This window comes from Xanthobacter sp. YC-JY1, from assembly GCF_021730305.1.
GTDB lineage: Bacteria > Pseudomonadota > Alphaproteobacteria > Rhizobiales > Xanthobacteraceae > Xanthobacter > Xanthobacter flavus.
Map to the genome: position 1 here is coordinate 2,416,228 of NZ_CP032674.1, position 110,723 is coordinate 2,526,950.

The following is a 110,723-nucleotide window of genomic DNA, read 5'->3' on the forward strand; positions in this document are numbered from 1 at the left end:
TGCGTGTCCGGCACGTAAAGATGTGCTCGATTGACATTGGAATAAATAAAATAAAGGCGAATCGTCCTCGTGAAGACTCGCCATCCGAAAATGGAGTTGCTCTGATTCCATGTTGTTCAGGCCTCAGAAAGCGATCCACGCGTGCCGCGTTGCAGCGCGTCTTGCCGTCCTTGGTGCGGTCGTCGCCGTCCTTGTTGGCATCACCAGCTTGGCGCCACGCGGCGCGGCGGCCCAGCCGCAGGGGGCAGCGCAGCCGCGCGTCGTCGCCATCGGCGGCGCGGTGACCGAGATCCTGTTCGCCCTCGGCCTCGGCGATCGCGTGGTGGCGGTGGACCAGACCAGCCGCTATCCGGCCGCCGCCCGCCGCCTGCCGGATGTGGGCTATGCGCGCGCATTGTCGCCGGAGGGCGTGCTCTCGGTGGGGCCGACGCTGATCCTCGCCATGGAAGGCGCCGGGCCGCCCTCCACCATGGAGGTGCTGAAGCAGGCCTCGGTGCCGGTCGTCGTCATCCCGGACGGGCACGACAGGGAGGCCGTGCTGCGCAAGATCGCGGCGGTGGCCAAGGCGGTGGGCGCGGAGGAAAAGGGCAGGGCGCTCGCAGCCGAGGTGTCTGACGATTTCGCCGCGCTCGATGCCATGGTGAAGGCGCTGCCGGAGCGGCCGCGCGCGGTGTTCGTGCTCTCCGCCTCGGGCGGGGCGGCGGTGGTGGGTGGCTCGGACACCAGCGCCGATGCCATCCTGAAGCTCGCCGGCCTCACCAATGCCATGGCGCAGATCAAGGGCTTCAAGCCGGCGCTGGACGAGGCCGCCATGTCGGCGGAGCCGGAGGCGGTGGTGGTGATGCGCGGCGGCGGGCAGGTGCTCGACGCCGCCACCGTCTTCGCGCTGCCCGCCTTCGCCGGAACACCGGCCGCGCGGGACGAGCGCCTGGTGGCGCTGCCCGGCTCCTATCTGCTCGGCTTCGGCCCCCGCACGCCGCGCGCGGCGCGCGATCTCGCGGCGGCGCTGCATCCGGGTGCGAAGCTGCCCGAGCTGCCGGCCCGGCCCTGGAGCGCGGAGCCGGACCAATGAGCATGGAAGGCGTTGCCATGGCCACGGCGGAGGCGGGAACGCGGGGGCGTCCGGTGACGGCGGGGCTGACCCTGTTCGCGGTGCTGGCGGTCGCGGCCTTTGTGGGCGCGCTCGCCATCGGCCCGTTCACCATCGCCCCCGGCCGGGTGTTCGCCGTGCTGTGGGACTGGATCACCGGCGCGCAACCGGCCGGGTCATTGCGCGAGCGCATCGTGGTGCTGGATGTGCGCCTGCCCCGCGCCATCGTCGGTGCGCTGGCCGGGTCCGGCATGGCCGTGGCGGGGGCGCTGATGCAGGGCGTGTTCCGCAATCCGCTCGCCGATCCCAGCCTCGTCGGCGTGGCGCCGGGGGCGGCGCTGGCGGCAGTGGCGTTCGTCGTGTTCGGCGCGCCGCTCCTCGCTTTGTTGCCCCCGCCGCTGCAGGTGGTGGGGCTACCGCTCGCTGCCTTCGCGGGAGGGCTGGTGACCACCCTCGTCATCGCGCGGCTCGCGGAGCACGACGGGCGCACCTCCGTGGCGACGCTCCTCTTCGCCGGCCTGGCCCTCGGCGCGCTGGCCAGCGCTGGCACGGGGGTGATGGTGTTCCTCGCCTCCGAACAGCAGACGCGGGATTTCCTGTTCTGGACCCTCGGCAGCCTCGGCGGCGCCACCTGGATGAAGGCGGCGCTGGCCGCGCCCTTCGTGCTGGGCCTTCTCGCCATCGCCGCCGGTCTCGCCCGCGGGCTCGATGCGCTGGCGCTGGGGGAGGCGGAGGCGTTTCACGCCGGCGTCTCGGTGGAGCGGCTGAAGCGCACCGCCGTCGTCGCCGTCGCGGCGGGGGTGGGGGCGGCCGTGGCGGCTACGGGTGTCGTCGGTTTCGTCGGGCTGGTGGTGCCGCATCTCGCGCGGCTGGTGATCGGCCCGTCCCACCGCGCGCTGGTGCCGGCCTCGGCGCTGCTGGGGGCGGCGGTGCTGCTCGGCGCCGATATTCTCGCCCGCATGATCGCCGCTCCGGCCGAACTGCCGCTGGGGGTCGTCACCGCTTTGGTCGGCGCGCCCTTCTTCCTGTGGCTGCTGCTGAAGCGCCGGGCGTTCGTGGGGTGAGCATGTATCGCGCAGAGAACGTCACCGTCACCGCCTCCGGCCGCCGCCTCGTGGATGGCGCGAGCATCACCGTGCGGCCGGGGCGCGTCACAGTGCTGGTGGGGCCGAACGGCGCCGGCAAGTCGACCCTGCTCAAGGCCATGTCGGGCGAGCACCGGCTCGCCACCGGGCGGGTGACGCTGGACGGCGTTTCCATCCATGACATGCGGCCGTTGGAGCTGGCGCGGCGCCGGGCGGTGCTGCCGCAGGCGGCGGAAGTGGCCTTTCCGTTCACCGCCGCCGAGGTCATCACCGCCGGCCTCATGACCGGGGAGGGGCATGATCGCGCCCGCATCCTGCGCCTGCTGGCGCGGGTCGATCTGCCCGGCTTCGCCGACCGGCGCTATGACAGCCTGTCGGGCGGCGAGCGGCAGCGGGTGCAGCTCGCCCGAATCCTCGCTCAGCTGGACGCGGGGAAGCCCGATGTGCCGGGCTACCTCTTCCTGGACGAACCCACCGCCAGCCTCGACCTCGCCCACCAGCTCACCGTGCTGAACATCGCCCGCGCCCATGCGGATGCAGGCGGGGGCGTGCTGGCGGTGCTGCACGACCTCAACCTCGCCGCCATGGTGGCCGACGAGATCGTTGTGCTGGCGGGAGGGCGGGTCCGCGCGGCGGGTCCGGTGGCGGAGGTGCTGACCGAGCCGGTGCTGGCGGACGCCTTCGGCATCCGCCTGCGAATCGGGGTGGCCTCGCCCGGCCCCTTCATCCTGCCGCAGAACGTGCAGGCGGCGCAGTAGGGTCAGGCCCGGCGGGCTCCTTGCTCAGAGCGGGGCTCAGCCCAGCTCTTGAGCGGCCTTCAGGACATCGGCGGCGTGGCCGTCCACCTTCACCTTGGGCCAGGTCTTCGCCACCTTGCCGTCGCGGCCGATGAGGATCGTGGCGCGCTCGATGCCCATGTACTTGCGCCCGTACATGCTTTTTTCCACCCACACGCCATAGGCCTCGAGCATGGCCTTGTCGGGGTCGGAGCCCAGCGCGAAGCCCAGGCTGTACTTGTCGCGGAACTTGTCCTGCGCCTTCACCTGGTCGGCGGAGACGCCGAGGATGTCGGTGTCGACCGCGGCGAACTCCGCCTTCAGGCCGTTGAAGGCAATGGCTTCCTTGGTGCAGCCGGGCGTGTCAGCCTTGGGGTAGAAATAGACCACCAGCTTGCGGCCCTTGAAATCCTTCAAAGAAACGGTACCGCCCCCATCACGGGTGAGCGAGAAAGCAGGCGCCTTGGCGCCAACCTCCGGGAAACTGGACATTCCGCCTTCCTTTCGACGTGTTCGGCGCCATACGGGGCTGCTCAAATGCAAGCCCACAAGATGGCCGCCTTCTTGGGCCAGATGGTATCATCGAGGGAGTTGATCCACCTCATCTTTACGAGACGAGAGCAGGTTAGGGTCATTTCTTGCGGGCCGGATGCGAATCGAAGCGCACTCCGGAGGGCACCGCGGGACCATCACCGGGTTGCGGACGAACGGCCGGGAACGGCCGAAGCGGTAGAGGGAAGGTCCAGACGGAATGGAGTTTCGGCAGGAGAGGCCGGCGGGGGCGCGGCGCGAGCCTAAGCGGTCCCGCTTCCGGGGCATTGTCGGTGCGCTGACCCCGCGCAGCCGTGCCGCGCGCCTGTTTACCGGCCTGTGCCTCGTCCTGATCGCCCTCGGCGGCGTCGCCGCCGTCACCCTCTATGTGCTCATTGCCACCGGCATGGTCACCGCCAACCTCGCCACGCCCTATATCGAGCGGGCACTGGAAGAGCGCATCGGCGGCGGCCACAAGGTGAGCATCGGCGCGACGACCATGGAGACGGTCGGCCACGGCGCGACCGTCGTGGTGGTGCACGATATCCGCGTCACCGGCCCCGACGGCCAGCTGGTCGCCAGCGCGCCGAGCGCCGAGGTGGAGCTCGAAGGCTCCATCCTGTCGCTCATGCCGAAGGCACGGCGCATCGATCTGGTGGGCGCTGAGATGACCGTGCGCATCGCCCCCACCGGACAGGTGGCGGTGGCCACCGGCCGCGGCGCCAAGGCCATTCCGGCCGGCCCATCCGCCCGCACCGGGGCAAATCCCGCCGCCGCGCCTTCCGCCACCCCGGCCGCCGCGCCCGAGCAGACGCCGCAGGCTGCCGCCGATGCCGCCTCCTCCGGCGACATCGATCCGCTGAAGCCGGTCGCGCTCACCCGCTGGATGGCGGACCTCGAAACCGCCGGTTTCGACGGTGGCGCCCTGGCGGATGTGGGCCTCAAGGACGGCACGGTGATCGTGGAGAACGAGGGCGCCGGCCGCCGTATCGTCTTCCAGCACATGAGCGTCCGGCTGGCGCGGCCGCGCGGGGGCGGCGCGGAGCTGACCTTCACCACCCAGTCGCCGCAGGGCGTCGCCACCGCCGTCGCCCGCGTCAGCCCCGCCCAGGATGGCCAGCGCGGCATCGACGTGTCCATCCGGAACGTCTCGACCCGCGATCTGCTGCACGCCTTCGTGCAGGACCAGCGGCGCTTTTATATCGACACCCCGCTCAACGCCTCCTTCTCCGCCCGCGTCGCCCTCGACGGCGCGCTCACGTCCGCGGATGCGAGCCTCGACCTCGGCGCCGGCGCGCTGGGCAGCGGCGAGGACCCGGAAGAGCGCTTCGTCATCGACCGCGCCCGCATCGTGGCCAAGCTGGATGTGGCGCGCCGGGTGATCGTGGTCGCCCCCATCGAGGCGGTGAAGAGCCAGAACCTCATCGAGCTGGCGGGCGAGATCCACGTGCCGGCCAAGGCGCAGGAGCCGTGGCCGTTCCAGATGGGGCCGAAGCAGATCGTGTTTCAGGGCCCGGAAATGCCCGAGCACCCGCTCGTCATCACCAAGGTGGACGTGTCCGGCCGGTTCGATCCACCAAGCCGCCAGATCGTGGTGGACCAGGGCCTGCTGGGCGCCTCCACCGCGAGCTTCAGCTTCACCGCCTTGTTCGATTTCGGCGTGCCCGTTCCCTACCTGAAGTTCGATGGCGTCGCCTCGTCCATGCCGGTGGCGACGGTGAAGCGCTTCTGGCCGGTGAACATCGCGCCTCCCGCCCGTCAGTTCGCGGTTGAAAACGTCTCCGGCGGCACGGCGGAAGGCATCGCCGTCGCCGTCAAGCTGCCGCTCGACCTCATCGGCCAGAAGCAGGTGCCGCTGCCTGAGGACGGCGTGCGCTTCACCATCACCGGCAAGGGCGTGACGATCCGGCCGGTGAAGGGCCTGCCGCCCATCACCAATTCCAGCCTCGCCATCCTCGTCACCGGCCGCTCGGTGCGCATCACCATGCCCGACGGCACGGTGGTGACGCCGCAGAACCGCAAGATTGCGGTGAGCGACGGGGTGATGCTGATCCCCGACTATTTCCCGCGCGAGCCCTCCGCGCAGATCCGGGTGAATTTCAACGGCCCCGCCGACGCCGGCATCGAGGTGCTGGGCATGGAGCCGCTGAAGGGGCCCCAGGGCACCGCCTTCGATCCCTCCACCACGCGCGGCCGGCTCTCGGCGCTGCTGCAGGTGAACATGATCTTCCGCAAGGTTCCGCTGCCGGAGGATCTCGACTATTCGCTGGAGGCGAACCTCACCGACTTCGGCGTGGACAAGGTGTTCCGCGGCCAGCGGCTGGAAGGCGCGACGGTGAAGGCCTTCGCCTCGCCCGCCGGCATCGTCCTGCGCGGCGAGGGCAAGCTCGCCGGGGCACCGCTCGCCTTCGAGTACGAGAAGAAGAAGGACGCGGCCGATTCGGACATCCGCGTCTCCGCGACCCTCGACGATGCCGCCCGCGGCAAGCTGGGCGTGGACATTCCCGGCGTCAGCGGTCCCGTGACCGTTCGGCTGGTTGGCACCACCAACAACAAGGACACACGGGCGAGCATCGAAGGCGACCTGACCCAGGCGCGGATCGCCGATCTTATTCCCGGCCTCAGCAAGCCCGCCGGCAAGCCGCTCAAGGCGCGCTTCACGGTGAACGACAAGGGCAACTCCGTCCGCCTCGACGACATGGTGATCGACGGCTCGGGCACCCTGCTCAAGGGCAACATCGAACTGTCCGACAACGGCGAGCTTCTGGGCGCGGCCTTCCCGACCTTCCAGCTCTCCGATGGCGACAAGGCCTCGGCCAAGGCCGAGCGGGTCGGCTCGGTGCTGAAGATCCGCATCACCGGCGAGGTAATGGACGCCCGCGGCATCATGAAGAGCCTCGTCAGCGGTCCGCCCACCGACAAGCGCAAGTCGCAGGACGTGGACGTGGAGGCCCGCATCGGCGCGCTCACCGGCAATAATGGCGAGGTGCTGCGCCAGTTCGACCTCTCCACCACGCGGCGCGGCGTCGAGATGCGGGATTTCACCCTCACCGCCAAAACGGGCCGGGACGGCACGGTGGCCGGGGAAATGCGCACCTGGCAGGGGCGCGAGCGGGCTCTGCAGGTCACCACCTCGGACGCCGGCGCGCTGTTCCGCTTCCTGGACATCTACGCCAAGATGCAGGGCGGCGAGGCGTGGCTGGTGGTTGATCCCCCGCGTAGCGACAACACGCCGCAGGAAGGCGTGCTGCACCTCAGCGACTTCTCAATCAAGGGCGAGCCGGGCCTCGAACGCCTCTCCAGCGCCGCCCGCGACAGCTCCGGCCGCATCGAGAACGGCACAGCCGCGTTCGAGAAGGCGCAGGCCCAATTCTCCCGCTCCACCGGCAAGATCGTCTTCAAGGAAGGTGCCATCTGGGGCCCCTCCGTAGGCGCCACCTTCGACGGCTCGCTGGATTTTGCGGCCGATCGCATCAACATGCGCGGCACCTTTGTGCCGGCCTATGCGCTCAACAACATATTCTCCAAGCTGCCGGTCATCGGCCTGTTCCTCGGCGGCGGACCCAATGAGGGCCTGGTGGGCGTGACCTTCGAGGTCGTCGGCCCGCTGTCCACGGGACCGACCCTGCGCATCAACCCCATCTCGGCCGTGGCGCCGGGCTTCCTGCGCAAGATCTTCGAATTCCGCGATTCGACCGGAACGCCGCCCACCCGGTGAGGGGAGCGTTCCCCGGACCAGCGACGGCAAAGCCGGAGCGCCCATCCGGGGTCCAGGGGAAATGTCGGCGAAGCCGACGAGGCCCGAAGGTCTCCCCGCTGGAGCCGCCTTGGGCGAAGCTTTGCGCGGGGACCCGGATCACATTCCGCTGCGCTCGGTGCGTCCGGGGCAATTGTGCGACGGTCTCATGAAACCGCCCCAAGGTGCGACGCTTTGCCCAAACGCCCCTTGCGATGGCCCACGGCACCCCTCACACTCCGCCCATAAACATAATTGGCAGGAAACGTAGTGAGGGTGGGATAGATGCTGGCTCTGGTGCTCATCATCGTCTGCGGCCTCTTGGCCGTGGCGTACGGCGTATGGACGATCAAGGGGTTGATGGAGGCGGACCCGGGAACCGCCAGGATGCAGGAGATCGCATCCGCCATCGCTGAAGGCGCGCAGGCCTATTTGCGCCGGCAATATGCCACCATCGGCGTCGTCGGTGCGGTCATCTTCGTCCTCGTGGGCGTGTTCCTCGGCTGGCTGGTGGCCATCGGCTTCGCGCTGGGCGCCATTCTCTCCGGCCTTGCCGGCTTCATCGGCATGAACGTTTCGGTCCGCGCCAACGTGCGCACCGCGCAGGCCGCGACGCTCTCGCTGGCCGGCGGCCTCGACCTCGCCTTCAAGGCGGGCGCTGTCACCGGCCTTCTGGTGGCCGGCCTCGCGCTGCTCGGCGTCAGCGTCTACTTCCTCGTCCTCACTGGCTTCCTCGGCTTCGCGCCCAACAGCCGCACGGTGGTGGATGCGCTGGTGGCGCTGGGCTTCGGCGCCTCGCTCATCTCCATCTTCGCCCGTCTCGGCGGCGGCATCTTCACCAAGGGCGCGGACGTGGGCGGCGACCTCGTCGGCAAGGTGGAAGCCGGCATTCCCGAGGACGACCCGCGTAACCCGGCCACCATCGCCGACAACGTGGGCGACAATGTCGGCGACTGCGCCGGCATGGCGGCCGACCTGTTCGAGACTTATGCGGTGACGGTGGTCGCCACCATGGTGCTCGCGGCCATCTTCTTCGCCGCGAACCCGGCGACGCTCGCCACCATGATCGTCTATCCGCTGGCTATCGGCGGCGCGTGCATCCTCACCTCCATCGCCGGCACCTATTTCGTGCGGCTGGGGGCCAACTCCTCCATCATGGGCGCGCTCTACAAGGGCCTCATGGCGACGGCGGGCTTCTCCGTTATCGCGCTGGCGGTGGTGACGTGGCTGCTGCCCGGGTTCGGGCCGATCCAGGGCGCCGACTATACGGGCACGGCACTGTTCCTCAGCGGCCTCGTCGGCCTCGCGGTGACCGGCGCTATCGTCGTCATCACCGAATACTATACCGGCACCGGCTATCGCCCGGTCGTGTCCATCGCCCAGGCCTCGGTGACGGGCCACGGCACCAACATCATCCAGGGCCTCGCCGTCTCGCTGGAATCGACGGCGCTGCCGACCCTCGTCATCATCGCAGGCATCCTGTGCGCCTACGGCCTTGCCGGCCTGTTCGGCATCGCCATCGCCGCCACCACCATGCTCGGCGTCGCTGGCATGATCGTGGCCCTCGATGCCTTCGGCCCGGTGACGGACAATGCCGGCGGCATCGCCGAGATGGCGGGCCTGCCCAAGGAGGTGCGCCAGTCCACCGACGCACTCGACGCGGTGGGCAACACCACCAAGGCGGTGACCAAGGGCTACGCCATCGGCTCCGCCGGCCTCGGCGCGCTGGTGCTGTTCGCCGCCTACAACCAGGACCTCAAGTTCTTCATCTCGCAGGCGGCGCCGGGCACCTACTTCGCGGGGGTCGCGCCCAACTTCTCGTTGGAGAACCCCTATGTGGTGGTCGGCCTGCTGTTCGGCGGCCTGCTGCCCTACCTCTTCGGCGCCATGGGCATGACCGCCGTGGGCCGGGCGGCGGGCGCCATCGTGGAAGAGGTGCGCCGGCAGTTCCGGGAGAAGCCGGGCATCATGGCCGGCACCGAGAAGCCGGACTATTCCCGCGCCGTGGACATGCTGACCAAGGCAGCGATCAAGGAGATGATCATCCCCTCGCTGCTGCCGGTGCTCTCGCCCATCGTCGTCTATTTCGTCATCTACTTCGTGGCGGGCGGCGGCGTGGCGGGCAAGTCGGCGGCCTTCTCGGCGGTGGGCGCGATGCTGCTCGGTGTCATCGTCACCGGCCTGTTCGTCGCCATCTCCATGACCTCGGGCGGCGGCGCCTGGGACAATGCCAAGAAGTCGTTCGAGGACGGCTTCGTGGACAAGGATGGCGTGCGCCACATGAAGGGCTCTGAAGCCCACAAGGCCTCCGTCACCGGCGACACCGTGGGCGATCCCTACAAGGACACGGCGGGACCCGCCGTGAACCCGATGATCAAGATCACCAACATCGTCGCGCTGCTGCTGCTGGCGGTGCTGGGGCACTGAACCGCCCCGGTTCGCCGGGGACGACACCAAGGCTGCCGCCTGTCCCTGCCGGGGCAGGCGGCGTTTTTGCGCGGGGGCCGATCCTGAATTCGTACATCTCGCCGCAGACCCTGCTCCACATCCTCTATCTCGTCGCCATCGTGGCCGAGGCCATGACGGCGGCGCTCGCCGCCGGGCGGCGGGAGATGGACTGGGTGGGCGTGTTCCTGCTCGGCTGCGTCACCGCGCTCGGCGGCGGCTCGGTGCGGGACGTGCTGCTCGGCAATTACCCGCTGTCATGGGTCGCGCACCCCTCCTACCTAGTAGTCACCGGCGGGGCGGCGCTGGGCACGGTCTTCCTCGCCCGTGTCATGGACCATCTGCGGCAGGTGTTCCTCTTCCTCGACGCCGTGGGCCTTGTGGTGTTCACCGTCATCGGCTGCAACGTGGCCATCGGGCTGGGCCTGCCGGTGATCGTGGTGATCGCGGCGGGCATGATCACCGGCTGCGTCGGCGGCGTGCTGCGGGACGTGCTGTGCAACGAGGTGCCGCTGCTGTTCCGCGCCGAGCTTTATGCCACCGTCTCGATCCTGACGGGGCTGCTCTACGTGGCCGGGCCGCTGGCCGGGCTGCCGCAGCCGCTCACCATGGCCATCGCCATGGCCGCCGGCCTGACCCTCCGCCTGCTGGCGTTGCGGTTCGGCTGGAGCATGCCGAAATTCGTCTACACGAAGGACCTGCATTAGCGCCGCGCGTAGCGGCGCTTTTCGCCCACCTTATTCCACGGCGGGCTGCTCCGGCTCAGGGGGAATAGCAAAGCGTCCCGAATTGCAGCCATCGGTCCAGAAGGTGGGCGGGTCGCTCGAAGGCAAGCTGCGACTGACAGCGAAGCTGTAGGGGCGCTCGTTCGCCCACGCCGCCGCGAGGCCAACACCAGCACCGCAGTTTTCTCCGTTCTCGCCGCCATAGGACATCACCACCACCTCGGCCGGCAATGTCCCCTTGAGTTGTCTGAGGACCTCGAGCCGCGCTTCAATGGTGGGTTCTGGAAGGTCTGGCGATACCGGCGGAAGCTTCCGGACCGAAAGCACACGGCCCGAGAAAACATAGGTGTTCCGCGCGATGATGAGGTCGCGTCGTGCATCCGCATCCTTCGGCAGGATGCACTGGCAGGCGGTGGCAACCGAAGGCGCAAGGAGCAAGCCGGCAATAGCCGCCGCGGTTGCAGGTCTCATCGTGAAATCCTTCCTTTGGCCTTGCCCGCCTCCGACTGGCGCAGCCGCAGAAAGTCGGGGTTTAATGGCATGGGCATGGCAAGGGGGAGTGGGATGCGACGCCTGATCGAGCGCGTCTTCCAGCTGGAAGCGCACGGCACCACCATCCCGACCGAGGTGGTGGCGGGCATCACCACCTTCCTCACCATGGCCTATATCGTGGTGGTGAACCCCCAGATCATGGCGCAGGCCGGCATCGATGCCGGGGCGGCCTTTACCGCCACCTGCCTTTCGGCGGCGTTCGGCTCGGCGATGATGGGCATCATCGCGAACTATCCCATCGCCGTGGCGCCGGCCATGGGCATCAACGCCTATTTCACCTTCACCGTGGTGCTGGGCATGGGCGTGCCGTGGCAGCAGGCGCTGGGGGCGGTGTTCGTCTCCGGCGTGCTGTTTCTCGCGCTCAGCCTGTTCAAGGTGCGGGAATGGCTGCTCAATTCCATTCCCATGTCGCTCAAGCTCGGCATGGGCACGGGCATCGGCCTGTTCCTCGCGCTGCTTGGCCTGAAGGGAATGGGCGTGGTGGTGGCAAGCCCGGTGACTCTGGTGGCGCTCGGCAACCTCGCCGCGCCGCCCACCTTCATCGCCTGCGGCGGCTTCCTGCTCATGAGCGGCCTTGCGGCGCGGGGCGTGCCGGGGGCGATCCTCATCGGCATTGCGGCAGCGACACTGGCCGGCGTGCCGTTCGGCCTCGTCTCCTTCTCCGGCATCGTCTCGGCCCCGCCCTCGCTGGCGCCGACGCTGCTCCAGCTCGACATTGCAGGCGTGCTGCGCCTCTCCATGACGGGGGTGATCGCGGCGCTGTTCCTGCTCGTGCTGCTGGACAATATGGGCACGCTGATCGCCACCCTCTACAAGGGCGGCCTCATGCGGGAGGACGGCTCCGTGCCGCGCCTCGGCCGGGTGTTGATCGCCGATTCGGGCGGCGCCATCGTCGGCTCGGCGCTCGGCACCTCCACGCTCACCTCCTACATCGAAAGCGCCGCCGGCATCGAGGCGGGAGGGCGCACGGGGCTCACCGCCGTGGTGGTGGCGCTCATGTTCCTCGCCTGCCTGCTGTTCGCGCCCCTGGCGCTCGCGGTGCCGGGCTACGCGACGGCGCCGGCGCTGCTGGTGGTCGCCCTCGCCATGATCGGCGCCATGGGCGACCTGCCGTGGGATGACGCCGCCGAAGCCTTCCCCGCTGCCGCGACGGCGCTGGCGGTGGTCTTCACCTTCTCCATCGCCACCGGCATCGGCCTCGGCTTCATCACCTATGTGGCGGTGAACCTCATCGCCGGCCGCTGGCGGCGGATCAGCGGGGCGGTGTGGGTGATCGCGATCGCGTCGGCGGTGTTGCTGGTGATCGAGTAGGGGCGAGAGAGGGAAGGGCGGACCATGACGGGGGAGGGCATCCATCGCCGCGGAGTAGTTGCTATGCTCCTCACCAGAACGGTCCCCGCCCGTGCCGCGACTGCGGCGGCCCGTTGGGTGAAGGCCAATATGCCCAATCTTTCGTCACGCCTGCAGACGCGGCTGATGACGGGAGTCGAGCATATGCAATAGCGGGGCCGGGTTGCGCGCATCGCAGGCATCGCGCCGCTCCCGCTCTTCCCTCCCGGCGTCCGATCGTGTAGGGAACCCGCGACCTGCGCGCCGGGGCACCGCTCTGGCGCGAACGTGATGGATTCCATGCAGACGGTTCTCATCGTAATTCACCTGATGGTGGTGCTCGCCCTGATCGGCGTGGTGCTCATCCAGCGCTCGGAAGGCGGCGGCCTTGGCATCGGCGGGGGCGGCGGCGGTTCGGGCGGCGGCTTCTTCACCGCGCGTGGCACGGCCAACGTGCTCACCCGCGCCACCGCGATTCTCGCGCTGATCTTCTTCATCACCTCCCTGTCGCTGACCATCGTGGCCGGCTGGGGTCGCTCCCCGCGCTCCATCCTGCCGCCGGCGCAGCAGAATCAGGGTGGGCCGCAGGTGCCGCAGAGCGGTGGTTCGATTCTCGACCAGCTGCGCCAGCAGGCTCCGGCTGCTCCGCAGGGTACCGCTGCCCCTCAGGGTGAGGCCGCTCCGGCTGCGCCCGCAGCGCCGTCCGGCCCGCAGGTTCCGCAGTCCAAGTGATCCGTTCCAGGTGATGTCGCGGCTTCGGCCGCGACATTCCTTCTCCACAGGCGAGGCGAGGCCGGACCCGGTTTCGCCCTCGCCGAATCGCGTTTGCACGAGGTAAGGTCGAGGCCCATGGCGCGCTACATCTTCATCACCGGCGGCGTCGTGTCTTCCCTGGGCAAGGGCCTCGCCTCCGCAGCACTCGGCGCTCTTCTCCAGGCGCGCGGATACACTGTCCGCCTTCGCAAGCTCGACCCCTATCTGAACGTCGATCCGGGCACGATGAGCCCGTATCAGCATGGCGAGGTGTTCGTGACCGATGACGGGGCCGAAACGGACCTCGATCTCGGCCACTACGAGCGGTTCACCGGGCATCCGGCGACCAAGCAGGACAACATCACCACCGGCCGCATCTACCAGGACATCCTGGCCAAGGAGCGCCGTGGCGACTATCTCGGCGCCACCATTCAGGTGATTCCCCACGTCACCAACGCGATCAAGGACTTCGTGCTGGAAGGCAACGAAGGCTTCGATTTCGTGCTGATCGAGGTGGGCGGCACGGTGGGCGACATCGAGGGCCTGCCCTTCTTCGAGGCCACCCGACAGCTCAAGAACGAGCTGCCCCGCGGCCACGCCATCTTCATCCACCTCACCCTGATGCCGTACATCCCTTCGGCCGGTGAGCTGAAGACCAAGCCCACGCAGCATTCGGTGAAGGAGCTGCGCTCTATCGGCATCCAGCCCGACATCCTGCTCTGCCGCACCGACCGCGAGATCCCGCGCGAGGAGCGCCGCAAGCTTTCGCTGTTCTGCAATGTGCGCGAGACGGCGGTGATTGAGGCGCGGGACGTGGACAACATCTACGCCGTGCCCTCCGCCTACCACGCGGAAGGCCTCGACAAGGAAGTGCTGGCCGCCTTCAACATCGAGCCGGCCCCCGCGCCGAATCTCAAGCGCTGGACCGACATCGAGACCCGCGTGCGCAACCCCGAGGGCGAGGTCACCATCGCCATCGTCGGCAAGTACACGGGCCTGAAGGACGCCTACAAGTCGCTGATCGAGGCCCTCGCCCACGGTGGCATCGCCAACAAGGTGAAGGTCAATCTCGACTGGATCGAGAGCGAGACCTTCGAGCGCGAGGACCCCGCGCCCTTCCTGGAGCACGTCCACGGCATCCTCGTGCCCGGCGGCTTCGGCCAGCGCGGCGCCGAGGGCAAGATTCGCGCGGCCCAGTTCGCCCGTGAGCGGCAGGTGCCGTATTTCGGCATCTGCTTCGGCATGCAGATGGCGGTGATCGAGGCGGCGCGGAACCTCGCCGGCATCGAGAAGGCCAATTCCACCGAGTTCGGCGCCACCCCCGAGCCCGTGGTGGGCCTGCTCACCGAATGGCTGCGCGGCAACGAGCTGGAGCGGCGCAACGCCGCCGGGGACCTCGGCGGCACCATGCGGCTCGGCGCCTACCATGCGGTGCTGGAGCCCGAGACCAAGGTGGAAGGCGTCTATGGCCGGCGCGACATCTCCGAGCGCCACCGTCACCGCTACGAGGTGAACACCGCCTATCGCGAGCGTCTGGAGCAGCACGGGCTGAAGTTCTCCGGCATGTCGCCGGATGGGCTGCTGCCGGAGATCGTGGAATATCCGGAGCATCCGTGGTTCATCGGCGTGCAGTTCCATCCGGAACTGAAGTCGCGGCCGTTCGAGCCGCACCCGCTGTTCGCCTCCTTCATCCGCGCTGCCAAGGATCAGAGCCGGCTCGTCTGAGCCGTTTCTTTGCAATGGCTTAGGGCGCCGTCCCGGGTTTTCTTCCTCCGGGCGGTAGCCACGTCGCGGCAATTCGCACTAAGCTCCGGCCGGGCCGTCGGGGGGATGCGCCCGCCAACCAGGCGACGCGCGGCCCCTTGCCGTAGCGTTCCTTCCCATGATTCTGCCGTTGCGGAATGCGCGCCCGATGGGGTCGCAGCATCGGCCCGATGAGAGGAGAAGCCATGCGACGCGGCCTCGACCACGTTGTGCACCTCGTCCGCGATCTCGACGCAGCTGGCGAAATCTACGACCTTCTGGGCTTCACCGTGGGTGCCCGCAACCGCCACCCGTGGGGCACGGAAAACCGCATCATCCAGACGCCCGGCTTCTTCATCGAGCTGTTGCAGATCGTCGAGCCGGAGAAGATCCCCGCCGCGCAGGGCGAGGCCTTCTCCTTCGGCGCCTTCAATCAGGATTTCCTCGCCCGCCTCGGGGAGGGCCTCTCCATGCTGGTGCTGGAGGGCTCGGACGCGACGCACGAGAAGGCCGCCTTCGATGCGGACGGCTTCGGCGGGTTCGACATCTTCGATTTCGGCCGCAAGGCGCGCCGGCCGGACGGGCAGGAGGTGGACGTGGGCTTCCGCCTCGCCTTCGCCCGCGATCCCGCGAGCCCGGACTTCGGCGCCTTCACCTGCACCCAGCTCAATCCCGAGAATTTCTGGTCGCCCGACCTCCAGCGCCATTCCAACCAGGTGACGTCTGTCGCCGGCGTGGTTCTGGTGGCCGATGCCCCGGCCGAGCACCAGGCATTTCTTGAGACCTTCTCCGGCTGTTCGGTGCAGCGCGCGCTCGATGCCTGGTATGTGGCGCAGACGCCGCGCGGCTCCATCGACGTGATGTCCCGCGAGATGTTCACCGAGCGCTATGGCGTCCCCGCCCCGGGCGGACCCGGCCTGCGCCTCGCAGCCATCCGCTTTTCCACCCCCGGTGCGCCGGAACTGCGCCGCTCGCTTGCCGCGCGCCGCATGGTGGAAGAGGCCATCGACGGCATCGTCGTCGTGCCGCCGCGTGCCGCTCTGGGGGCCACGCTGGTGTTTGAGCTGACGCCGGCCTGAGGGCATCAGTTTCACTATCAGGAAAATCATATTACATCGGACCGGGCGGAGGCCTCCGCCCCTGGGCACGGACGACCGTGACCCTCCTTTGTCACGCGGCGGGGACGACCCCGCCTCTCGTGGTGTCTGCCCATGGCATGGGTCTATCTGTTCATCGCCGGCCTCACCGAAATCGCGTGGGCCATCGGAATGAAGCAATCGGAAGGGTTTACCCGGCTCTGGCCGAGCCTGTTCACGCTCGGCGCCATCGGGGTGAGCCTGCTGCTTTTGTCACTCGCGCTCCGGGGCATCCCCATCGGCACGGCCTATGCCGTGTGGGCGGGAATCGGCACGGTGGGCACGGCGGTCGCCGGCATCCTGTTCTTCTCCGAATCGACCGACCTGCTGCGCCTCGCTTCCATCGGCCTCATCGCCGCCGGTATCGTCGGCCTCAAGCTGGTCACGCACTGAACGGCCTTCCCGATCGGCCTTTGCGCGGTCCGGCCTGCTCGCAGCGCCGGACCGCGCGCATTCGCGATTTAGCGAAATGGGGAAAATGCTCTATCAAGGGCGCGCTCCGGCCGCGTCGCCCCGCGCAGCGGCCGGAAAGCTGAATTTATTCTGAGGCTTAAGGACGCTTCCGGTCTGCTGGCGGCGTTCCATGAGCCGTTGAGGGATCGCTCATGACCGTCGCACCGCCGCCCGTCGCCCCGCAGAGCATCGTCGAGGCCGGCCCCGTGCGCTTCGGCAACGCCCTGCCTCTGACGCTGATCGCCGGCCCCTGCCAGATGGAAAGCCGCGCCCACGCGCTGGAGGTCGCCGCCGCGCTCAAGGAGATCGCGACGCGCCGCAACATCGGCCTGGTCTTCAAGACCTCCTTCGACAAGGCCAACCGCACCTCGCTCTCGGCCGCCCGCGGCCTCGGGCTCCAGGCGGCGCTGCCGGTGTTCGGCGAGATCAAGGAGAGCCTCGGCCTGCCGGTGCTCACCGACGTGCACGAGATCGACCAGTGCGCCGCCGCAGCCGAGGTGGTGGACGTGCTGCAGATTCCCGCCTTCCTCTGCCGCCAGACCGACCTTCTCGTTGCCGCCGCCCGCACGGGCCGGGTGGTGAACGTGAAGAAGGGCCAGTTCCTCGCACCGTGGGACATGGCGAACGTGGTCAACAAGCTGACCGGCGCCGGCAATGGCCGCGTGCTGGTGACGGAGCGCGGTGTCTCCTTCGGCTACAACACCCTCGTTTCCGACATGCGCGGCCTGCCGATCCTCGCCAAGACCACCGGCGCGCCGGTGGTGTTCGACGCCACCCATTCCGTGCAGCAGCCGGGCGGGCAGGGCACCTCCTCCGGCGGACAGCGCGAATTCGTGCCGGTTCTGGCCCGCGCGGCGGTGGCCGTTGGCGTGGCGGCCGTGTTCATCGAGACCCATCCGGACCCGGACAAGGCGCCCTCCGATGGGCCGAACATGGTGCCGCTGGCGAAGCTGGAGGAGTTGATTACCACCCTTCAGGCCTTCGACGCGGTTGCGAAAGCAAATCCCGTCACCATCTGAGCGGAACCTTGGCCTTCCTTCCGTGCGGTGCGGCGCGCGGACGAGGGCTGGCCCCGCTTGTTCGCCTGTCTGAAGTCCCTGCCGTTCCAGTCCCCGCCTTTCCCGCCCCCGTCGGCCCTGACCCCACGCGCTTGCCTTGACCGAGGTGCCGTGTATGGTCTCGCGCCCCTCCGCTTGAAGAGCTTCCTGATGGCCCGCGACACGCTCGACGCGACCCCGATTTCCGACCGCGGCGAACTCGTCGCCTGGATGGAAGGGGGCTCGAAGCCGGAGCGGTCCTTCCGGATCGGCACGGAGCACGAGAAGATCCCCTTCACCATGGGCCGCCACGAGCCCGTGCCCTATGAGGGGCCGAAGGGTATCCGCAAGCTGCTGGAGGGGATGCGCTCCCTGCTCGGCTGGGAGCCGATCATGGAGGGCGAGACCATCATCGGCCTCGCGGATGTCACCGGCGGCGGGGCCATCTCGCTGGAGCCCGGCGGGCAGTTCGAGCTGTCCGGCGCGCCGCTGCGCACCATCCACGAGACCTGCTCGGAGCTGAACGCGCACCTCGCCCAAGTGCGGGAAGTGGCGACGCCGCTCGGCATCGGCTTCCTCGCCATCGGCATGAGCCCGAAGTGGTCGCGCTCCGAGACGCCGGTGATGCCCAAGGGCCGCTACAAGATCATGTCCAACTACATGCCGAAGGTCGGCACGCTCGGCCTCGACATGATGTTCCGCACCTGCACCGTGCAGGTGAACCTCGACTTCTCCTCCGAAGCCGACATGGTGAAGAAGATGCGCGTGGGCCTGGCGCTTCAGCCGGTGGCCACCGCTCTCTTCGCCAACTCGCCCTTCACCGAAGGCAAGCCCAACGGCTTCCTCTCCTTCCGCTCCGAGATCTGGCGCGACACCGACAATGCACGCTCCGGCATGCTGCCCTTCGCCTTCGAGGAGGGATTCGGCTTCGAGCGCTATGTGGACTACGCCCTCGACGTACCCATGTATTTCGTGAAGCGCGGCGACCATTACGTGGACGTGGCGGGCACCTCGTTCCGCGATCTTCTCGCTGGCCGCAATCCGCTGCTGCCGGGAGAGACGGCGACGCTCTCCGACTGGATCAACCACCTCTCCACCATCTTCCCCGAGGTGCGCCTGAAGCGCTTCCTGGAGATGCGCGGCGCCGACGCCGGCCCCTCCATCAATCTCTGCGCCCTGCCGGCCTTCTGGGTGGGCCTGCTTTATGACCAGCAGAGCCTCGATGCGGCTTGGGATCTGGTGAAGGACTGGACCGCCGAGGAGCGCCAGACGCTGCGGGACGACGTGCCCCGCCTCGCCCTCAAGGCCGAGATCCGCAGCTGGCCGCTGCGCGAGATCGCGCGCGAGGTCCTCAAGCTTTCGCAGGCCGGCCTCAAGCGGCGCGGCTTCCATGACCGGCTGGGGCGCGACGAGACGCGATTCCTGGAGCCGCTGGAACAGGCGGTGCTCACCGGCCGCGCCCCGGCGGAGGAACTGCTGGAGCTGTACCACGGGCCGTGGAACGGTTCGGTGGAGCCGGCGTTCGACGCGCTCGCCTACTGATCCAAGACACCGCCGGCATGCCGGCGACGCACTGCGCGGGGCTGCCATGCGCGTAGGTCATGGCTGGGAATCGTCCAGCGCCGGGCCGCTCAGGCGCTGATCTTCCGCCCCTCGTCGTGGCTCAGCTCAGGCTGGTCGCGCGCCCGCCGCGCGTTGCCGGGGGCAGGGTGACCGCATAGGGTGCACCACCCTCCGGATTCCACTCCATGCATGCCCCACCGCCCCGCACCGACGGACCGCTCGGCCCGCGCGAGCTTCTGCTTTACGCGGTCTGCGTGCTCATTTTCGGCACGGGCTGGCTGCCGCTGAAGCTGCAGCTCGGCGTGGTCGCGCCGGAGGTCTCGGGCGTCTGGCGTTTCGCCGTGGCCGCCTCGGTGATGCTGGGCTTCGTGCTCGTCACGGGCGGGCGGCTCGCCTTCGGCTGGCGCGACCATGTGTTGTTCGCGGGGCTCGGCGCGACGCTGTTCTCGCTCAATTTCGTCAGCTTCTACTATGCCGGCTATCACCTGCCTTCGGGGCTGATGTCCGTCATCTTCGCCCTGTCGGCCATCATCATCCCCGTCCTCTCCGCGCTGTTCCTGCGCGTGCCGCTGCGCCGGCAGATCCTCGGCGGGGCGGTGGCGGGCGTGGTGGGGCTTGCGCTGGTGTTCGGTCCGAGCCTTTTGGAAGGCAAGGGCATCGACGGGGCCGGGGAGGGACTGGCGCTGGGGCTTGCCGGCACCTTCTTCTTCTCGGTCGGCAGCCTGCTCACCGGCGTCGCCGGGCGGCGGCAATATCCCATCGCCTCGCTGACCACCTGGGGCTTCTTCTACGGCATGCTCGTGCTGCTGGGGATCGCCCTGGTGCACGGCGTGCCGTTCCGGTTCGACTGGAGCCCCGTTTATGTGGGCTCCCTCGCCGGCCTCATCATCGTCCAGACGCTGGCGGGCTTTGCCGCCTACAACATGCTGGTGCGGCGCATCGGGGCCAACCGCGCCGGCTACGGCACGGTGGTGTTCCCGCTGGTGGCGCTCGCCATCTCGACCGTGTTCGAGGGCTACCACTGGACGCTGGTGTCCGCCGGCGGCATCGCGCTCGTGCTCGCCGGCGTGCTGCTGGTGCTGCGGCCGAACCCGGCCCCGCCGGTGGTGTGAGGGCGTCAGCCCTTCACGATCACCGGCATGCGCGTGGCGGGCGGTGTGTTGCGCGAGCGCTGGGTGCGGACGATGCCGTCGATGATGGTCATGCACACACCGGGCAGGTCGCCGAGGCGCACGCTGTCCAAGAGCGTGGTGCCGGGCGAGTGCTGCGCCTTGTCCATCAGCACGAAATCCGCCGCGCGACCGATCTCGATCAGGCCGGAATCCAGCGCCCGCATCCGCGCCGTGTTGCCGGTGGCGAGGCAGAAGGCTTCTTCGGCAGGTAGTTCGCCGAGGGAGGAGAGCATGGATACCATGCGCAGGATGCCGAGCGGCTGCACGCCGGAACCGGCAGGCCCGTCCGTGCCGAGGATGACTCGCTGGAGCTCGCCCAGCTCGCGGGCGAGGCGCAGCGTGTAGAGGGCCGAGCGCTCGTTGCCGTTATGAACGATCTCGAGGCCGCGCTTGCAGCCCTCGCAGATACAGCGGATCTGGTTGTCCGGCAGCGCGGTGTGGCCGCCATTGATGTGGCCCACCACGTCCGTGTCCGCCTCCAGCACCACGTCCTTGTCGATGAGGCCGGAGCCGGGGATGGAGGGGCCGCCGGTGTGGATGGTGGACTGGATGCCGTACTTGCGCGCCCATCCCACCATCTTGCGGGCGGTGGGGCCGTCCTTCACGCCTCCTAGGCCGACCTCGCCGAGCAGCTTCACGCCGGCGGCGGCCAGCTCCTTGAAATCGTCCTCCACCATCTCGTTTTCGATGACGGGGGCACCAGCATGGACCTTCACGCCCGAGGGGCGGAAGGCCGAGAAGGCGCGCTGCGCGGTGATGGCGAGGGCCTTCACCCCCACCACGTCGCGGGCGCGGCCGGGATAATGCACCTCGCCGGCCGAGATCATGGTGGTGACGCCGCCATGGAGCGAGGAATCGATCCAGTTGATCTGGCTCTGGCGGGGCGTCCAGTCGCCGGCCACGGGGTGGACGTGGCTGTCGATGAGGCCGGGTGTGAGCGTGGTGCCGTTGGCGTCGATGAGGGTGGTCGCGCCCTCGGTGTCCACGTCCTTCTCGCGGCCGATGGCGGTGATGCGCCCGTCCAGCGCCACCACCGTGTCGGCGTCCAGAATGGGCTTCGCGAGGTCGCCGCTGAGGAGAAGGCCGATGTTGCGGATCACCAGCTTGGTGGGGCCGGCGGGACCCTGGGGCGCGTCGTGGGCCATGCTCTCGTCTCCGGAGGGGGCGCGGCGACGCGCGCCTTTCTGTTTGTAGGCATATGAAGTTTACGCCCGCGCCGGGCCGCTGAAAACCGGGCGCGGGGCGGATTTCACCGCTCAGCGAAAGCCTTTTCGATCACGAAATGCCCCGGCTCGCTGCCCGAGCCCTCGGCGAAGCCGCGGGATTCCAGCAGCGTCTTCAGGTCCACCATCATGGCCGGCGAGCCGCAGATCATCACCCGGTCGGTGGCGGCATCGAGCGGCGGAAGGCCCACGTCCGCGCAGAGCTTGCCGCTGTCCAGCAGGGTGGAGATGCGGCCGGTGTTGCGGAAGGGCTCGCGCGTCACGGTGGGGTAATAGAGCAGCTTGGCCGCGATCTCCTCGCCGAGGAATTCGTGGGCCGGCAACTCCTGCGTGATGAGATCCTCATAGGCGAGGTCCGCCACGTTCCTGCAGCCATGGACCAGCACGACCTTCTCGAAGCGCTCGTAGGTCTCCGGATCGCGGATCACCGAGAGGAAGGGCGCAAGGCCCGTGCCCGTGCCGAGCAGATAGAGGTTCTTGCCGGGCAGCAAATTGTCCATCACCAGCGTGCCGGTGGCCTTGCGGCCGACCGTGATGGCATCGCCCACCTGGATGTGCTGCAGGCGGGAGGTGAGGGGGCCGTTCGGCACCTTGATGGAGAAGAATTCCAGCGTCTCCGCCCAGGCCGGGCTCACCACCGAATAGGCGCGCAGCAGCGGACGGCCGTCCACCTTCAGGCCGATCATGGTGAATTCGCCGGTGCGGAAGCGGAAGCCGGGGTCGCGAGTGGTGGTGAAGCTGAACAGGCGGTCGGTCCAGTGATGGACGCTGAGCACCTGCTCCTCGAAGAAATTGCTCATGGTGGTCTCGGGGAGGTTCTAGAGGCTGGCAGGATCGGCGGAGAGGAGGGCGCGCTTGTCTGGCGTGTCCTTCCAGGCATCGGCATCGGCCGGCGGCGCGCCCTTCTCGGTGATGTTGGGCCACACCGCCGCATATTCGGCATTGAGCGCGGTCCATTCGGCGGCGCGCGGGTCGTTGTCCGGGAAGATGGCCGCCGCCGGGCATTCCGGCTCGCAGACGCCGCAGTCGATGCACTCGTCCGGATGGATCACCAGCATGTTCGCGCCGGCATAGAAGCAATCCACCGGGCACACCGCGACGCAATCCATGTAGGTGCAGCGGATGCAGCCTTCGGTCACCACATAGGCCATGGGAACGTCCTCGGCATATTGTTTGTGTACAAATGAAAATAGAGTCGGGTTGCGAAGACTGTCAACGGCTTGCCGGACGCCGGATGCGGCTCTTTTGGGCAGCGGGGCGGGATATTTTGGGCAGGGCGGGCCGCTCTTCCATTCACCTCCCGTCATCCCCCGGCTTGTCCGGGGGATCCACGGTGTGGCGGGGCCGGCTGCTGGGCATCATGCAGTCGGCAGGCGGCCAAGTGGATGCCCCGGACAAGCCGGGGCATGACGGCAGTGAAAAGCAAAGGCCGGGAGCGTTCGTTTCAATGCGTCGGCGCCGCCCGCAATCTCGCCACCGTCCCCTCAAGTCCCTCCCACGCCGGTGCATCCGGTGCGAATTTGGCGCGCATGTAGCGCACGAGGTCGGCCACCTGCGCGTCATCGAGGCTGTCGCGGAAGGCGGGCATGTCGCCCAGCTCCGGCGCGGCGGGCTTGGGGATGCCTTCGAGGATGACGCGGATGAGATTGTCCGGCCGGGCCGCATGGACATTGGTGTTCAGTGCCAGCGCCGGGCGCGCGCCGAACAGGGTCGGCCCCTCCGGCGCATGGCAGGCGGCGCAGGCGCCGGCGAACAGGCGGCCGCCCACCGTGTCCATGGGGCGGAGTGAGGCTTCGGCCTTTGCCTCCAGCGTCGCCGCCGCCGTGACGGGATCGGCGATGGTGGGGCCGGAGAGCGAGGAGAGATAGACCGCCATGGCGCGCACGTCGGCGTCCGGCACTTCGGACAGCGCATGTACCACCGGCGCCATGGGGCCGGCTGCGGTGCCGTGGAAGCGGGAGAAGCCGGTGCGCAGATAGGTGAAGAGTTCGTCCTCGGTCCAGGGAATGGGCGCCTTCGACAGCTCCGTGAGCGCCGGCGCCTCCCATCCATCGGCAAAGCCGCCGGCAAGATAGGCCGCGCCTGTCTTCTCCGCCCCCAGCGGGTTGCGCGGCGTGTGGCAGGCGCCGCAATGGCCGAGGCCCTCCACGAGGTAGCGCCCCCGGTTCCACTGGGGGGACTGTACAGGCTCCGCCTGAAGCTGGCCGGGGCGATGGAACAGCAGGTTCCAGCCGGCCATCAGCGGGCGGATATTGAAGGGGAAGGTCATGCGGTTGTCGGGCGCCGCCGCCGTCACCGCCTGCTGCGACATGAGGAAGGCGTAGAGCGCCTGCATGTCGGCATCGCTGATGCGGCTGAAGGCGGTGTAGGGGAAGGCCGGGTAGAGGTGCCGCCCGTCGCGCCCGATGCCCTCGCGCATGGCGCGCTCGAAGGCGGCATAGGACCATGCGCCGATGCCTGTCGCCACATCCGGTGTGAGATTGGTGGAATAGACCGTGCCGAAGGGCGTGTGCAGCGGCCGCCCGCCGGCATTGGCGATGCCGCCGTCGGCCGTGTGGCAGACCGCGCAATCGCCCAGTGCCGCCAGCACCTTGCCGCGTGCGATCATGTCGGCGGAGAAGGTTGCGGGGTCGGGCGGGGCGATGGGCGCGATGGCGCCCCGGATCGGCAGCGCCAGCGTCGCCATGCCCAAGGCACCTGCAAGCGCCGCACCCGCCATCGCGAGCCACGGCCTGCGGGTCTTCTCCTTCACCGGGCGGGGCGTGGCCTCGCCGGCGAGGGCCGCGCGTACGCGGTCCGGCGTGAAGGGCGGTTCGCGCAGGCGCACGCCGGTGGCGTCGAAGATGGCATTGGCGATGGCCGCCGCGCTGGGCACCGAGGCGGATTCGCCCGACCCGAGGGGCGGATCATCCGGCCGGGGCATCAGCACCACGTTGATGACCGGCACTTCCGGGAAGGTGAGGATGGGGTAGGCGCCCCATTCTCGGCTGGTGACGGCCTTTTCGTCGAACGTCACCTGCTCCTTCAGCGCGCGGGAGGTGGACTGGATGACGTTGCCGTGGATCTGGTGCTCGATGCCGGCCGGGTTGATCATCAGCCCGGAATCCTGGCCCACGGTGACGCGCTTCACCGCCACGTCGCCGGTCGCGGTGTTCACCTCCACATCGGCCACCCAGGCGGACCATGCGGCGCCGTAGCCGGGGAATTTGGAGTGGACATAGAGGGCATAGGCGAAGCCCTGCCCGCGCACGATGTCGCCCTCCACCACCTCCTGCCGTGGTCCTGTGCGCTTCTGCCAGCCGGCGCGCTCCGCGGTGGCCTTCACGAGGTCCACGGCGCGCGGGTCGTGCAGATGGCGCAGGCGATAATCCACCGGATCGACGCCGGCGGCGGCGGCCAGCTCATCCACATAGCTCTCGTGGGCGAAGCTGTTGGGCAAGGCCGAGACGCCGCGCAGCCAGGAGGCGCGCACGATGGGCGCCACGTCGTCCACCGCCACACGCATCACGTCATAGGCATAGGGCGGGATCGCGGTGCGGTCGCCCATCTCGTAGACGGGATTGTCCGCCGGCACCCGGCCGGTCAGCAGCAGCGCGAGGGTGACGGCGGCGTTGGAGGGGTAGCGGGTGAGGAAATCGTAGAAAGCGGGCGTGCCGTCCGCGTTGATGCCGCCCTTCACCTCCATGAGCTGGCCGGCGCCCTTGGGCTCCCAGGCGTGCTCCTGCTCGCGGGTGAGCTGCACCCGCACCGGCCGGCCCACGGCCCGGGAGAGCAAGGCGGCATCGGCGGCCACGTCGTCCGCACAATTGCGGCCATAGCAGCCCGCCGCCTCGAAGCGGATGATCTCGATGTCCTCCTCGGGCAGCCCGAGCAGCAGGGAGATGTCGGTGCGCAGCCAGTAGGGGTTCTGCGTGCCCGCCCAGATGGTGGCGCTGTCCTCGCGCACGTCGGCGACAGCGCAGGAGGGGCCGATGGAGGCGTGCATCTGGTAGGGCCAGACATAGGTCGCCTCGATCACCTGCGCCGCGTCCGCGCGGGCGGTGTCGAGGTTGCCTTGCTCGTGGAGCAGACGTGTCTTCGCCTTCTCGGCCCCGCGCAGGGCCTCCTCGGTGCGGGAGAGGTCGGGCAGGGCAGGGGTGTCCCGCCAGTCGGCCTTCAGCACGCGGGCGGCCTCGGCGGCCTGTTCCTCGCGCTCGGCGACGACGCCGATGAAGTCGCCCATGGTGACGACCGCCACCACGCCGGGAACATGGGCGACGGAGTGCTCGTCCACCCGGATCAGGCTCTTGCCCACGAACGGGCCGGCATCGATGCCGGCATAAGGCGGGCGCACCACGCGGCCGTGGAGCATGCCCGGCACGCGCACGTCGTGGACATAGGTGAAGGTGCCCGTCGCCTTGGCCGGAATATCCACCCGCGGCACGCGGCGGCCGACGATGCGGTGCTCGCTCGCCGGCTTCACCGCGGTCTCCTGATGGAGCATCAGCCGGTCGGCGCGGCCCTTGAGCAGGTCGGCATAGGAGAGGCCGGTGTTGCGCCCATCCTTTGGACGGACGATGCCCTCCTCCACCTCAAGTTGGTCGACGGGAATGCCCAATGCCTCCGCCGCGAGCGTCACCAGATGGGCGCGGGCCTGCGCCGCCGCGTGGCGCAGCGGGCGGGCGGAGACCTGGATGGAATCGGAGGCGATGGTGCCGCCCTGGTTCGGCGCGACGCCGGTATGGCCGAGCACCATGGTGACGCTATCGAGCGCCACATCCAGCTCCTCGGCGACGATCTGGGCCAGCGCCGTGCGGATGCCGGTGCCGAGGTCCACATGGCCGTTGAAGGCGGTGACGGTGCCGGTGTCGTCCACCAGCAGGAACAGGTCGAGGGCGCCGTCCTTCGGGGCTGCGCTCGGCACGAGGCCGTGCACCACCTGCGCCGGCCGCAGGATGGCGAGATTGCCGGTGGCGGCGAGCAGCGCCGCGGGATCGGGCCGCGGCTCGCTCACGGCTGGGCCTCCACGCTCTCGCTGGAGCCGGCAGCGGCGCGCAGGACGGCGCGCAGGATCTCCACATGCGTCCCGCAACGGCACAGGTTGTAGCGCAGCGCCGCGCGGGCCTCGGCCTCGGTGGGGGAGGGATTGCGCGCGAGGAAAGCGACCGTGGTCATGATCATGCCGTTGAGACAATAGCCGCACTGGGCCGCCTGCTCGGCGATGAAGGCGGCCTGCACCGGGTGCAGGGTGCCCTGCGTCGCGAGCCCCTCCAGCGTCGTCACCGCGCGCCCCTCGGCCGTGCCCAGCGTGGTGACGCAGGAGCGCGTGGCGCGGCCGTCCATCAGCACCGTGCAGGCGCCGCATTCCCCGAGGCCGCAGCCGAACTTGGGGCCGTTCAACCCCAGGTCGTTGCGCAGCACGTAGATCAGCGGCGTCTCGCGCGGCAACGCGAAGGCGTGGGTTTCGCCGTTGACCTGGAGTAGGATGGGGGCGGACATCTCGAAGGAACCGCTCAGCCTTTGCCGCAAGAAACCGGGACCGGGACGGGCCCGCCACAGAGTGGATTGTTTCTATACTAATGATCGAGCGTCAAGCGCGCGGGACGCTCAAAACACAGGCTCCCGGCGGCCACCCGAAGAACGGGGACGGCGGAAAAATGCTGCAAGCGCAAAAGAATGACAGCAGTGCTGCCTCTTCGTGCGGCCTGCCCGTTCCTTGTGCTTGACACTCGGGGCCGACGCGATTTTCATTAGTGTACATATGAAATCGGATGCCCCCGTCGTGGGGCCGGAGCCGGGGTCCCATGGCCGAAGAGTCCACCATCACCGCCCGCGCCGAGGATGACAAGATCCGCTGCGATGCGTGCCCGGTCATGTGTTACATCCGGCCCGGCCTCACCGGCGCCTGCGACCGCTACGCCAACCGCGACGGCGAACTGATCCGCGTCGATCCCCACATCGTGCTCGACCGCACGCTGGCGCAGGGCGGCAAGGTCGTGCCCTTCGATCGCGGCGGCGACTGGGACGGGCGGCTCGTCTCGGGTGGTGAATCCTTCGTCACCGCCGTGGGCTCCGGCACCACCTATCCCGACTACAAGCCCGCGCCCTTCATCGTCTCCGCCGAAGTGAACGGCGTGGACATGGTGACCGTCGTCACCGAAGGCATCTTCAGCTACGCTGGCGCGAAGGTGAAGATCGACACCGATCGCTTCCTCGGCCCCGAGCAGTCGGCGGTCCGGGTGGATGGCGAGGCGGTGGGCCATGTCACCACGAGCGAGTACGGCTCGCAGATGCTGTCGCTCGGCGGCGTGCATCACCTCACCGGCGGCTCCAAGAAGGAAGGCCGCGTCACCTGCGAGGCGCTGCTGGAGCTGTGCAACGGCAAGGCCGTGGAACTCGCCATCGACGGCGGCGCCACCCTCGTGGTGCAAGCCGGCAAGCCGCCCATCGTCAACGGCGCCGAGGAGGCGCGCATGCGGGTGGGCTGCGGTTCCGCCACCATCGGCATGTTCGCCAAGCAGTGGCACGGCAAGGTGGACGAGGTGGTGGTGGTGGACGACCACATCACCGGCGTCCTCTCCGAGCATCAGGCCGGCAAGCTCCTGGGCATCCGTGATACCGGCATCCGCATGAAGGGCCGCCGGTCCACCCCCGGCCGCTACTTCCAGGTGGCCGAGCCGGGCCTCGGCTGGGGCGGCACCAACATTTCCGATCCGCTCTCCATCCTCGGCGCGTTCGACGCCAAGCTGGCGTGGCCGGGCCTGCGCCTGCTGCTCGTCTCCACCACCGGCGAGCACTACGGCTATTACGTGCTCGACGAGCATCTGGTGCCCGTTGAAACCGAAGTCCCCGCCGATCTCTATCCCTCCGTGGAGCGCATCCGCGAGAATTGCGAACCGGCGCTTGCCTCCGTGCTGTTCATGGCCGGTGCCGGCGGCTCGCTGCGCGCGGGGGTGACGGAAAATCCGGTGCGGCTGACGCGCTCGGTGAAGGATTCCATCACCCGAGTCACCTGCGGCGGCGCGCCTGTCTATGTCTGGCCGGGCGGCGGCATCACCTTCATGGTGGATGTCACCCACGTGCCGGAGAACGGCTTCGGCTATGTGCCGACCCCGGCGCTGGTGGCGCCCATCGAATTCACGCTGCCGCTCGCCGCCTATGCGGCGCTGGGCGGGCATATGGACCATGTGCGCCCGGCAACCTCGGTGATCGAGCGCGAGGCGGTGCGCGAGATGGCGCCCTTCTCCGACATTCCGTGGCCGCTGGCGGCCCGGTCGCAGGGCTGAGGCCATGCTGCGCCCCGCCGACATCCCCGCTCAAGCGCCCAAGGTCGCGATTCCTGCCGCGACACCCGCGATGCCGGTACAGCGGCGCCTGCCGCAAGCGGGGCTGCTGGCGGACGGGCGTCGGCTGCATCTCAATGACGGACCCATCGATCTCGTGATCGAGGCCGATGGCCCGGCGGACGTGGTCGCCTCCGCCTACCGCGCGGCGACCGAACGCCTCGCGGGCCTCCTCGATACGCTGTGCGGCGAGCTTTCCTTGCTTCGCCGGCCTGCCCATCCCGGGCCTTGCCCCCTTCAGGGCCCGGTGGCGCGACGCATGTGGGCGGCGGTGTCGCCCCATGCGCGCGCCGTTTTCATCACCCCCATGGCGGCCGTCGCCGGGGCGGTGGCGGAAGAGGTGCTCGCCGCCATGGTGCGGCCGGGCCTCACCCGCGCCTTCGTCAACAATGGCGGCGACATCGCGCTTTATCTTTCGCCCGGCACCGAGCTGGTGGCGGGCATCGTGGATCGGCCGGACCGCCCGCGCGTGGTCGGTTCCGCCCGCATCACGGCGGATGGACCGGTGCGCGGCATCGCCACCTCCGGCTGGCGCGGGCGCAGCTTCTCCCTCGGCATCGCCGATGCCGTGACCGTGCTGGCGCCCACCGCTGCGGCGGCGGATGCGGCGGCCACCGTCATCGCCAATGCGGTGAACCTGCCCGCCCATCCAGGCATCGTCCGCGTCCCGGCGCGCGAGGTGCTGCCCGACAGCGACCTCGGCCTGCTGAAAGTGACGCGCCACGTGCCTGAACTGACGCCCGCCGAGCGGGACGAGGCGCTGGCCGAAGGCCTCGCCTGCGCCGGCGCGCTGGTGGCGCGCGGCCTCATCACCGCCGCCGCGCTGCACCTGCAGGGTGCCAGCGTCTCCACCTGTCCGATGGGGGATGCCGCAATGTCATCCCGTCCCATTACCCTTTCTCCAGTTACCTTTGCCGCAGAACAAGAAAGAGGCGTCGCCCATGCCTGAGGTCAAGATCCGCAAGCAGGTCCGCATCCTGGAGGAGATCTTCCACGAGGGCGGCCCCGCTGCCGCCACCCCGCGCAAGCGCGGCGCCATCGTGACGGTGATCGAGAACCCGTTCGCCGGCCGCTATGTGGAAGACATCGCCGGCTTCATGGAAGACCTGAAGCCGCTGGGCGCCGCCATGGCCAAGGAACTCCTTGCCGCGCTCGGCGGTGATGCCAAGGCCATCGACGGCTACGGCAAGGGCGCCATTGTCGGCGCCGCCGGCGAGATCGAGCACGGCGCGCTCTGGCACGTGCCGGGCGGCTACGCCATGCGCGAGGCGCTGGGCGATGCCAAGGCCATCGTGCCTTCCACCAAGAAGGTGGGCGGGCCGGGCACAAGGCTCGACGTGCCGGTGACCCATGTGAACGCCTCCTACGTGCGCTCGCATTTCGACGCCATGGAAGTGGGCGTGTCCGACGCCCCCAAGGCCGACGAGATCGCGCTCGTGCTGGTCATGACCTGCGGCCCGCGCGTCCATGCCCGCGTCGGCGGCCTCGCGGCGGAAGCCATCAAGGGCGAGGACGGCCTGCGATGAGCGCAAACATCCGCAAGATCGTCACCATCGTCGAGGAGACGCGGACCGAGATGGGCCGCCCCGTCTCCCCGCCCACCCGTCGCGCGGCGGCCATTGCGGTGATCGAGAACCCGTTCGCCGGCCGCTATGTGGAAGACCTCGCCGATCTCATCGCCATGGGCGACGAGCTGGGCGGCCTTCTCGCCCGAAAGGCGGTGGAGGCCCTCGGCATCGAGGGGCCAGCGGCCGAGAGCTACGGCAAGGCGGCGCTGGTGGGCGAGAATGGCGAGCTGGAGCACGCCGCGGCCCTGCTGCACCCCAAGATGGGCGCGCCGGTGCGCGTTGTGCTGGGCAAGGGCGCGGCGCTCATCCCCTCGTCCAAGCGGCGCGGCGGCCTCGGCGCGGAGCTGGACATCCCGCTCGGCCACAAGGATGCGGCCTTCGTGCGCAGCCATTTCGACGGCATGATCGTCAGCGTGTCGGATGCGCCGCGGGCGAACGAGATCGTGGTCGCCGTGGCGGTCACGGATTCCGGCCGGCCGCTGCCGCGCGTCGGCGGGCTGAAGAAGGACGAGATCAAGGGCGAGGACGGGCTGAGATAGGCCCCGCCCCCGCGCGGACGGTTCATGGGAAATCATAAAAGGGGAATGGACATGAAGAAGCTGGTCGCGGCATCCCTCGCCGCTCTCCTCCTCGCCGCAGGCGGGGCGCGGGCGCAGCAGGGCGAGATCAAGGTAGGCGAGATCAATTCCTATTCGGCGTTGCCCGCCTTCCTCGATCCCTATCGCAAGGGGATGGATCTGGCGCTGAAGGAAGTGAACGACGCCGGCGGCATCAAGGGCAAGAAGCTCGTCATCATCTCCAAGGACGACGGCGGCAAGCCGGCCGATGCGCTCACCGCCGCCAACGAGCTGGTCTCGCGCGACGGCGTGGTGATGATCGCCGGCGGCTTCCTCTCCAATGTCGGCCTCGCGCTCGCCGACTTCGCCAAGCAGAAGCAGGTGATGTACCTGGCCGCCGAGCCGCTCACCGACGCGCTCGTCTGGTCCAAGGGCAACGACTACACCTTCCGCCTGCGCACCTCGAACTACATGCAGGCCGCCATGCTGGCGGAAGAGGCGGCGAAGCTCCCGGCCAAGCGCTGGGCCACCATCGCCCCCAACTACGAGTTCGGCCAGTCCTTCGTCGCGGTGTTCAAGGAACTGCTGAAGAAGCGCAAGCCGGACGTGGAGTTCGTCGCCGAACAGTGGCCGCCGCTGAACAAGATCGACGCCGGCCCGGTGCTCCAGGCCATCGACGCCGCCAATCCCGAGGCCATCCTCAACGCCACCTTCGCCGGCGACCTCGTGAAGCTGGTGCGTGAGGGCAATACGCGCGGTATCTTCAAGAACCGCGTCGTGGTGAGCTATCTCACCGGCGAGCCGGAATATCTCGACCCGCTGAAGACCGAGACCCCCGAGGGCTGGATCGTCACCGGCTATCCCTGGTACGGCATCAAGACCGCTGAGCACCAGGCGTTCCTCGACGCCTACCAGCAGCTCCACAAGGACTATCCGCGCCTCGGCTCCATCGTCGGCTATTCGACCGTGAAGTCCATCGCCGCGGCGCTGAAGGCGACCGACGACTACTCCACCGCCGGCCTCCTCAAGGCGATGAAGAACCTCAAGGTCTCCACCCCCTTCGGCGATGTCGTCTACCGGGCGGCGGACCACCAGTCGACCATGGGCGCCTATATCGGCACGACCTCGCAGAAGGACGGGCAGGGCATCATGGTGAACTTCCAGTTCAAGCCCGGTGCCGACTACCTGCCGAGCGAAGCCGAAGCCGCGAAGCTGCGCCCGGCGAACTGAGGGCGGCCTTCGTCGGTCGTCACGGTGCGAACCCTCTCCCCTCGCGGGAGAGTGCAGGGTGAGGGGAGGGGCATCGGAATTCCGCCCGGCGCCTGACCCCTCACCCCCGCCCCCTCTCCCGCAAGGGGAGAGGGGGGCAAACACGGCGCGGGCGGCGCCAGTCAGCCGCCCCCGCATATCCGGCCCCGGCCCTCGACGGCAGGTGGTCCAAAAAGACCAAAACTTCCAGCAGGTGAACGAGAGGCTGAAGCCGTGGAATTTCTTCTGGTCCAGGCCCTGAGCGGGCTCGCCAGCGCCGCGTCGCTGTTTCTGGTGGCGTCGGGACTGTCGATCATCTTCGGCGTCACGCGCATCGTGAACTTCGCCCATGGCGCCTTCTACATGCTGGGCGCCTATGTGGCCTACACGCTGACGACGCGCTTTGCCGGGCCGCTCGGCTTCTGGGGCGCCATCGTCGCGGCGGCGATCATCGTCGCGATCCTCGGCGCGCTGATGGAGATGGTGCTGCTGCGGCGCATCTATCAGGCGCCGGAACTCTTCCAGCTCCTCGCCACCTTCGGCGTGACGCTGATGGTGCAGGACCTCGTGGTGGTGATCTGGGGCCCGGAAGACCTCCTCGGCCCGCGCGCGCCCGGCTTCACCGGCGCCATCAGCCTGTTCGGCCGCATGGTGCCCACCTACGATCTCTTCATGATGACCCTCGGGCCCGTGGTGCTCGGCATCCTCTGGCTGCTGTTCCACAAGACCCGCTGGGGCGTGCTGGTGCGCGCGGCGACGCAGGACCGCGAGATGGTCGCGGCGCTGGGCGTGAACCAGAAATGGCTGTTCACCGGCGTGTTCGCGCTGGGCGTCTTCCTCGCCGCCCTCGGCGGCGCGCTGCAGATCCCGCGCACCACCGTCACCCATGCCATGGACCTCTCCATCATCGTGGAGGTGTTCGTGGTGGTGGTCATCGGCGGCCTTGGTTCGGTGTTCGGTGCGTTCGTGGCGGCCATCATCGTGGCTGAGCTGAACGCCTTCGGCATTCTCATCCTGCCGCAGATTTCGCTCATCACCGTGTTCCTGGTGATGGCGGTGGTGCTGGTGGTGCGGCCCTGGGGCCTGTTCGGCAAGCCGGAGAGCGCACCCCGTGCCGCTGCCGGCCTCACTATCCGGCCCTGGCGTCCGTTCACGCAGATGGAGCGGGCCGGCGTGGCGCTGGTGGTGGTCGCGGTGGCAGCGCTGCCCTTCTTCCTCGGCAACTATGCCCTTACGGTGGGCGCGGAAATCCTCATCTACGTGCTGTTCGCGGCCAGCCTGCATTTCATGATGACGGTGGGCGGCCTCGCCTCCTTCGGCCATGCCGCCTATTTCGGCCTGGGCGCCTATGGCGCGGCCTTCCTGGTGAAATATATGGGCGCGCCCATGGAGGCGGCGCTCATCGTCGGCCCGCTGCTGGGGCTGGCCGGGGCGGTGCTGTTCGGCTGGTTCTGCGTGCGGCTCTCGGGCGTCTATTTCGCCATGCTGACGCTGGCCTTCGCGCAGATCGCCTGGTCCATCGCCTTCCAGTGGGTGGACGTGACCGGCGGCGACAACGGCCTGCTCGGCATCTGGCCGGCGAGCTGGGCGTCGCGGCCGGCCGGCTTCTTCTGGCTGGCGCTAGGCATCGCGGTGGTGGGTGTCGCCGTGCTCAGGATGCTCGTGTTCTCGCCGTTCGGCTATGGGCTCAGGGCGGTGCGCGACAGCGCGCTGCGCTCCGAGGCCATCGGCCTCAACCGGCAGCGGATGCAATGGGCAGCCTTCATCGTCGCCGGCACCTTCGCCGGGCTGGCGGGCGCGCTGTTCGCCTTCCTCAAGGGCTCGGTCTTCCCCGACTACATGGCCATCCCCACCTCGGTGGACGGCCTCGTGATGGTGCTGCTCGGCGGCGTCGAGACGGTCTCCGGCGCGGTGGTGGGCGCGGTGCTCTACAAGGCGCTCGCCATCTGGCTGATGAGCCAGACCGACCTCTCCAAGCTGGTGCTGGGCGGCGTCATCGTCGTCATCGTGCTCGCCTTCCCCAAGGGGGTCGTGGGCTTCATCGAGGACCTGCGCCATCGCTGGCCCCGCAAGGGCAATGGAGCCGGTGCGCCGGTTGGCGCCACCAAAGCGGAGGCCGCGTGATGAGCCCGCTGCTCGAAGTCAAAGACCTGATGAAGTCCTATGGCGGCGTCCATGCCGTGCGGGGCGTGTCCTTCACGGTGGAGGCTGGCCAGATGCTCGCCCTCATCGGCCCCAACGGCGCCGGCAAGAGCACCTGCTTCAACATGCTCAACGGCCAGATTCCGCCCGATGCCGGCACGGTGCGCATCGAGGGCAAGGACATCAAGGGCCTGCCGCCGCGCGCCGTGTGGCGGCTCGGCGTCGGCCGTACCTTCCAGATCACCGCCACCTTCGCCTCAATGACGGTGCGCGAGAACGTGCAGGTGGCGCTCATCTCCTTCCACGGGCTCATCTCCCGCGTGTTCGGCTTTGCCGGTGCGGCCTGCCGGGAGGAGGCGGATGCGCTCCTCGCCCTCGTCGGCCTCACCACCCAGGCAGAGCGGCCGTGCGGGGAACTGGCCTATGGCGACCTGAAGCGGCTTGAACTGGCGGTGGCGCTCGCCAACCAGCCGCGCCTCCTCCTCATGGACGAGCCCACCGCCGGAATGGCGCCGCGCGAGCGCGTCGAGCTGATGCGCCTGACTGCCGAGATCGCCCGCGCCAAGGGCATCGGCGTGCTCTTCACCGAGCACGACATGGACGTGGTGTTCGAGCATGCCGACGAGGTGATGGTGCTCAACCGCGGCCAGCTCATCGCCCGCGGCACCCCGGCCGAGGTGCGGCGCGACCCGCAGGTGCGCGCCATCTATCTCGGCGAAGGACTGCTCTACGACGCACGGCACCGCGAGGGGACTGCGGCATGAAACTTCAGGTCTCGAACCTCAACAGCCATTACGGCCCCGCCCACATCCTCTACGATGTGGGCCTCGAGATCGGCGCCGGCGAGGTGGTGGCGCTGCTCGGCCGCAACGGGGCGGGCAAGAGCACGACCTTCCGCTCCATCGTCGGCCTCGTACCCCAGCGCGAGGGTACCGTGATGTTCGACGGTGCCGACGTCTCGCGCCTGCCGACCTACGAGATCGTGCGGCGCGGCCTCGGCTACGTGCCGGAGGACCGGCGCATCTTCAGCCATCTGACGGTGGAGGAGAATTTCGAGGTGGGCCGGCAGGCGCCGCGCCCGGGCGTCGCCACCTGGACGCCGGACATGCTCTACAAGCTGTTCCCCAACCTCGGCGAGATGCGGAAGCGGCCTGGCGGGCAGATGAGCGGCGGAGAGCAGCAGATGCTCACCATCGGCCGGACCTTGATGGGCAATCCCTCCCTCGTGCTGCTGGACGAGCCCTCCGAGGGCCTCGCGCCCAAGATCGTGGAGCAGATGGCCGACGCCATCCTCGCCATGAAGGGGGAGGGGCTCTCGGTGGTCATCTCCGAGCAGAACCTGCACTTCGCCAAGCTGATCTCGGATCGCGCCTACATCATCGAGAAGGGCCGCATCCGCTTTTCCGGCACCATCGCGGATCTGGAGGCAAATCCGGAAATCCGCGACGCCTATCTGGCGGTCTGAGCCATGGCGTCCGAAGTCAAGCCTGAACGAACCCCACGCGCCCGCAAGGCCCTGCCGGCGCCGGTGAACAGCCCGGCACATGACGCCGTACCCCTGCAGGTGCGCCGCCCCGTGCGGCGCACGCGGACCAATGCGCCCTACGTGCTGGACGAACAGGTGGGCTTCATGCTGCGCCAGGTGGGCCAGCGCCACGCCGCCATCTTCGCCGCGCGCATCGGCGACGATCTGACCATGACCCAGTGGGCTGCCCTCTCGAAGCTCGCTGAGACCGGCCCCTGCTCGCAGAACCTCCTCGGGCGACTCACCGCCATGGATGCCGCCACCATCAAGGGCGTGGTGGACCGCCTCGTGCGCCGCGGCTTCGTGGAGACACGGCCGGACACCGAGGACGGCCGCCTGCTCGTGGTGGTGCTCACCTCCGCCGGCGAGGAGGCGGTGGCGCGGGCCAGCGTGAACGCGTTCGCCATTACCGAGGAAACGCTCGCGCCGCTGGATGCCGCCGAGCGTGCCATGCTGCTGAAGCTATTGGACAGGCTGCGGTAGGCGCCGCATCCGCCATCCCGGGGAAGAGGGATTCGCGCCGCACGCCTCTGCGCCGCGCGGACAGCTGCGCGCGACCTTCCCGATGGTAAAATGCGCGCTTCTGTCGCAGCGCGTCAACGTCAGCCAAGCCATGGGCTGAACCCTCGCCAACCTCTTGTTTCGCGCGCGAAATCAGGCGTAGGGCCGCCCAATTGATAGAGTGAAGCTATCGATATCGCGAAACTTATCTATTTCACTTATGGCACCGGCCCCCATATGTTGCACTGCGATGGCTTCGGCCCGTCGTAGCGCAAACACCCCATCGAGGAATTGCCATGTCGCTCGTCAATACTAAGATCAAGCCTTTCACGACGCAGGCCTTCAAGGATGGCAAGTTCATCCAGGTTTCGGACACCGATCTTGCCGGCAAGTGGGCCGTCTTCTTCTTCTACCCGGCCGACTTCACCTTCGTCTGCCCGACCGAGCTGGGCGATCTTGCCGATCACTATGGCGAGTTCCAGAAGCTCGGCGTCGAGATCTACTCGGTCTCCACCGACACCCACTTCACCCACAAGGCGTGGCACGATTCCTCCGAGACCATCGGCAAGGTGAAGTACACCATGCTCGGTGACCCGGCCGGCGTGATCACCAACAACTTTGGCGTGATGCGCGAAGGCCAGGGCCTCGCCGACCGCGGCACCTTCGTGGTGGACCCGAACGGCGTCATCCAGGCCGTGGAAGTCACCGCCGAGGGCATCGGCCGCGACGCCGCCGACCTGTTGCGGAAGATCAAGGCTGCCCAGTACGTCGCCTCCCATCCTGGCGAGGTCTGCCCTGCCAAGTGGCAGGAAGGCGAGAAGACGCTGGCGCCCTCCCTCGATCTCGTCGGCAAGATCTGAGGTTTTACGACCCGATCCGGCCTTGAGGCTTTTGCCTTAAGGCCCCACCGGTTCCCGAAAGGGAGGCGCCCCGACCGTCCGCCGCGGCCTTGAGCCTGCGGCGGACGTGGCCCGTTTGTTTCCCGTCGAACCGAAGGTTCGGCGCGCATTGCCTGCCGGAGAATTGCCATGCTCGACTCTGCCATGAAGACCCAGCTCAAGGCCTATCTGGAGCGCGTGGTCCGCCCCGTCGAAATCACCGCCGCGGTGGATGGCGGGCCGAAGTCGAAGGAAATGAGCGAGCTTCTGGCCGATATCGCCGAGCTGTCCGACAAGATCACCGTGCGGGAGCACCAGGAGCCGGGCGCGCGCGTGCCGTCCTTCTCGCTGTCGAGCCCCGGCCACGACATTTCCCTCACCTTCGCCGGCCTGCCCATGGGCCACGAATTCACCTCGCTCGTGCTGGCGCTGCTTCAGGTGGGCGGCTATCCGCCCAAGGTGGAGGAGGCGGTGATCGAGCAGGTGAAGGCGCTCGACGGCGACTTCGCGTTCGAGACCTATTTCTCCCAGTCCTGCCAGAACTGCCCGGACGTGGTGCAGGCGCTGAACCTGATGGCCGTGCTGAACCCGCGGGTGAAGCATGTGGCCGTCGACGGCGCCCTGTTCCAGGCCGAAGTCGATGCGCGGCAGGTGATGAGCGTGCCCACCGTCTATCTAAATGGCGAGGTCTTCGGACAGGGCCGCATGGGCATCGAGGAGATCGTCGCCAAGCTCGACACCGGCGCGGCCGCCCGCGACGCCAAGCGCATGGGCGAGATGAACCGCTTCGACGTGCTGGTGGTGGGCGGTGGCCCGGCCGGCGCCACGGCGGCGGTCTATGCCGCCCGCAAGGGCATCCGCACCGGCGTCGCCGCCGAGCGCTTCGGCGGGCAGGTGCTGGACACCATGGCCATCGAGAATTTCATCTCTGTCCCCTACACCGAGGGGCCGAAGCTCGCCGCCGCGCTGGAGCAGCACGTGCGCGAGTATGAGGTGGAGATCCTGAACCTCCAGCGCGCCGTCAAGCTCGTTCCGGGCAAGGACGTGGTGGAGGTGGAGTTCGCCAACGGCGCCAGCCTGCGCTCGCGCACCGTCATCCTCGCCACCGGCGCCCGCTGGCGGCAGATGAACGTGCCCGGCGAGGATGCCTATCGCAACAAGGGCGTGGCCTACTGCCCCCATTGCGACGGCCCGCTGTTCAAGGGCAAGCGCGTGGCGGTCATCGGCGGCGGCAATTCCGGCGTGGAAGCGGCCATCGACCTCGCCGGCATCGTCGCCCATGTCACGCTGATCGAGTTCGACAGCGCACTGCGCGCCGACGACGTGCTCCAGCGCAAGCTGAAGAGCCTGTCCAACGTCACCATCCTGACCTCCGCCCGCACCACCGAGGTGCTGGGCGACGGCCAGAAGGTGAGCGGCCTCACCTACGAGAACCGCAACACCGGCGACATCCACAAGGTGGAGCTGGAAGGCATCTTCGTGCAGATCGGCCTCCTGCCCAACACCGAGTGGCTCAAGGGCGTGGTGGACCTCTCTCCGCGCGGCGAGATCGTCGTGGACGCCCACGGCCAGACCTCGGTGCCCGGCGTGTTCGCGGCCGGCGACTGCACCACGGTGCCCTACAAGCAGATCGTGATCGCGCTGGGCGAAGGGGCGAAGGCCTCGCTCTCCGCCTTCGATCACCTCATCCGCACCAGCGCCCCCGCAGAGGACAAGGAGGCGGCCGTCAGGGCCGCCTGACCGGGCCGGCGGCGGGGCGGACATCATGACCCTGCGCGAGCTGCAATATCTTCTCGCCCTTGCCGACACCCGCAGCTTCCGCCGGGCGGCGGAGCTGTGCAGTGTCAGTCAGCCCACCCTCTCCACCCAGATCCGCAAGCTGGAGGAGGAGCTGGGCGTGGCCCTCATCGAGCGCACGCCGCGCAAGGCCATGCTCACCCCCGCCGGCCGCGACGCGGTGGAGCGGGCGCGGCGTATCCTCACCGAGGTCGACCAGCTGAAGGAGGCGGCCCACCGCAGCCGCTTCGCCGAGGGCGGGGCGCTGAAGCTCGGCGTGTTCCCCACCCTCGGGCCCTATCTCCTGCCACATGTGGTACCTCTGATCCGGCAGCGGTTTCCCGAGCTGGAACTGCTGCTGTTCGAGGAGAAGAGCGCCAACCTGATCCAGCGGCTGAATCTCGGCACGCTGGACGCCGCCTTCCTCGCGCTGCCGGTGCATGACAGCCATTTCCACAGCGAGTTCCTGTTCGAGGAACCCTTCCTCCTCGCCGTCCCCGGCACCCACAGCCTGGCCCGGCGGGATACGTTGGGGGTGGCGGAGCTGGCGGGGCAGAACCTGATGCTGCTGGAGGAGGGGCACTGCCTGCGCGACCAGGCGCTGGACGTGTGCCACCAGTCCGGCGCGCGCGAGAAGTCCGAGTTCCGCGCCACCAGCCTCGAAACCCTGCGCCAGATGGTGGCGGCGGGTGTCGGCATCACGCTCCTGCCCATGCTGGCGACGCGCAATCCGGTGCCTCCGGCGCAGAACATCCACCTGCTGGCCTTTTCGGATTCCCGCCCCAGCCGACAGATCGCGCTGCTCTGGCGCAAGACTTCGGCGCTGGGGCAACTGCTGCACCAGGTGGCCGATATCTGCCGTGGGCTACCGGAAGACCTGCTGACGTTGCGCCATTGAGCGGCTCTCCATTGTGCCGTTACGGTAACCCTTTCCGGACGTGTCGAAATTTCCGCGCGCTCGCTCTTCGTCGATTTTCGCGCCCCTCAACCGGTGCTAGAAGGCTGGAGTTCGAGCCGGCAAATCAGCCCCCATGGGGAGGGAGGTCGAAGCAGTGATCCGGCGTACCTTCGCCTTCAGGTCCGTCGCTGCTCTCCTTTTGGTCTGGGTCGGTCTCGTCGCGGTTTTCGCGATGCTGATGATCCGGAACAACCTTTCGCGTGCCGATGCGGAGGTTGAGGCCGAGGGCGTCGCCCTGCACCGGCTCCTGTCCCAGCGCGTCGCCCAGCACGATGCCCATCTCACCAGCCTTGCCGCCCTCGTTCAGGCGAGCGATCCGCCGCCGGCCGAGACGGTCCGGCAGGTGGCGACGGGCATCATGCGCTATTACCGCCGCATCCTCTCCATAAGGGTGCTGGAGATGACCCCCGATCAGGTCATCGAGACGCTGGTCGCGGTGCCGGGTGAGATGGAGGGCACGGTGATGCCCCGGTTCGCCCAGCTGGTCTTCGGCCAGAGGGCGGGGGAGGCGCGCTATTATGTGGAAGCCGATCGCCCCGAGCACTATTTCCTCGGCAAGCGCGCGGGCAGCGACCGGCGCCTCGCCATCATCCTGGAAATCGATCCCAACGGCCTGCTGACGCCGGAGGAACGGCTCTCCAGCGACCGCATCAGCCTGAGCCTCGGGCCCTTCGCGCTGACCGGGAGCGCGCCTGCGGTCGAGCCCGGCGCCTTCGCGACTCTCACCTTCTTCCGACCGGCTGACAGCACCACCCAGCCGGTCAATCTCGGCATCGAGCGGCCGGTCTCCTTCTACAAGGCCGTCGCACCGGTGCCGGTCGCGGCCTTTGCCCTGTTCTCGCTCCTCGCCTTGTTTGCCGGGCGCTACACGCTGATCCAGCGACACGAGGCGCGCCATTCCCAGCAGCTCGCGGCACTGGCAGAGGAGCGCAGCCGCCTCCTGGAACGCGAGACGCAGCTCGCCCATGCCGCGCGGGTCAATTCGCTGGGCGAGCTCGCCTCCGGTATCGCCCACGAACTCACCCAGCCGCTCACCGCCCTGTTGAGCCAGAGCCAGGCGGCGCTGCGTCTGTCCGGTCCCGATGGCGATCCCGCGCGGCTCTCCGAGGCGCTGGACGCCAATGTGCGGGAGGCGCGCCGGGCCGGCGAGATCCTGCGCCGGATGCGGGACTACATCGCCCGCCGTGCCAGCGAGCGCACGCCCATCGACATCACCGACGTGGTGGACGACGCCGCGACCCTCGCGCGCGCCGATCTCTCCCGCCGCGGCATCACGCTGGAGCTGGACCTGGAGCGCCCCATGCCCCGGGCCAATGCGGATCCGGTGGAGCTGGAGCAGGTGCTGCACAACCTCATCCGCAACGCGGCGGACAGCCTCGAGGAGCGCGACGGGCCGGACAAGCGCATCCTCATCCGCACCTTCGATGCCGGTGAGACGGTGGCGATCCGCGTCAGCGATACCGGCAAGGGCATTTCGGCGGACGTGCTGCCCCGGCTGTTCGAGCCCTTCTTCACCACCAAGAACGAGGGCATGGGGCTGGGACTCTCGCTGTGCGCCACCCTGGTGGAGCGCGCGGGCGGCACCATCGAGGCCGAGGCCCGGCCGGGGCAGGGGGCGTCGTTCCTCATCAGCCTTCCCGCCCTGGCGGAACGCCGGCTGGCGGCGCAGTGAGCGCGCCCCGCATCTATCTCGTCGATGACGATGCCGCCGTGCGGCAGGCCCTCACGCTGCTCCTCTCCACCTATGGCATGACGGTGGAAGCCTTCGCCGATCCCGAGACCTTCCTCGCCCATGTGGACCCGGAGCGCCCGGGCTGCCTGCTGCTGGACCTCAGGATGCCCATGATCTCCGGCATCCAGCTGAAGGAGAAGCTCGCCGCCCGCGGCATCGACTGGCCGGCGGTGATGATTACCGGCCATGGCGACGTCAATGCCTGCCGCCGCGCCTTCCGGGCCGGGGTGGTGGATTTCCTCACCAAGCCGGTGGACGAGCAGGTGCTGCTCGATGCCCTCGGCACCGCCGCCCGCGCCCTCGACGCCCTCATGGAGCGGCGCGAGGCAGCGTCTCTCCTCGCTAGCTTGACGGAGCGCGAGCGCGAGGTTCTGGACATGGTGTGCCGCGGCTGGGCGACGAAGGAGATCGCCGCGGCGCTCAGCGTTTCCCCCCGCACCATCGACGCCCACCGGGCGAACATCGCCGAGAAGCTCGGCACTTGCTCCGTGGCGGATTTCGTGCGGATGACACTCAACTCCCGCGTGCTCGGTAGTTCTACCGATTCCGCCCGGTGAGGCGACGGATTCAGCTGGGAGCTAGGCCGGCCTAGAGAAGCTCTGCGCCATCGCCCGGCGCAGAAGAATCTCCGGTCGCTCGCGCGGCCGCCAAGAAAGGGCCGATGATGAAACGCCTTCTCCTCGCCGCCGCCGTCTCCGCCTCCTTCGCCACGCTTGCCGGCCCCGTCGCGGCCCAGGCGCTGCAGGAGCGGAACATGCCGCTGGCGATCGCCCTCGACATCGCCCGCGAGGGCGTCGCGGCCTGCGCGGCGCAGGGCTACAACGTGTCGGTGGCGGTGGTTGACCGCGCCGGCGTCCTGAGGGCCTTCGCCCGCGCCGACAATGCCGGCCCGCATACGGTCGAGGCGGCGCGCCGCAAGGCCTTCACCTCCGCCTCCACCCGCACCCCGACCACGGTGATTGTCGAGAACGTGCAGAAAAACCCCGCCTCTGCGCAGCTCGTGGCCATCGACGGCTTCCTGGTGCTGGGTGGAGGCGTGCCGGTGAAGGTGGGCAACGAGACCATCGGCGCGGTGGGCATCGGCGGCGCCCCCGGCGGCAACCTCGACGAGGCCTGCGCCATCGCCGCCATCGCCAAAGTCGAATCCCAGCTCAAGTGAGATGGGCCACCGGCTGCCGCGCGGCGGCCGGTTGCAAGCTTGATCCCGGATGCTTAGGTCAATGGTCCTCCTGACTTTGGGGGACGATGCCTCAAGCTCCGGGATTTGCTTTTGAATGTCCGTTGCCTTCACGCGTGAAACCGATCTCGAAGCCACTGCCGCCGACCTTCCGGACCGGCCCATCTCGCCGCATCCGAATCTGGTGACGGCGAGCGGCCTTGCCGCGCTCGATGCCGCGCTGGCCGAGGCGCGCGCCGCCTATTCCGAGGCGCAGATGGGCGATGTGCAGGCCGACCGCATGGCCATGGCGCGGGCGACGCGCGACCTGCGCTATTACGGCGCCCGCCGCGCCAGCGCCCAGCTCATCGAGACGCCGGCCCATCCCGAGACCGTCCAGTTCGGCACCACCGTGATCCTTGATCGCGAGGACGGCCGGCGCCAGACCTTCCGTATCGTCGGCGAGGACGAGGCCGACCCTGCCAAGGGTTCGGTGTCCTATGTATCGCCCATCGCCGCCGCTGTGATGGGCAAGGCCGTGGGCGATGTGGCGCTGGTGGCGGGGCGCGAGGTCGAGGTCGTCGCCATCGCCTGATACCCCCCGGCGATGCCGGCTCGCGTGCCCGGAGCGTTGCGGCGCAGCATTTGGATCGATCTAAATTTTCGTTGACCACACCCTGCGCCTTCTCCTAGACAAAGGCCGTCGAGAGGTCCGCCAAGGACCCGGAACTGCCGAGGAGGCTGCGCGTGGAGGGTGCCAAGGGGCCGCAGGGCCGCCGCTTGCCGGCCGCCCGCGATGCTGCCGAACCGTCTGATCTGCCGGACGAGGCGCCGCTCGCCGGCGGCCTCCGGGTGCGGCTGAAGGACGTGGCGGCCCATGCCGGTGTCTCCCGCGCCACGGTCTCCCTCGTCCTGCGCAAGAGCCCGCTGGTGAAGGCGGAGACCCGCGCCAAGGTCGAGGAGGCCATGGCCGGCCTCGGCTATGTCTACAATCGCAGCGCCGCCAACCTGCGCTCCGGCGCCTCGCGCACCGTCGGGCTCGTCCTGTGCGAGATCACCACCCCCAACTTCGCCCAGCTCACCGCCGGCATCGACGAGGTGCTGGGCACCGAAGGCTACATGGCCTTCATCGGCAACGCCGCCGAGGACGCCGCCCGCCAGCGCGAGGTGCTGGTGCGGATGCAGGAGCACGGCGTCGACGGGCTGGTGGTGGTCGCATCCGAGAACACCCGCGCCGATGCGCTGGAGGAGGGGGCCTGCGCGCGCATGCCGTGTGTCCTCGCACAGCGCCGCGTGGAGGGCTTCCCCGCCGATTATGTCGGCCCGGACTACGGCGCCGGCATGGAGCTGATCACCGAGCATCTGATCGGGCTGGGCCACAGGAACATCGCCTTCATCGGCGGCGTGCGCCGCATCGCGCCGCTGGCCGAGCGCATGGCCGGCTTCCACCGCGCCCTGCGCCGCCACAAACTGAAGAGCGGCGCCGTGGTGCCCTGTGCGGTCATCGACCGCTCGTCGGGCTATACGGCAGCGCGTGAGCTGCTGGCCAAGGGCGACATCCCCTCGGCCATCGTCTGCTACAACGACGTGGTGGCCTTCGGCGTCATGCTCGCCCTCGACGAGCGCGGCCTGGTGCCGGGCCGGGACGTGGCCGTCGTGGGCTGCGACGACGTGGACGAAGCGGGCCTGCACCGCCCCGCGCTCACCACCTTCACCACCGATCCCCGCGTTGTCGGGCGCGAGGCCGCGCGGCTGCTGCTGCGCCGCATCGCCCATCCCGACCGCCCGCGGGAAGAGATCATCGTGCCGCCGCGCCTTGTCATCCGCCAGTCGTGCGGCGCGGCCAATCGCCCGACAGGAGGCGCAAGATGAACTACGTCTTCCAGTTCGGAGACGTCTTCAACGCATGGCCCGAGCTGCTGACGGGCGCCTGGCTGACGATCCGTCTCTCGGGCCTTGCCATGATGCTCGGGCTCGCCGTGGCGGTGCTCTGCGCGCTCGGCAAGACGCAGGGGCCGCGGCCTGTCCGCTGGCTGGTGGACCTCTATGTGGAGGTGATCCGCAACACGCCTTTCCTGGTGCAGATCTTCCTCATCTTCTTCGGCCTGCCGCGTGCCGGCATACGGCTCGACGCCAACGAGGCGGCGCTGCTCGCCATGGTCGTCAATGCCGGCGCCTATTGCACCGAGATCGTGCGCGCGGGCATCGAGACCATCCACAAGGGACAGATCGAGGCCGGGCTGGCGCTGGGCCTCAAGCGGCTGCAGATCTTCCTCTATGTGGTTCTGTTCCCGGCGCTGAAGGCGATCTATCCCTCGCTCACCAGCCAGTTCATCCTGCTGATGCTGACCTCCTCCGTCGTTTCCGCCATCTCGGCAGAGGAACTGACCGCGGTCGCCAACAACCTGCAATCGCAGACCTTCCGCTCGTTCGAGATCTATATCGTCGTGACGGGCATGTATTTCGCCATGTCGCTGATGTTCGCCGGCGCGTTCGCCCTCATCTACCGCGCGGTGTTCGCGCGGACAGATGCCGCACGCTGAGGAGGGGAGCGACATGATCCGCCAGTTCACCTCTGCCGAATTCTTCTTCCTCGTCTCCGCCGTACGCTGGACGCTGCTGCTCTCGGCCATCGCCTTCGTCGGCGGCGCGACGCTGGGCCTCGTCGTGGCGCTGGCGCGCACGTCGCCGTGGCAGTGGCTGCGGGCGACGGCCGGGGCCTACATCCTCGTCTTCCAGGGCACGCCGCTGCTGATGCAGCTCTTCCTCGTCTTCTTCGGCGCCACCATGGTCGGCGCCTCGGTGGACCCGCTGGCGGCGGCTGCGATCGGCCTCACGCTGAATGCCGCCGCCTTCCTCGGCGAGATCTGGCGCGGCTGCATCCAGGCCATCCCCAAGGGCCAGTGGGAGGCCTCCACCGCCCTCGGCCTGCATTATGTGACGCGGATGCGCGAGATCATCCTGCCCCAGGCGGCCAAGATCGCCGTGGCGCCCACGGTGGGCTTCCTCGTGCTGCTGGTGAAGAGCACGTCGCTCGCCTCCATCATCGGCTTCGTGGAACTGACCCGCGCCGGGCAGATCGTGAACAATGCGACCTTCCGGCCGTTCCTGGTGTTCGGCATCGTCGCGGCCATCTACTTCGCCCTGTGCTGGCCGCTCTCGCTCTATGCCCGCCACCTCGAAAAGCGTTTCGGCACCGTGTCGCGGTGACGGTTCAGGTTGACCCTCAAGACAAAGGCCGCCCCGGACGCGGCGCAGACGGAGGAATAAGACGATGACTTTCGGCACCATTCTGAAGAGCGCGCGCGGCGCCGTCGCGGCGCTGGGCCTTGCGGCTCTGGCCGCCACCGGCCTCTCCCACGGCGCCTCGGCGCAGAGCATCGACGACATCCTGTCGAAGAAGAAGCTCACCGTCGGCATGCTGGTGGACGTGGCGCCCTTCGGCCTGCTTGACACCCAGGGCAAGCCGGAAGGCTATGATGCCGACGTCGCCCGCCTCATGGGCAAGTATCTCGGCGTCGAGGTGGAGCTGGTGCCGGTGACCGGGCCGAACCGCATTCCCTATCTGCTCACCAACAAGGTGGACGTGCTTATCGCCGTGTTCGGCATCACCCCCGAGCGCGCCAAGCAGGTGATGTTCTCCATCCCCTATTCCACCATCGAGATCCAGCTGATCGGTCCCAAGAAGACCGAGATCAAGAGCATGGACCAGACGGTGGGCAAGAAGATCGCCGTGGCCCGCGCCTCCACCCAGGACACCGCGCTGACCGCCGCCGTGCCGAAGGGGGCGACCATCATGCGTTTCGACGACGACGCCACCGCCGCCCAGGCCTTCATCTCCGGCCAGGTGGACCTGCTCGGCGCCAACAACCTCATCGGCACCCAGCTGGCCGAGGCGAACCCGGACATGGGCATCGAGAAGAAGATCACGCTGCGCAGCCAGTATAACGGCATTACCGTGCGCCGCGGCTCCACCGATTTCCTGCAGTGGATCAATACCTTCCTCTACTTCGTGAAGAACAATGGCGAGCTCGACGCCATCAATCAGAAGTGGTTCAAGGTTCCCCTGCCCACCATGCCGACGTTCTGAGGAAAACCGCGCGTCATGCCCCGGACAAGCCGGGGCATGACGGCGAACAACACCGGCGTTCGGACATCGACAGACACGAGAAGGGCTTTGCCATGCTCACTCCCGCCCCTGCTGACAGCACGCCCGCCGGCGAGCGCCCCGTCATGATCCGCATGGCGGGCGTGGAGAAATATTACGGCACCTACCACGCTCTGAAGGCCGTGAACCTCGACGTGCATCAGGGCGAGCGCATCGTCATTTGCGGGCCGTCGGGCTCCGGCAAGTCCACCCTCATCCGCTGCATCAACGCGCTGGAGCATCACCAGGGCGGCGAGATCGTGGTGGATGGCACGCAGGTCGGCAAATCCTCGCGCGGGCTCGACAAGGTGCGCGCCGAGGTGGGCATGGTGTTCCAGAGCTTCAACCTGTTCCCCCATCTCACCGTGCTGCAGAACTGCACGCTGGCGCCCCGCAAGGTGCGCGGCCTCGCGCCCAAGGAGGCCGAGGCCATCGCCATGAAGTATCTGGAGCGCGTGCGCATTCCCGAGCAGGCGAACAAGTATCCCGGCCAGCTTTCCGGCGGCCAGCAGCAGCGCGTGGCCATCGCCCGCGCGCTGTGCATGGCGCCCAAGGTGATGCTGTTCGACGAGCCGACCTCCGCCCTCGATCCCGAGATGGTGAAGGAGGTTCTGGACACCATGATTTCCCTCGCCCATGACGGCATGACCATGATCTGCGTGACCCACGAGATGGGCTTCGCGCGGCAGGTGGCCGACCGGGTGATCTTCATGGACAAGGGCGAGATCGTGGAGGAGGGGCCGCCCGCCACCTTCTTCGCCAACCCGAAGAGCGAACGCACGCGCACTTTCCTCGGCCAGATCCTGCATCACTGAGCCCATGACGCCCGCGCTCATCACCTGTGATTGGGGCACGAGTTCGCTCCGCGCCTATCTCATGGCGGCGGACGGACAGGTGCTGGCCACCAGCGCGAGCGGGCAGGGCATCATGGCCCTCGGCGGCGCGACCTTTCCCGAGGTTCTGACGGCCATCGCCGGCGACTGGGCGCGGGACCATGGCCCGCTGCCGGTGCTGCTCTCCGGCATGGTGGGCAGCCGGCAGGGCTGGGTGGAAGCGCCCTATGCGCGCTGCCCCGCCGGTCTGCCGGACCTCGCCGCCGCCCTCGCCGAGGTGCCGGCCCAGCCCGGCTTCGGCCGCATCGCCATCGTGCCCGGCGTGCTCAAGGATGACGACACCGCGCCGGACGTAATCCGCGGCGAGGAGGTGGAGGTGTTCGGCGCCCTCGCACGCCTCGGCGTCGCGGACGGCCTGTTCGTGCTGCCGGGCACCCATTCCAAGTGGGTGCGGGTGGAGGCGGGGCGCATCGCCACCTTCGCCACCTACATGACCGGCGAGGTGTTCGCCGCGCTCAAGGGCCACACCATCCTCGGCCGCATGATGGAGGAGGGCGCCTTCTCCGCCGAAGGCTTCCGCCGGGGTGTGGAAGCGGCGGCGGAACTCGAAGGGCCGGGGGCGCTGCTCGGCCGCCTGTTCTCGCTGCGCGCGCTGGGCCTGACCGGGCGGCTGGCGGGGGCGGACAGCGCGGACATGCTCTCCGGCCTCCTCATCGGCGCTGAACTGCGCGATGCCTCGGCCGGCGAGCCCTTCACGCTGGTTGCCAACCCCGCCCTCGCCGCGCGCTATGCGGAAGCCGCGACCATCCTCGGCCTGCCCCACGCCCGCGCGCCGGAGGGCTGCGGCCCGGCCGGACAGCACGCGGTGGCGAAGGCGGCTGGCTTCATCTGATTTCAGGAGTGCGATCCATGCCCACCTTCAAGGACGCCCTTGCCGCCTGTCCTCTCGTCGCCATCCTGCGTGGGCTGAAGCCGGAGGAGGCGCTGGATATCGGCGCGGCGCTGGTGGGGGCGGGCTTCACCATCATCGAGGTGCCGCTCAACTCGCCGCAGCCGCTGGACACCATCCGCATCCTCGCCGACGCCTTCGGCGAGCGCGCCCTGATCGGCGCCGGCACGGTGCTGACTCCGGAGGACGTGGCGGCGGTGAAGGCGGCGGGCGGCCAGCTCATCGTCATGCCCCATGCGGACCTCGCCGTGGTGCGTGCCGCCAAGGCGGCCGGCCTCTTCTGCACGCCGGGCGTCGCCACCCCCACCGAAGCCTTCGCCGCCCGCGCCGCCGGCGCCGACGCCCTGAAGCTGTTCCCGGCAGAAGGCATCCCGCCCCACCTCGTGAAGGCGTGGCGCGCGGTGCTCACCGACATCCCGCTCCTGCCCGTGGGCGGCATCGACACCACCAACATGGCCGCCTACCGCGCGGCCGGGGCGGAGGGCTTCGGTATCGGCTCGGCCTTGTTCAAGCCGGGCAAGGCGGTGGAAGCCATCGCGGCGGACGCGCACGCGCTGGTGGCGGCAGCGCGGACCGTGTTCGGCCGCTAGATCCGCGCACTGCGGCGCAGGGTGTCCGCGCGCTCGCGGCGGGCGCGCTCCTCGTCGATGGTGCGGATGGTCTGGGCGACGAAGGCGAGATGATCGTCGGAGGCCCGCCGGGCGGCGTCGGCGTCTCCAGCGGCGATGGTGTCCATCAGCGTCTGGTGCTGCGCGGAGAGCCGCTCATAGGTGCGGGGCACGATATAGAGCTTGTCGAGACTCTCGGAGATGCTGCTCTGCAGAAGCCCGAACATGCTCGACATGACCGAGCGCAGCACCGCATTGTGCGAGGCATCGGCGATGGCGAGGTGGAAGGCGGCGTCCGCACGGGCCTCGGCCACCGCGTCGCCCTTCTCGTGATAGGCCGAGAGCTGGTCGATGCAGCGCCGGATGGCGTCGAGATCGTCCGGCGTCGCCCTAAGCGCGGCGTGGTAGGCGGCCTGGCCCTCCAGCCCCCGGCGCACTTCCAGAACGTCATGGCCGAAGCCGGGGTTGCCCGCCACCACTGACGCCAGAGGATCGGCGATGGTGGCGGTCGTCCAGCGCGCCTCGGCCGGCTCGGCGATGATGTTGCCGCCCTTGCGGATGGTGATCCGCCCCCGCGCGCCGAGGCGCATCAGGGCTTCGCGCAGGGTGTTGCGCGAGGCGCCCAGCATTTCGGAGAGGGCGCGCTCGGAGGGAAGCCGGTCGCCCACGGCAAGGCCGCGCGCCTCAATCAGCGCCTCGATCGCCAGCTCGACCCGGTCGGCCACGCGCTGGGCGGAGGAAGGGGAGGGGGACGGCGCCATCGATGAAAGCCCTGTCTGGGTCCGAGCCGGAGGAGATCGGGCCGGACAAGCCGGCTATGCGGGCTCCACTATGTCGGGCTGCCGCACCGACTTCCAGCCCGCAACGCGCATTGTCCCGGTGCTGCGGGGCACCGGGACAATGGCCCAGTCAGTCGGAGTCTTCCGCGCCTCGCCCCTTAGGGGATCATCCACGGCGTCAGGTAGGCCTGGATGGTGGTCATGATGCCGACGATGGCTGCCAGCGCGAGGCTGTGCTTGACGGTGAAGCGGAACAGGTCCGACTCCCGGCCGATCAGCCCGGCCGCCGCGCAGGCGATGGCGATGGACTGGGGCGAGATCATCTTGCCGGTGACGCCGCCGGTGGTGTTGACCGCCACGAGGAGCACGTCGCTCACGCCGATCTGGTGCGCGGTGGTGGCCTGCAGCGAGGCGAACAGCGCGTTGGCCGAGGTGTCCGAACCGGTGAGGAACACACCGAGCCAGCCGAGGAAGGGCGAGAAGAAGGTGAAGCTCGGCCCGGTCTCCGACAGCGCGAGGCCTAGGGTGGAGGACAGGCCCGAGTAATTGGCGATGAAGGCGAAGGCCAGCACCATGCCGATGGAGTAGATCGGGATCAGCAGGCCCTTGATGGTCGAGACGAAGGTCGAGACGGCGCGCGACGGCTTCATGCCGAGGAAGACGACCGACACGATGGCGGCGAGGAAGATCGCCGTGCCCGTGGCGGAGAGCCAGTCGAACTTGTAGTCGGCGGCGAAGGGCTTCGCGGCGGTGACGATGGGCGGCAGCTTCACGACCATGTTGTGCAGGAACGGCACGCTGAAATGGGCGACCATTCCCTCCAGCGCGCCGCCCGCCGCGAACAGGGCCTTGAAGGGCGGGATGCTCCAGATGGTCACGAACACCGTGAGGATCAGGAACGGCGACCAGGCGCGGACGATCTGGCCGGCGGTGTAGGTGACGGCCGGCTCGACGGCGGCGACGGCGGGCGCCGGGGCGGCACCGTGGTCCAGAGCGCCCTTGGTGTTCGCCTCGGTCTCGAAGCGGAAGATGCGGCGGGGCTGCCAGAAGCGCAGGAACAGCGGCAGCGTGATGAGGGTGGCGAGCGCCGCGGTGATATCGGGTAGCTCGGGGCCGACGAAGTTGGCGGTCAGGAACTGCACGGTGGCGAAGGAGCCGCCGGCGACGAGGATCGCGGGCCACGTCTCACGCACGCCGCGCGTGCCGTCCATGATGAGGATGAGCCAGAAGGGCACCAGCACCGAGAGGAAGGGCAACTGGCGGCCGGCCATCTGGCCGATGTGGAAGGGGTCGAGCCCCGTGACCTGCCCGGCGACGATGATCGGGATGCCCATGGCGCCGAAGGCGACCGGCGCGGTGTTGGCGATCAGGCAGAGGCCGGCGGCATAGAGCGGCTTGAAGCCGAGGCCCACGAGCAGCGCGGCAGTGATGGCCACCGGCGCTCCGAACCCCGCCGCGCCTTCAAGGAAGGCGCCGAATGCGAAGCCCACGAGGAGCAGCTGCAGGCGCTGGTCTTCCGTAACGGAGAGGATGGAGCGGCGGATGATCTCGAACTGACCTGTCTCAACGGAAACTTTGTAGAGAAAGACCGCGCCGATGATGATCCAGGCGATCGGCCACAATCCGTAGAAGAAACCGAACACGCCCGCGGCCAGCGCTATCTGCACCGGCATGCCGTAAAGCAGGATCGCGACGCCGAGCGCAAGAAGAACCGTGATGGTCCCGGCCACATAACCTTTCAGCTTGAGCTTGGTCAGGGCGACGAAAAAGAAGATGATCGGGATCGCGGCGCCGAGGCTCGACAGCCACATGTTCCCCATCGGGTTATAAATCTGGTTCCAGACCCCCACGTTATCCCCCTCTTGTTATTTGGTACTACCAAAATTGCCGATAGTTTGAATTGGTACTGCCTAATTCAGAAAATGATGTCAAACAGAATTGCAATCAATCAATTTGGTCCAACCAAATGGGGTGAATGACGGGAGGTTCCCGGGTGCGGCGGGCGCATGGCGTCGATCCCCGAATGGGGTGCTACTTCAGGAACTGGAGGGGCGGATCGCGAGGGGCGGCATTCCCCTGGGGGGGACGCGCGGCGGCCGCGGCTCGGCCCTGTTCAGACGCTCATGGCAGGGCCGGGCCGTCTCGCGGCCCGACATGCTCCGGCGACGGCGCGGAAGGAGCGGTGAAGGATCAGACCCTCACCTGAGCCATGCCCCCGTCTTCACTGCAGTAAGGATGGTCGCCGCGTAGACGATCAGCGCCACGGAAAGCGCCGCGAAATAGAGCGCGAGCCCGCGCAGAGAGGCGCTGCCGGTGGCGACCATGGCCGGTTCGGCGCTGCACAGGCACAGCCACGCCTCCGGGAAGAATGCGGTCGCCGCCCTCGCCGGCCGCCGCATCCGCACGCTGCCGCTGGCGAAGACGAAGCTCGGAGCCTGACGCGCCGCGCGGAGGGACGAAAACACGGCGATTGAGGACATGTGCCCCGACTGGACGGACCAAGCGGGCCAGGTTCGCTTGCATTCGCGTTCCGATGTCCCAGATGCCTGAAGCGGCGAAACGGGACATGGACGCGGGACATGCGGCACATCGGCTTCATCGTCGAGGACGGGTTTCAGGTCATGGGGCTCGCCGCCGTGTCGGCCTTCGAGTTCGCCAATACGGTGCTCGAGCAGCCGGCCTATACTCTCACCCTGATGTCGCAGACGGGCGGCAGTGTCTCCTCCTCCCTCGGCGTCGCGGTCACCACGCAGCCGCTGGGCGACTATCCCGACACGCTGGTGGTGCTGGGCGAACTGGTCCCCACCCCCACGCCGGAGGCCCTGCGCACCTACATCGCGGCAGCGGGCGAGAAATCGCGGCGTGTCGCCGGCATCTGCACCGGCGCCTTCCGCCTCGCCGAAGCCGGTCTGCTGGACGGCAAGGCGGCCACCACCCACTGGGCCCATGCGCGGGCGCTACAGGAGCGCTATCCCTCCATCCGCGTGGACGACGACCGCATCTTCATCCGCGACGGCAATGTCTGGACGTCCGCCGGCATGAGCGCGGGCATCGACCTCGCCCTCGCGCTGGTGGAGGACGACCACGACGCCGCGCTCGCCCGGTCCATCGCCCGCAAGCTGGTGGTCTATCATCGCCGGCCCGGCGGCCAGTCGCAGTTCTCCGCTTTGCTGGAGCTGGAGCCGCGCTCCGATCGTGTCCGCCGGGCGCTCACCTACGCTAAGGAAAACCTGCGCAATCCCCTGACCGTGGAAGAGCTGGCGGAGGCCGCCAGTCTCAGCCCGCGCCAGTTCAGCCGGGTGTTTCGTGAGGAGACCGGCGAAACCCCCGCCAAGGCGGTTGAGCGGCTGCGGCTGGAGGCAGCGAAGTCCATGCTGGAGGAGGGGCGCCACGCCATGGACGTGGTGGCGCGCGACACCGGCTTCGACGACCGCGACCGGATGCGCCGCGCTTTCCTGCGCCACTTCGGCCACCCGCCCCAGAGCCTGCGTCGCAGCCTGCGCTACATCGAGGGCGAGAAAGACGGTCCGGCGCATGGCGCGAATTGACGTTTAGATGTCATTTGAGACACGGGCGCCCCCGCCTAGGCTCCAGCCATCCCACGATGTGTCTGGAGGCCGTCATGGCCGGTTCTTGCGAAAACGCCCCCCTGGCTGCGGCCGCTTTGGCGCCCGGTGAGGGACGGGCCACGACCCCCGCAGCGTCCTCTCTCATGCCCGCGGTCTTCCTCGCGCTGGGGACGGCCGCCATCGGCACCGAGGGCTTCATGATCGCGCCGCTGCTGCCGACCATCGCGGCGGATCTCAGCATGAGTCTGTCGGTCACAGCGACCCTCGTCGTGGTCTTCACCCTGATGATGGCGGTGTCCTCGCCCATCACCACGGTGGCGACGGCGGGCCTCAGGCGGCGCAGCGCGCTGCTGCTCGCCATAGGCCTGTTCACGGCGGCGAACCTCGCGGCGGCCTTCTCCTCCTCCTTTGCGGCGCTGCTGATCGCGCGCATGGCCATGGCCATCGCATCCGGCCTCTACGTGCCCGGCGCGAACGCGCTCGCGGGCGTGATCGTGGAGCCGGAGAAGCGCGGGCGAGCACTCGCCATCGTCAGCGGCGGGATGACCCTCGCCATTGCCCTCGGCCTGCCGCTCGGGTCGGTGGTGGGGCATGCCTTCGGCTGGCGGGCGACATTCCTCGGCGTCGCCGCCATGGGGCTCGTCGCCATCGTGGGCACCCTCCTCGGCATCCGCAGGGATGCGGGATCGAACGTGGCGGTGGCAAGCCTGTCGGAGCGGCTGGGCGTGGTCCGCCAGCCGGCGGTGCTCGGCCTGCTCGGCGTCACCCTGTTCTGGTCGGTGGGGGCCTTTGTCGCCTATCCCTACATCGCGCCCTATCTCGCCGAGGTGCTGGGCTTCGGCCCCGCCGGAATCACCGCCAGCGTGTCCGCCTGGGGGCTCGCGGCGGCGGTCGGCGTCAGCGTGGGCGGCAGCCTCAACGACCGGCTCGGCTCGCGCCGGGTGGTGGTGGGCTCCCTCGTGGTGCTCGGGCTCTCCTTCCTGACGCTGGCGCTCGCGACGCGGCTTCCCCCGGCGCTCGCCCTCGTGCCGGTGCTGGCCGGCGTGGTGGGGTGGGGCTTCAGCGTCTGGTCCTTCTATCCGGCACAGCTGGCGCGGCTCATCGGGGCCGGGCCAGCGGCGCAGGCGCCGGTCGCCCTCGCGCTGAACACCTCCACCATGTATCTCGGCTTTTCGCTCGGCTCGGCCATTGGCGCCGGCCTTGTCGCCGGCGGGCTCATCTGGGCCATCGGCGCCACCGCCGCGGCGTCCGAGATCATCGCCCTCGTGCTCGACCGGCGCCACGCGAGTGTGTCCTGAATTGCTGTTTCTTCGACATTCAAGACACAGCGCCTGGCGCCTAGTCTCCATCTGTCTCGCACCAACGACCGGGGATCGGCCATGGACACGGAACGGAACAAGGGCATCGCGCTGGTCACCGGAGCGTCCGGCGGCATCGGCGCCATCTATGCCGAGCGGCTGGCACGCCGCGGCTACGATCTCATCCTCGTCGCCCGCAATGCGGCGCGGCTGGAGGAGGTGGCGGCGCGCATCACGACCGCGACCGGTCGCACGGTGAAGACCGTGACCGCCGATCTCAACGATGCGGCCGACCTCCGCCGCATCGAGGCGCTGCTGCGCGAGGAGGTCGGCATCTCCATGCTGGTGAACAATGCCGGCTTCGGTGCCGCGACGCCCCTCCTCGACAGCGATGTCGCGCGCATGGAGGAGATGATCGCCATCAACGTCACCGCTCTGACCCGCCTGACCTACGCCGCGGCGCCCGCCTTCGTGGCGCGGGGCGGCGGCACCATCGTCAACATCTCCTCCATCGTGGCGCTAGCGCCGGAGGTGCTGAACGGCGTCTATGGGGCGAGCAAGGCCTATGTGCTGGCGCTCACCCAGTCGCTCCAGCACGAACTGGGCGCGCGCGGCCTGCGCGTGCAGGCGGTGCTCCCGGGGGCGACCGCGACGGAATTCTGGAAGATCCCCGGCGTCGGCGGCCACGAGAATCTGCCGAAGGAGATCGTGATGTCCGCGGAGGAGATGGTGGATGCCGCGCTCGCGGGCCTCGATGCCGGCGAGATCGTCACCATCCCGGCCCTGCAGGACGGCGGCGAATGGCTCTCCTATGACGCCACCCGCCGGGCCATGGCCCAGCATCTGGGCGGCTCCGCCCCGGCCCCGCGCTATCGCGCCGCCTGACGGGCGCCACAGGGCGCGACCGTTCCTAAGCTGTGCGCTTCGGCGGTGCGGTCTGGCCTCAGCTGCAAAAACCGGCTTCACTTTCCCGCCGCGGGAACACACGGTTCCCATGGCGGGAGCGGGTGAACACGATGGGTCAGGCGCGAGAGGCAGCCCCGGTGGAGGCTGCCGCAATCGGGGTGGACCAGACCCAGATCACATGTTCGCGCACGTTCGCCGCGTGGTTGGCGCTGCACCGGGTGGGCCTCGCCTTCTCCTCCTACCAGAGCGGGCAGCTCTTTCTCGTCGGCCAGTTCGGCAACGACAACCTCTCCTTCCACCAGCGCAATTTCGTGCGGGCCATGGGCCTCGCCCCGCGCGGCGAGGAGCTTTATCTCGCGTCGCTGAACCAGATCTGGCGCTTCGCCAACGTGCTCGGCCCGGACGAGCGGGCGAACGGGCATTTTGACCGCCTCTACGTGCCGCGCACCGCTCATGTTACCGGCGACGTGGACGCCCACGAGATCGCGGTGGAGGCGAGCGGTCGCATCGTGTTCGTGAACACCAGGTTCAGCTGCCTCGCCACGGTCAGCCGGACCCACTCCTTCAAGCCGGTATGGAAGCCCAAGTTCATCTCCCGCCTTGCCGCCGAGGATCGCTGCCACCTCAACGGCCTCGCGTTGGAGGACGGGCGGGTACGCTACGTGACGGCCGTATCCGCGACCGACGTGGTGGACGGCTGGCGCGAGCACCGGGTCGGCGGCGGGCTCCTGATCCGGGTGGACGACCACGAGGTGGTCGCCGGCGGCTTTTCCATGCCCCATTCGCCGCGCGTGCATGACGGGTGGATCTGGATGCTGGATTCCGCGCGGGGCTATCTGGTGCGGGTCGATCCCGTGACCGGCGCCAAGCAGGATGTCGCCTTCTGCCCGGGCTTCCTGCGCGGCCTCTCCATCCATGCCGGCCACGCGGTGGTCACCCTCTCTTTGCCGCGCAACCTCTCCTTCTCCGGCCTGCCGCTTGAAGGCGAGATCGCGCGGCGCGGCGGCACGCCCTGGTGCGGCGTCCAGATCATCAAGCTCGCCACCGGCGACGTGGTGGAATGGATCCGCCTGGAAGGCGCCATCCGTGAGTTGTTCGATGTGGCGGTCCTGCCCGGCACCACCTGCCCCATGGCCGCCCCGGAGAGCGGAGCGGACCTCTCCACCCTCCTCACCATCGAGGCCCCGGACGCGCCGCTGGATGCCAGGGCGGCATCGTAAGGGAGCTTGGGCAAGAGTGCGGGACGATATATAACGAAAGCCCGATTTTAATCAGATATCGTCCAAATGGATCCGCTGAGCGATCTCATAGCCCTGCTGCGACCGAACACGGCCATCTCCAAGCCCATCACCGGGCGCGGCGCTTGGGGCATTCGCTATGCGACCCACAACGCTCCGGGCTTCACCATCATCCTCAAGGGGACGTGCTGGCTCACGCTGGAGGGAGAGGCGCCCCTGAAGCTGGACAAGGGCGACTTCCTTCTTTTGCCCGCGACCCCGGCCTTCACCTTGAGCAGCCAGCCCGGCATCGCCTGCGAGCCGCGGGAGCCGATGGACACACCCGTTCGTCACGGCGAGCAGGACGGCGAAGCGGACTTCGAGTCCCTTGGTGGCACGTTCCAGATCGAGCCGGCCAACGCCCAGCTCCTGCTGGCCCTGCTGCCGTGCATGATCCATGTGCCGGTCTCGGAAGGACGGTCGGTCCGTCTGCGCCGGATGATCGACCTCATCATCGATGAATGCGGCGGCGACGAGCCGGGCAAGGACATGATCCTCCAGCGCATGCTCGAGGTATTGCTGGTAGAGGCACTGCGCTGGCAGGGCATTGCCAGCGGGGCCGATCATGCCGGCCTCATCAGCGGGATGCGGGATCCGGCCCTCGCGCGGGTGCTTGGGGCCATGCACGCCGACGTTCGGGCCAACTGGACGGTCGCCGGCCTTGCCCGCATCGCCGGGCAGTCGCGTTCCGCCTTCGCCGCGCGCTTCGGGGCCGTGCTGGGGTGCGGCCCCATCGAGTATCTCGCCCGCTGGCGGATGGCGCTGGCCAAGGACGCGCTGCTGCGCGGCGCCAAGACGCTGGACCGGATCGCGGACGAGATCGGATACGAATCCGCCAGCGCCTTCAGCACCGCCTTCCGCAAGCGGCTCGGCTGCCCACCGGGAAAATTCGCCCGAATGGGGGGCGTCGCCGAGGCCGGCTGAGGATGCGCCCTCCAGATCTGGACGATAGATAATTAAAAATAGACTTTGAATTATGGTTCGTCGTCCGGGGCGCGGCTATTACGGGACCATCAGAAGCGACTGGAGGCCCCCGTGCAAACCATCCTCATCACCGGCACATCCTCAGGCTATGGCCTTGAGACCGCCCGATATTTCCTCGCCAGGGAATGGCATGTCATCGCCACGATGCGCCGCCTGGACGCCACGTCCCTGCCTTCGTCGCCCAACCTGCGCATCCTGCCGTTCGACGTGACCCGCGAAGACAGCATTGCCGCTGCCGTCGAGGCCGCAGGCTCCATCGACGTGCTCGTCAACAATGCCGGCATCGGCGTAGTCGGGGCGTTCGAGGCCACGCCGATGGCCCATATCCGCAAGGTGTTCGACACCAACACGTTCGGCGTCATGGCCATGTGCCAGGCGGTCATTCCGCAAATGCGCGAGCGCCGGTCCGGCGTGATCGTCAATGTGACGTCGAGCGTGACGCTGGCAGCCATGCCGCTGGCCGCGGCCTATACCGCGAGCAAGCAGGCGATCGAAGGCTTCACCGGCTCGCTGGCCCACGAGCTCGGGCACTTCAATGTCCGGGCACGACTCGTGGAGCCGGGCTATGCCCCAACCACCCGTTTCGCGCAGAACACCGATCTGCGCATCGAGGATCTGATCCCGCCGGCCTATGCCGACTTCGCGGCGCCGATCTTCGCGGGGTTTGCCAGCCCGGCACTGACGACAAAGGAAGCCGATGTCGCCGAAGCCGTCTGGGCCGCCGTCCACGACACCTCGGGCCAGCTCCAGTTCCCGGGCGGCGCCGACGCCGTCGCCCTCCATGCGGCCCGGCAGGGCTGAGGTCAGGACCCCGATCCCCGTTGAGCGGGGCTCGGCTGCAAGCCTAAGAGAGCAAAGGGATATATTGGGGCCGGCTGGCGGGCCGCGATCGATAGTGATGAGCACTACGTTTACGCCATAGCCCTCTCGGACTAGCAGTTGCATCATCGCGGAAATCCTGATTCGTGAGCGGGACGAGCAGCAGCCGGAATCTCCGGCTGCGACATGTCGCAAAAATCTGTCGCGCAATTTCGACTTTTGCACCTGACTTTCGCGACAGAATTTTCCCCTGAAGAATCAGCAGTCCAGATTTCGTTGCGAAATTTAGGAATTTTGGGACAGCCCGTCTTTGCTGGAGATCGTTTCGTAACGAATAACGTTGAACCTTTCTGTCTCAGAAGGGGGAACGAAATAGCTAGTGATTTGATCAAACTCCGAGTCTGAAGTTACGAAGTCATGTGCTTTCGTGGTGTTGCGTGCTCGAAGTCGAGCCTTGCAGACCTCATCCGGCACGTCAAGGAAGTGTAGACAGTGATCGGCTCCAGTCGACTCGAAAAGTGTTCTCATCCAAGATCGAGTGGCATGTGTGTTCGCTGGAAAATCCAGCACAACTGACACCCCTATCCGAAGCAAGTCCTGAATAAGAGGGCTGATGGCATCACGCAGGCGCCGGGAACAGCGGATGTAATCCGTAACATTATTTATCTCAGATTCAAAGAGTCGTTTCAAATACGAATCCTCGCTGATGACGATAGTCAATGGCATCTGGCGTAGATCAGTCGTGAGAGTCGATTTTCCGGAGGCTATCTTTCCGCACAACATGTGCAGTGTCGCATGTGACATCCTATGATCCTTTCGCACGTAGTTCGTTGCAGCCGCCACTGCTAAGGCTGACGACCGCAACGCTTTCCGATTTTACTATTTATACATCTAGCAGATTGGTGCCGTAGGAATTGTCGATGACGCAAAGCCATTTGCCATTGGTATCTCTGCGGAACACATAGGTTGCCCGTCTTGTGATGGAGGTGCTTGCAGCATCCACATCCACGACGTCCAAAATGGTCTCCATGATGACCAAAGCGGTGTCGCCGCCTTCGATCACCTTCATAGCACCCTGTTTGACCTTTATCTGATGCTTAAAGTGATCAGCAATCGCCACAAATGCCTTGTGAATTTGCGCTTTACCTGTCGCGTTGAGTCCCGGCTTCACGACTAGCGTTGCGTCTTCTGCGTAGAAGTCCATCAACGCATCGAAATTCTCTGCGGTGATCGCGCGATCAGCAGCCTCGATGACATTTTTTAATACATGATCTGACATTTCCGTCTCCAGGAAAGCCCGCAAGACGGAAAAAAGAAAACCCGCCTTGGGGCGGGTTGCATCGTTAGGACATAAGACGCACGCAAACCCACCATTCAATGAATGGTGAGAATAATCGACAGGTGGAGGCTACGAACAGAGTCCATGTTTGGCATATATCACATGTTTCTTCATAGGTAAACCGTGATGTGAATGCAGAGGTGCAATGGCACCACAAATGAGGCCGCCGCCTGTCGCGAAACTCTCAAAACCGGCAACACAGTTCGTTACTAAGTTCTGTAACGTGGCAAGTATCCAGAACCGCGCAGAGAAGGCCGGATGCTGGATGCCGTGTTTGCGCGGCAAGCCGCACGATGGCGGGCAGCGCTCCGATATCTGAAGTCTCCGCGCCGCCCGCCATCGGTCATGCCTCAGCACAAGGCCCTGACGGGCGATCCTATCGAGGCAGCGCAACAGGTGCCGAGCGTGCGGATTCGCCCATGCAGCGCGCGAGGTCGAGCAGATTGTGCAGCGTCTGACTTTGATCGTAGGGCGACCAGATCGCCGAGAACGCAACCGGCTCCGGTTCATCCGTGATCGGCAGCAGGACAACGCCTACCGTATGGGATAGCTGGCTTGCGGCGCCAAGCAGCGTGACCCCGAAGCCCTGCGCGACCATCGCTAGCAGCGTGCCGCGTTCCACCGCGAAGCGCAGGATGTTTGGCGGCGGCCAGCGCCCGGCAAAGCGCAGCACGATATGATCATGGACCTGCGGCCCCGTGCCGCCATGCCGGACAAGGAAAGTCTCGTTCGCCAGATCATTCCATGTCACGCTAGGTTGCTCCGCGAGTTGGTGAGTTTCCGATAGGGCCACACCAGCGGTTCCGTCCAGATCGGGCGGGAATGGCAATCCGGCAGGTCGAATGTCCCGACCAGAAACGCAAGGTCGAGCCGGCGGGCGTGCACATGCGTCAGCGTTTCGCGGGCCGAGCCTTCGACCACCTTAATGACAATAGCGGGATGTTCCGCGCGGAACCGCATCAGCAGCTTGTCGAGGAAGCTGCCGGGGATCAGTCCGTGGACGCCGACACGAAGACGGCCGGTATCGCCTACTGCCGCAATGGCAGCGGTCTTCACGGCATGGTCAATCTGATCGACGCCCGATGTGATCTGCTTCACGAAAGCACGTCCCGCCTCTGTCAGCCGGACACCGCGAGTGCTGCGCTCGAAAAGGAGGACGCCTAGCTAGGAAACTCGATGTCCTTCTGCAAGTCGTCGTCAGCCAGTAATTAAGCGAGGTCACGTTTTGTAAGCCGGTAGCGGACGAATTCTGCGCTATCGATCATCAACTGACCATCCTTCACAAAACCGATGCGCGTGAGGGCCTTTGCATTGAGCCGGCTAGGCGGAAAAAGGATGGTGAAGGACTCAAGCCCCATCTCTCCGAACGCCAGATCCCTAGTTTTGGCAAAAATCCTCCGGCCTGCCCCCCAAAAGCGTGGATGGAGAACAAGCGCGAAATCCGCGTCGCCATGCTCCGGCTGCAATCCACCCCAACCGGCAAATTCACCATCGATAAGAAAGGCCCATGGTCCGTAGCCATGTTCCTCCCACATCTGTTTCTTGGCATCGAGAAAGGCACGACAGGCTTCCTTGGAAAAGCCTCCAACGAGCAATGGCATCTGTTTGCCAACCTCAGGATTGGTCATTAAGGCGATGATGTCTTCTTCCGCGACTTCGGACAGCGCGACGAAGGTGATGTCGTTCATTTTCCTAGCCTTGAAGAAAGTCTGTTCGCGGGTCGCCTGCGCTGCGCGCACTATTCAGGAGGTGTCCAGTCTGGCTGGGTCGCGAAGAAAGCGACGTCTTCCCCGAGTTGATCCCAGTGGGGCTTATCGCGTTCGAAAATGACCACTTCGACCTGCAACCCGTCGGCGTTCTCCATCGCGCCGAGCGGAAGCGTAATATGGTCGGGGCTTCGCGTGTTCCGGCCATAGACCGGGCTGCCGCAGGTTGCGCAAAATCCTTTCGTCACGGTGGAGCCCTTCCCGGACTGATAGGTGAACTCGCTGATCATGCCGTGCAGGACGACGGCGTCCCGCTGAAACATGGCGCCAATGGAATGACCTGTGCCACTCAATCGCCGACACTCTTCGCAATGGCATTGTGCAACGACGACCGGCGGACCGACCACAGTAAAACGGACTCCGCTACATAGGCATTTCCCACTATATGTCCGTGTCATAAGTCAGACCTTGTACTTGCGGTTAGCAATCCAGCATAGCTGGCTGAGCACATCGACCGAGCCTTGTTCCTTGTACACCGATGTGCCTCCCATCGGTATAAAATGCAGAAAATGCTGGCGGCGCTCACGCGCCGCCGAACTTCCAGACCAAGGGATGCCGATGATCGTGCAGCAAGGGGCGCGATGGCGGGCCGCGCGGAGACCTCAAATATCGCAGCGCTGCCCGCCATCTGCCGTGCGCGTTACCGTTCCGTCGCGAACGCCTCTTTTCCCTTTTCGGCCCAGAGCGCGCGAGCCTTCTCGCGATCTTCGCTTTTGAGTTTATCGGCCATCCAGATCAGTGCGCCGAGGATGACGGCGCGGTCATCGCCGGTCAGGTCCACGACGCCAGATTTGACGACGAGACCGCCGAGTTCGATCAGATGCCGCGTGCGTTTCCGGCGCTCGACCTGCCAGCTTCGCATGTCATGCCTCGCCCGTGCCACCTGATGCCGGCTGCGCGCTGCCCGATTGCGGTTGAGTGCCGCCATTGTCGCGGTCAGGCGCTGGCGCAGATCGCCGCGCCCGGCTCTGAAAGAACGCGGCCCCGCGCTTGGCCCACGCCTCCCTCTTTCCGGTATCTTTGGTTTCGGCCAGCACGATCAGCGCACCCGCCAGTTCGTCGGCGGTGAGTGCGTCGGCTCCGGTCAAGATCACCAATTCGCCGAGTTTCTGCACCTTGCGGTTCTTCAGGTCTTTGGCCTTGTCCTCCAGCGCCTTCAGTTCCGCGTCAAAGTCCCGTGGCTTTCGCATCGTTGTCTCCATAGGCAGTCGATGGAGCGATGTTAGTTTCGTGGGTGCGGAAATGCTTCTATGTTGCCGGGACGGCCTGGAACGGCGCGGATCGTCCCGAGAAATTCATTTCGAGGGCGCGCTTATACGTCGTTCCGACGTGCGCTTGAGGGCAGTATCTGGTCGGTCGCTATGGCGATCTACCATTTCTCCGTTCAGGTCATCGGACGCGCGGCGGGCCGCAGCGCGGTCGCTGCCGCCGCCTACCGATCAGGGGCGCGGTTGCGCGACGACCGGCTGGACCGTGACCATGACTTCTCAAACAAGCCGGGCGTCGTCCATTCCGAGGTCATGCTGCCGGAGAACGCGCCCGAGGAATGGCGCGACCGCGAAAAGCTCTGGAACGATGTCGAGGCGTTCGAGAAAAGGAAGGACGCGCAGCTTGCCCGCGAGGTGGAGTTCGCCATTCCGCGCGAGATGACAGAGCGCCAAGGCATCGAATTGGCCCGCGATTTCGTCCAGTCCGAGTTCGTCGATCAGGGCATGATCGCCGACCTCAACGTGCATTCGGACATGGGCGCGGACGGAATGCCCAAGCCCCATGCCCATGTCATGCTTACGATGCGGTCGGTTGACGAAAACGGTTTCGGCCCGAAGGCGCGGGATTGGAACCGCACCGAGCTGGTCGAGCAATGGCGCGAGCGGTGGGCCGAGCATGTCAACGAGCGGCTGGCCGAACTCGACATCGACGCGCGGATCGACCATCGCAGCCTTGAAGCCCAGGGCATCGGCCTTGAACCACAAACCAAGATCGGCGCGCCCGCGCAGCGCATCGAGGCGGCCGGACTTGAAGCCGACCGTGCCGAGGATCACCGCCGCATCGCCCGCGAGAACGGCGCGCGCATCGTCGCCGATCCATCTTCCGCCCTGGATGCGATCACGCGGCAGCAATCGACCTTCACGCGCCGCGACATGGCGATGTTCGCGCATCGGCACAGCGACGGGATCGACCAGTTCAACGAAGTGATGGGCGCGATGCGCGGCGCGCCCGATCTTGTCGAACTCGGCAAGGACGATGTTGGGCAGGACCGCTTCACCACCCGCGACATGATCGAAGCCGAACAGCGTTTGCACCGCGCCGCCGCGATGATGGCGGAACGGGAACGTCATGAGGTCAACGGCAGGAACCGCGAAGCGGCGCTGGCGCGCGCGGAGGCGCGCGGCCTTGTCCTGTCCGGCGAGCAGGCCGACGCCTTGGCGCATGTCACGGACGGGCGCGATCTTGGCATTGTCGTCGGGTATGCCGGAACGGGAAAGAGCGCCATGCTCGGTGTGGCGCGTGAGGCATGGGAGGGAGCCGGATACAGCGTGCGCGGCGCGGCCCCGTCCGGTATCGCCGCCGAGAATCTGGAGCGCGGATCGGGCATTGCGTCCCGCACCATCGCCAGCATGGAGCATGGCTGGGCGCAGGGCCGCGACATGCTCACCAGCCGCGATGTGCTGGTGATCGACGAAGCTGGCATGGTCGGCACGCGGCAGTTGGAGCGCGTGCTGTCCCATGCCGCCGAGGCCGGGGCCAAGGTGGCGCTGATCGGCGATCCGCAGCAGTTGCAATCTATCGAGGCGGGCGCGGCCTTCCGTTCGATCTTTGAGCGCCACGGCGGCGCGGAGATCGGCGAGGTGCGCCGCCAGCACGAGGACTGGCAGCGGGACGCCACCCGCGACCTGGCGACCGGCAGAACCGGCGACGCGGTCCATGCCTATGACGATCACGGCATGGTGCATGCCGCCGAAACACGCGAGCAGGCGCGCGGCGACCTGATCGACCGCTGGGACCGTGACCGGCAGGCGAACCCCGACGCCAGCCGCATCATCCTGACCCACACGAATGCCGAGGTGCAGGAGTTGAACGAAGCTGCCCGCGACCGGATGCGCGAGGCCGGAAACCTTGGCGACGATGTGCGTGTCGCCGCCGAACGGGGCGCCCGGAATTTCGCACCCGGCGACCGCATCATGTTCCTGAAGAACGAGCGCGGCCTTGGCGTGAAGAACGGCACGCTCGGGACCATTAAGCAGGTCAGCACGCAGAGCATGACGGTCCGCACCGATGACGGCCGCGATGTCGCGTTCGACCTGAAGGACTACAATCGCATCGACCACGGCTATGCCGCCACGATCCACAAGGCGCAGGGCATGACCGTGGATCGCGCCCATGTGCTGGCGACGCCCGGCATGGACCGCCACGGCAGCTATGTCGCCCTATCACGGCACCGCGACGGTATGGACCTGCACTATGGTCATGACGACTTCACCGGGCAGGACAAACTCATCAACACCCTGTCGCGCGACCGGGCCAAGGACATGGCGACGGATTACGAACCCGCCCGCGACTACGCCGAGCAGCGCGGCATCACCTTCCGCGAGCGCGTGGAACGGGTTGTCGAGATCGTCAGGCAGGTGCCCGAAAAGGTGCGCGGCATGTTCGACGACCTGCGCCCGCCAGTCGAGGGCGGGTTAGGACCGGAAAGGAAGGTGGAGGAAAACCCGGAGGCGGCGTTGCGCCGCGCCCGTAGTCGGGCGTTCGTCCGTCATGCCCGTGCCGTTGATGCGATATTCGCGGCGCAGGACCAGGGCGGCAAGGCCAGCCCGGATCAGGTCAGGGAATTGCAGGAGGCACGTCAGCGGTTCGAGGAGGTGCGCCCCTACGGCTCGCATGACGCTGAGGCGGCCTACAAAAAGAACCCGGAGCTTGCGGCGGAGGCGGCGTCCGGCGACGCCCGGCGCGCGATCCGCGCCCTGCAACTGGAAACCGAGCTGCGCACCGAACCGGCCCGCCGCGCCGACCGCTTCGTGGAACGCTGGCAAAATCTCAAGAGGGCCAGCGACGAGCGATATGCGGCGGGCGACTATGCCGGCCACAGGGCCGCGCGGGCGGAGATGGGGAACATGGCGCACAGCCTCGAACGCGACCCGCAGATGGAATCCCTTCTGGCGGGCCGCAAGCGCCAACTCGGCATCTCATTCGATTCGGGGATGGGCGTCGGCCGCGACCTCACCCTCACGTTCGGGCTCGGTCGGGGACGGGGTCTCGGGCTGTAGAACCATCCTATTTACCGCCGCCTCTTCGCCGCAGCCCTACGCCGCCTAACTATCTATTGCATAACAACAAATCCTTGCCTTTGCCTGTCCTGGCAGTCCCCAGAAACAGCCAGCAGGAGGCATCGCGGCCATGCGCCACCCAGACCGTATCATCCGCCTGGATACCGTCCGCGACCGGACAGGCCTTTCAAGGTCCACCATCTACCGCAAGATCGCCGAGGGCACGTTCCCGCCCCAGATCAGGATCAGCGTCAACGGCGCCGGCTGGCGGGAATCTGACATCGACCGATGGGTAGCCGATCCCGTGGCGTGGCGACCAGGAATCGGGCGCGGCCTCGATGGCGTCTGATCGCAGTGCGCGCTCCCGCGCCCGGCGCGTCAGGCCGCCCACGGCGTCGGAGCAGCTTGAGACCCTGTTGGGCTATCCGTGGCCGTTTCCCGGCAGGCCGCCCAAGCATGACCTATCCGCCTGGACCGTCACCGACGATTGGCCGCGTCCCGTTCCGGTCACAGAGGCCGAGATCGAGGTGTTCGAGCAATGGTTCGGCGACCTGTTCGACGAACTGTTCGGCTCCGGTGGCTGAGGCTCCAGGCGCCGAAATCGACGTTGAAACCCACCCTCCAATAGATTATATGTAGTCACGTATGGCTACATATGGAGGCGCAAACATGCTGACCATCAACCTCAGAGACGCCAAGGCTGGATTTTCCAGCCTTGTGGATGAGGCTGTCAAAGGAGAGATCGTGACCATCACCCGTCATGGCAAGCCCGTCGCGGCCCTGGTCTCGGTCGAGGCGGCGGAGATCGTCCGCAAGGCGCTCGACCGCAAACGGGCAGGTCTTGTCAGCTATCTCAGGACATTCCCAGGCGGAGAGTTCCCGCGTAACCGCAAACCATCGCGGGATGTCGAGCTTTGAGCGGTTTTCTTCTCGACACCAACGTCGTCTCCATGCTGGCGCCGTCGAAGTCGGAAGCATCCGCTGACTTCCTCACTTGGCTGGACGGCATGGACGGCGATGGCAGGTTATTCCTGTCGGTCGTCTCCATTCATGAGATGGAGAAGCGAATTGCGCTCCTCGACCACAAGGGGGCAACGGCGAAGGCCGCGAGCCTGAAAGCATGGCTCAGTGGCCTTGTCTCCACATACGATGACAAGATCATTGGCTTCGACGCGCAGGCTGCCGCGATCGGTGGGCGATTGGAAGCGAAGGCGCTCGCGGCCGGCCATGATCCCGGCATGGCCGATGCCGTGATCGCCGGCATCGCCGCAGCGCATGAACTCGCCATTATCACCCGCAACACGAAGCATTTCCTGCCGTTCGGTATCGCCGTGCTGTCGCCTGACGAGGCTGCCGCGCAAGGAGACCCGGCATGACCGCTACCTCTTCCACAATCCCCCTGCGCGCCGCCCTCTACCTGCGCGTCTCGACGGCGCGACAGGCCGAGCATGATGTCTCCATCCCTGATCAGAAGCGGCAGGGTGAGGCTTATTGCGCCTCGCGTGGCTACCAGCTTGTCGAGACCTATGTGGAACCGGGCGCATCGGCCACCAACGACCGCCGCCCCGAGTTCCAGCGCATGATCGAAGCAGGCACCAGCAAGCCCGGGCCGTTCGACGTGGTGGTGGTTCACAGCTTCTCGCGCTTCTTCCGCGATCACTTCGAGCTTGAGTTCTACGTCAGGAAGCTGGCGAAGAACGGCGTCAAGCTGGTCTCGATCACGCAGGAAATGGGGGATGACCCCATGCACGTCATGATGCGCCAGATCATGGCCCTGTTCGACGAATACCAGTCCAAGGAAAACGCCAAGCACGTCATCCGCGCCTTGAAGGAGAATGCCCGGCAAGGCTTCTGGAACGGCTCGCTTCCTCCTATCGGCTATCGCGTCGTCGCGGCCGAGCAGCGCGGGGCCAAGACCAAGAAGAAGCTGGAGATCGACCCGCTTCATGCCGACACGGTGCGGCTGATCTATTGCCTCGCGCTGGAAGGTGACGGCACGACCGGCCAGATGGGCGTCAAGAACATCGTGTCCTATCTCAACAGCCGCCGCATCTTCACTCGTGACGGCGGGCGATGGGGCATCGGACAGGTTCACCGCATCCTGACCCGCCGCACCTATATGGGCGAGCACGAGTTCAACAAGCGCAGCAAGACCAAGGAACTGAAGCCGGTCAGCGAGATCGTGACGGTTCCGGTCCCGCCAATCATCGACCGCGAGACCTTCGACACTGTGCAGGCATTGCTCAAGGCCCGCAACCCGAAGGTCGTGCCGTCCGCCGTCATCAGCGGGCCGACCATGCTCACCGGCCTGATCCATTGCGCCAAGTGCGGCGGGGCCATGACGATCCGCACCGGCAAGGGCGGGCGCTACCGCTATTATGCCTGTTCGATGAAGGCACGGCAGGGACCGACCGCCTGTGAGGGCATGGCCGTGCCGATGGACAAGCTCGACGATCTTGTCGCCAGCCATCTGGAAGACCAGCTTCTCCAGCCCGAGCGGCTGGAAATCATCCTCGCCAGTGTTCTCGACCGGCGGCAGGAGCAGTCCGAGCGCCGCCGCGAGCATATCGCCGAACTGAACAAGCGCGCCGCCGAATCAGAACTGCGTCTCAAGCGTCTCTATGACGCCATCGAGGCAGGCGTGGCCGACATCGACGATCCCGCCCTCAAGGACCGCATCGACGGCCTCAAGGCTATCCGCGATCAGGCCAGGGCCGATGCCGACCGGGCGCAGGCGATGCTCGACAACTCGGGAGCCAAGGCCATCACCCCGCAGATGGTCCGCGCCTTTGCCAAGACAGCACGCCAGCGCATCCGCCTCGAAGGCGGCGGCTATCGCCGCGACCACCTGCGCGCGCTCGCCCAGCGCGTCGAAGTCGCGGACGGCGAGGTTCGGATCATGGGATCGAAGACCCGGCTGCTACAGGCGCTTACCGGAAAAAATGGCGTAAACCCAGTGCCCACTCAGGGACTGAAGTGGCGGAAGGGGTGGGATTCGAACCCACGGTGGAGTTGCCCCCACGGCGGTTTTCAAGACCGCTGCCTTAAACCACTCGGCCACCCTTCCAGGCCCCGCGTCGGGGCGGGGCTGTTGTGCCGTCCCATCTAGAACAGGTGCGCGGGCGCGTCGAGAGGGGCGGGCGCGGGGAGGCGTGGACAGGGAGTACGGGCGGGGTTCGGCTCGTCCGGACGATGTCGTTTATGGTATCCTGATGGGCAGCAAGATTGCCGTTTGTTAACCATGGCCGCAACTGCGCCCCATTTTCGCCGTCATTGGACCCCCTGTTGGCGGAATCTGCCGGGGTCCATGCCGATCACGGCGTGTGCGTTCTGTCTCTGCCGGCGGCAGCAAAAGCGGGGAACCGGGCACGGATGATGACGGGATCGGCGAGGACGCAGCGGAACAGGATCGGTCAACTCATACGCGCCGTCACCGGCGCGGGGGCAGTGCCATCCATCCGGGGCGTGCGAACCGTGGCGGTTCTGTCGTCGCTCATCGCCATCGCCGGCTGCGGCTCGGTCGAATCCCTCGGCAGCAAGATCGATCCCATCTGGGGTGTTTCCACCAGCCCGCGCGTGATCGCGGAGGGCGAGCAGGTGCCGCGCGGCGGCGGCAGCTACAAGGTGGGCAAGCCCTACACAATCGGCGGGCGCACCTATGTGCCGGCCGAGAATCCCAATTACATGGCCGAGGGCACAGCCTCCTGGTACGGCAAGGATTTCCACGGCCGCAAGACCGCCAATGGCGAGATCTTCGACATGGGCTCCATCTCCGCCGCCCACAAGACGCTGCCCATGCCGTCCTATGTGCGGGTGACGAACCTCTCCAATGATCGCTCCATCGTGGTGCGCATCAACAATCGCGGACCCTATGTGGGCGACCGGCTGATAGACGTCTCCTACAAGACGGCCGAGCTGCTCGGCTTTGCCCAGCGCGGCATGACCAAGGTGCGCGTGGAATATCTCGGCCGCGCGCCGCTGGACGACGACGACGACATCAAGCTCGCCTCCACCCTGCGCACCGATGGCCGCCCGGCCGACCTGATCGAGGGCTCTCCGGTGCGCGTCGCCTCGGCCAAGCCTTTCGTGCCGGAAGGCCCGCCCCTGCGCCGGGTCGCGGCCTCCGCCCCGCCGTCGGACGAGGCGCCGGTGCCGCCGTCGCGGCCCTATGATCTTGGCCAGACGAGCGGTTCGGGCCAGGTGGTGGCCGGCGCAGGCTGGTCGCAGGGGGCCGCGCCCGTGTCCGGCCTCGGCTTTGCGGGCGTGCCCGGCGAACGCTGAGCCGGCCCGGCTCACCCCCAAGCCGAAGATATCCCCCCAACTCGATTCCCCGAGGGCTTTACCCGGAGCCGGCGCTTCGCGATGATCCCGCCGAATGGGACGTCGTGACCCAAGCCGCGCCGCGGCCGGGACCGGCGCTGCCCGCGTGCCGTATCCGGTGGAGCCAGATGTCCGTGTCCTCCCGCTTCGCTCCCCGCCTTGCCGCTCTTGCCCTTCCCGCCGTCGCGCTGGCTCTGGTGGGCGCGCTGACCGCGCCCCGGCCCGCCGCTGCCCAACAGGCGCAGGGCTTCCAGACCTCGGTTCCCGCCGCCGCGTTGATCGATTTCGAGACCGGCACGATTCTCTACGAGAAGGACGCGGACAAGCGCTTCGCCCCCGGTACGCTGGTGAAGGTGATGACGGCAGACGTCGTCTTCTCCCAGCTCAAGGCCGGCAAGATCGCCCTCGACACCCCCTTCGTGGTGAGCGTGAACGCCTGGAAGCGGGGGGGCGGCCCCTCGGGCGGGGCGGCCATGTTCGCTGAGGTGAACAAGCCGGCCCCTGTGGGTGAGTTGCTCGCCGGCGCACTGGTGGTCTCGGGCAATGACGCGGCCATCGCGCTGGCCGAAGGCGTCGCCAACACCGAGAGCGAGTTCTCCCAGATGATGAATGCCGAGGCGAAGGCCATCGGCATGGCGAATTCCGAGTTCCACAACGCCACGGGCTTCGCCGATCCCGGCCAAGTCTCCACGGCGCGCGACCTCGGCCTGCTCGCCGCCCACATCATCCGCACCTATCCCACCTATTATCCCGTGTTCGCCCGCCCCAACATCGAGTGGAGCCGCATCAAGCAGCGCAATCGCAACGTGCTGCTGGACGCCGGCATCGGCGCGGATGGACTTCAGGTGGGCTGGGTGAAGGATGTGGGCTACCACGCCCTCGGCTCGGCGGTGCAGAACGGCCAGCGCCTCATCGTCGCCACCCTCGGCGCCAAGAGCGAGAAGGAGCGGCTGGAGGAGACGCGCAAGCTGCTGGAATGGGGCTTCCAGTCCTTCCGCCAGCGGCAGATCTTCACGGCGGATCAGGAGATCGGCCGTGCGCAGGTGTTCGGCGGCACGCAGGGCTCGGTCGGACTCGTGGCGAAGGGGGCGGTTTCGATCCTCACGCCGCGCTCGGGCAACGAACGCATCACCGCCAAGGTGGTCTACACCGGGCCGCTGCGCGCACCTGTGGCGAAGGGCACGGAGGTCGGCCGCATGCAGGTCACGCGCGGGCAGGTGAAGGCGCTGGAAATTCCGCTCTACACCGCCGAGGACGTGCCCGTGGGCTCGCTGACGGATCGCGCGCTCGATGGCGGCATGACGCTGATGGGCGACAGCGTGCGCGATCTCTTCAAGAAGGTGCTCGCGAAGGTCGGCAAATGAGCGGCGGTCGCTTCATCACCCTCGAAGGCGGGGAAGGCACGGGCAAGTCCACCCAGGCGCGGCGTCTGGCGCAGCATCTGCGCGCCCTTGGCCGCGAGGTGGTGGAGACGCGCGAGCCCGGCGGCACGCCCGGGGCGGAGGCGCTGCGCCATGTCATCCTTTCCGGGGCGGCAGAACCCCTCGGGCCTGCAGCGGAGGCGCTGCTGTTCGCCGCCGCGCGGGCGGACCATGTGGCCGGGCTGATCGCTCCGGCGCTGGCGGCGGGCAAGATCGTGGTGTGTGACCGCTTCATCGATTCCACCCGTGTCTATCAGGGCGCGGTCGGCGCCGTGGACGCGAGCCTTCTCGATTCGCTTGAAGGGCTCTCCGTTGGCGCCGTGCGGCCGGACCTCACCCTCGTGCTGGACGTGCCACCCGAGATCGGCTTGGCCCGTGCCGCCCGTCGCGCGGCGGGCGCGGCGGCGGACCGCTTCGAGAAAGAGGGCGGTGATTATCACGCCGCGGTGCGCGCTGCCTTCCTCGCGCGGGCGGCGGCGGAGCCGGCGCGCTGTGCCCTGATCGATGCCTCGGCGGATGCGGACGCGGTCGCGGCCGTCATCGCCGATGTGGTGGCGGCCCGCCTCGGGCTGGGCGCCTATGAAATATCGGGCGCGGGCGCATGAGCACGGAGATCGCTGGCGACGTGCTGCCGGGTGCGCCGCATCCGCGCGAGCAAGACCGCCTGTTCGGCCATGCGGCGGTGGAGGCGGATCTGCTGGGCGACTTCCGCGCCGGGCGCCTGCCCCATGCCTTGCTCATCGGCGGGCCGGAAGGCATCGGCAAGGCGACATTGGCCTATCGCCTTGCCCGCGTGGTGCTGGCCGGCGGGCCGGAGCCGGGCGCCCATGATTTGAGCCTGTCACCGAGCCATCCGGTGTTCCGGCAGGTCGCCTCCATGAGCCATCCCGACATGCTCGTGCTGCGCCGGGCGCCGGAGGCGGGGGAGGAGAAGATTCCCACCATTATCCCGGCCGAGATGGTGCGCCGGGTGCGCAGCTTCTTCGGCGCCACGGCGGCGGCCGGCGGCTGGCGGGTGTGCATCGTCGATGCCGTGGATGAGCTGAATGCCTTCGGCGCCAATGCCTTGCTGAAGACGCTGGAGGAACCGCCGCCGCGCGCGCTGTTCCTCCTCATCACCCACGCCCCCGGCAAGGTGCTGGCCACCATCCGCTCGCGCTCGCGCCTGCTGCGGCTGCGGGCGCTGGGGGAGGGCGACGTGCTGGCGGCGCTGGATCATCTCTCCACCGAGATCGGCGACCTCAACGCCGCCGAGCTTCCGGCCGCCGCGCAGGCCTCAGGCGGCAGCGTGCGGCGCGCTTTGACGCTGGCGCGGGGGGAGGGGATGGAGGTGCGCCTCGCCACCCTCAAGGCGCTGGACCAGCTGCCGCGCCCCCGGCCGGAGGACCTGCACGCGCTGGGCACACGGCTCCAGGGCGACCGGGCGGACGGGCTCGACCTGTTCGTGGAGGCGGTGAGCGACTATGTGGCGGCGCAGGCCACGCACGCGGACGTGCCCCGTCATCGCCTTGTCCGCCTCGGCGAGGTGTGGGAGAAGGTGCGGCGCAGCGCGACCGAGGCGGATGTCTTCAATCTCGATCGCAAGGCGCTGGTGTTCCGCATCTTTGCCGATCTGGCCGAAGCCGTGCGCTGAAGCCGTCCCGCCACGGGGATCGGGGAAATCGTCCGAGCCTTTCGATGTCCGTCAAGCCGCCGTTCTACATCACCACCGCCATCGCCTATCCCAACGGCGTGCCCCATATGGGCCACGCCTACGAGGCCATCGCGACCGACTGCATCGCGCGGTTCAAGCGGCTGGACGGCTATGACGTGCGCTTCCTCACCGGCACGGACGAGCACGGCATCAAGATGCTGCAGACGGCCCAGAAGGCCGGCCTGACCCCGCGCGAGCTGCTGGAGCGCAACGTCCCCCGCTTCCAGGCGATGGTGGAGACGTTCAACCTCTCCAACGACGATTTCATCCGCACCACCGAGGCCCGGCACAAGATTTCCACGCAGGCCATCTGGGAAAAGATGGCGGCTAACGGGGATATCTATAAATCCACGTATGCCGGCTGGTATTCCGTGCGGGATGAAGCCTATTACGCGGAAGACGAGACAACACTGAACGATGCCGGTGTTCGGCTCGGCCCACAGGGTACGCCCGTGGAATGGGTGGAGGAGGAGAGCTACTTCTTCCGGCTCTCGGCCTATCAGGACCGACTCCTCACTTACTATGCCGAAAACCCGGGGTTTATAGGCCCTGACACCCGCCGAAACGAGGTTGTCAGCTTCGTGTCAGGTGGCCTTCAGGACCTCTCCATCTCCCGCACCACCTTCGACTGGGGCATTCCGGTGCCCGGCGACGACAAGCACATCATGTATGTGTGGGTGGATGCGCTGACGAACTACATCACCGCGCTCGGCTATCCGGACGTGGATGGCGATTTCGCCAAGTACTGGCCGGCGAACGTGCATGTCATCGGCAAGGACATCATTCGCTTCCACGCGGTGTATTGGCCGGCATTTCTCTGGTCCGCGGGGTTGAAGGCGCCGAAGCGCGTGTTCGGCCACGGCTTTCTCTTCAATCGCGGAGAGAAGATGTCCAAGTCGGTGGGTAACGTCATCGATCCGTTCGACCTTGCCGCGACCTATGGCGTTGATGCCATTCGATATTTCTTCCTGCGGGAAGTCGCGTTCGGCCAGGATGGCTCCTACAGCCACGAGGCCATCGTCAACCGCATGAATGCCGACCTCGCCAACGATCTGGGCAACCTCGCCCAGCGGTCGCTGTCGATGATTTCTAAGAATCTCAATGGCTTGGTGCCGACCCCCGGTCCGCTCTCGCCGGAGGACGAGGCCATGCTCGCCCTCGCCGACGGGATGCTCGCAAAGAGCCGCGAGGCCATGGATGCGCAGGCTATCCATTTGTATCTCAACGCAGTTTGGGCCGTGGTCGCGGAAGCCAACCGCTATTTCGCCGCCCAGGCCCCGTGGGCCCTGCGCAAGACCGATCCCGCCCGCATGGAGACGGTGCTCTGGGTCACCGCCGAGGTGATCCGGCAGGTGGGCATCCTGGTCCAGCCGGTGATGCCGGAGAGCGCCGCCAAGTTGTTGGATCTGGTGGCGATTCCGGCCGAGGAGCGGGGCTTTGACCGGCTCGATCCGGCCTTCCGCCTGCCCGGCGGGCTCGAGCTTCCGACCCCCGTCGGCGTGTTCCCGCGTTATGTGGAGCCGGAAGCCGCCACCTGACGGCAAACATGGGTTGGCACCGGAAATTTCTTAACCTTGCTAGGGTTTTGTAGTTTACAGCACGCGGGGCTGGGGGAACTGGAGCGGTGGGAATGACGGGCGTGAGATGGGTTTCGGCGGCCGCGGTGGCGCTGGCACTGGCCGGCTGCTCCAGCAGCTACGACCGCGCTCCGGCGCCTTCTCCCAACTATGATCCCGTCCCCCCGGCCATGCCCACGGAGGTGCCGCCGCCGGTGCCAGAAGGCCCCGCCGTTCCGCGCATCGAGGTGAAGCTCGCCGGTGCCGACGCCACCCTGGTGCGCGCCCGCATCGCCACCTCCCGCCGCGCCCGGCAATACACCATCACGGTGGACCAGCCGGCCCAACTCATTGCCGAAAAACGCCTTCCGCCGGACGAGGCGATGAAGCGCACCAACGGCCAGAGCCAGGATGCGGCCTTCCGGCTGGACTACATCTTCAACACCTCGGGCGGCAACGTCACGGTGTCGCTGGAAGCCTCCATCGTCACCAATCCCGGCCGCCCCGGCGAGCGCGTGCAGCCCATCACCATGCCCGCCCCGGACGCGGACGCGCTCAAGGAAGAGATCAGCTCGGCCCAGTAGCCGCGCTCCTCAGCGCTGGCGTGGGGTTCCGGCGAGACGCTCCACGGCGATGACGGTGGCGAGCGCCGCAACGGTCTTCACCGCAGCACCCGGCAGGAAGGGCAGGAAGCCCTTCTCGAGCGCGAAGACCGGCCCCATCTTCGTCGCGATCCAGCCGGCCCCCATGACCATCAGCACGAGATGGCCGAGGGCGAGGACGCCGAACAGCGGCAGCGGGCGCAGCCGCGCCCAGGTCTCCTGAAGCCAGCCCACCAGCAGCGTCGTCACCAGAAATCCGACGATGAAGCCTCCGGACGTGCCGGTGAGCATGGCGAGCCCGCTCCGCCCGCCCGAGAACACCGGCAGTCCCATCAATCCGGCAAGAAGATAGATCCCGACGGTGAGTCCGCCGAATTGCCAGCCCATGAGCGCCGCCAGTGAGATGAGCACATAGCTCTGCAGCGTGATCGGCACCGGCTGGATGGGGATGGACAGCTGGGCGCTCCAGGCCAGCAGGGCCACGCCCACGACGAGCAAGGCAATCGCCCAGACGTTGGACGCATCAGCGAGCCGAGCCAAAGCGGGGCGGAACGGGGACTGGGTCTTGAACATGAAAAGTCTCGCCATGGGGCGAGCCGGCCCGGCCCGCGTCGGCCCCCGCGATACCTTTGCCGGAGCCGTCCGGCAAGGCCCGGCCGCGCGTGCGACGCATGGCCCGGCGCCTCGACGGGGAGGGCCGATGCGCTTATGTGAAGCGCGGAACGTCCGTAGGATCATCATGCTCGTCGACAGCCACTGCCATCTCGATTTCCCCGATTTCGCCGCCGAGCTGCCGGACGTGGTGGCCCGCGCCGAGGCGGCTGGCGTCTCCCATCTCGTCACCATTTCCACGCGGGTGCGCCGCTTCAACGAGATCGCCGCCATCGCCGAGCGGTTCGACAGCGTGAGCTGCTCAGTCGGCACCCACCCCCATCAGGCGGGCGAGGAAACCGACGTCACGGTGAAGGACCTGGTGGACCTCTCTCGCCATCCCAAGGTGGTGGCCATCGGCGAGGTGGGGCTGGACTATCACTACGACCTCGGCCCGCGCGAGGCGCAGGAGCACGGCTTCCGCACGCACATCGCAGCGTCGCGCGAGACCGGCCTGCCGCTGGTGATCCACGCCCGCGAGGCGGACGAGGACGTCGCCGCCATCCTGGAGGAAGAGAGCGCCCGGGGCGCCTTTCCCTTCCTGCTCCACTGCTTCACCGCCGGCCCCGATCTCGCCCGCCGGGCGCTGGCGCTGGGCGGCTACATCTCCTTCTCGGGCGTCGTGACGTTCAAGAAGAGCGAGGACCTGCGCGCCATCGCCTGCGATGTGCCGGCGGATCGCATCCTGGTGGAAACCGATTCCCCGTTCCTCGCGCCCACGCCCCATCGCGGCAAGCGCAACGAGCCCTCCTTCGTGCGCGAGACGGCGAAGGTGCTGGCCGAGGCGCGGGGCGAGCCGTTCGAGACCTTCGCCGCCGCAACCACCCGGAATTTCTACACCTTGTTTTCCAAGGCCCGGCGCTGAACGAGGGAGGAGACGTGGTGAACCACGATCGCTACGACGACGCCTATATCCGCTCCCTCCTCTCCGAGGTGAAGACGATCGCCATCGTCGGCGCCAGCGCCAATGCGGCGCGGCCGTCCTATTTCGTGATGAAGTATTTGTCCGAGCGGGGCTATCGCGTCTATCCGGTCAATCCGGGGCAGGCGGGCAAGACCGTGGTGGGGCTCACCTTCGTCGCGTCGTTGAAGGATGTGCCTGAGGCCATCGAGATGGTGGATGTGTTCCGCGCGCCAGAGCATGTGCCCGCCGTTCTTGACGAGGTGCTGGCGCTCGATCCCCTGCCCAAGGTGCTGTGGACCCAGCTCGGCGTGCGCAACGACGAGGCCGCCGCCCGCGCCGAGGCCGCCGGGCTCAAGGTGGTGATGAACCGCTGTCCCAAGATCGAATATGGCCGGCTTTCCGGCGAGATCGGCTGGACCGGCGTCAATTCCCGCACCATCTCGTCCCGCCGTCCGCAGCGGCTGGGCAGCGGGGTGCAGCGGCTTTCCATCGCACCGCGTGGACCGAAATCAATCTAATCGGTAGAAGTACGGAATTATCTATCGAAGCCCGCCGGCATAGAAGGTTGGCACTGACGGAGAAAGCGCCCATGTCCGACGACAACACCCCTGCAGCCCCCCGCGAGCCGGGCTTCGCGACCCTCGCGATCCACGCCGGCGCCCAGCCCGATCCCACGACCGGCGCGCGGGCGACGCCGATCTACCAGACCACCTCGTTCGTCTTCGACGACGTGGACCATGCGGCCTCCCTGTTCGGCCTGCAGGCGTTTGGCAACATCTATACCCGCATCACCAACCCCACCAACGCGGTGCTGGAAGAGCGCGTCGCGGCGCTGGAGGGCGGCACGGCCGCCCTTGCGGTCGCGTCCGGCCATGCCGCCCAGCATCTGGTGTTCCACACGCTGCTGACGCCGGGTGACGAGTTCATCGCCTCGCGCAAGCTCTACGGCGGCTCCATCAACCAGTTCTCCCACGCCTTCAAGAGCTTCGGCTGGAACGTAGTGTGGGCGGACCCGGACGACGTGTCCTCGTTCGAGCGGGCGGTGACGCCGAAGACCAAGGCGATCTTCATCGAATCCATCGCCAATCCGGGCGGCGTGGTGACCGATGTCGCCGCCATTTCCGCCATCGCCAAGAAGGCCGGCGTGCCGCTCATCGTCGACAATACGCTGGCGACGCCCTACCTCTGGCAGCCCATCAAGGACGGCGCGGACATCGTCGTCCATTCGGCCACCAAGTTCCTGGGCGGCCACGGCAATTCCATCGGCGGCGTGATCGTGGACGCGGGCACGTTCGACTGGTCGGCCTCGGGCCGCTATCCGTTCCTGAGCGAGCCGCGGCCGGAATATTCCGGCATGGTGCTGCACGAGACCTTCGGCAATTTCGCCTTCGCGATCGCCGCCCGCGTGCTCGGCCTGCGCGACCTCGGGCCGGCGCTCTCGCCCTTCAACGCCTTCCTGATCCTCACCGGCATCGAGACGCTGGCCCTGCGCATGCAGCGGCATAGCGAGAATGCGCTGAAGGTGGCGCAGTGGCTCTCCGCGCACCCCAAGGTGTCCTGGGTGAGCTATCCGGGCCTCGCGACCGACAAGTATCATGCTCTGGCGCAGAAATACCTGCCCAAGGGCGCCGGCGCGGTGTTCACCTTCGGCCTCAAGGGCGGCTATGAGGCCGGCGTGAAGCTGGTGTCGAATGTCGAGCTGTTCTCGCACCTCGCCAATATCGGCGACACGCGCTCGCTCATCATCCATCCCGCCTCCACGACCCATCGCCAGCTCACCGACGAGGGCAAGACGGCGGCGGGTGCCGGGCCGGAGGTGGTGCGCCTGTCCATCGGCATCGAGGATGCGGCGGACATCATCGGCGACCTCGATCAGGCGCTGGCGAAGATCTGATCTTCCATCCGCGCGGGCTCCTAGCCCGCGCGGTTTTCATGGGGCGATGACGTTCAACCGGACGGGCTTCCCCCGTCGCCATAGACTTCCCGCGTCAGCTCCAGCCAGGCGCGGGCGGCGTGGGAGAGATAGCTGCCCTTTCGCCAGACGATGGCCATGTGCCACTCGGTGCCCGGCTCGGCGAGTTCCGACAAGCGCACCGCCGGCGTCCGGCGCTGGTAGGCAATGGTCTTGGGCAGGAAGGCAACGCCGAGCCCCGCGCCCGCAATCTCTACGATGAAGTCGATCTGCCCGCTGCGCGCCGCCACCTGAGGCGAGAAGCCGTTGCGGGCGCAGGCGTCCTCCAGCACCTGGTTCAGCGCGAAACCGCCCTCGAACAGGATGAAGGGGAAGTCGGCGAGGTCGGCGATCGTCACCCGGTCCCGGCCCGCCAGGGGATGGCTCACCGGCAGAACCGCCATAAGCGGCTCGCAGCGCACGGCCTGTCCGTCGAACCCGTCCTTGGCGGGGAGCAGGGAGCCGGCCAGCTCCACCTCGCCCTCCAGCAGCATCTCCTCCAGCCGCTTCGAGCCATGCTCGGTGAGGCGGATCTCAATGCCCGGATAGCGGGAGCGGAAGACCGCGAACAAGGGCGCAAACAGCGTGCTCGCCCCGAGTGGCGGCAGCCCGAGGCGCAGGCTCCCACGCCTGAGGCCCCTGAGATCCTCCAACTCGGCGACGAGGCCCTCGCGCTCGGCCAGCAAGGTCAGAGCACGGCGGTAGACGATCTCGCCCGCGGCCGTGAGTTGGCTGCGATGGCCGATCCGATCGAGCAGCGGAACGCCGAGTTCGTCTTCCAGCTGCTTCACGGCCTTGGAGACCGTGGGCTGGGTGGCATTGAGGACCTTGGCGGCCGGCGAGAAGCCGCCCTGCCGCACCACCTCGACGAAAGCCCTGAGCGTACGAAGTTCCATATCATGCCTATATGGAATGGTCTTTATGCATTCAATTCATTTTTATAATGCTGCGATGCATACTATCTTACTGGCATCGGCACTGGAGGTGCCAGCCATGACCCAGAATCGCTCTGCCCTCAATCACTTGCTCCGTACCGCCCGCCTCGCGCTGCACCGCAGCATGCTGGTTCAGCTCGGCGTGCTCGCCGGCTTCTGGATGGCGGGAGAAGGCGTGGTGCGGCTGGTGAATCTGCCGGTGCCCGGCGGCATCGTCGGTATGGTCGTGGTGCTGGCCCTCCTGGCGAGCGGCTGGCTGCGTCCGGCCAGCGTGCGGCGCGGGGCGTCCTGGCTGCTGGCGGAAATGCTGCTGTTCTTCGTGCCCGCCGTCATGGCCGTGCTCGATCACAAGGAACTCATCGGCCTCGACGGCCTGAAGATCGCGGCGGTGATTCTGCTCGGCACGGTGACCGTCATGGGGGGCACCGCGCTCGCCGTCGATCTGTGCTGGCGCTGGACCCAGCGCCTGTCGCGGGAGGCGCGCCATGTGGATGCATAATCCCCTGGTCGCGACGCTGTTCTGGTCGACCGTTACCATCGGCTCCTATCTCGCCGCGCGGGCCATCGGCCGGCGCTGGCGGTTCTGGTGGACCTCGCCGCTTCTGCTGACGCCCATCGGCGTCGGTGCCGTGGCGCTCAGCCTGCACGCCGGATATGGCGAATACATCGCCGGCACCCGCTGGCTGCTGCTGATGATGGGGCCGGCTACGGTGGCCTTCGCCATTCCCATCTATGAGCAGCGCGCGCTCATCCGCCGCTATTGGCCGGTGCTGCTGGTCGGCGTCGCGGTGGGCAGCACCCTCGCCATGGGGACGGCGTTGGCCCTCGCGCATCTTCTGGGACTGAGCGATTCCATCGGCCTCAGCCTGATGCCGAGGTCGACCTCCACCCCCTTCGCGATGGCGGTTTCCAGCGACATCGGCGGCGTGCCGGACCTCACCGCCGTGTTCGTCATCCTCACCGGCATCTGCGGTGCGGCGTTGGGCGAGGTGGTGCTGAAGGTGATGCCGCTGCGCTCTTCGCTGGCCCGCGGCGCCCTGTTCGGCATGGGCGCCCACGGTGCCGGCGTTGCCCGGGCGCACCAGATCGGCGGGGAGGAAGGCTCCATCGCCGGTCTCGTGATGGTGCTGGCAGGCCTGTTCAACGTGATGATCGCGCCGCTCGTGGCGGCTCTGGTCTAGGCGGCCGCGGTCACGGCCTTGGCGGCGTCGGGCGCACCGAGGCCGCTCATATGCACCACGGCGAAGATCAGGACGATGGTCGCCCCGAACTGATGCGCCAGAGCGATGTCGATGGGCACCTGATGGATCAGCGTCAGGATGCCCAGCGTCGCCTGCGCCGTCACCAGAGCGAACAGGATCCACGCCCGCTTCGCCGCCCGCCCGCCGTCACGCATGCAATCGAGCGCGTGGACGAGCGCCAGCGCCCAGAGGGCGTAGGCCACCATGCGGTGATCGAACTGCACCGTCAGCGCATTCTCGAACAGGTTGCGCCAGAAGGGCGACATGGCGCCGAGTTGTTCGGCGGCGGGGATGAAGTGGCCGTCCATGAGCGGCCAGGTGTTGTAGGCCATGCCGGCGTCGAGCCCGGCCACCAGTCCGCCGGCGAAGATCTGCACCAGCACGAGAGCGACCAGCACGCGCGCCGTCAGCCGTACCCGGCCGTTCACCGCCTGCCGCCCCTCGCCGGCGAGCGATCGCGCAACGGCGACGATGGCGGCGAGGATCACGCAGGCGAGGGTGAGATGGACCGCAAGACGATACTGGCTGACGGAGACCCGCTCCGTAAGACCTGACGCCACCATCCACCAGCCGACGGCGCCCTGCAGCCCGCCGAGGGCGAACAGGCCGAGGCACTTGGCCAGCAGCGATCCGCGCAGCACGCCGCGGAAGGCGAAATAGAGGAAGGGCAGGAAGAAGGCGAAGCCGATGACCCGGCCGAGCAGCCGGTGACCCCATTCCCACCAATAGATGCGCTTGAACGCCTCCAGCCCCATGCCCTTGTTCAGGATCTCGTACTGGGGAATGGCCTTGTAGCGGTCGAACTCCGCCTGCCAGTCCCCCTGCGACATGGGGGGCAGGGCGCCGGTGACAGGCTTCCATTCGGTGATGGAGAGGCCGGATTCGGTGAGGCGCGTCGCGCCGCCCACGACGACCATGGCCACGATCAGCGCCGCGACGAAATAGAGCCAGAGGCGGACGGCCTTGATCACGGGGCGGGGACGGTCGGCGATCAGGGTAACGGCTTCGGCATGCGACATGTGATTCCGGCTCCGCGTGCGCGGTCTTGCTGCGTGGCCCCTCCGGATCGATCCGTTATAGAGAGCCTGTGTGCCGCGCAAGGGAGCGGGTGCCGCATGCCGTTTCGGCACGCAGGCCACCGCGCGGCGAGGGAGTGATCGCGAATGCCACAACGCCTGCGCAAGCTTGTCGGTACCGTCCTGATGCTGGTGCTGGTCGTGTTCTGGGCGCTGATGGCCATGGCGCTGGCGCAAGGCCGGGTGACCGAACTGCACTGGGCCCTGCAGACGGTGTGCTACGTGCTCCTCGGCAGCCTGTGGGTACTGCCGGCCGCGCTGATTATTCGCTGGATGGAACGGCCGGACAAAAAGGCCTGACAGCACATCATATTGGCCGGATATCCTCATTCTTCACACGAGCTGCGATCGATGCGTGATCGAGGCCAGAACGCAAAAAAGGCCCGGCTGGGGCCGGGCCTTTTCGGGCAATCGCCAAGGTGAGGTCAGGCGGCGCCGGCAAGCCGTTCCGGCAGCGGCGGCGGTTCGATTTTCTGGGGCTCCAGGGAGGGCACGGCGAGGTGATCCTCGCTCTCCGGCGCCTCTTCCTCGGCCCGGCCGGAGGCAAGGCAGAGCATCACCACCCGGCCGAATTTCTTGTCCGCGAGAGCGTCGAACGTTTCGACGGCGGCTGTCGGCGGGGCATCGTCGGCATTGAGGCAGACGACAAGCGGATCAAGCCCGGCGATGCGCCGGCCGCCACGGGCAGCCGACAGGCTGGGGGCGGCGACCACCACATAGTCATAAGTCCGCTTGAGGGCTTCCAGCACCAAAGCGAGCCGTTCGGCGCCCACCACGGCGGAGCCGGACAGCACGTCGCGGCCGGGCGGGATCACGTGGGCCCGCGAGCGGGCGTCGCGATGGATCGTCTCGCCGAAGCCTGCGACCCCGAACAGCAGCTCGCTCATCCCCGGCGCCCATGGGTCAGAAACGAGGGCCGCAAGGCTCTCGGCGCTGCCGTCCAATGCCACCAGTGCCACCCCGGCATCCTCGGACAGACGACGGGCAAGCGAGACCGCGCAGGTGGCGGAGGCCTCGGGCAAATCGTCGGAAGTGAGAAGAATCAGGCGCGCTTTGCCGCAAGGTGATGCCAGGTGCGCGGCCAGACGGTCGACCGCCGCATCGGCATCGAGACCGGCGCCTTCGGGGCCGCCGATCCAGGTGATGCGATGGCTGTCGTTCAGCTCGACTGGGAGAACGGCGCCATCCACCACGCCTTCCGCCTCGGCTGGCCGGTTGGCTGTGCGGCGCGCGATGATGAGCAGGGCGGCCGCGGCCGCGAGCAGCCCGAGGGCGAGCGGGCCGGGAGGCTCGGGGACGAACGAGGCCTGTCCGGCTTCGCCCCGGCGTGGTGTCGGCAACATGGAAGGTTCGTCCTGCCCCTCGCGCGTTGCGCGATCTAGGGAGAGGAAGGCGGAGACATAGGCGTCGGCCACCCGGACGGCGAGACGGGGTGTCGCGGCGGAGACGGTGAGGCGCAGCGCGCGCCCGCCCTGGGTCGGCGCGACTTCGAGATTTTCCATGAGCCGCCAGGCCGCAGCGACGCTATCAGATCGCCCTTCGGTTCCGGCGCGGGCAATGCCCAGCCATCCCGTCAGCCCGCCGGCGGCGATGCGGCGCACGTCGTCGTCCGGCAATTGGCGCACGGCGTCATAGGCCAGTTCCCGGGAGCCCAGCATCTGCGCCACGCCGCGCATGGCGCCGGCGGGCGGCTGGGTGCCGACCTCGAAGGCGAGAGTCGTGGTGGCGGAAAAGCGCAGCGGCAAGAAGCTGGCGAGTGCAATGAGCGCGAAGATGATCCACGCGGCCTGCCAGATGCCCGGCCGCCACGCCAGCCGCGCACGCCGAAGCCCGACATCGGGACCCGCCGTGTCGGCCTGCGTCATTCCAAGGTGCGTCGTCTCCAGCTGAGACATGCGCGGCCCTCCCGCGACTCGGACGCAAGACGCGCCAGTCTCACCCAGAGAGCCAGATCATGGTTTATGGAGTGTAAATGGGGCTACCTGTCTTCCCAAACGGCTGCACGCTTGGCGAGTACCGCCGAGATGCCTTCGTCCGCATCGCGGGCCAGCATGTTCTCCGCCATGACGCGGGAGGCGTAGGCGTAGGCATCGTCGAGGCCCATCTCGACCTGTGCGTAGAAGGCGGCCTTGCCGAGCTTCACCGGCACCTGTGACTTGTCGGCGATCTTGCGGGCGAGGGCCTGCGCGCTTCCCAGCGCCTCGCCGGCCGGCACGACGCGGTTGACGAGGCCCATGCGCAAAGCGTCGTCCGCCTCGGTCCAGTCGCCGAGCAGCAGCATTTCCATGGCGTGCTTGCGCGAGAGGTTGCGCGACAGCGCCACCATGGGCGTGTGGCAGAACAGGCCGATATTGACGCCGGGCGTGCAGAAGCGCGCCTTGTCTCCGGCGACGGCGAGGTCGCAGCTCGCCACCAGCTGGCAACCGGCAGCCGTGGCCATGCCCTCGATGGCGGCGATCACCGGCTGGGGCAGGCGGACGATAGCCGTCATCAGCGTGGCGCAGCGCTTCAGCACATCCTCGAAATAGGCGCGGCCGCGGTCCGGGTCGGCACGATGGGACTGGATTTCCTTCAGATCATGCCCGGCGGAATAGACCGGCCCCTCCGCCGCGAGCACCACGGCGCGGGCGGACGAATCTGCCGCCACCTCAGCCAGCGCCGCCGTGAGCGCCGCCATCATCGCCTCGGAAAGGGAATTGCGCTGGGCCGGACGCGACAGGGTGAGCGTCACCACGCCCGCATCATCTGAGCGGCTGACCGGGGCGGGGAGCGAAGCGTTCACGGCGGCGGCAGGTGCGGGCACGGTATTTCCCTTGGTGTTTCCGGATTTGACGTTCCGGCCGCTATCCTATTCACAAGCGGCGGCCGGTGCGAGCCGGGGCAGGGAAGGGGAACGGACAGGATGACTGCGGCGCGCGATGCGGTGATGACGGTGAAGGAGCTGGAAACCTTCCTCGCGGCCGAGTTCCCGCAGGCCTTCGGGCCGGGCCGCGCGCACCACGTGGAGCGCGTCGGCCTGAAGGCCGCGACGGTGCGCCTAGATGCCGACGAGAGCCATCTGCGGCCGGGCGGCACCATCTCCGGTCCCGCCATGATGGCGCTGGCGGATGTGGCGGTCTATGTCGCCCTGCTCGCGCAGATCGGGCCGGTGGCGCTGGCCGTGACGACGAACCTCTCCATCAACTTCCTGCGCAAGCCCGCGCCGGGTCCGCTCTTCGGTGATGCCCGTATCATCAAGCTGGGCAAGCGCCTCGCGGTGGGCGAGGTGGGCATTCGCGGGCCGGGGGACGACGAACTGGTGGCCCATTGCGTCGCGACCTATTCGATCCCCGACCGGCCGAAGGCCTGATGGCCGCCAAGGCAATGCGAAAACGCATGAATTTTAGTGGTGCTATCGCACCATTTTTATAAACGTCTGTTTTTACTATAGTTTTTGCGTCATCGGTGCGTTGACGTGCGGGCCATGCTCCTCTAGAAGCACGCCATCGTCGGACGCCGCTCGGTCCTCATGGGCTGGGCCGTCCGACTTCTCATTCGGAACGAACCCATGAAGACGTATTCGGCCAAACCCGCCGAAATCGAGAAGAAGTGGGTGGTGATCGACGCCAGCGGCCTCGTTGTCGGCCGTCTCGCGACCATCATCGCCATGCGCCTGAAGGGCAAGCACCTGCCCATCTACACCCCCCACGTGGATTGCGGCGACAATGTCGTCGTGGTCAACGCCGAGAAGGCGGTGTTCACGGGCCGCAAGAAGGACCAGAAGGTCTACTACCATCACACCGGCTATGCGGGCGGCATCAAGGAGCGCACCGCGAAGTTCATTCTCGAGGGCCGCTTCCCGGAGCGCGTCATCGAGAAGGCGGTGGAGCGCATGCTCGCCCGCGGCCCGCTCGGCCGCAAGATCATGGGCAACCTGCGCGTCTACAAGGGCCCTGCCCACCCGCACGAGGCCCAGCAGCCGGTCGCCCTCGACGTGGCGGCTCTCAACCGCAAGAACGTGAGGAACTGACATGGCCGAGGTTCTCCAGTCCCTCGACGCTCTCGGCGCAGCGACCGTCTCGGCCCAGCCCGAAGCCCCCGTGCATGTCCAGAAGCTGGACAAGTTCGGCCGCGCCTATGCCACCGGCAAGCGCAAGGACGCCGTGGCCCGCGTGTGGGTTCGCCCCGGCACCGGCAAGATCACCGTCAATGACCGGGACATCGAGGTGTATTTCGCCCGTCCCGTGCTGCGCCTGATGATCAACCAGCCGTTCCAGGTCGCCGCCCGCGAAGGCCAGTATGACGTGGTCGCCACCGTTTCCGGCGGTGGTCTGTCCGGCCAGGCCGGCGCCCTGCGTCACGGCCTCTCCAAGGCGCTCACCTATTACGAGCCCGAGCTGCGCAGCCCCCTCAAGAAGGGCGGCTTCCTGACCCGCGACAGCCGCGTCGTCGAGCGCAAGAAGTACGGTCGCGCCAAGGCCCGTCGTTCGTTCCAGTTCTCGAAGCGCTGATCGCTTCGGAACACGGTTCGAGGATTTTCGAGAGCGGCGGGGCCAGTCCCCGCCGCTTTCTTTTTGTCCTCATGGTCCGGCTTCAGTCGAACCATTCGTCGTCGGGGTCGAAGGCTGGGATGGGAATGTTCAGGATGCGCATGCGGCCGATGGCGCGGTGCCGGCATCCGGGCTTGATGAAGATGGATGTGAGCGGGGAGACCGGCACGCGCGCGCCATCGAGCTCCATCTCCCCTTCGCCTTCGAGGATCACGTAAATCTCGGTCATGTGCTTGTGGTAGTGCACCCGCGCATCCTCGGTGATGTCGGTGAGGTGCACGGTCGCCAGCTTGTTGTCGTCCGTCCCGAATGCGCGGCGCGCGAAGCCGCAGGGGCAGGGCACGGCAGGAATCTCGTCGAGACGCGAGATCATGTAGTTGGGCCCGGCGGTCATGGGCGGCCCCCTGAAGCACATGCCGTGCGGCTTACGTTGCCGCCGGAGGCTGCCGATGCAGCCTTCTGCCTCAGGAATACGTGGCGCCGTCCCTCGTCGTCAAACCCGGCGGCGGACGAGCCGCTCTGGCCGCGCAAACGGAAATGGCCGGGTTGAGGCCCGGCCATCGTCTCAAAAATCGCAGTCCGTGTCAGAAGCTCGGAGTGTCGCCATCCAGCGGGCTCCACTGACCATTGTTGGTCGGGTCGCCGGGAGGGCCGGAGCCGTAGCCGCCGGTCAGGTCGGGCGGGAACACGTAATCGTCGTTCCGATCGTCGCCGATCTTGACGTCGGGACGAATGGCAGGGCCGGGGCCGGGATCGAGATAGTTGCCCTGGGGGATGACAGGCAGCTGGATGACGCGAGGCGTCACCACGATGCGCTGCTGCGAGCTCTGGGCCACCGCCTGGACGCCGGCCATGGCGATGAGCGCGAGCAACATGCCGCCCGCCAGCCCATTCGTCCCCAAGCTCATCTCTGCCATTGCAGCGCCCCGCATCCCGCCGGACCCCAAAATCTCCCGGCTGCCGCCTTGAAGCATGTTCGAGGCGGCGTGTGAAGGGGCTCGAACTGGGCTTGTGGCGCGCAGGGTCCGGCACCCCTTCGCATTGGCGAACAGGAGGGGACTCGGCTAGCTTCGCCGTAATGGGAGAGGCGGTGATGCGGACGATCAATTCCCTCAAACGGACGGTCTTGGCTGGCAGCCTCGCGCTCGCGGCCGTCTTTTCCACGAGCCTTCTGTCGGCGCTGCCTGCGGCCGCTGTTCCGGCGCGGGTCATTCTCCTGCGGCACGGAGAGAAGGGCGGGCCGCTCCAGCTCTGCAGCGTCGGCCAGGAGCGCGCCCGCGCCTTGGTGGATTATTACCTCGGCAAGAACGCCAAGAAGTCGCTCCTGCAGCCCGGGCAAGCGCCGACCGCGATCCTCGGCCTCTCGCTGCACACGCTGGAAACCATCTATCCGGTTGCCGATTCGTGGCAGCAGCCGGTCATCTTCTATTCGGTGATGCCGGAAATGGTGGACGGCAAGCTCATCATCCGCCAGGACAAGCTCGCGGAGCGCAACCGGCAGGCTGTCCACGACGTGTTCACCAAGCCCGAATGGGCCGGCGGCACGCTCATCATGAACTGGGAGCATGACCATATCGCCCGCCGTCGCCTCGACATCGAGCTGACGCCGAAGCAGCGGGCGAAGATGCAGGAGAAGCATCCGGGCATGGTGATCCCGACCAAGGCGACCACTCTCTTCGACCTCATGGACCTCGCCGGCATCAAGGTGCCGGACAATTGGCCCGGCGACACCTACGACTATTTCTGGATCATCGATTTCGACCAGGAGAGCGAGCTGCCGTCCACCTTCACCATGATCAAGCAGGAGTTCGGCCCGCCCTATGAGAACCTGCCCCAGAACGATTGGGGCACGCCCGAGAACATTTCCGCGTCCGCCGGCTGCACCAGGTGAAGCCGGCGGATTGCACGCTCGCGCCCCGACAGGCTGTGTGAACCGCGACAGCCCTGTCGCCTTCGAGCCAAGCCGGGCGTCGGCTTGTCGTCGTCGGAAGGTCCTACTTCTTGACCTTCCGCAGCATCATCTCGATGGCAGTGACGGATTCCGACACGTTGAGCCAGTTCTCCGCCTGCTCGTCGTTCTTGAACTCCCGCCCGAGATTGATGGGTTCGTCGTGTCCTTCCACGTGAAGAAAACACGCCCACTTGCCGCTCGGCAGTTGCTCGACCGTGACCTTGTGGTCGGCCATGCTGTGTCCTCGCCTTATCCTTGTTGCTTCAGGGGCTACGGCCAAAACAGGCAGGCCGTGACCCGGACCGCACGATGCAATCGTCCTGCCATGCGGGAGCGGCCATCCGCCTGACCCCATGCCCTTCCGCGACACCCACGGGCAAATGCCGGCTGGATGCCGTTGCAAGCCTGGCGCATAAGGGGTTCTCTCAAGGTAGGTTGGAGTGGGTTCTGTGGCAGGGAGAGTCCATCCGGACGGGATCATGGAACGACCCCACGAGAGGCGTCAGGACCGGCCCCCGATCCGGGACGGCAGCGAAACGTTCGGCCCCGTACTTCAGCTGGCGCTGCGGTTCGGCACGCTGGCATTGCTGTTCGGCTGGTGCTTCACCATCGTCCAGCCGTTTCTGACCTCCATTCTCTGGGGGCTCATCATTGCCATCGCCTCCCACCCGCTGTTCATCCGCCTGTGCGCGGCGCTCAACGGACGGACGGCGACGGCGGCGACGCTTTTCGTCGTTCTGGCGCTGACATTGCTGGTGCTGCCGGCCATGCTGCTGGCCGATACCCTCGTCAACAGCCTGAAGCTTCTGGCTCACCACATGGCCGACGGCACGCTACGCCTGCCGCCCCCGCCGGCTACCGTCCGCGGCTGGTTCCTGGTAGGGGAACCGCTCTACAGCTTCTGGATGCTCGCCTCGACCAACCTTGACCAGGCGATCAGCTCGGTCGCGTCCGAGCTAACATGGGCCGGCAAGTGGATGCTGGGGTCGGCGACCGGCGTGCTGCTCGGGATACTCGAATTCGTCGTCGCCATCTTCGTGGCTGCGGTCCTGATGGCCAATGCGACCAGCGGCCAGCGCATCGCCGGCGATGTGGTTACCCGCCTCGCCGGCTCGGGAGGGCTGGGCTACGCCGACCTCGCGGTGCGCACCATCCGCAGCGTCAGCAAGGGCATCATCGGCGTCGCGCTGATCCAGTCGCTTCTGGCGGGGCTGGGATTCCTCGCCGCGGACATTCCGGCCGCCGGCCTGCTGGCCCTGCTCTGCCTCATCATTGCCATCGTGCAGCTGCCGCTGGCTATCGTCCTGGTGCCGGTGGCGATCTATGCCTTCACCCTGCTTGATCCGATTCCCGCGGTGATCTTCGCCGTGTGGTGCGCCGGCGTCTCGCTGATCGAGCACGTTTTGCGTCCCATCATGCTCGGGCGGGGCGTGGACGTGCCCATGCTGGTGGTCTTCATCGGCGCGATCGGCGGGCTTCTGTCCTCCGGGGTGCTGGGCCTGTTCGTCGGCCCGGTGGTGCTGGCGCTGGGCTACACGCTCATCTTGCACTGGCTGGAGGCTGAACCGGTCCGGATCGCCGATGTGGAAGAGAGCCGCGCCGACCGGCCCGCTGCTGAATAGAAATTGCAAAATTTCGATTCTGGTTAATAACGTGGCGGGTTTGGTGGATTAGCGAAGACCCAAGTAAGGCCGATGGACAAGGTTCTCAAACACCTCTCCTCTGGCCGTCTGCTCCGGTTTGTCACGAGTGCGCTGATCCTCGCCATTGTGGGGATGCAGTCCGTCGCCTTGTGGCGCTCCTATCAGGAAACCTGGCACGACGGCGAGCGCTATACCGCGAACACAATCTCTGTGCTCGCGGGATCGATAAAACGTGACTTCCTTCTTGTCGAATCCAGCCTGACAGGTCTGGCCGAGGCGCTGCGGGAGCCCACTTTGATGAAGCTTCCTGCGACGCTTCGTCAGCGTGTTCTGTTCCGCCGTGCGGGGGATGCTCATGACTTCGGCGTCATGCTTGTGCTGGATGCGCAGGGTAATGTCGTCTTCGACGATGCTGAAGATGACCTGAGTGCAATCAATTTCGCCGATCGAGACTATTTCCGCGTTCAAAAGGTAAGCCCGAACGCCGGCGTTTATGTCAGTCGGCCGTTTGTATCCCGGCTTGCGAGCGCTGAACCCGCTATCGCGATCAGCGAAAGGCTGAATGCGCCGGACGGATCATTCGCAGGGGTCGTGGTCGCCACCATTCGCCTAATCTATTTCCAACAGCTGTTCGAGCGGGTGAAGTTGCCGCCCGGCGGGATTATCCGCCTGACCCGGACCGATGGCACCGTCATCCTGCGATATCCCTCCACGGATGGGCGAGGCAATGTTGGTGACAGCATTCCGCCTGATCCGAGCCCTCCGCAGAGGGCGGGTGCCGCCGATGATTGGTGGGTGGAAACGTCCCGGCTCGATGGCGAACGCCGTTTCCTACGGACCGCCTATATCGAGGGGTTCCAGTTGGCGGTGACGGTGGGTCTTTCTGCGCGCAGGCAATTCCGAGGATGGTATTTCCGTGCCGCCGTCACCCTTGCGCTCACCCTCACCGTGTCGCTCCTGCTCGCAATGACGGTCTCGGCGCTCGCCACCTCCCTGCGCCGCAGTCGGGAGATGGAGCGCCAGCTGGAGCGCATGGCGATCACCGATTCACTCACCGGCCTGCCCAACCGGCGGGCGCTCGACCTGACGCTGGACGTGGAAATGCAGCGTTCCCGGCGGGAGCGGCGTGAGCTGGCGGTGCTGATGATCGACATCGATCACTTCAAGCGGGTGAACGACACGCATGGCCACACGGTGGGAGACGCCGTGCTCGCCGAGGTGGCCCACCGGGTCCAGCGCGCGGCATGCCGGCCGGGGGATTTCGTCTGCCGCTATGGCGGGGAGGAATTTGTCGTCGTCTTGCCGGAGACGCCGGCGGCAGGTGCGGAACTGGTGGGCGAGCGCATTCGGGCGGGCGTCGCCGCGACCGCCGTCATGACCCATGGTTTGGCCATCGAAATCACGGTCAGCGTCGGCATCGCCGTCCAGAGGGCGGACGATGGGCCGGGCGAGTTGGTCGCGCGCAGCGACAAAGCCCTCTATACGGCGAAGCGGGCCGGGCGAAACCGCGTAGCGCGGCTCGAGACGTTCGCCGCCTGAGGTCCGTCTGGCCCGTCAGTCTTCCGCGCCGAGTCCCCGCCGCGCCCGCTCCAGTTCCGCCGCATAGCGCTTGAGGACGTGGGATTCGCCCAGCAGCCCCAGGAGGTGACGGTTGTCGCGGTCGTCCACCACGGCGAGGTCCTCGGCCTTCGCGTTATCGAAGGCGAGGGCCGCTTCCTTGACGTTCATTGCAGGCAGCAGCACGTGGTCGCGCTGCGTCGCCAACCCCGACACCGCCGTCTCGCCGGGCTCCAGGCTGGCATAGGCCTCGGACAGGCGCAGCAGCCCGCTATAGCCGCCGGCCGCGTCTACCAGCACGACGATACGGGTCGAGCCGAGCGCGTAGCGGGCGCGCAGGGCGTCCAGCGTGCCATCCTGCGGAAAGGTGGGGAAGTCGGTGCGCATCATCTTCGCGACCGTCAAATCGCGCATCCAGCCCACGTCCTGCGCGCCGCGGATGGTCTCTCCTCGCAGGTGCAGGCGCCAGGTGGAGAAGGAGTAGCCAAAGGTTTCCCGCACGGTCAGGGAGGTAACGACCGCCGCCGCCATCACGAAGCCGGAAAGGGAGATGTCCCGCGTCATCTCCAGCACGAGGAAGCTCATGGTGAGCGGCCCGCCGATGACGCCCACGGCCAGCGCGCCCATGCCCACAACCGCCGCAACCGATGGATCGAGGTGGAAGCCCGGAAAGGCCATGGCCAGCAGCCCGCCATAGAGCTTGCCCATCAGCGCGCCGAGGAACAGCGAGGCGAAGAACAGGCCGCCGCGAAAGCCGGAGCCGATGGAGAGGGCGGAGGCGAGGATCTTCAGTCCAAACACGATGGCGACGGAGGCCGTCACCGCGCTGCCCACCTGGGTATGGAGCGCGCCGTGGCCATCGGAGAGCACCTGCGGGCTGTAGAGCGCCAGTGCGCCGATGCCGATGCCGGCCACCATTGGCCGCAGCGGCGCGGGAATGCGGCTCATGCCGAACAGCGTCTCCACCGTGGTCACGAGGCGCATGATGACGATGGCGACCGCCGCGGCGGTGAGGCCGAGAAACAGGATGGGCAGGATGTCGACCGGCCCGAGGTTCGGGTCGAGCGGCATGTGCAATGGCTCCACATGGGCGCCGAGCAGCCGCGCCGTCATCACCGCCGACACCGTTCCGGCGAGCACCGGGGCCGCCGCCGGGATGGAATAGGAGCCGATGACAATCTCGAAGCCGTAGAAGGCGCCCATCAGCGGCGCATCGAACGCCGCGCCGATGCCCGCCGCCGCGCCCGCGCCGACGAGGATGCGCAGGTCATTGCGCCGGAGCTTGAAGGTCAGTCCCAGCCGGGAGGCGATGCCCGAGCCGATCTGCGAATAGCCGGCCTCAAGCCCCAGCGACGCGCCGAAGCCGTTGGACACCATGGTCTGAAGGGCGACGATGATGCTGTCGGTGAGCGACATGCGCCCGCCATGCAGCGCATTCGCCTCGATGGGATCGACGAAAGGGTGCCGGCGCCAGCGTTTCAGCGCCAGTGCGATCACGCCCATCGCCGCGCCGCCCACAACGGGAACGAGGATCAGCCAGGGTGAGGCGAGGGCAGGGGAGGAGGACAGGCGCTCGCCCGGTGCCAGCCAGTAGAGCACCTCGTGCATCCACTGGGTGGTGGCGCTCATGATGCTGGCCGCAATCCCGGCCAACACGCCCATGACGGCGGCGATGAGGACGAGCGAGGTCTCCCGCGCCCGGACGATGGACTGCGCCTGATCGACGAGGCGCCGGAGCGCCGCCCGCTCGGCGGGGGCCGGTGCGCGCCCGGTCTCGGGGGAGGGCGCGTCCATGCCTCAGCCGAACGTGTTGGTGCGGGGGAACCCCTTGGGCGGCAGACGGCCCGCCGAGGCGCGTTCGCCCTGCCATTCGATGAGATCGGTCACCGTCCAGGTCCGGCCAGAGGTGTCCTCCCAGGTCAGGCCGGTGGCCATCGGGAACACCTTGAGGTCGCTGAGGCCCCCGTCCTTGTAGCGCTGGAGGCGCACGCCGCGGCCGCGCGACATTTCGGGAATCTGGTTCAACGGGAAGACCAGCATCTTGCGGTTCTCACCGATCACCGCCACCCAGTCGCCATCGACGAAGCGCACCGCAAGTGCAGCGTCCGGCGGGTCGGTGACGAGCACCTGCTTGCCCTTGCGTGTATTGGCGAGGCAATCGTCCTCCGGCACCACGAAGCCGCGGCCCTGCTTCGACGCCACCAGCAGCTTGCGTCCGGCCTGGTAGGCGAAGACGGAGACGATCTCCGCCTCCTGCTCCAGGTCGATCATCAGGCGCACGGGCTCGCCGTGGCCGCGACCGCCGGGGAGCTTGGAGGCATCCAGCGTGTAGAAGCGGCCGTTGGAGGCGAACACCATGACCTTGGAGGTGGTCTCCGCGAAGAAGGCGTGGCCGTGGCTGTCGTCGCCCTTGAACTGCAGGTTCGAGACATCCGCCACGTGGCCCTTCAGCGCGCGGATCCAGCCCTTGGCGGAGACGACGACGGTGATGGGCTCGCGCTCCACCAGCGCCTCGGTGAAGGCGTCCTCGTGCACGGTCGGCGCGGCCGCGAAGGTGGTCCGCCGCCGGCCAAGCGCGGTCTCGGGGCCGTAGGTCTTGCGGGTCTCGCGGATTTCCTTGGAGATCGCCTTCCACTGCGCCGTCTCGGAAGCGACGAGGCGGTTGAGCCCGTCCTGCTCCTTGGAGAGGGCGTCGTGCTCCTTGCGGATTTCCATCTCTTCCAGGCGGCGCAGGGAGCGCAGCCGCATGTTGAGGATGGCTTCGGCCTGCACGTCCGTCAGCTCGAAGGTCTGCATCAGCGAGACCTTCGGCTCGTCCTCCTCGCGGATGATGCGGATCACCTCGTCGAGGTTGAGATAGGCGATGAGGTAGCCGCCCAGCACCTCCAGCCGGTGGGCGATCTGGTCGAGCCGGTAGCGCGAGCGCCGCAGCAGCACGTCGCGGCGATGGTCCAGCCACTCGCGCAGCGCTTCGGCCAGCGACAGCACCTTGGGGATCTGGCCCTTGACCAGCACGTTCATGTTGAGCGGGATGCGCGCCTCAAGCTCGGTGAGCTTGAACAGGCTCTCCATCAGCACCTCGGCATCCACGGTGCGGGTGCGTGGCTCCAGCACCAGGCGGATGTCCTCTGCGCTCTCGTCGCGGACGTCGGCGAGCAGCGGCAGCTTCTTGTCGGTGAGCAGCTCGGCGATCTTCTCCACGAGGCGGGACTTGGCGACGCCGTAGGGGATCTCCGTCACCACCACCACATAGCCGCCGCGGCCGGTATCCTCCTTCTCCCAGCGCGCACGGACGCGGAACGAGCCGCGGCCCGTCGCATAGGCCTCCGCCACGCCGACCGGATCCTCCACCAGCACACCACCAGTGGGGAAGTCCGGGCCGGGCACGAACTTCAGCAGGTCGAACGCGAGCGCGTCCGGATGGTCGATGAGGTGGAGCGCTGCGTCCAGCAGCTCTGCCGCATTGTGGGGCGGGATCGAGGTCGCCATGCCCACGGCGATGCCCTGCGAGCCGTTCGCCAGCAGGTTCGGGAAGGCGGCGGGCAGAACTGCCGGCTCTTCCTCCGACCCGTCATAGGTCGGGCGGAAATCCACCGCGTCCTCGTCGATGCCATCCAGCAGCAGCCGGGCGGTCTCGGTGAGGCGGGCCTCGGTGTATCGCATGGCGGCGGCGTTATCGCCGTCCACATTGCCGAAATTGCCCTGGCCATCCACTAGGGGATACCGCTGGGCGAAGTCCTGCGCGAGACGCACCAGCGCGTCATAGACGGACTGGTCGCCGTGCGGGTGGAACTTGCCGATAACGTCGCCGACCACGCGGGCGGACTTCTTGAAGCCTTGCCCGGGATCGAGCCGCAACTGCCGCATGGCGTGGAGGATGCGCCGGTGGACAGGCTTCAATCCGTCGCGCGCATCGGGCAGCGCGCGGTGCATGATGGTCGAGAGAGCGTAGGCGAGGTAGCGCTCTTCCAGCGCCTCCTTCAGCGTGACTTTCTCGATGTTCCCGTCGCCGGGCGGAAGTGTGCGGGTGGCCATGCCCCGCAGTACCTCGCGCGCGGGCGCGGGACAAGCCCGCGCCACCGGCCCGGCCGTGTCCGGTCCCCCGCGTTCCGTAACCTTCCAGGCCGCGATCTCGCCGCAAGACTGAACGGATCGTCAAGTCTGGGGCGTGCCGCCGCGTCATACGGCAAAAATGTACCGGAGAAGGCCACAATCTGCGGCAAAGCACACGCTTAAGATGTCACTCCCGGAACAAAATCCCGCCCCTGCGACGTTTCAGCATTGATCTGCGAGCGCTTCTCTACGTTCGCATCAAGAGGAGAAGGGTCCATGAAGGTTGCAACTCTTGCGGCGGGGGGAGTCGTTGCGTTGGCGCTTCTTGGTGCGGCGCCTTCTGCATCGGCCGGATCACTTGCCGGCAGCGCGGGAAGTTTTGCCGGTGCCGTCCATGAACAGGCGAAGGTTGAGGATGTGCGCTGGGTGCGGCGCTGCTGGCAGGTGCGCCGCTGGTGGAACGGACGCCCGCATTGGGTGACGCGCTGCCGCAACGTCTGGGTCGCGCCCCGTTACAATCGCTGGTGATCGGCGCTTCGCCGCCACGATGCGATGAACGCCGCGCGGGCTTCTGAAAAGCCCAGCCCGCGCGGCTCCAGCGCCCGCACCAGCAGAAAATGCCCGGTGATGGCCAGCGCCGATTCCACATCATCCATGGCGGGTGGTGCGCCGGTCCGGAGAAAGGGCGGCAGAGGAAACAGGCGATCCTTGTAGGGTGCCCCTGCCTCGCGGCAAACCGCCCGTCCGCTCTTCGGCGAGACATAGATGAGATCATCGCGCCGGCCGGTCGCCGCGCACGTCTCCAGTTCCAATCCGAATCCCAGCTCCGACAGCATGGCCAGCTCGAACCGCGCCACCAGCATGCCGGCGGAGTCCGCCTCCCCAAACGCATCGAGAATGGCACCAAGGGTAAGGAACAGCTCCTCGTGGGGATCGCGCTCCGGCAGCAGGTGGAGCAGCTGGGCCATGTGGGTGAAGCCGAAAGCCGCGTGGGGGGCTTCCATCAGGAGCCCGGCGCGGACGACCGAGGCCTCCAGCGCATAATTGCCCATGTGCTCATCGAGTCGGGCGCGCCATGTCGCGCTCACTGAATTGCCGGGCTGGAGGACGGGCGCCAGCCGGCGCGAGCCACCGCCGCGCACCATGCCGAGATGGCGTCCCCGCTGGCGCGTCAACAACTCGACGATGGCATTGCCTTCGCCGTGCCGCCTGACCCCAAGCACGATGCCCTCGTCCGTCCACTCCAACGACTTCCGCTCCCGTGTGGCACTTCCTCCCCCAGTTGATGCGCGGATGGCGCCGGGTGCAACTCCAGCGCTCCCGGGCGTCAGCCTTAACAGGGCGGAAACCTAAAAACGGCAGGATGCGCCCATGCAAAGCCGCTCGCGCCTCCAGACCATCCTTGCGACGCTCGCCCTCCACGTGGGGGCTGCGGCGCTCATCGGCTATTTCGCCTATCATGCCTATATCGGCGATCACGGCCTCCTCGCCCGTCGCAACTACGAGCAGGAGATGAAGGCGCTCGAAGCCGACCTCGCCGCCCTCAAGGCGCAGCGGCAGGCGATGGAGAACAAGGTGTCTCTTCTCGCCCCCAGCCAGCTCGATCCGGACCTACTGGACGAGGAGGCGCGGCGGCAGTTGAACTTCATAAACACGAAGGATCTTGTGCTGCTTCGCACCAAATGAACTATAGTATGGTTCATAGCGCTCTTGAACCATATTCAAGTTCAATCCTTGATCCATAAGAGTTTGCAACGTGTTGCGTTGCAGCATCGAAAATTTCCCGCTTTCAGGCGGCTCGGCTGTGCGTTAGAGAGGCGCAGTTCCAGAGCTTCCTGAGGATGCCGATGGCCGCCAAGAAGACTTCCCCCCGGACCGCCGTGCCGTCCGGCCCGGTACCCTTCACCAAGGATCAGGACCTCGAAGCCTATCGCGAGATGCTGCTCATCCGCCGCTTCGAGGAGAAGGCCGGCCAGATGTACGGCATGGGCCTCATCGGCGGCTTCTGCCACCTCTATATCGGCCAGGAAGCGGTCGTCGTCGGCATGCAGATGGCGATGAAGCCGGGCGATCAGGTCATCACCGGCTACCGTGACCACGGGCACATGCTGTCCACCGGCATGGACGCCAAGGGCGTCATGGCCGAGCTGACGGGCCGCCGTGGCGGCCTCTCCAAGGGCAAGGGCGGCTCGATGCACATGTTCAGCATCGAGAAGCAGTTCTTCGGCGGCCACGGCATCGTCGGCGCGCAGGTGTCGCTCGGCACCGGCCTCGCCTTCGCGGACCGCTACCGGGAGAACGGCAATGTCTCCGTCACCTATTTCGGCGACGGCGCCGCCAATCAGGGCCAGGTCTACGAGAGCTTCAACATGGCCGAGCTGTGGAAGCTGCCGGTCGTGTATGTGATCGAGAACAACAAGTACGCCATGGGCACCGCGGTCTCCCGCGCCTCCGCCCAGCAGGACTTCTCCAAGCGCGGCACCTCCTTCAACATCCCCGGCGAGCAGGTGGATGGCATGGACGTGCAGGCGGTGAAGGCCGCCGGCGAGCGGGCCCTGGCCTTCGCCCGCGAGGGCAACGGCCCCTACATCCTCGAGATGCAGACCTACCGTTATCGCGGCCACTCCATGTCGGACCCGGCGAAGTACCGGTCCAAGGAGGAGGTCCAGAAGATGCGCACCGAGCACGATCCCATCGAGCAGGTGCGCACCCGTCTCCTCGACGGCCACAAGGTGACCGAAGACGATCTGAAGAAGATCGACGCCGACGTCCGCGAGATCGTCAATGCGGCGGCGGATTTCGCCAGCAGCGATCCGGAGCCGGATGTCGCCGAGCTCTACACGGACATCCTGCGCTGAGGCCCGGCCCGTGGCCGAACTCTTCCATGTAATCGCCGGGGCGGCGCTCATCGCCGCCATCGGTGCCTGGGTCGTCGCGGTGCGCGGCGGCCGCGCCGCCCTCGCCGCCGAGCGGGCGACCGGGCGCCCCGTGGGCGTGGGGAGCTACCTCCTGCTCGCCTTCTGGCCGTTCGCCGTCGGCCGCTCCGGCGCCGCCGAGGATGTGGACCGGGTGCGCTCCGGCAAGGCGGCTATCGCCTTCTTCGTTTCCCTGACCGTCGCGATCGCGGCCATCTCCGCCTACACCAACCTCACCTTCAAGCGCGATCATGCGGCCCCGGCCGGCGCCACGCCGTCCGTCCCCGCTCCCGCGCCGAGCAAGAGCTGACAGCCATGGCCATCGAAGTCCTCATGCCGGCCCTGTCTCCCACCATGGAGAAGGGCAACCTCACCAAGTGGGTGAAAAAGGAAGGTGACACGGTCAAGTCCGGCGACGTGCTCGCCGAGATCGAGACCGACAAGGCCACCATGGAGGTGGAGGCCGTCGACGAGGGCATCCTCGGCAAGATCCTAGTGCCGGAAGGCGCGCAGGACGTGGCGGTGAACACGCCCATCGCCACCATCCTGGCCGACGGTGAGGATGCGAATGCCGCGCCCGCCCCCGCGGCCAAGGCCGCTGAGAGCGCGCCGTCTCCGGTCACCGCTGCGGCGCCCGTCGCGCCTGTCTCTCCGGCGCCCTCGGCTGTCGCGGCCCCGCCGCAGGTGACCGTGCAGCCCGATCCGGAAGTGCCTGCCGGCACCGAGTTCGTCACCCAGACGGTCCGCGAGGCCCTGCGCGACGCCATGGCCGAGGAGATGCGCCGTGACGGCGATGTCTTCGTCATGGGCGAGGAAGTGGCCGAGTATCAGGGCGCCTACAAGATCACCCAGGGCCTGCTGCAGGAATTCGGCGCCCGCCGCGTGATCGACACCCCGATCACCGAGCACGGCTTTGCCGGTGTCGGCGTCGGTGCGGCCATGGCGGGATTGAAGCCCATCGTGGAGTTCATGACCTTCAACTTCGCCATGCAGGCGATCGACCAGATCATCAACTCCGCTGCCAAGACGCTCTACATGTCCGGCGGTCAGGTCCACTGCTCCATCGTGTTCCGCGGCCCCAACGGCGCTGCCGCCCGCGTCGCCGCCCAGCACAGCCAGGACTACACCGCCTGGTATTCCAACGTGCCCGGCCTCAAGGTCATCGCGCCTTATTCGGCGGCTGACGCCAAGGGCCTGCTCAAGGCCGCCATCCGCGACCCCAACCCGATCATCTTCCTCGAGAACGAGATCCTCTACGGTCACTCGTTCGAGGTGCCGAAGCTCGACGATTACGTGCTGCCCATCGGCAAGGCGCGGATCGCGCGGTCGGGCAAGGACGTCACGATCGTCTCCTTCTCCATCGGCATGACCTATGCGCTCAAGGCCGCCGAGGAACTGGCGAAGCAGGGCATCGAGGCCGAGGTCATCGACCTGCGCACCATCCGCCCCATGGACGTGGACGCCATCGTCACCTCGGTGAAGAAGACCGGCCGCTGCGTCACGGTGGAAGAGGGCTGGCCGCAGTCGGGCATCGGTGCCGAGATCGCCGCCCAGCTCATGGACAAAGCCTTTGATTTCCTTGACGCTCCGGTCCTCCGCGTCACCGGCAAGGACGTGCCGATGCCGTATGCCGCGAACCTCGAAAAGCTTGCGCTGCCGTCGGTTGCGGAGGTGATCGAGGCGGTCAAGGCGGTGACCTACAAATGACCGCCGGAAACCGGTCGGAGGCCGCTCCGACCACCTATTACGACCTCGATCACGTGGCGCGCCACGTGCAGCAGGGACAGCACCGCGAAGTTATCGGCGGCCTCTGGGAAGAGGTCGGCCGGCTGCAGCGGGATTTCCTTGTGAAGCAGGGGCTTAAGCCGCACCATCGGCTGGTGGATATCGGCTGCGGCAGCCTGCGCGGCGGGGTCAAGTTCGTCGCCTATCTCGATGCCGACCGGTACTACGGTATCGACCTCAGCGGCGATCTGCTGGAGGCCGGATACGCCCAGGAGATCGTCCCGGCGGGGCTCGATGCCAAGCTGCCGCGTGACCACCTGAGTGTGTCTGACAGCTTCGATATCGGTGGGTTCGGTGTGCAGTTTGACATGGGAATCGCCCAGTCAGTCTTCAGTCACTTGCCGATGCCGTATCTGGTCGACTGCCTCGCCCGGATCGCCCCCCATTTCGTGCCCGGAGGTATCTTCTTCGTGACCTGCTTCCTCGTGCCCGACGGCAAGTTCGGGCAGCAGGTGAAGCAGGGCAAGGGTGGGGTGGTGACGTTCCCGGACAAGGACCCGTACCACTATACCCAGGCACAGCTTTCCACGGCGCTCGCCGGCGATCCCAATTGGGAGATGAAGATCATCGGCGACTGGTCCCATCCCCGCCAGCAGCAGATGCTCGCCTTCGTCCGGCGTCGCTGAGGGTTTTTGCTTTTTTCGAAAGGCCAAGAAGATGCCCATCGAAATCCTGATGCCGGCCCTGTCTCCCACCATGGAGAAGGGCAATCTCGCCAAGTGGCTCAAGAAGGAAGGCGACACGGTCAAGTCCGGCGACGTGCTGGCCGAGATCGAGACCGACAAGGCCACCATGGAAGTCGAGTCCATCGACGAAGGTGTGCTCGCCAAGATCCTCGTGCCGGAAGGCTCGCAGGACGTGCCGGTGAACCAGCTCATCGCCATCCTCGCCGCCGAGGGTGAGGACGTGGCGACCGCTGCCGCCGGCAAGGGCGCTGCCGCCCCGGCCCCCGCCGCGGCTCCCGCGGCTGCGCCTGCTGCGAGCCCGGCTCCTGCGGCCGCTCCCGCCCCTGTGGCGGCTGCGCCGGCTCCGGCGTCGAACGGGCAGGGTGGGCGTGTGTTCGCCTCGCCGCTTGCCCGCCGGATCGCCAAGGACAAGGGCATCGACCTCGCCAGCCTGTCGGGTTCCGGCCCGCACGGCCGCATCGTCGCCCGCGACCTCGAAGGCGCCCAGCCCGGCGCAAAGCCGGCCGCGGCGCCCGCTCAGGCGGCTGCTGCGGCTCCGGCCCCTGCGGCTGCAGCTCCCGCCCCCAAGGCGACGGCCGCGCTCACCGGTCCCACGGCGGATCAGGTGAAGGCCATGTTCGAGGCCGGCACCTACGAGGAAGTGCAGCTCGACGGCATGCGCAAGACCATCGCGCGCCGTCTGGTGGAGAGCGAGCAGCTCACCCCCCACTTCTACCTGACGGTGGATTGCGACCTCGACGACCTCATGGCCCTGCGCGAGCAGGTCAATGCCAATGCGTCGAAGGACAAGGACGGCAAGCCGTCCTACCGCGTCTCGGTCAACGACTTCATCATCAAGGCGCTGGCGCTCGCGCTCCAGAAGGTGCCGGCGGCCAACGCCGTGTGGGCCGAGGATCGCATCCTGCGCATGAAGCATTCGGACGTGGGCGTCGCGGTCGCCATCGATGGCGGCCTCTACGCCCCCATCGTGAAGAAGGCCGAGCAGAAGACCCTCTCCACCATCTCCAACGAGATGCGGGATCTGGCCGCCCGCGCGCGCACCAAGAAGCTGAAGCCGGAGGAATATTCCGGCGGCTCCACCTCCGTGTCGAACCTCGGCATGATGGGGATGCGCAACTTCACCGCCATCATCAACGCGCCGCAGTCCTCCATCCTCGCGGTGGGCGCCTCGGAGCAGCGGGCGGTGGTGAAGGGCGGCGAGGTGAAGGTCGTCACCCAGATGACCGTCACCATGACCTGCGACCACCGGGTGATGGACGGCGCGCTCGGCGCGGAACTCCTCAGCGCGTTCAAGGGCTTCATCGAGAAGCCCATGGCGATGCTGGTCTGAGGTCGCAGCTGACGCGACTTCGCCGGCGCGAGGCCTGCGCCTCCGCCGGCGGGACCGGGCTGCGGCAGATCAAATCCTGCCGCAGCGGAGCAGTGTAGCTGCGGGGCAGCGGCGCCCGCGCCGTTCGACCCGAGAAAGGAACAACAATGAGCCACACGCCCCACGAGCTCGCCGCCGACTTCCCGGAATATGCCGAGAAGATCCAGGCCCTGAAGCTCTCAGACGCTCATTTCGCCAAGCTCCACGAGGCCTATCACGAGGTGAACCGGAAGGTGCACCGGGCCGAGACCGACGTGGAGCCCACCGGCGACGAGGAGATTGAAGCCATGCGCCGCGAGCGCATGCGCCTCAAGGATGAGCTTTACGCCATCCTCACCAAGTGAGGCTCGCCAAGTGAGGCGTTGACGGGGCTGGGTTCCCGCCCCGGTGCAGCCTGACCCCTCTCCCGCTCGCGGGGGAGGGATCGAACGGGGAACGGAAGGACACGCCCACCCGATGAAGCTCTATCTCGCCGGCCCGGAGGTATTCCTCGACGATGCGCGCGAGATCGGCCGGCGCAAGGTGGAGCTGTGTGCCCGCCACGGGTTCACGGGCCTGTTTCCCCTCGATGGCGAGATCGCCCTCGATGCCGCGGGCGGGGTTTCCGCCACCGCCATCTTCTCCGCCAATGTGAGCATGATGCGGACCGCCGACGCGGTGCTCGCCAACCTCACGCCCTTTCGCGGCATCAGTGCCGATCCCGGCACCGCCTTCGAGGTGGGTTTCGCCTTCGCCCTCGGCAAGCCGGTGGCGGCCTATTCCAACCATCCCGGCGAGCTGAAGCACCGGGCCCGCGCCACCATCGGCGCCGCGCCGGAGGGGCCGGACAGCCTCATGGCGGACGGCCTCCATGTGGAGGACTTCGGCCATTTCGACAATCTCATGCTGGCCGAGGCGCTGCATGCCTTCTGCCTGCCGGTAATCCAGGCCGAAGCTCCGGCCGAGGATCCCTTCCGCGACCTTTCCCTGTTCGAGGAGGCGCTTGTGCGCCTCGCCGAAGCCCACGCCGGCGGCCGCCTCGGGACGCCCCGATCCCCATCACGACCAGAGCCCGCCGCAACAGCGCGCGGCGAGGAGACCTTCCATGGCTGATACCTACGACATCATCGTCATCGGCGGCGGGCCGGGCGGCTATGTGGCCGCCATCCGCGCCGCGCAGCTCGGCTTCAAGACCGCGGTGGTGGAGAAGAGCCACCTCGGCGGCATCTGCCTGAACTGGGGCTGCATCCCCACCAAGGCGCTGCTGCGCTCCGCCGAGATCTACCACTACATGGAGCACGCCAAGGATTACGGCCTCTCCGCCGAGAAGATCGGCTTCGATGCGGCCGCTGTGGTGAAGCGCTCGCGCGGCGTCTCCTCCCAGCTCGCCACCGGCGTCGGCTTCCTGCTCAACAAGAACAAGGTGGACGTGATCTGGGGCAAGGCCACCTTTACCGCCCCCGGCAAGCTGAAGGTCGAGGCGGCGCAGAACCCGCCCAAGAATGCCAAGGGCGGCGGCGACTACACGGCGAAGCACATCATCGTCGCCACCGGCGCCCGCCCGCGCGCGCTGCCCGGCCTCGAGCCCGACAAGAAGCTGATCTGGACCTATTTCGAGGCCATGGTGCCGGAGAAGATGCCCAAGAGCCTGCTGGTCATGGGCTCCGGCGCCATCGGCATCGAGTTCGCCTCCTTCTACCGCACCATGGGCGTGGACGTGACCGTGGTTGAGGTGCTGCCGCAGATCCTCCCCGTGGAGGACGAGGAGATCGCCGCCATCGCCCGCAAGCGCTTCGAGAAGCAGGGCATGAAGATCATGTCCGGCGCCAAGGTCACGGGCGTGACCAAGCACGCGGACAGCCTCACCGCCCATGTGGAAGACGCCAAGGGCGCCAAGCACGACATCACCGTGGACCGGATGATCTCGGCCGTGGGTGTGGTGGGCAATGTGGAGGGCCTGGGACTCGAGGCCATCGGCGTCAAGATCGAACGCGGGATCGTGGTGACCGACGGCCTCGGCCGTACCAACGTGCCCGGTGTCTATGCCATCGGCGACATCGCCGGCCCGCCCATGCTGGCGCACAAGGCCGAGCATGAGGGCGTGATCTGCGTGGAGACCATCAAGGGGCTCCACACCCACCCCATGGACAAGAACAAGATCCCCGGCTGCACCTACTGCACGCCGCAGATCGCTTCCGTGGGCCTCACCGAGAAGAAGGCCAAGGACGCCGGCCGCGAGATCAAGGTCGGCCGCTTCCCCTTCATCGGCAACGGCAAGGCCATCGCCCTCGGCGAGCCGGACGGCCTCGTGAAGACCATCTTCGACGCCAAGACCGGCGAGTTGCTGGGCGCCCACATGGTGGGTGCGGAAGTGACCGAACTGATCCAGGGCTTCGTGGTGGCCATGAATCTGGAGACCACCGAGGAAGACCTGATCCACGCCGTCTTCCCGCACCCGACCCTGTCCGAAATGATGCACGAGAGCGTCATGGCGGCCTACGGGCGCGCGATCCACGTGTGAGGCCGGCTGGGCGGGAGCGATCTCGCCAAGCTGCGCCGCAGTCGGCATGATCGGATTGCGTCCGCGCTTCTGCGGGCGCGTGCGAGGGGACCATCATGGACCAGCAGACCTATGCCTTCCTGAGCCAGCCGGGGGTCGGCTTCTTCTCGCTCATCATCATTGGCGTCATCGCCGGATGGGTGGCGGAGCGGGTGACCGCGAGCAATCACGGCCTGCTGACGAACCTCATCGTCGGCGTGGCCGGCGCCTTCATCGGCGACAAGCTGGCCGGTGTGCTGAACGTGCCGGTGCATGGCTTCTTCCGCACGCTGATCGCCGCCATCGTCGGTGCCATCATCCTGCTCTGGGTGTGGCGGGCGATCAGGTCGCGCTGACGGAAGGTCCGCGCTGGGGTATGCCGGCCCTGCGGCGCCGTCCCTTCCGGGCGGCGGCGCGGGGCACTATGTTGCAAGGATGCAGGCGCCGTAACGGCGCGCTGACCGGTATGGAAGTTCGCACATGGTCACGGTGATCGACACGCGGGAACGGCCCCGCCATCCGGAGAAGGCGCATCGGCCGGAAACCGAGGTGCTGCGCAAGCCGGACTGGATCCGGGTGAAGGCGCCGGGCTCGGCCGGCTGGTCCAAGACCGCCGGCATCGTGAAGGAGCACGGCCTCGTCACCGTGTGCGAGGAGGCGGGCTGCCCCAATATCGGTGAGTGCTGGGAGAAGAAGCACGCCACCTTCATGATCATGGGCGACACCTGCACCCGCGCCTGCGCCTTCTGCAACGTGCGCACCGGCCTGCCCGACGCCCTCGACCGTGACGAGCCGCAGAAGGTGGCGGATTCCATCGCCAAGCTCGGCCTCTCCCACGCCGTCATCACCTCGGTGGACCGGGACGACCTCGCCGATGGCGGCGCCGAGCACTTCGCCCGCACCATCGCCGCCATCCGCAGGGCGAGCCCGTCCACCACCATCGAGATCCTGACCCCCGACTTCCTGCGTAAGGACGGGGCGCTGGAAGTGGTGGTCGCGGCCCGGCCCGACGTGTTCAACCACAATCTGGAGACGGTGCCCTCGCGCTATCTCTCGGTGCGCCCGGGCGCCCGCTATTTCCATTCGCTGCGGCTGTTGCAGAAGGTAAAGGAGCTCGACCCGTCCATCTTCACCAAGTCCGGCATCATGGTCGGCCTCGGCGAGGAGCGGCCCGAAGTGCTTCAGCTGATGGACGACTTGCGCTCGGCGGACGTGGACTTCATCACCATCGGCCAGTATCTCCAGCCCACCCGCAAGCACCACAAGGTGGAGCGCTTCGTGACGCCGGACGAGTTCAAGGCCTATGAGACGGTGGCCTATGCCAAGGGCTTCCTGATGGTCTCGGCGAGCCCGCTCACCCGCTCGTCCCACCATGCGGGCGACGATTTCGAGAAGCTGCGCGCGAACCGCGCGGCGCGGCTGGGACGGGCCTGACGTGCCCTCCTTCTCCAACAGCCGGCGCGTCAGGCACTCCGCCTCCGACATGTTCGACCTGGTGGCGGACGTGGAGCACTATCCCGAGTTCGTGCCGCTCTGCCAGGCGCTCCGCGTGAAGCGCCGCACCAAGTCCGACGAGGGCGTGGAAATCCTCGTGGCGGACATGACGGTCGCCTACAAGCTCATCCGCGAGACCTTCACGTCTCGGGTGACGCTGGATCGGCCCCGCCTCACCATCCACGTGGAATATCTCGACGGCCCCTTCAGCCGGCTCGACAACCGCTGGGAGTTCATCCCCCAGGGTGACGCGGCGTGCGACGTGAAGTTCTTCATCTCCTACGAATTCCGCTCGCGCACGCTGGGCATGCTCATGGGCGCCATGTTCGACGCCGCCTTCCGCCGTTTCGCCGATGCCTTCGAGAAGCGGGCGGACGAGGTTTACAGGACGGTCGGGTAGGCGGACGGCACCTCCACCGGCGCGCCGGCCTCGCGCAGCGCCTTGAAGCCGCCTTCCACATGGGCCACCGGATTCAGCCCCATGTCCTGCGCCGTCGCGGCCGAGAGCGCGGAGCGCCAGCCGCCGGCGCAGAAGAAGACGAAGGCCCGGTCCTCGCCGAACACCGGCTTGAAATAGGGGCTTTCCGGGTCGATCCAGAATTCCAGCATCCCGCGCGGGCAATGGAACGCGCCCGGCACGCGGCCATCGCGCTCCAGCTCGCGCGGATCGCGCAGGTCCACCAGCAGCGCACCCTCGCCGGCGCGGCGCACCGCCTCCTGCGGCGTCACGGTCTCGACCTTCGCGTTCGCCTCGGCGAGGAGGGCCTTGTAGCCGCGGGTGATGGTCTGGGGCATGGGCGTCCTCCGTTATGGCTCAAGGCCTTTTCTCCCCGCTCCCGCGAGGGGAGAAGGGAACAGGCGGCCTACAACTCGCTGTAGGCGCCGTCCTTCCACTCATAGACCACGAAGTCGGGCTTGGTGATGTCGCCCTTCTTGTCGAAGGAGAGCGGGCCGAGCACCGTCTGGAAGGTCATGCCGGAATGGATCTGCGCGGCCACCTTCTTGGGGTCGAGGGATTTTGCCGCCTCGGCCGCCTGCTTGATGACCTGCACGCCGGCATAGGAATAGAGCACGTAGCCCTCGGCATCGATGCCCTTGGCGGTCATGGCCTCCACGATGCCCTTGGCCGCCGGATTCTTGCGCGGGTCGGGGCCGAAGGTCATCAGCGTGCCGGTGCCGCCGGTGCCGGCGATGTTCCAGTATTCCTTGTCGGCCAGCGCGTCGCCGCCCATGAGCACGGTCTTCAGGCCCTGATCGCGCATCTGCCGCACGATCAGGCCGGCCTCGGGATGCAGGCCGCCGAAATAGATCACGTCGACGCCAGCCGCCTTCATCTTCGAGACGAGGGCCGAATAGTCCTTCTCGCCGGGGTTGATGCCCTCATACATCACTTCCTTGACGCCGGCCTTGTTGAGGGCCTTCTGTGTCTCGTCGGCGAGGCCCTTTCCGTAGGGCGACTTGTCATGGACGATGGCGATCTTGCCGTCCTTGAACTTCTCGGCGAGGAAGGCGCCCGCCACCGGCCCCTGCTGGTCGTCGCGGCCGGCAGTGCGGAAGGTGTTCCAGAGCTTGCGCTCGGTATAAGCGGGGTTGGTGGAAGCGGGGCTGATCTGCAGCACGCCGGCCTCTGCATAGTCCGACGAGGCGGCAATGGAGATGCCGGAATTGACGTGGCCGATGACGAAGGTCGCGCCGTCGGTGATGAGCTTGTTGGCCGCCGCCACGCCCTGCTCGGGCTTGCCGCCGTCGTCGGCCACCAGGAGCACGATCTTCTGGCCGTTGATGCCGCCGGCGGCGTTGATGTCGGCCACCGCCTGCTCGACACCGGTTTTCATCTGGGTGCCGAAGGCGGCGATGGAGCCGGTGAGCGGCCCGGCGGCCCCGAGCTTCACATCGGCGTGGGCGGCCGGCGCGAGGACGAGGCCGGCGCAGACGGCGAGCGCGGCGAAGGAAAGCCTGTTCATCCCGATCCCCTCGAAATGATTGAAAGGTTCTGGCGCGGGGCCGTTGGTCCGGCCTTCGCACGCCGGGCTTCGGGCGCATGGGACGCGCCTTGCCCTTGTGGCAGCATGATTGCCAAACCGGGGTCCGAAGACAAGCGTGGCACCGTGGCCCCTGAAGCCGAAAATTGGCTCAAACGAAAAAGCCTGCGCCGGGGGGCGCAGGCTTCGGATGTGTCAGATGTCGATTGAACGGTGAGGCATCACAGCTCGCTGTAGGTGCCGTCCTTCCAGACGTAGACCACGTAGTCGAGCTTGGTGATGTCGCCCTTCTTGTCGAAGGTGAGCGGGCCGAGCACGGTGTCGAACTTCATACCCGAGTGGATCTTCTCAGCCACCTTCTTGGGGTCGAGGGACTTGGCCGCCTCGGCCGCCTGCTTGATGACCTGCACGCCGGCATAGGAGTAGAGCACGTAGCCCTCGGGATCGACGCCCTTGGCCTTGAACTTATCCACGATGGCCTTGGCGGCGGGGTTCTTGCGCGGGTCGGGACCGAAGGTGGTCAGGGTGCCGGTGGCACCGTCGCCGGCGATGGACCAGAACTCCTTGTCGATCATGCCGTCGCCGCCCATGAGGACGGTCTTCAGGCCCTGGTCACGCATCTGGCGCACGATCAGGCCGGCTTCCGGATAGAGGCCGCCGAAATAGACGAGGTCGGCGCCGGACGCCTTGATCTTGGAGACGAGCGCCGAATAGTCCTTCTCCTTCGGGTTGATGCCCTCGTAGAGAACTTCCTTCATGCCGCCCTTGTTGAGGGCCTTCTGAGTCTCGTCGGCGAGGCCCTTGCCGTAGGGCGTCTTGTCGTGGACGACGGCGATCTTCTTGCCCTTGAAGTTCTTCAGGATGTAGGCGCCGGCCACAGCGCCCTGCTGGTCGTCGCGACCGCAGGTGCGGAACGTGTTCCACATCTTGCGCTCGGTGAAGGTGGGGTTGGTGGAGGCGGGGCTGATCTGCAGCACGCCAGCCTCTTCATAGTCCTGCGAGGTCGGGATGGACACGCCGGAGTTGTAGTGGCCGATGACGAACTTGGCGCCGTCGGTGATCAGCTTGTTGGCCGCCGACTTGCCCTGCTCGGGCTTGCCGCCGTCGTCACCCACCAGGAACTCGATCTTCTGGCCGAGGATGCCGCCGGAGGCGTTGATGTCGGCGATGGCCTGCTCGGTGCCGTTCTTCAGCTGGGCGCCCACGGCGGCGAGATCGCCGGTGATGGGGCCGGCAACGGCGATCTTCACCTGCGCCTGGGCCTGCGCCGCCAGGACGAGGCCGGCGCCGAGCGCCAGCGACGCCATCAAAAGCTTCTTCATGCCTTGTCTCCCCTTCTGCACCCCGCCGCCGTCACGGCCGGCGAGGTTGAATCCGTTGGTGGCGCATTGTGCCGCAATCACGAGTCGTGTCGATCCCTCTCATGACGAGATCGGCGACCATTCCTCAGCTGCTGCCAAGCTTGCGCGGACGCCACGCGACGCTGCCGTGCCGCTCGTACATCCAGCCATATTGCACCGTCATCTGCCGCTGCCGCATGGCGCGGAAGCCGAGCGTCGCGATGGAGGCGAGCAGCACGAATTCCACCGCCAGCGGCTCGGGATCGAACAGCGTCGCCTGGAACAACGCGAAGTGGC

Annotated in this window: 110 protein-coding genes, 1 tRNA gene and 2 pseudogenes (1 of these 113 running past the window's edge); 80 read left to right on the plus strand and 33 right to left on the minus strand. The window is 67.4% G+C overall.

All coding sequences use genetic code 11. The features are described 5' to 3' along the window. The first annotated feature begins 208 nt into the window (after positions 1–208). Genes D7006_RS11225 through D7006_RS11235 form a run of 3 tightly spaced genes read left to right on the plus strand, consistent with a single transcriptional unit; the run spans position 209 to position 2,933 of the window. Positions 209–1,072, plus strand: coding sequence for a hemin ABC transporter substrate-binding protein (locus D7006_RS11225; protein ID WP_237356661.1), 864 nt, complete (start codon positions 209–211; stop codon positions 1,070–1,072). Then, positions 1,069–2,154, plus strand: a complete 1,086-nt coding sequence (locus D7006_RS11230) for an iron ABC transporter permease (protein ID WP_237356662.1) — start codon at positions 1,069–1,071, stop codon at positions 2,152–2,154. Before D7006_RS11225 ends, D7006_RS11230 begins: the two co-directional genes overlap by 4 nt. A gap of 2 nt (positions 2,155–2,156) precedes the next feature. Further along, positions 2,157–2,933, plus strand: coding sequence for a heme ABC transporter ATP-binding protein (locus tag D7006_RS11235; protein WP_237356663.1), 777 nt, complete (start codon positions 2,157–2,159; stop codon positions 2,931–2,933). Positions 2,934–2,969: 36 nt separating this feature from the next. Here D7006_RS11235 and D7006_RS11240 read toward each other — a convergent pair whose 3' ends face one another. After that, the gene (locus D7006_RS11240) at positions 2,970–3,443 is read right to left on the minus strand and encodes a peroxiredoxin (protein WP_371745090.1); all 474 of its coding nucleotides are present in this window, start codon (positions 3,441–3,443) and stop codon (positions 2,970–2,972) included. A 259-nt stretch (positions 3,444–3,702) separates the two neighbouring features. Here D7006_RS11240 and D7006_RS11245 point away from each other — a divergent pair, with 259 nt between their 5' ends. The 3 genes from D7006_RS11245 to D7006_RS11255 all read left to right on the plus strand — a co-directional run bounded on the left by D7006_RS11245 (position 3,703) and on the right by D7006_RS11255 (position 10,370). Then, positions 3,703–7,200: a DUF3971 domain-containing protein gene (locus D7006_RS11245; RefSeq protein WP_237356664.1), complete on the plus strand. Its 3,498-nt coding sequence runs from the start codon at positions 3,703–3,705 to the stop codon at positions 7,198–7,200. Between the two features lie 303 nt (positions 7,201–7,503). Beyond that, entirely contained in the window at positions 7,504–9,645 is a 2,142-nt protein-coding gene (locus D7006_RS11250; protein ID WP_237356665.1) for a sodium-translocating pyrophosphatase, read from the plus strand. Positions 9,646–9,797: 152 nt separating this feature from the next. Further along, complete coding sequence (locus D7006_RS11255) at positions 9,798–10,370, plus strand: trimeric intracellular cation channel family protein (RefSeq protein WP_229644456.1); 573 nt, start codon at positions 9,798–9,800, stop codon at positions 10,368–10,370. A 30-nt stretch (positions 10,371–10,400) separates the two neighbouring features. Here the strand turns inward: D7006_RS11255 and D7006_RS11260 are convergent, their stop codons facing one another. After that, the gene (locus D7006_RS11260; protein ID WP_237356666.1) at positions 10,401–10,859 is read right to left on the minus strand and encodes a hypothetical protein; all 459 of its coding nucleotides are present in this window, start codon (positions 10,857–10,859) and stop codon (positions 10,401–10,403) included. Positions 10,860–10,952: 93 nt separating this feature from the next. Here D7006_RS11260 and D7006_RS11265 point away from each other — a divergent pair, with 93 nt between their 5' ends. The 8 genes from D7006_RS11265 (at position 10,953) to D7006_RS11300 (ending at position 20,066) form a co-directional block, all read left to right on the plus strand. Next, a complete protein-coding gene (locus D7006_RS11265) occupies positions 10,953–12,251 on the plus strand; it encodes an NCS2 family permease (protein WP_229644458.1) in 1,299 nt (432 codons plus the stop codon). Between the two features lie 318 nt (positions 12,252–12,569). Then, complete coding sequence (gene secG / locus D7006_RS11270) at positions 12,570–13,001, plus strand: preprotein translocase subunit SecG (protein WP_169120681.1); 432 nt, start codon at positions 12,570–12,572, stop codon at positions 12,999–13,001. 117 nt (positions 13,002–13,118) lie between these two features. Further along, the gene (locus tag D7006_RS11275) at positions 13,119–14,747 is read left to right on the plus strand and encodes a CTP synthase (protein WP_024279177.1); all 1,629 of its coding nucleotides are present in this window, start codon (positions 13,119–13,121) and stop codon (positions 14,745–14,747) included. A gap of 224 nt (positions 14,748–14,971) precedes the next feature. Beyond that, positions 14,972–15,844 carry a VOC family protein gene (locus tag D7006_RS11280; RefSeq protein ID WP_237356667.1) on the plus strand — a complete coding sequence of 291 codons (873 nt, stop codon included), beginning with the start codon at positions 14,972–14,974 and terminating at the stop codon, positions 15,842–15,844. A gap of 132 nt (positions 15,845–15,976) precedes the next feature. After that, positions 15,977–16,294, plus strand: coding sequence for a quaternary ammonium compound efflux SMR transporter SugE (sugE, locus tag D7006_RS11285; protein ID WP_169120677.1), 318 nt, complete (start codon positions 15,977–15,979; stop codon positions 16,292–16,294). 212 nt (positions 16,295–16,506) lie between these two features. Beyond that, positions 16,507–17,373, plus strand: a complete 867-nt coding sequence (gene kdsA, locus D7006_RS11290; RefSeq protein WP_237356668.1) for a 3-deoxy-8-phosphooctulonate synthase — start codon at positions 16,507–16,509, stop codon at positions 17,371–17,373. Between the two features lie 189 nt (positions 17,374–17,562). Next, positions 17,563–18,933, plus strand: a complete 1,371-nt coding sequence (locus D7006_RS11295; protein WP_237356669.1) for a glutamate--cysteine ligase — start codon at positions 17,563–17,565, stop codon at positions 18,931–18,933. A 206-nt stretch (positions 18,934–19,139) separates the two neighbouring features. After that, positions 19,140–20,066, plus strand: coding sequence for a DMT family transporter (locus tag D7006_RS11300; RefSeq protein WP_237356670.1), 927 nt, complete (start codon positions 19,140–19,142; stop codon positions 20,064–20,066). Between the two features lie 5 nt (positions 20,067–20,071). Here the strand turns inward: D7006_RS11300 and D7006_RS11305 are convergent, their stop codons facing one another. From D7006_RS11305 to D7006_RS11325, 5 genes are all read right to left on the minus strand, one after another. Further along, entirely contained in the window at positions 20,072–21,271 is a 1,200-nt protein-coding gene (locus tag D7006_RS11305) for an amidohydrolase family protein (RefSeq protein WP_237356671.1), read from the minus strand. 104 nt (positions 21,272–21,375) lie between these two features. Further along, positions 21,376–22,149 carry a ferredoxin--NADP reductase gene (locus D7006_RS11310; RefSeq protein WP_237356672.1) on the minus strand — a complete coding sequence of 258 codons (774 nt, stop codon included), beginning with the start codon at positions 22,147–22,149 and terminating at the stop codon, positions 21,376–21,378. An 18-nt stretch (positions 22,150–22,167) separates the two neighbouring features. After that, positions 22,168–22,500 (minus strand): ferredoxin FdxA, encoded by a 333-nt coding sequence (fdxA, locus tag D7006_RS11315; RefSeq protein ID WP_237356673.1) that lies wholly within the window; start codon positions 22,498–22,500, stop codon positions 22,168–22,170. 293 nt (positions 22,501–22,793) lie between these two features. Next, a complete protein-coding gene (locus tag D7006_RS11320) occupies positions 22,794–26,342 on the minus strand; it encodes a molybdopterin cofactor-binding domain-containing protein (protein WP_237356674.1) in 3,549 nt (1,182 codons plus the stop codon). Beyond that, positions 26,339–26,827: a (2Fe-2S)-binding protein gene (locus D7006_RS11325; protein WP_169120656.1), complete on the minus strand. Its 489-nt coding sequence runs from the start codon at positions 26,825–26,827 to the stop codon at positions 26,339–26,341. Before D7006_RS11325 ends, D7006_RS11320 begins: the two co-directional genes overlap by 4 nt. A gap of 305 nt (positions 26,828–27,132) precedes the next feature. On the opposite strand from D7006_RS11325, the gene D7006_RS11330 reads away from it, so the two are divergent. From D7006_RS11330 to D7006_RS11440, 23 genes are all read left to right on the plus strand, one after another. Further along, positions 27,133–28,614, plus strand: a complete 1,482-nt coding sequence (locus D7006_RS11330) for a 6-hydroxynicotinate reductase (RefSeq protein ID WP_229644468.1) — start codon at positions 27,133–27,135, stop codon at positions 28,612–28,614. Positions 28,615–28,684: 70 nt separating this feature from the next. Beyond that, positions 28,685–29,620 (plus strand): UPF0280 family protein, encoded by a 936-nt coding sequence (locus tag D7006_RS11335; protein WP_237356895.1) that lies wholly within the window; start codon positions 28,685–28,687, stop codon positions 29,618–29,620. Further along, entirely contained in the window at positions 29,613–30,197 is a 585-nt protein-coding gene (locus D7006_RS11340; RefSeq protein WP_029558411.1) for an amino acid synthesis family protein, read from the plus strand. Before D7006_RS11335 ends, D7006_RS11340 begins: the two co-directional genes overlap by 8 nt. Then, a complete protein-coding gene (locus D7006_RS11345; protein ID WP_237356675.1) occupies positions 30,194–30,778 on the plus strand; it encodes an amino acid synthesis family protein in 585 nt (194 codons plus the stop codon). Before D7006_RS11340 ends, D7006_RS11345 begins: the two co-directional genes overlap by 4 nt. A 51-nt stretch (positions 30,779–30,829) precedes the next feature. Then, complete coding sequence (locus D7006_RS11350) at positions 30,830–32,026, plus strand: ABC transporter substrate-binding protein (protein ID WP_237356676.1); 1,197 nt, start codon at positions 30,830–30,832, stop codon at positions 32,024–32,026. A 252-nt stretch (positions 32,027–32,278) separates the two neighbouring features. Further along, the gene (locus D7006_RS11355; RefSeq protein ID WP_237356677.1) at positions 32,279–34,168 is read left to right on the plus strand and encodes an ABC transporter permease; all 1,890 of its coding nucleotides are present in this window, start codon (positions 32,279–32,281) and stop codon (positions 34,166–34,168) included. Beyond that, a complete protein-coding gene (locus tag D7006_RS11360) occupies positions 34,168–34,950 on the plus strand; it encodes an ABC transporter ATP-binding protein (RefSeq protein WP_169120645.1) in 783 nt (260 codons plus the stop codon). Before D7006_RS11355 ends, D7006_RS11360 begins: the two co-directional genes overlap by 1 nt. After that, positions 34,947–35,651 carry an ABC transporter ATP-binding protein gene (locus D7006_RS11365; protein WP_169120643.1) on the plus strand — a complete coding sequence of 235 codons (705 nt, stop codon included), beginning with the start codon at positions 34,947–34,949 and terminating at the stop codon, positions 35,649–35,651. Before D7006_RS11360 ends, D7006_RS11365 begins: the two co-directional genes overlap by 4 nt. Before the next feature lie 3 nt (positions 35,652–35,654). Further along, positions 35,655–36,194, plus strand: a complete 540-nt coding sequence (locus D7006_RS11370; RefSeq protein ID WP_237356678.1) for a MarR family winged helix-turn-helix transcriptional regulator — start codon at positions 35,655–35,657, stop codon at positions 36,192–36,194. A 314-nt stretch (positions 36,195–36,508) separates the two neighbouring features. Continuing rightward, complete coding sequence (gene ahpC / locus D7006_RS11375; RefSeq protein WP_024279157.1) at positions 36,509–37,072, plus strand: alkyl hydroperoxide reductase subunit C; 564 nt, start codon at positions 36,509–36,511, stop codon at positions 37,070–37,072. Positions 37,073–37,240: 168 nt separating this feature from the next. Beyond that, positions 37,241–38,830 (plus strand): alkyl hydroperoxide reductase subunit F, encoded by a 1,590-nt coding sequence (gene ahpF, locus D7006_RS11380; RefSeq protein WP_237356679.1) that lies wholly within the window; start codon positions 37,241–37,243, stop codon positions 38,828–38,830. Between the two features lie 25 nt (positions 38,831–38,855). Continuing rightward, positions 38,856–39,764 (plus strand): LysR substrate-binding domain-containing protein, encoded by a 909-nt coding sequence (locus D7006_RS11385; protein ID WP_169120637.1) that lies wholly within the window; start codon positions 38,856–38,858, stop codon positions 39,762–39,764. 154 nt (positions 39,765–39,918) lie between these two features. Continuing rightward, positions 39,919–41,496 (plus strand): sensor histidine kinase, encoded by a 1,578-nt coding sequence (locus D7006_RS11390; protein WP_237356680.1) that lies wholly within the window; start codon positions 39,919–39,921, stop codon positions 41,494–41,496. Then, positions 41,493–42,113, plus strand: a complete 621-nt coding sequence (locus D7006_RS11395) for a response regulator transcription factor (protein ID WP_237356681.1) — start codon at positions 41,493–41,495, stop codon at positions 42,111–42,113. Before D7006_RS11390 ends, D7006_RS11395 begins: the two co-directional genes overlap by 4 nt. A 104-nt stretch (positions 42,114–42,217) precedes the next feature. Then, positions 42,218–42,715, plus strand: coding sequence for a heme-binding protein (locus D7006_RS11400; protein WP_309298267.1), 498 nt, complete (start codon positions 42,218–42,220; stop codon positions 42,713–42,715). A gap of 115 nt (positions 42,716–42,830) precedes the next feature. Then, a complete protein-coding gene (greA, locus tag D7006_RS11405; protein ID WP_169120629.1) occupies positions 42,831–43,307 on the plus strand; it encodes a transcription elongation factor GreA in 477 nt (158 codons plus the stop codon). A 152-nt stretch (positions 43,308–43,459) separates the two neighbouring features. After that, positions 43,460–44,584, plus strand: a complete 1,125-nt coding sequence (locus D7006_RS11410) for a LacI family DNA-binding transcriptional regulator (RefSeq protein ID WP_237356682.1) — start codon at positions 43,460–43,462, stop codon at positions 44,582–44,584. Next, complete coding sequence (locus D7006_RS11415; protein ID WP_237356683.1) at positions 44,581–45,255, plus strand: amino acid ABC transporter permease; 675 nt, start codon at positions 44,581–44,583, stop codon at positions 45,253–45,255. The genes D7006_RS11410 and D7006_RS11415 overlap by 4 nt, the downstream gene beginning before the upstream one ends. 13 nt (positions 45,256–45,268) lie before the next feature. Then, on the plus strand, positions 45,269–45,922 hold the full coding sequence (locus tag D7006_RS11420) for an amino acid ABC transporter permease (RefSeq protein WP_229644480.1): 654 nt from the start codon (positions 45,269–45,271) through the stop codon (positions 45,920–45,922). A gap of 64 nt (positions 45,923–45,986) precedes the next feature. Further along, the gene (locus tag D7006_RS11425) at positions 45,987–46,802 is read left to right on the plus strand and encodes a transporter substrate-binding domain-containing protein (RefSeq protein ID WP_169120623.1); all 816 of its coding nucleotides are present in this window, start codon (positions 45,987–45,989) and stop codon (positions 46,800–46,802) included. 92 nt (positions 46,803–46,894) lie between these two features. Continuing rightward, entirely contained in the window at positions 46,895–47,674 is a 780-nt protein-coding gene (locus tag D7006_RS11430; protein ID WP_305852718.1) for an amino acid ABC transporter ATP-binding protein, read from the plus strand. A 4-nt stretch (positions 47,675–47,678) separates the two neighbouring features. Next, positions 47,679–48,584, plus strand: a complete 906-nt coding sequence (locus tag D7006_RS11435) for a 2-dehydro-3-deoxygalactonokinase (protein ID WP_237356684.1) — start codon at positions 47,679–47,681, stop codon at positions 48,582–48,584. Positions 48,585–48,601: 17 nt separating this feature from the next. Continuing rightward, positions 48,602–49,231, plus strand: a complete 630-nt coding sequence (locus D7006_RS11440) for a 2-dehydro-3-deoxy-6-phosphogalactonate aldolase (RefSeq protein WP_237356685.1) — start codon at positions 48,602–48,604, stop codon at positions 49,229–49,231. Here D7006_RS11440 and D7006_RS11445 read toward each other — a convergent pair. From D7006_RS11445 to D7006_RS11455, 3 genes are all read right to left on the minus strand, one after another. After that, the gene (locus D7006_RS11445) at positions 49,228–50,010 is read right to left on the minus strand and encodes an FCD domain-containing protein (RefSeq protein ID WP_237356686.1); all 783 of its coding nucleotides are present in this window, start codon (positions 50,008–50,010) and stop codon (positions 49,228–49,230) included. The two genes, D7006_RS11440 and D7006_RS11445, sit on opposite strands and share 4 nt — an antisense overlap. 176 nt (positions 50,011–50,186) lie before the next feature. Continuing rightward, positions 50,187–51,839 (minus strand): L-lactate permease, encoded by a 1,653-nt coding sequence (lldP, locus tag D7006_RS11450; RefSeq protein ID WP_305852719.1) that lies wholly within the window; start codon positions 51,837–51,839, stop codon positions 50,187–50,189. Between the two features lie 387 nt (positions 51,840–52,226). Beyond that, the gene (locus D7006_RS11455; protein WP_237356688.1) at positions 52,227–52,508 is read right to left on the minus strand and encodes a hypothetical protein; all 282 of its coding nucleotides are present in this window, start codon (positions 52,506–52,508) and stop codon (positions 52,227–52,229) included. A gap of 99 nt (positions 52,509–52,607) precedes the next feature. On the opposite strand from D7006_RS11455, the gene D7006_RS11460 reads away from it, so the two are divergent. From D7006_RS11460 to D7006_RS11485, 6 genes are all read left to right on the plus strand, one after another. Continuing rightward, positions 52,608–53,576, plus strand: coding sequence for a GlxA family transcriptional regulator (locus tag D7006_RS11460; protein WP_237356689.1), 969 nt, complete (start codon positions 52,608–52,610; stop codon positions 53,574–53,576). Between the two features lie 164 nt (positions 53,577–53,740). Then, on the plus strand, positions 53,741–54,895 hold the full coding sequence (locus D7006_RS11465) for an MFS transporter (RefSeq protein ID WP_237356690.1): 1,155 nt from the start codon (positions 53,741–53,743) through the stop codon (positions 54,893–54,895). Between the two features lie 81 nt (positions 54,896–54,976). Then, positions 54,977–55,780 carry an SDR family oxidoreductase gene (locus D7006_RS11470; RefSeq protein WP_237356691.1) on the plus strand — a complete coding sequence of 268 codons (804 nt, stop codon included), beginning with the start codon at positions 54,977–54,979 and terminating at the stop codon, positions 55,778–55,780. A gap of 131 nt (positions 55,781–55,911) precedes the next feature. Continuing rightward, complete coding sequence (locus D7006_RS11475) at positions 55,912–57,021, plus strand: TIGR03032 family protein (RefSeq protein WP_237356692.1); 1,110 nt, start codon at positions 55,912–55,914, stop codon at positions 57,019–57,021. 66 nt (positions 57,022–57,087) lie between these two features. Further along, a complete protein-coding gene (locus tag D7006_RS11480) occupies positions 57,088–58,002 on the plus strand; it encodes an AraC family transcriptional regulator (RefSeq protein ID WP_237356693.1) in 915 nt (304 codons plus the stop codon). Positions 58,003–58,113: 111 nt separating this feature from the next. Continuing rightward, positions 58,114–58,863 (plus strand): SDR family oxidoreductase, encoded by a 750-nt coding sequence (locus tag D7006_RS11485; RefSeq protein WP_237356694.1) that lies wholly within the window; start codon positions 58,114–58,116, stop codon positions 58,861–58,863. Between the two features lie 303 nt (positions 58,864–59,166). Here the strand turns inward: D7006_RS11485 and D7006_RS11490 are convergent, their stop codons facing one another. The 7 genes and pseudogenes from D7006_RS11490 to D7006_RS11525 all read right to left on the minus strand — a co-directional run bounded on the left by D7006_RS11490 (position 59,167) and on the right by D7006_RS11525 (position 63,176). Next, positions 59,167–59,685, minus strand: coding sequence for an ATP-binding protein (locus D7006_RS11490; protein WP_237356695.1), 519 nt, complete (start codon positions 59,683–59,685; stop codon positions 59,167–59,169). Positions 59,686–59,764: 79 nt separating this feature from the next. After that, positions 59,765–60,160 (minus strand): SgcJ/EcaC family oxidoreductase, encoded by a 396-nt coding sequence (locus tag D7006_RS11495; RefSeq protein ID WP_237356696.1) that lies wholly within the window; start codon positions 60,158–60,160, stop codon positions 59,765–59,767. 436 nt (positions 60,161–60,596) lie between these two features. Beyond that, positions 60,597–61,318, minus strand: a pseudogene (locus tag D7006_RS25390) (LysR family substrate-binding domain-containing protein). A 110-nt stretch (positions 61,319–61,428) separates the two neighbouring features. After that, positions 61,429–61,908, minus strand: a complete 480-nt coding sequence (locus tag D7006_RS11510) for a GNAT family N-acetyltransferase (protein WP_237356699.1) — start codon at positions 61,906–61,908, stop codon at positions 61,429–61,431. A 50-nt stretch (positions 61,909–61,958) separates the two neighbouring features. Continuing rightward, positions 61,959–62,279: a GFA family protein gene (locus D7006_RS11515; RefSeq protein ID WP_237356700.1), complete on the minus strand. Its 321-nt coding sequence runs from the start codon at positions 62,277–62,279 to the stop codon at positions 61,959–61,961. Between the two features lie 347 nt (positions 62,280–62,626). Next, entirely contained in the window at positions 62,627–62,848 is a 222-nt protein-coding gene (locus D7006_RS11520; RefSeq protein ID WP_237356701.1) for a conjugal transfer protein TraD, read from the minus strand. Position 62,849: 1 nt separating this feature from the next. After that, positions 62,850–63,176 (minus strand): conjugal transfer protein TraD, encoded by a 327-nt coding sequence (locus tag D7006_RS11525; RefSeq protein ID WP_237356702.1) that lies wholly within the window; start codon positions 63,174–63,176, stop codon positions 62,850–62,852. A gap of 171 nt (positions 63,177–63,347) precedes the next feature. On the opposite strand from D7006_RS11525, the gene traA reads away from it, so the two are divergent. The 6 genes and pseudogenes from traA to D7006_RS11555 all read left to right on the plus strand — a co-directional run. Beyond that, the gene (gene traA / locus D7006_RS11530) at positions 63,348–66,254 is read left to right on the plus strand and encodes a Ti-type conjugative transfer relaxase TraA (RefSeq protein WP_237356703.1); all 2,907 of its coding nucleotides are present in this window, start codon (positions 63,348–63,350) and stop codon (positions 66,252–66,254) included. A gap of 130 nt (positions 66,255–66,384) precedes the next feature. After that, complete coding sequence (locus tag D7006_RS11535; protein WP_237356704.1) at positions 66,385–66,603, plus strand: AlpA family transcriptional regulator; 219 nt, start codon at positions 66,385–66,387, stop codon at positions 66,601–66,603. Further along, a complete protein-coding gene (locus D7006_RS11540; RefSeq protein WP_237356705.1) occupies positions 66,593–66,838 on the plus strand; it encodes a hypothetical protein in 246 nt (81 codons plus the stop codon). Before D7006_RS11535 ends, D7006_RS11540 begins: the two co-directional genes overlap by 11 nt. Positions 66,839–66,923: 85 nt before the next feature. After that, positions 66,924–67,172 (plus strand): type II toxin-antitoxin system Phd/YefM family antitoxin, encoded by a 249-nt coding sequence (locus D7006_RS11545; RefSeq protein ID WP_237356706.1) that lies wholly within the window; start codon positions 66,924–66,926, stop codon positions 67,170–67,172. A 32-nt stretch (positions 67,173–67,204) separates the two neighbouring features. Beyond that, positions 67,205–67,630, plus strand: coding sequence for a PIN domain-containing protein (locus tag D7006_RS11550; protein ID WP_237356897.1), 426 nt, complete (start codon positions 67,205–67,207; stop codon positions 67,628–67,630). Then, positions 67,627–69,261 (plus strand): annotated as a pseudogene (locus D7006_RS11555) (recombinase family protein); the annotation flags it as partial. The gene D7006_RS11550 and the pseudogene D7006_RS11555, both read left to right, overlap by 4 nt. Here D7006_RS11555 and D7006_RS11560 read toward each other — a convergent pair. Then, a tRNA-Ser gene (locus D7006_RS11560) sits at positions 69,232–69,321 on the minus strand. The pseudogene D7006_RS11555 and the gene D7006_RS11560 sit on opposite strands and share 30 nt — an antisense overlap. Before the next feature lie 398 nt (positions 69,322–69,719). Between D7006_RS11560 and D7006_RS11565 the strand changes: the two genes are divergently transcribed. The 6 genes from D7006_RS11565 (at position 69,720) to D7006_RS11590 (ending at position 75,828) form a co-directional block, all read left to right on the plus strand. Then, positions 69,720–70,535 carry a septal ring lytic transglycosylase RlpA family protein gene (locus D7006_RS11565; protein ID WP_371745113.1) on the plus strand — a complete coding sequence of 272 codons (816 nt, stop codon included), beginning with the start codon at positions 69,720–69,722 and terminating at the stop codon, positions 70,533–70,535. Between the two features lie 167 nt (positions 70,536–70,702). Next, positions 70,703–71,938 (plus strand): D-alanyl-D-alanine carboxypeptidase family protein, encoded by a 1,236-nt coding sequence (locus D7006_RS11570; RefSeq protein WP_237356707.1) that lies wholly within the window; start codon positions 70,703–70,705, stop codon positions 71,936–71,938. Next, complete coding sequence (gene tmk, locus D7006_RS11575) at positions 71,935–72,600, plus strand: dTMP kinase (RefSeq protein WP_237356708.1); 666 nt, start codon at positions 71,935–71,937, stop codon at positions 72,598–72,600. Before D7006_RS11570 ends, tmk begins: the two co-directional genes overlap by 4 nt. Further along, complete coding sequence (locus D7006_RS11580; RefSeq protein WP_024279130.1) at positions 72,597–73,628, plus strand: DNA polymerase III subunit delta'; 1,032 nt, start codon at positions 72,597–72,599, stop codon at positions 73,626–73,628. Before tmk ends, D7006_RS11580 begins: the two co-directional genes overlap by 4 nt. A 44-nt stretch (positions 73,629–73,672) precedes the next feature. Then, positions 73,673–75,226, plus strand: coding sequence for a methionine--tRNA ligase (gene metG, locus D7006_RS11585; RefSeq protein WP_237356709.1), 1,554 nt, complete (start codon positions 73,673–73,675; stop codon positions 75,224–75,226). A 92-nt stretch (positions 75,227–75,318) separates the two neighbouring features. Further along, positions 75,319–75,828, plus strand: coding sequence for a hypothetical protein (locus tag D7006_RS11590; protein WP_237356710.1), 510 nt, complete (start codon positions 75,319–75,321; stop codon positions 75,826–75,828). Positions 75,829–75,837: 9 nt separating this feature from the next. Here the strand turns inward: D7006_RS11590 and D7006_RS11595 are convergent, their stop codons facing one another. Beyond that, on the minus strand, positions 75,838–76,419 hold the full coding sequence (locus D7006_RS11595) for a biotin transporter BioY (RefSeq protein ID WP_237356711.1): 582 nt from the start codon (positions 76,417–76,419) through the stop codon (positions 75,838–75,840). A gap of 166 nt (positions 76,420–76,585) precedes the next feature. On the opposite strand from D7006_RS11595, the gene D7006_RS11600 reads away from it, so the two are divergent. From D7006_RS11600 to D7006_RS11610, 3 genes are all read left to right on the plus strand, one after another. Next, a complete protein-coding gene (locus tag D7006_RS11600) occupies positions 76,586–77,362 on the plus strand; it encodes a TatD family hydrolase (protein ID WP_237356712.1) in 777 nt (258 codons plus the stop codon). Positions 77,363–77,379: 17 nt separating this feature from the next. Continuing rightward, entirely contained in the window at positions 77,380–77,919 is a 540-nt protein-coding gene (locus D7006_RS11605; RefSeq protein WP_237356713.1) for a CoA-binding protein, read from the plus strand. A 71-nt stretch (positions 77,920–77,990) separates the two neighbouring features. Further along, entirely contained in the window at positions 77,991–79,295 is a 1,305-nt protein-coding gene (locus D7006_RS11610) for an O-acetylhomoserine aminocarboxypropyltransferase (RefSeq protein WP_237356714.1), read from the plus strand. 53 nt (positions 79,296–79,348) lie between these two features. Here D7006_RS11610 and D7006_RS11615 read toward each other — a convergent pair whose 3' ends face one another. After that, positions 79,349–80,248 carry a LysR family transcriptional regulator gene (locus D7006_RS11615; protein WP_237356715.1) on the minus strand — a complete coding sequence of 300 codons (900 nt, stop codon included), beginning with the start codon at positions 80,246–80,248 and terminating at the stop codon, positions 79,349–79,351. A 97-nt stretch (positions 80,249–80,345) separates the two neighbouring features. On the opposite strand from D7006_RS11615, the gene D7006_RS11620 reads away from it, so the two are divergent. After that, positions 80,346–80,786 carry a CidA/LrgA family protein gene (locus D7006_RS11620; protein ID WP_237356716.1) on the plus strand — a complete coding sequence of 147 codons (441 nt, stop codon included), beginning with the start codon at positions 80,346–80,348 and terminating at the stop codon, positions 80,784–80,786. Then, on the plus strand, positions 80,773–81,468 hold the full coding sequence (locus tag D7006_RS11625) for an LrgB family protein (RefSeq protein ID WP_229644502.1): 696 nt from the start codon (positions 80,773–80,775) through the stop codon (positions 81,466–81,468). The genes D7006_RS11620 and D7006_RS11625 overlap by 14 nt, the downstream gene beginning before the upstream one ends. Here the strand turns inward: D7006_RS11625 and D7006_RS11630 are convergent. Then, complete coding sequence (locus D7006_RS11630; RefSeq protein ID WP_237356717.1) at positions 81,465–82,547, minus strand: COX15/CtaA family protein; 1,083 nt, start codon at positions 82,545–82,547, stop codon at positions 81,465–81,467. The two genes, D7006_RS11625 and D7006_RS11630, sit on opposite strands and share 4 nt — an antisense overlap. Before the next feature lie 144 nt (positions 82,548–82,691). Between D7006_RS11630 and D7006_RS11635 the strand changes: the two genes are divergently transcribed. Continuing rightward, entirely contained in the window at positions 82,692–82,904 is a 213-nt protein-coding gene (locus D7006_RS11635) for a DUF2842 domain-containing protein (protein ID WP_169120575.1), read from the plus strand. Between the two features lie 125 nt (positions 82,905–83,029). On the opposite strand, the gene D7006_RS11640 is transcribed toward D7006_RS11635, so the two are convergent. Together D7006_RS11640 and D7006_RS11645 are read right to left on the minus strand one after the other, a co-directional pair. Next, the gene (locus D7006_RS11640) at positions 83,030–84,499 is read right to left on the minus strand and encodes a hypothetical protein (protein WP_237356718.1); all 1,470 of its coding nucleotides are present in this window, start codon (positions 84,497–84,499) and stop codon (positions 83,030–83,032) included. 83 nt (positions 84,500–84,582) lie between these two features. Further along, a complete protein-coding gene (locus tag D7006_RS11645) occupies positions 84,583–85,407 on the minus strand; it encodes an enoyl-CoA hydratase (protein WP_237356719.1) in 825 nt (274 codons plus the stop codon). Positions 85,408–85,506: 99 nt separating this feature from the next. Between D7006_RS11645 and D7006_RS11650 the strand changes: the two genes are divergently transcribed. From D7006_RS11650 to rpsI, 3 genes are all read left to right on the plus strand, one after another. Then, the gene (locus D7006_RS11650) at positions 85,507–85,953 is read left to right on the plus strand and encodes a PaaI family thioesterase (protein ID WP_237356720.1); all 447 of its coding nucleotides are present in this window, start codon (positions 85,507–85,509) and stop codon (positions 85,951–85,953) included. A 198-nt stretch (positions 85,954–86,151) separates the two neighbouring features. Further along, complete coding sequence (rplM, locus tag D7006_RS11655; protein ID WP_168457757.1) at positions 86,152–86,613, plus strand: 50S ribosomal protein L13; 462 nt, start codon at positions 86,152–86,154, stop codon at positions 86,611–86,613. Between the two features lies 1 nt (position 86,614). Then, positions 86,615–87,094, plus strand: a complete 480-nt coding sequence (rpsI, locus tag D7006_RS11660; RefSeq protein WP_038193505.1) for a 30S ribosomal protein S9 — start codon at positions 86,615–86,617, stop codon at positions 87,092–87,094. 82 nt (positions 87,095–87,176) lie between these two features. On the opposite strand, the gene D7006_RS11665 is transcribed toward rpsI, so the two are convergent. Continuing rightward, positions 87,177–87,527 (minus strand): cupin domain-containing protein, encoded by a 351-nt coding sequence (locus tag D7006_RS11665; protein ID WP_229644507.1) that lies wholly within the window; start codon positions 87,525–87,527, stop codon positions 87,177–87,179. A 190-nt stretch (positions 87,528–87,717) separates the two neighbouring features. Continuing rightward, positions 87,718–88,008 (minus strand): hypothetical protein, encoded by a 291-nt coding sequence (locus D7006_RS11670; RefSeq protein WP_237356721.1) that lies wholly within the window; start codon positions 88,006–88,008, stop codon positions 87,718–87,720. 218 nt (positions 88,009–88,226) lie between these two features. Between D7006_RS11670 and D7006_RS11675 the strand changes: the two genes are divergently transcribed. Next, on the plus strand, positions 88,227–89,024 hold the full coding sequence (locus D7006_RS11675; protein ID WP_237356722.1) for a hypothetical protein: 798 nt from the start codon (positions 88,227–88,229) through the stop codon (positions 89,022–89,024). A gap of 103 nt (positions 89,025–89,127) precedes the next feature. On the opposite strand, the gene D7006_RS11680 is transcribed toward D7006_RS11675, so the two are convergent. Then, positions 89,128–89,319: a hypothetical protein gene (locus D7006_RS11680; protein WP_237356723.1), complete on the minus strand. Its 192-nt coding sequence runs from the start codon at positions 89,317–89,319 to the stop codon at positions 89,128–89,130. Between the two features lie 244 nt (positions 89,320–89,563). Between D7006_RS11680 and D7006_RS11685 the strand changes: the two genes are divergently transcribed. Together D7006_RS11685 and D7006_RS11690 are read left to right on the plus strand one after the other, a co-directional pair. Beyond that, a complete protein-coding gene (locus D7006_RS11685; protein WP_237356724.1) occupies positions 89,564–90,706 on the plus strand; it encodes an AI-2E family transporter in 1,143 nt (380 codons plus the stop codon). A gap of 72 nt (positions 90,707–90,778) precedes the next feature. Next, positions 90,779–92,266: a sensor domain-containing diguanylate cyclase gene (locus D7006_RS11690; RefSeq protein WP_237356725.1), complete on the plus strand. Its 1,488-nt coding sequence runs from the start codon at positions 90,779–90,781 to the stop codon at positions 92,264–92,266. Between the two features lie 15 nt (positions 92,267–92,281). Here the strand turns inward: D7006_RS11690 and D7006_RS11695 are convergent, their stop codons facing one another. Beyond that, the gene (locus D7006_RS11695; protein ID WP_237356726.1) at positions 92,282–94,078 is read right to left on the minus strand and encodes a chloride channel protein; all 1,797 of its coding nucleotides are present in this window, start codon (positions 94,076–94,078) and stop codon (positions 92,282–92,284) included. Between the two features lie 3 nt (positions 94,079–94,081). Further along, a complete protein-coding gene (parC, locus tag D7006_RS11700) occupies positions 94,082–96,319 on the minus strand; it encodes a DNA topoisomerase IV subunit A (protein ID WP_237356727.1) in 2,238 nt (745 codons plus the stop codon). Positions 96,320–96,613: 294 nt separating this feature from the next. On the opposite strand from parC, the gene D7006_RS11705 reads away from it, so the two are divergent. Further along, entirely contained in the window at positions 96,614–96,865 is a 252-nt protein-coding gene (locus D7006_RS11705; protein ID WP_169120546.1) for a hypothetical protein, read from the plus strand. Here D7006_RS11705 and recO read toward each other — a convergent pair. Continuing rightward, positions 96,850–97,584 (minus strand): DNA repair protein RecO, encoded by a 735-nt coding sequence (gene recO / locus D7006_RS11710; RefSeq protein WP_237356728.1) that lies wholly within the window; start codon positions 97,582–97,584, stop codon positions 96,850–96,852. The genes D7006_RS11705 and recO overlap by 16 nt on opposite strands. A 124-nt stretch (positions 97,585–97,708) precedes the next feature. Here recO and D7006_RS11715 point away from each other — a divergent pair, with 124 nt between their 5' ends. The 12 genes from D7006_RS11715 (at position 97,709) to D7006_RS11770 (ending at position 107,504) form a co-directional block, all read left to right on the plus strand. After that, complete coding sequence (locus tag D7006_RS11715; protein WP_229644515.1) at positions 97,709–98,023, plus strand: septum formation initiator family protein; 315 nt, start codon at positions 97,709–97,711, stop codon at positions 98,021–98,023. 155 nt (positions 98,024–98,178) lie between these two features. Next, positions 98,179–99,195, plus strand: coding sequence for a pyruvate dehydrogenase (acetyl-transferring) E1 component subunit alpha (gene pdhA, locus D7006_RS11720; RefSeq protein WP_371745092.1), 1,017 nt, complete (start codon positions 98,179–98,181; stop codon positions 99,193–99,195). A gap of 10 nt (positions 99,196–99,205) precedes the next feature. After that, positions 99,206–99,562: a hypothetical protein gene (locus tag D7006_RS11725; RefSeq protein WP_169120538.1), complete on the plus strand. Its 357-nt coding sequence runs from the start codon at positions 99,206–99,208 to the stop codon at positions 99,560–99,562. A 5-nt stretch (positions 99,563–99,567) separates the two neighbouring features. Then, positions 99,568–100,959 carry a pyruvate dehydrogenase complex E1 component subunit beta gene (locus D7006_RS11730; RefSeq protein WP_237356729.1) on the plus strand — a complete coding sequence of 464 codons (1,392 nt, stop codon included), beginning with the start codon at positions 99,568–99,570 and terminating at the stop codon, positions 100,957–100,959. Continuing rightward, positions 100,956–101,663 carry a class I SAM-dependent methyltransferase gene (locus tag D7006_RS11735; protein ID WP_229644518.1) on the plus strand — a complete coding sequence of 236 codons (708 nt, stop codon included), beginning with the start codon at positions 100,956–100,958 and terminating at the stop codon, positions 101,661–101,663. The genes D7006_RS11730 and D7006_RS11735 overlap by 4 nt, the downstream gene beginning before the upstream one ends. A 31-nt stretch (positions 101,664–101,694) precedes the next feature. Next, positions 101,695–103,053: a pyruvate dehydrogenase complex dihydrolipoamide acetyltransferase gene (locus tag D7006_RS11740; protein WP_237356730.1), complete on the plus strand. Its 1,359-nt coding sequence runs from the start codon at positions 101,695–101,697 to the stop codon at positions 103,051–103,053. Between the two features lie 146 nt (positions 103,054–103,199). Further along, positions 103,200–103,436 (plus strand): YdcH family protein, encoded by a 237-nt coding sequence (locus D7006_RS11745; RefSeq protein ID WP_229644020.1) that lies wholly within the window; start codon positions 103,200–103,202, stop codon positions 103,434–103,436. Between the two features lie 112 nt (positions 103,437–103,548). Beyond that, positions 103,549–104,184 (plus strand): nucleoside 2-deoxyribosyltransferase, encoded by a 636-nt coding sequence (locus D7006_RS11750; RefSeq protein WP_237356731.1) that lies wholly within the window; start codon positions 103,549–103,551, stop codon positions 104,182–104,184. Further along, the gene (gene lpdA, locus D7006_RS11755) at positions 104,177–105,592 is read left to right on the plus strand and encodes a dihydrolipoyl dehydrogenase (protein ID WP_237356732.1); all 1,416 of its coding nucleotides are present in this window, start codon (positions 104,177–104,179) and stop codon (positions 105,590–105,592) included. Before D7006_RS11750 ends, lpdA begins: the two co-directional genes overlap by 8 nt. Positions 105,593–105,687: 95 nt before the next feature. Next, the gene (locus D7006_RS11760; RefSeq protein ID WP_024279094.1) at positions 105,688–105,966 is read left to right on the plus strand and encodes a GlsB/YeaQ/YmgE family stress response membrane protein; all 279 of its coding nucleotides are present in this window, start codon (positions 105,688–105,690) and stop codon (positions 105,964–105,966) included. A gap of 124 nt (positions 105,967–106,090) precedes the next feature. After that, positions 106,091–107,044 carry a lipoyl synthase gene (gene lipA / locus D7006_RS11765; protein ID WP_237356733.1) on the plus strand — a complete coding sequence of 318 codons (954 nt, stop codon included), beginning with the start codon at positions 106,091–106,093 and terminating at the stop codon, positions 107,042–107,044. A 1-nt stretch (position 107,045) separates the two neighbouring features. Continuing rightward, positions 107,046–107,504, plus strand: a complete 459-nt coding sequence (locus D7006_RS11770; protein ID WP_237356734.1) for a type II toxin-antitoxin system RatA family toxin — start codon at positions 107,046–107,048, stop codon at positions 107,502–107,504. Here D7006_RS11770 and D7006_RS11775 read toward each other — a convergent pair. From D7006_RS11775 to D7006_RS11790, 4 genes are all read right to left on the minus strand, one after another. Continuing rightward, on the minus strand, positions 107,486–107,899 hold the full coding sequence (locus D7006_RS11775; protein WP_237356735.1) for a rhodanese-like domain-containing protein: 414 nt from the start codon (positions 107,897–107,899) through the stop codon (positions 107,486–107,488). The two genes, D7006_RS11770 and D7006_RS11775, sit on opposite strands and share 19 nt — an antisense overlap. 68 nt (positions 107,900–107,967) lie before the next feature. After that, a complete protein-coding gene (locus tag D7006_RS11780; protein WP_229644026.1) occupies positions 107,968–109,068 on the minus strand; it encodes a branched-chain amino acid ABC transporter substrate-binding protein in 1,101 nt (366 codons plus the stop codon). A 239-nt stretch (positions 109,069–109,307) separates the two neighbouring features. Beyond that, positions 109,308–110,408, minus strand: coding sequence for a branched-chain amino acid ABC transporter substrate-binding protein (locus tag D7006_RS11785; protein WP_237356736.1), 1,101 nt, complete (start codon positions 110,406–110,408; stop codon positions 109,308–109,310). A 124-nt stretch (positions 110,409–110,532) separates the two neighbouring features. Next, positions 110,533–110,723, minus strand: the end of a protein-coding gene (locus tag D7006_RS11790; protein ID WP_237356737.1) for a DUF6867 family protein. 268 nt of this gene lie beyond the right edge of the window; the window shows 191 of its 459 coding nt (coding positions 269–459); the start codon falls outside the window, past its right edge — the gene reads right to left on this strand; it ends in the stop codon at positions 110,533–110,535.

What these genes read in the sequence shown, in the direction of transcription:
- D7006_RS11745 (WP_229644020.1), top strand. Translation starts at nt 103,200, where the DNA reads ATGAGCCACACGCCCCACGAGCTCGCCGCCGACTTCCCGGAATATGCC.
- D7006_RS11705 (WP_169120546.1), top strand. Translation starts at nt 96,614, where the DNA reads ATGAAGGTTGCAACTCTTGCGGCGGGGGGAGTCGTTGCGTTGGCGCTT.
- secG (WP_169120681.1), top strand. Translation starts at nt 12,570, where the DNA reads ATGCAGACGGTTCTCATCGTAATTCACCTGATGGTGGTGCTCGCCCTG.
- D7006_RS11610 (WP_237356714.1), top strand. Translation starts at nt 77,991, where the DNA reads ATGTCCGACGACAACACCCCTGCAGCCCCCCGCGAGCCGGGCTTCGCG.
- D7006_RS11445 (WP_237356686.1), bottom strand. Translation starts at nt 50,010, where the DNA reads ATGGCGCCGTCCCCCTCCCCTTCCTCCGCCCAGCGCGTGGCCGACCGG.
- parC (WP_237356727.1), bottom strand. Translation starts at nt 96,319, where the DNA reads ATGGCCACCCGCACACTTCCGCCCGGCGACGGGAACATCGAGAAAGTC.
- rpsI (WP_038193505.1), top strand. Translation starts at nt 86,615, where the DNA reads ATGGCCGAGGTTCTCCAGTCCCTCGACGCTCTCGGCGCAGCGACCGTC.
- lldP (WP_305852719.1), bottom strand. Translation starts at nt 51,839, where the DNA reads ATGTGGCTGTCGAGCCTCGGCGCCGCGATCCCGATCATCTTCTTTTTC.
- traA (WP_237356703.1), top strand. Translation starts at nt 63,348, where the DNA reads ATGGCGATCTACCATTTCTCCGTTCAGGTCATCGGACGCGCGGCGGGC.
- D7006_RS11695 (WP_237356726.1), bottom strand. Translation starts at nt 94,078, where the DNA reads ATGGACGCGCCCTCCCCCGAGACCGGGCGCGCACCGGCCCCCGCCGAG.
- D7006_RS11250 (WP_237356665.1), top strand. Translation starts at nt 7,504, where the DNA reads ATGCTGGCTCTGGTGCTCATCATCGTCTGCGGCCTCTTGGCCGTGGCG.
- D7006_RS11370 (WP_237356678.1), top strand. Translation starts at nt 35,655, where the DNA reads ATGGCGTCCGAAGTCAAGCCTGAACGAACCCCACGCGCCCGCAAGGCC.
- D7006_RS11440 (WP_237356685.1), top strand. Translation starts at nt 48,602, where the DNA reads ATGCCCACCTTCAAGGACGCCCTTGCCGCCTGTCCTCTCGTCGCCATC.
- D7006_RS11430 (WP_305852718.1), top strand. Translation starts at nt 46,895, where the DNA reads ATGCTCACTCCCGCCCCTGCTGACAGCACGCCCGCCGGCGAGCGCCCC.
- D7006_RS11690 (WP_237356725.1), top strand. Translation starts at nt 90,779, where the DNA reads ATGGACAAGGTTCTCAAACACCTCTCCTCTGGCCGTCTGCTCCGGTTT.
- D7006_RS11550 (WP_237356897.1), top strand. Translation starts at nt 67,205, where the DNA reads ATGCTGGCGCCGTCGAAGTCGGAAGCATCCGCTGACTTCCTCACTTGG.
- lipA (WP_237356733.1), top strand. Translation starts at nt 106,091, where the DNA reads ATGGTCACGGTGATCGACACGCGGGAACGGCCCCGCCATCCGGAGAAG.
- D7006_RS11425 (WP_169120623.1), top strand. Translation starts at nt 45,987, where the DNA reads ATGACTTTCGGCACCATTCTGAAGAGCGCGCGCGGCGCCGTCGCGGCG.
- D7006_RS11305 (WP_237356671.1), bottom strand. Translation starts at nt 21,271, where the DNA reads ATGGCCCACGACGCGCCCCAGGGTCCCGCCGGCCCCACCAAGCTGGTG.
- D7006_RS11330 (WP_229644468.1), top strand. Translation starts at nt 27,133, where the DNA reads ATGGCCGAAGAGTCCACCATCACCGCCCGCGCCGAGGATGACAAGATC.
- D7006_RS11345 (WP_237356675.1), top strand. Translation starts at nt 30,194, where the DNA reads ATGAGCGCAAACATCCGCAAGATCGTCACCATCGTCGAGGAGACGCGG.
- D7006_RS11650 (WP_237356720.1), top strand. Translation starts at nt 85,507, where the DNA reads ATGACTGCGGCGCGCGATGCGGTGATGACGGTGAAGGAGCTGGAAACC.
- ahpF (WP_237356679.1), top strand. Translation starts at nt 37,241, where the DNA reads ATGCTCGACTCTGCCATGAAGACCCAGCTCAAGGCCTATCTGGAGCGC.
- D7006_RS11490 (WP_237356695.1), bottom strand. Translation starts at nt 59,685, where the DNA reads ATGTCACATGCGACACTGCACATGTTGTGCGGAAAGATAGCCTCCGGA.
- D7006_RS11570 (WP_237356707.1), top strand. Translation starts at nt 70,703, where the DNA reads ATGTCCGTGTCCTCCCGCTTCGCTCCCCGCCTTGCCGCTCTTGCCCTT.
- D7006_RS11590 (WP_237356710.1), top strand. Translation starts at nt 75,319, where the DNA reads ATGACGGGCGTGAGATGGGTTTCGGCGGCCGCGGTGGCGCTGGCACTG.
- D7006_RS11625 (WP_229644502.1), top strand. Translation starts at nt 80,773, where the DNA reads ATGTGGATGCATAATCCCCTGGTCGCGACGCTGTTCTGGTCGACCGTT.
- D7006_RS11365 (WP_169120643.1), top strand. Translation starts at nt 34,947, where the DNA reads ATGAAACTTCAGGTCTCGAACCTCAACAGCCATTACGGCCCCGCCCAC.
- D7006_RS11245 (WP_237356664.1), top strand. Translation starts at nt 3,703, where the DNA reads ATGGAGTTTCGGCAGGAGAGGCCGGCGGGGGCGCGGCGCGAGCCTAAG.
- D7006_RS11435 (WP_237356684.1), top strand. Translation starts at nt 47,679, where the DNA reads ATGACGCCCGCGCTCATCACCTGTGATTGGGGCACGAGTTCGCTCCGC.
- D7006_RS11740 (WP_237356730.1), top strand. Translation starts at nt 101,695, where the DNA reads ATGCCCATCGAAATCCTGATGCCGGCCCTGTCTCCCACCATGGAGAAG.
- D7006_RS11310 (WP_237356672.1), bottom strand. Translation starts at nt 22,149, where the DNA reads ATGAGCAATTTCTTCGAGGAGCAGGTGCTCAGCGTCCATCACTGGACC.
- D7006_RS11595 (WP_237356711.1), bottom strand. Translation starts at nt 76,419, where the DNA reads ATGTTCAAGACCCAGTCCCCGTTCCGCCCCGCTTTGGCTCGGCTCGCT.
- D7006_RS11680 (WP_237356723.1), bottom strand. Translation starts at nt 89,319, where the DNA reads ATGGCCGACCACAAGGTCACGGTCGAGCAACTGCCGAGCGGCAAGTGG.
- D7006_RS11295 (WP_237356669.1), top strand. Translation starts at nt 17,563, where the DNA reads ATGGCCCGCGACACGCTCGACGCGACCCCGATTTCCGACCGCGGCGAA.
- D7006_RS11420 (WP_229644480.1), top strand. Translation starts at nt 45,269, where the DNA reads ATGATCCGCCAGTTCACCTCTGCCGAATTCTTCTTCCTCGTCTCCGCC.
- D7006_RS11240 (WP_371745090.1), bottom strand. Translation starts at nt 3,443, where the DNA reads ATGTCCAGTTTCCCGGAGGTTGGCGCCAAGGCGCCTGCTTTCTCGCTC.
- D7006_RS11415 (WP_237356683.1), top strand. Translation starts at nt 44,581, where the DNA reads ATGAACTACGTCTTCCAGTTCGGAGACGTCTTCAACGCATGGCCCGAG.
- D7006_RS11600 (WP_237356712.1), top strand. Translation starts at nt 76,586, where the DNA reads ATGCTCGTCGACAGCCACTGCCATCTCGATTTCCCCGATTTCGCCGCC.
- D7006_RS11735 (WP_229644518.1), top strand. Translation starts at nt 100,956, where the DNA reads ATGACCGCCGGAAACCGGTCGGAGGCCGCTCCGACCACCTATTACGAC.
- D7006_RS11665 (WP_229644507.1), bottom strand. Translation starts at nt 87,527, where the DNA reads ATGACCGCCGGGCCCAACTACATGATCTCGCGTCTCGACGAGATTCCT.
- rplM (WP_168457757.1), top strand. Translation starts at nt 86,152, where the DNA reads ATGAAGACGTATTCGGCCAAACCCGCCGAAATCGAGAAGAAGTGGGTG.
- D7006_RS11780 (WP_229644026.1), bottom strand. Translation starts at nt 109,068, where the DNA reads ATGAACAGGCTTTCCTTCGCCGCGCTCGCCGTCTGCGCCGGCCTCGTC.
- lpdA (WP_237356732.1), top strand. Translation starts at nt 104,177, where the DNA reads ATGGCTGATACCTACGACATCATCGTCATCGGCGGCGGGCCGGGCGGC.
- D7006_RS11730 (WP_237356729.1), top strand. Translation starts at nt 99,568, where the DNA reads ATGGCCATCGAAGTCCTCATGCCGGCCCTGTCTCCCACCATGGAGAAG.
- D7006_RS11750 (WP_237356731.1), top strand. Translation starts at nt 103,549, where the DNA reads ATGAAGCTCTATCTCGCCGGCCCGGAGGTATTCCTCGACGATGCGCGC.
- D7006_RS11760 (WP_024279094.1), top strand. Translation starts at nt 105,688, where the DNA reads ATGGACCAGCAGACCTATGCCTTCCTGAGCCAGCCGGGGGTCGGCTTC.
- D7006_RS11785 (WP_237356736.1), bottom strand. Translation starts at nt 110,408, where the DNA reads ATGAAGAAGCTTTTGATGGCGTCGCTGGCGCTCGGCGCCGGCCTCGTC.
- D7006_RS11620 (WP_237356716.1), top strand. Translation starts at nt 80,346, where the DNA reads ATGACCCAGAATCGCTCTGCCCTCAATCACTTGCTCCGTACCGCCCGC.
- D7006_RS11265 (WP_229644458.1), top strand. Translation starts at nt 10,953, where the DNA reads ATGCGACGCCTGATCGAGCGCGTCTTCCAGCTGGAAGCGCACGGCACC.
- D7006_RS11385 (WP_169120637.1), top strand. Translation starts at nt 38,856, where the DNA reads ATGACCCTGCGCGAGCTGCAATATCTTCTCGCCCTTGCCGACACCCGC.
- D7006_RS11350 (WP_237356676.1), top strand. Translation starts at nt 30,830, where the DNA reads ATGAAGAAGCTGGTCGCGGCATCCCTCGCCGCTCTCCTCCTCGCCGCA.
- D7006_RS11520 (WP_237356701.1), bottom strand. Translation starts at nt 62,848, where the DNA reads ATGCGAAGCTGGCAGGTCGAGCGCCGGAAACGCACGCGGCATCTGATC.
- D7006_RS11480 (WP_237356693.1), top strand. Translation starts at nt 57,088, where the DNA reads ATGGATCCGCTGAGCGATCTCATAGCCCTGCTGCGACCGAACACGGCC.
- D7006_RS11685 (WP_237356724.1), top strand. Translation starts at nt 89,564, where the DNA reads ATGGAACGACCCCACGAGAGGCGTCAGGACCGGCCCCCGATCCGGGAC.
- D7006_RS11670 (WP_237356721.1), bottom strand. Translation starts at nt 88,008, where the DNA reads ATGTTGCTCGCGCTCATCGCCATGGCCGGCGTCCAGGCGGTGGCCCAG.
- ahpC (WP_024279157.1), top strand. Translation starts at nt 36,509, where the DNA reads ATGTCGCTCGTCAATACTAAGATCAAGCCTTTCACGACGCAGGCCTTC.
- D7006_RS11715 (WP_229644515.1), top strand. Translation starts at nt 97,709, where the DNA reads ATGCAAAGCCGCTCGCGCCTCCAGACCATCCTTGCGACGCTCGCCCTC.
- D7006_RS11545 (WP_237356706.1), top strand. Translation starts at nt 66,924, where the DNA reads ATGCTGACCATCAACCTCAGAGACGCCAAGGCTGGATTTTCCAGCCTT.
- D7006_RS11540 (WP_237356705.1), top strand. Translation starts at nt 66,593, where the DNA reads ATGGCGTCTGATCGCAGTGCGCGCTCCCGCGCCCGGCGCGTCAGGCCG.
- D7006_RS11465 (WP_237356690.1), top strand. Translation starts at nt 53,741, where the DNA reads ATGCCCGCGGTCTTCCTCGCGCTGGGGACGGCCGCCATCGGCACCGAG.
- pdhA (WP_371745092.1), top strand. Translation starts at nt 98,179, where the DNA reads ATGCCGATGGCCGCCAAGAAGACTTCCCCCCGGACCGCCGTGCCGTCC.
- greA (WP_169120629.1), top strand. Translation starts at nt 42,831, where the DNA reads ATGTCCGTTGCCTTCACGCGTGAAACCGATCTCGAAGCCACTGCCGCC.
- D7006_RS11300 (WP_237356670.1), top strand. Translation starts at nt 19,140, where the DNA reads ATGCATGCCCCACCGCCCCGCACCGACGGACCGCTCGGCCCGCGCGAG.
- D7006_RS11470 (WP_237356691.1), top strand. Translation starts at nt 54,977, where the DNA reads ATGGACACGGAACGGAACAAGGGCATCGCGCTGGTCACCGGAGCGTCC.
- D7006_RS11460 (WP_237356689.1), top strand. Translation starts at nt 52,608, where the DNA reads ATGCGGCACATCGGCTTCATCGTCGAGGACGGGTTTCAGGTCATGGGG.
- D7006_RS11475 (WP_237356692.1), top strand. Translation starts at nt 55,912, where the DNA reads ATGGGTCAGGCGCGAGAGGCAGCCCCGGTGGAGGCTGCCGCAATCGGG.
- D7006_RS11630 (WP_237356717.1), bottom strand. Translation starts at nt 82,547, where the DNA reads ATGTCGCATGCCGAAGCCGTTACCCTGATCGCCGACCGTCCCCGCCCC.
- D7006_RS11275 (WP_024279177.1), top strand. Translation starts at nt 13,119, where the DNA reads ATGGCGCGCTACATCTTCATCACCGGCGGCGTCGTGTCTTCCCTGGGC.
- D7006_RS11525 (WP_237356702.1), bottom strand. Translation starts at nt 63,176, where the DNA reads ATGCGAAAGCCACGGGACTTTGACGCGGAACTGAAGGCGCTGGAGGAC.
- sugE (WP_169120677.1), top strand. Translation starts at nt 15,977, where the DNA reads ATGGCATGGGTCTATCTGTTCATCGCCGGCCTCACCGAAATCGCGTGG.
- kdsA (WP_237356668.1), top strand. Translation starts at nt 16,507, where the DNA reads ATGACCGTCGCACCGCCGCCCGTCGCCCCGCAGAGCATCGTCGAGGCC.
- metG (WP_237356709.1), top strand. Translation starts at nt 73,673, where the DNA reads ATGTCCGTCAAGCCGCCGTTCTACATCACCACCGCCATCGCCTATCCC.
- D7006_RS11280 (WP_237356667.1), top strand. Translation starts at nt 14,972, where the DNA reads ATGCGACGCGGCCTCGACCACGTTGTGCACCTCGTCCGCGATCTCGAC.
- tmk (WP_237356708.1), top strand. Translation starts at nt 71,935, where the DNA reads ATGAGCGGCGGTCGCTTCATCACCCTCGAAGGCGGGGAAGGCACGGGC.
- D7006_RS11325 (WP_169120656.1), bottom strand. Translation starts at nt 26,827, where the DNA reads ATGTCCGCCCCCATCCTACTCCAGGTCAACGGCGAAACCCACGCCTTC.
- D7006_RS11510 (WP_237356699.1), bottom strand. Translation starts at nt 61,908, where the DNA reads ATGAACGACATCACCTTCGTCGCGCTGTCCGAAGTCGCGGAAGAAGAC.
- D7006_RS11615 (WP_237356715.1), bottom strand. Translation starts at nt 80,248, where the DNA reads ATGGAACTTCGTACGCTCAGGGCTTTCGTCGAGGTGGTGCGGCAGGGC.
- D7006_RS11580 (WP_024279130.1), top strand. Translation starts at nt 72,597, where the DNA reads ATGAGCACGGAGATCGCTGGCGACGTGCTGCCGGGTGCGCCGCATCCG.
- D7006_RS11260 (WP_237356666.1), bottom strand. Translation starts at nt 10,859, where the DNA reads ATGAGACCTGCAACCGCGGCGGCTATTGCCGGCTTGCTCCTTGCGCCT.
- D7006_RS11360 (WP_169120645.1), top strand. Translation starts at nt 34,168, where the DNA reads ATGAGCCCGCTGCTCGAAGTCAAAGACCTGATGAAGTCCTATGGCGGC.
- D7006_RS11640 (WP_237356718.1), bottom strand. Translation starts at nt 84,499, where the DNA reads ATGTCTCAGCTGGAGACGACGCACCTTGGAATGACGCAGGCCGACACG.
- D7006_RS11535 (WP_237356704.1), top strand. Translation starts at nt 66,385, where the DNA reads ATGCGCCACCCAGACCGTATCATCCGCCTGGATACCGTCCGCGACCGG.
- D7006_RS11400 (WP_309298267.1), top strand. Translation starts at nt 42,218, where the DNA reads ATGATGAAACGCCTTCTCCTCGCCGCCGCCGTCTCCGCCTCCTTCGCC.
- D7006_RS11495 (WP_237356696.1), bottom strand. Translation starts at nt 60,160, where the DNA reads ATGTCAGATCATGTATTAAAAAATGTCATCGAGGCTGCTGATCGCGCG.
- D7006_RS11635 (WP_169120575.1), top strand. Translation starts at nt 82,692, where the DNA reads ATGCCACAACGCCTGCGCAAGCTTGTCGGTACCGTCCTGATGCTGGTG.
- D7006_RS11340 (WP_029558411.1), top strand. Translation starts at nt 29,613, where the DNA reads ATGCCTGAGGTCAAGATCCGCAAGCAGGTCCGCATCCTGGAGGAGATC.
- D7006_RS11675 (WP_237356722.1), top strand. Translation starts at nt 88,227, where the DNA reads ATGCGGACGATCAATTCCCTCAAACGGACGGTCTTGGCTGGCAGCCTC.
- D7006_RS11335 (WP_237356895.1), top strand. Translation starts at nt 28,685, where the DNA reads ATGCCGGTACAGCGGCGCCTGCCGCAAGCGGGGCTGCTGGCGGACGGG.
- fdxA (WP_237356673.1), bottom strand. Translation starts at nt 22,500, where the DNA reads ATGGCCTATGTGGTGACCGAAGGCTGCATCCGCTGCACCTACATGGAT.
- D7006_RS11455 (WP_237356688.1), bottom strand. Translation starts at nt 52,508, where the DNA reads ATGTCCTCAATCGCCGTGTTTTCGTCCCTCCGCGCGGCGCGTCAGGCT.
- D7006_RS11235 (WP_237356663.1), top strand. Translation starts at nt 2,157, where the DNA reads ATGTATCGCGCAGAGAACGTCACCGTCACCGCCTCCGGCCGCCGCCTC.
- D7006_RS11255 (WP_229644456.1), top strand. Translation starts at nt 9,798, where the DNA reads ATGACGGCGGCGCTCGCCGCCGGGCGGCGGGAGATGGACTGGGTGGGC.
- D7006_RS11230 (WP_237356662.1), top strand. Translation starts at nt 1,069, where the DNA reads ATGAGCATGGAAGGCGTTGCCATGGCCACGGCGGAGGCGGGAACGCGG.
- D7006_RS11775 (WP_237356735.1), bottom strand. Translation starts at nt 107,899, where the DNA reads ATGCCCCAGACCATCACCCGCGGCTACAAGGCCCTCCTCGCCGAGGCG.